At 63.4% G+C, this 115343-nt stretch carries 95 protein-coding genes, 1 tRNA gene and 4 pseudogenes; 47 read left to right on the top strand and 53 right to left on the bottom strand.

All coding sequences use genetic code 11. The features are described 5' to 3' along the window. The first annotated feature begins 7 nt into the window (after nt 1-7). The 4 genes from EJ070_RS26260 (at nt 8) to rimO (ending at nt 4363) form a co-directional block, all read left to right on the top strand. The gene (locus EJ070_RS26260; RefSeq protein WP_126093967.1) at nt 8-1453 is read left to right on the top strand and encodes a caspase family protein; all 1446 of its coding nucleotides are present in this window, start codon (nt 8-10) and stop codon (nt 1451-1453) included. A 101-nt stretch (nt 1454-1554) separates the two neighbouring features. Then, complete coding sequence (locus EJ070_RS26255; RefSeq protein WP_189350055.1) at nt 1555-1962, top strand: DUF930 domain-containing protein; 408 nt, start codon at nt 1555-1557, stop codon at nt 1960-1962. A gap of 289 nt (nt 1963-2251) precedes the next feature. Beyond that, nucleotides 2252-2911 carry a TerC family protein gene (locus EJ070_RS26250; protein WP_126093966.1) on the top strand — a complete coding sequence of 220 codons (660 nt, stop codon included), beginning with the start codon at nt 2252-2254 and terminating at the stop codon, nt 2909-2911. 138 nt (nt 2912-3049) lie between these two features. After that, nucleotides 3050-4363 carry a 30S ribosomal protein S12 methylthiotransferase RimO gene (rimO, locus tag EJ070_RS26245; protein WP_126093965.1) on the top strand — a complete coding sequence of 438 codons (1314 nt, stop codon included), beginning with the start codon at nt 3050-3052 and terminating at the stop codon, nt 4361-4363. An 88-nt stretch (nt 4364-4451) separates the two neighbouring features. On the opposite strand, the gene EJ070_RS26240 is transcribed toward rimO, so the two are convergent. The 9 genes from EJ070_RS26240 to EJ070_RS26200 form a co-directional block, all read right to left on the bottom strand. Then, nucleotides 4452-4886: a hypothetical protein gene (locus tag EJ070_RS26240; protein WP_126093964.1), complete on the bottom strand. Its 435-nt coding sequence runs from the start codon at nt 4884-4886 to the stop codon at nt 4452-4454. A gap of 326 nt (nt 4887-5212) precedes the next feature. Beyond that, nucleotides 5213-6280, bottom strand: a complete 1068-nt coding sequence (locus EJ070_RS26235; RefSeq protein WP_126093963.1) for a BMP family ABC transporter substrate-binding protein — start codon at nt 6278-6280, stop codon at nt 5213-5215. Between the two features lie 51 nt (nt 6281-6331). Beyond that, on the bottom strand, nt 6332-7252 hold the full coding sequence (locus EJ070_RS26230) for an ABC transporter permease (protein ID WP_126093962.1): 921 nt from the start codon (nt 7250-7252) through the stop codon (nt 6332-6334). Beyond that, a complete protein-coding gene (locus EJ070_RS26225) occupies nt 7252-8364 on the bottom strand; it encodes an ABC transporter permease (RefSeq protein WP_126093961.1) in 1113 nt (370 codons plus the stop codon). The genes EJ070_RS26230 and EJ070_RS26225 overlap by 1 nt, the downstream gene beginning before the upstream one ends. Beyond that, entirely contained in the window at nt 8361-9938 is a 1578-nt protein-coding gene (locus EJ070_RS26220; protein WP_189350053.1) for an ABC transporter ATP-binding protein, read from the bottom strand. The genes EJ070_RS26225 and EJ070_RS26220 overlap by 4 nt, the downstream gene beginning before the upstream one ends. Before the next feature lie 214 nt (nt 9939-10152). Then, nucleotides 10153-11130 (bottom strand): quinone oxidoreductase, encoded by a 978-nt coding sequence (locus EJ070_RS26215; RefSeq protein WP_126093959.1) that lies wholly within the window; start codon nt 11128-11130, stop codon nt 10153-10155. A gap of 106 nt (nt 11131-11236) precedes the next feature. After that, a complete protein-coding gene (gene pcsA, locus EJ070_RS26210; RefSeq protein WP_126093958.1) occupies nt 11237-12079 on the bottom strand; it encodes a phosphatidylcholine synthase in 843 nt (280 codons plus the stop codon). Next, entirely contained in the window at nt 12052-12666 is a 615-nt protein-coding gene (locus EJ070_RS26205; protein ID WP_126093957.1) for a DUF1326 domain-containing protein, read from the bottom strand. Before EJ070_RS26205 ends, pcsA begins: the two co-directional genes overlap by 28 nt. An 11-nt stretch (nt 12667-12677) precedes the next feature. After that, entirely contained in the window at nt 12678-13568 is an 891-nt protein-coding gene (locus tag EJ070_RS26200) for a DUF2182 domain-containing protein (protein WP_126093956.1), read from the bottom strand. A 103-nt stretch (nt 13569-13671) separates the two neighbouring features. On the opposite strand from EJ070_RS26200, the gene EJ070_RS26195 reads away from it, so the two are divergent. Together EJ070_RS26195 and hspQ are read left to right on the top strand one after the other, a co-directional pair. Beyond that, a complete protein-coding gene (locus tag EJ070_RS26195; protein ID WP_126093955.1) occupies nt 13672-14883 on the top strand; it encodes a UbiH/UbiF family hydroxylase in 1212 nt (403 codons plus the stop codon). Between the two features lie 217 nt (nt 14884-15100). Then, complete coding sequence (hspQ, locus tag EJ070_RS26190; protein WP_189350051.1) at nt 15101-15424, top strand: heat shock protein HspQ; 324 nt, start codon at nt 15101-15103, stop codon at nt 15422-15424. A 74-nt stretch (nt 15425-15498) separates the two neighbouring features. Here the strand turns inward: hspQ and EJ070_RS26185 are convergent, their stop codons facing one another. After that, on the bottom strand, nt 15499-16128 hold the full coding sequence (locus EJ070_RS26185) for an invasion associated locus B family protein (protein WP_126093954.1): 630 nt from the start codon (nt 16126-16128) through the stop codon (nt 15499-15501). Between the two features lie 286 nt (nt 16129-16414). On the opposite strand from EJ070_RS26185, the gene EJ070_RS26180 reads away from it, so the two are divergent. Together EJ070_RS26180 and EJ070_RS26175 are read left to right on the top strand one after the other, a co-directional pair. Then, entirely contained in the window at nt 16415-18235 is a 1821-nt protein-coding gene (locus EJ070_RS26180) for an extracellular solute-binding protein (protein WP_126093953.1), read from the top strand. Between the two features lie 35 nt (nt 18236-18270). Next, nucleotides 18271-18951 carry a DsbA family protein gene (locus EJ070_RS26175; RefSeq protein ID WP_126093952.1) on the top strand — a complete coding sequence of 227 codons (681 nt, stop codon included), beginning with the start codon at nt 18271-18273 and terminating at the stop codon, nt 18949-18951. Between the two features lie 32 nt (nt 18952-18983). Here EJ070_RS26175 and EJ070_RS26170 read toward each other — a convergent pair whose 3' ends face one another. Continuing rightward, complete coding sequence (locus tag EJ070_RS26170) at nt 18984-19418, bottom strand: hypothetical protein (protein ID WP_245464679.1); 435 nt, start codon at nt 19416-19418, stop codon at nt 18984-18986. Between the two features lie 605 nt (nt 19419-20023). Here EJ070_RS26170 and EJ070_RS26165 point away from each other — a divergent pair. Beyond that, nucleotides 20024-21916 (top strand): ABC transporter ATP-binding protein/permease, encoded by a 1893-nt coding sequence (locus EJ070_RS26165; RefSeq protein ID WP_189350049.1) that lies wholly within the window; start codon nt 20024-20026, stop codon nt 21914-21916. A gap of 272 nt (nt 21917-22188) precedes the next feature. Beyond that, the gene (mgtE, locus tag EJ070_RS26160) at nt 22189-23553 is read left to right on the top strand and encodes a magnesium transporter (protein ID WP_126093950.1); all 1365 of its coding nucleotides are present in this window, start codon (nt 22189-22191) and stop codon (nt 23551-23553) included. Nucleotides 23554-23619: 66 nt separating this feature from the next. Here the strand turns inward: mgtE and gor are convergent, their stop codons facing one another. From gor to rpiA, 3 genes are all read right to left on the bottom strand, one after another. Continuing rightward, nucleotides 23620-25008 (bottom strand): glutathione-disulfide reductase, encoded by a 1389-nt coding sequence (gene gor / locus EJ070_RS26155; RefSeq protein WP_126093949.1) that lies wholly within the window; start codon nt 25006-25008, stop codon nt 23620-23622. Between the two features lie 126 nt (nt 25009-25134). Next, nucleotides 25135-25752 (bottom strand): DUF2059 domain-containing protein, encoded by a 618-nt coding sequence (locus tag EJ070_RS26150; protein ID WP_126093948.1) that lies wholly within the window; start codon nt 25750-25752, stop codon nt 25135-25137. Beyond that, complete coding sequence (gene rpiA, locus EJ070_RS26145) at nt 25739-26470, bottom strand: ribose-5-phosphate isomerase RpiA (RefSeq protein ID WP_126093947.1); 732 nt, start codon at nt 26468-26470, stop codon at nt 25739-25741. The genes EJ070_RS26150 and rpiA overlap by 14 nt, the downstream gene beginning before the upstream one ends. A gap of 150 nt (nt 26471-26620) precedes the next feature. Between rpiA and EJ070_RS26140 the strand changes: the two genes are divergently transcribed. Beyond that, complete coding sequence (locus EJ070_RS26140) at nt 26621-27301, top strand: phosphoglycolate phosphatase (RefSeq protein WP_126093946.1); 681 nt, start codon at nt 26621-26623, stop codon at nt 27299-27301. Between the two features lie 125 nt (nt 27302-27426). Next, nucleotides 27427-27501 (top strand) — tRNA-Val (locus EJ070_RS26135). 69 nt (nt 27502-27570) lie between these two features. On the opposite strand, the gene EJ070_RS36385 is transcribed toward EJ070_RS26135, so the two are convergent. The 3 genes from EJ070_RS36385 to EJ070_RS26125 form a co-directional block, all read right to left on the bottom strand. Beyond that, on the bottom strand, nt 27571-27741 hold the full coding sequence (locus EJ070_RS36385) for a hypothetical protein (RefSeq protein WP_181177192.1): 171 nt from the start codon (nt 27739-27741) through the stop codon (nt 27571-27573). Between the two features lie 132 nt (nt 27742-27873). Beyond that, nucleotides 27874-29400, bottom strand: coding sequence for an MBL fold metallo-hydrolase (locus EJ070_RS26130; protein ID WP_126093945.1), 1527 nt, complete (start codon nt 29398-29400; stop codon nt 27874-27876). Further along, complete coding sequence (locus tag EJ070_RS26125) at nt 29393-33064, bottom strand: S8 family serine peptidase (protein WP_126093944.1); 3672 nt, start codon at nt 33062-33064, stop codon at nt 29393-29395. Before EJ070_RS26125 ends, EJ070_RS26130 begins: the two co-directional genes overlap by 8 nt. 595 nt (nt 33065-33659) lie before the next feature. On the opposite strand from EJ070_RS26125, the gene EJ070_RS26120 reads away from it, so the two are divergent. Next, complete coding sequence (locus EJ070_RS26120) at nt 33660-34346, top strand: Crp/Fnr family transcriptional regulator (RefSeq protein WP_126093943.1); 687 nt, start codon at nt 33660-33662, stop codon at nt 34344-34346. Between the two features lie 17 nt (nt 34347-34363). On the opposite strand, the gene EJ070_RS26115 is transcribed toward EJ070_RS26120, so the two are convergent. Together EJ070_RS26115 and EJ070_RS26110 are read right to left on the bottom strand one after the other, a co-directional pair. Next, entirely contained in the window at nt 34364-38644 is a 4281-nt protein-coding gene (locus EJ070_RS26115; RefSeq protein WP_126093942.1) for a cytochrome P450, read from the bottom strand. Between the two features lie 120 nt (nt 38645-38764). Then, nucleotides 38765-40546, bottom strand: coding sequence for an adenylate/guanylate cyclase domain-containing protein (locus EJ070_RS26110; protein WP_126093941.1), 1782 nt, complete (start codon nt 40544-40546; stop codon nt 38765-38767). 364 nt (nt 40547-40910) lie between these two features. Between EJ070_RS26110 and EJ070_RS26105 the strand changes: the two genes are divergently transcribed. The 3 genes from EJ070_RS26105 to EJ070_RS26095 all read left to right on the top strand — a co-directional run bounded on the left by EJ070_RS26105 (nt 40911) and on the right by EJ070_RS26095 (nt 42616). Next, a complete protein-coding gene (locus tag EJ070_RS26105; protein WP_348639599.1) occupies nt 40911-41216 on the top strand; it encodes a PepSY domain-containing protein in 306 nt (101 codons plus the stop codon). Between the two features lie 238 nt (nt 41217-41454). Further along, nucleotides 41455-42039: a hypothetical protein gene (locus EJ070_RS26100; RefSeq protein WP_245464678.1), complete on the top strand. Its 585-nt coding sequence runs from the start codon at nt 41455-41457 to the stop codon at nt 42037-42039. Nucleotides 42040-42145: 106 nt separating this feature from the next. Then, nucleotides 42146-42616 carry a hypothetical protein gene (locus tag EJ070_RS26095; RefSeq protein WP_126093939.1) on the top strand — a complete coding sequence of 157 codons (471 nt, stop codon included), beginning with the start codon at nt 42146-42148 and terminating at the stop codon, nt 42614-42616. Here EJ070_RS26095 and EJ070_RS26090 read toward each other — a convergent pair. After that, nucleotides 42608-44479: a murein L,D-transpeptidase gene (locus EJ070_RS26090; RefSeq protein WP_126093938.1), complete on the bottom strand. Its 1872-nt coding sequence runs from the start codon at nt 44477-44479 to the stop codon at nt 42608-42610. The two genes, EJ070_RS26095 and EJ070_RS26090, sit on opposite strands and share 9 nt — an antisense overlap. A gap of 397 nt (nt 44480-44876) precedes the next feature. On the opposite strand from EJ070_RS26090, the gene EJ070_RS26085 reads away from it, so the two are divergent. Beyond that, the gene (locus EJ070_RS26085) at nt 44877-45278 is read left to right on the top strand and encodes a rhodanese-like domain-containing protein (RefSeq protein WP_126093937.1); all 402 of its coding nucleotides are present in this window, start codon (nt 44877-44879) and stop codon (nt 45276-45278) included. A gap of 37 nt (nt 45279-45315) precedes the next feature. On the opposite strand, the gene EJ070_RS26080 is transcribed toward EJ070_RS26085, so the two are convergent. Next, nucleotides 45316-46224: an alpha/beta hydrolase gene (locus EJ070_RS26080; RefSeq protein ID WP_126093936.1), complete on the bottom strand. Its 909-nt coding sequence runs from the start codon at nt 46222-46224 to the stop codon at nt 45316-45318. A gap of 47 nt (nt 46225-46271) precedes the next feature. Between EJ070_RS26080 and EJ070_RS26075 the strand changes: the two genes are divergently transcribed. After that, nucleotides 46272-46724, top strand: coding sequence for a MarR family transcriptional regulator (locus tag EJ070_RS26075; RefSeq protein ID WP_126093935.1), 453 nt, complete (start codon nt 46272-46274; stop codon nt 46722-46724). A 13-nt stretch (nt 46725-46737) separates the two neighbouring features. Here EJ070_RS26075 and EJ070_RS26070 read toward each other — a convergent pair whose 3' ends face one another. Further along, nucleotides 46738-47349, bottom strand: a complete 612-nt coding sequence (locus tag EJ070_RS26070; RefSeq protein WP_126093934.1) for a pyridoxamine 5'-phosphate oxidase family protein — start codon at nt 47347-47349, stop codon at nt 46738-46740. Between the two features lie 89 nt (nt 47350-47438). Beyond that, nucleotides 47439-47792, bottom strand: a complete 354-nt coding sequence (locus EJ070_RS26065; RefSeq protein WP_126093933.1) for a DUF971 domain-containing protein — start codon at nt 47790-47792, stop codon at nt 47439-47441. A 195-nt stretch (nt 47793-47987) separates the two neighbouring features. Here EJ070_RS26065 and moaA point away from each other — a divergent pair, with 195 nt between their 5' ends. Then, entirely contained in the window at nt 47988-48983 is a 996-nt protein-coding gene (gene moaA / locus EJ070_RS26060) for a GTP 3',8-cyclase MoaA (RefSeq protein ID WP_126093932.1), read from the top strand. A 157-nt stretch (nt 48984-49140) separates the two neighbouring features. Here the strand turns inward: moaA and EJ070_RS26055 are convergent, their stop codons facing one another. Beyond that, nucleotides 49141-49467: a hypothetical protein gene (locus tag EJ070_RS26055; protein WP_245464677.1), complete on the bottom strand. Its 327-nt coding sequence runs from the start codon at nt 49465-49467 to the stop codon at nt 49141-49143. Between the two features lie 239 nt (nt 49468-49706). On the opposite strand from EJ070_RS26055, the gene EJ070_RS26050 reads away from it, so the two are divergent. The 10 genes from EJ070_RS26050 (at nt 49707) to EJ070_RS26005 (ending at nt 56990) form a co-directional block, all read left to right on the top strand. Continuing rightward, nucleotides 49707-50015, top strand: a complete 309-nt coding sequence (locus EJ070_RS26050; RefSeq protein WP_126093931.1) for a hypothetical protein — start codon at nt 49707-49709, stop codon at nt 50013-50015. Nucleotides 50016-50130: 115 nt separating this feature from the next. Next, nucleotides 50131-51051 (top strand): DMT family transporter, encoded by a 921-nt coding sequence (locus EJ070_RS26045; protein ID WP_126093930.1) that lies wholly within the window; start codon nt 50131-50133, stop codon nt 51049-51051. Between the two features lie 5 nt (nt 51052-51056). Continuing rightward, nucleotides 51057-51689, top strand: coding sequence for a molybdenum cofactor guanylyltransferase MobA (gene mobA, locus EJ070_RS26040; protein ID WP_126093929.1), 633 nt, complete (start codon nt 51057-51059; stop codon nt 51687-51689). Beyond that, nucleotides 51686-52201 carry a molybdopterin-guanine dinucleotide biosynthesis protein B gene (gene mobB / locus EJ070_RS26035; RefSeq protein ID WP_126093928.1) on the top strand — a complete coding sequence of 172 codons (516 nt, stop codon included), beginning with the start codon at nt 51686-51688 and terminating at the stop codon, nt 52199-52201. The genes mobA and mobB overlap by 4 nt, the downstream gene beginning before the upstream one ends. Nucleotides 52202-52352: 151 nt before the next feature. Further along, nucleotides 52353-53138, top strand: a complete 786-nt coding sequence (locus EJ070_RS26030; RefSeq protein ID WP_126093927.1) for an ABC transporter substrate-binding protein — start codon at nt 52353-52355, stop codon at nt 53136-53138. Nucleotides 53139-53216: 78 nt separating this feature from the next. Then, nucleotides 53217-53933, top strand: a complete 717-nt coding sequence (locus EJ070_RS26025) for an ABC transporter permease (RefSeq protein ID WP_126093926.1) — start codon at nt 53217-53219, stop codon at nt 53931-53933. Continuing rightward, entirely contained in the window at nt 53930-54754 is an 825-nt protein-coding gene (locus EJ070_RS26020; RefSeq protein WP_126093925.1) for an ABC transporter permease, read from the top strand. Before EJ070_RS26025 ends, EJ070_RS26020 begins: the two co-directional genes overlap by 4 nt. 117 nt (nt 54755-54871) lie before the next feature. Beyond that, complete coding sequence (locus EJ070_RS26015) at nt 54872-55741, top strand: NAD(P)-dependent oxidoreductase (RefSeq protein WP_126093924.1); 870 nt, start codon at nt 54872-54874, stop codon at nt 55739-55741. 6 nt (nt 55742-55747) lie between these two features. Then, nucleotides 55748-56452 carry a DNA alkylation repair protein gene (locus EJ070_RS26010; RefSeq protein WP_126093923.1) on the top strand — a complete coding sequence of 235 codons (705 nt, stop codon included), beginning with the start codon at nt 55748-55750 and terminating at the stop codon, nt 56450-56452. After that, nucleotides 56412-56990 (top strand): GNAT family N-acetyltransferase, encoded by a 579-nt coding sequence (locus EJ070_RS26005; RefSeq protein ID WP_126093922.1) that lies wholly within the window; start codon nt 56412-56414, stop codon nt 56988-56990. The genes EJ070_RS26010 and EJ070_RS26005 overlap by 41 nt, the downstream gene beginning before the upstream one ends. Before the next feature lie 43 nt (nt 56991-57033). Here EJ070_RS26005 and EJ070_RS26000 read toward each other — a convergent pair whose 3' ends face one another. Next, nucleotides 57034-58386, bottom strand: a complete 1353-nt coding sequence (locus tag EJ070_RS26000; RefSeq protein ID WP_126095907.1) for a hypothetical protein — start codon at nt 58384-58386, stop codon at nt 57034-57036. Between the two features lie 252 nt (nt 58387-58638). Between EJ070_RS26000 and EJ070_RS25995 the strand changes: the two are divergent. Further along, nucleotides 58639-59205, top strand: a pseudogene (locus EJ070_RS25995) (DUF3299 domain-containing protein). Nucleotides 59206-59227: 22 nt separating this feature from the next. On the opposite strand, the gene EJ070_RS25990 reads toward EJ070_RS25995, so the two are convergent. From EJ070_RS25990 to EJ070_RS37205, 4 genes are all read right to left on the bottom strand, one after another. Continuing rightward, complete coding sequence (locus EJ070_RS25990; RefSeq protein ID WP_126093921.1) at nt 59228-59719, bottom strand: Lrp/AsnC family transcriptional regulator; 492 nt, start codon at nt 59717-59719, stop codon at nt 59228-59230. A gap of 108 nt (nt 59720-59827) precedes the next feature. Then, on the bottom strand, nt 59828-60463 hold the full coding sequence (locus EJ070_RS25985) for a uracil-DNA glycosylase family protein (protein ID WP_245464675.1): 636 nt from the start codon (nt 60461-60463) through the stop codon (nt 59828-59830). Nucleotides 60464-60473: 10 nt separating this feature from the next. Next, on the bottom strand, nt 60474-61085 hold the full coding sequence (locus tag EJ070_RS25980) for a glutathione S-transferase (protein WP_126093919.1): 612 nt from the start codon (nt 61083-61085) through the stop codon (nt 60474-60476). Between the two features lie 116 nt (nt 61086-61201). Next, nucleotides 61202-61543, bottom strand: a complete 342-nt coding sequence (locus EJ070_RS37205) for a thermonuclease family protein (RefSeq protein WP_245464674.1) — start codon at nt 61541-61543, stop codon at nt 61202-61204. Nucleotides 61544-61900: 357 nt separating this feature from the next. Between EJ070_RS37205 and EJ070_RS25970 the strand changes: the two genes are divergently transcribed. Further along, the gene (locus EJ070_RS25970; protein WP_126093918.1) at nt 61901-63421 is read left to right on the top strand and encodes a HAMP domain-containing sensor histidine kinase; all 1521 of its coding nucleotides are present in this window, start codon (nt 61901-61903) and stop codon (nt 63419-63421) included. Here the strand turns inward: EJ070_RS25970 and EJ070_RS25965 are convergent. After that, nucleotides 63418-64413 carry a nicotinate-nucleotide--dimethylbenzimidazole phosphoribosyltransferase gene (locus EJ070_RS25965; RefSeq protein WP_126093917.1) on the bottom strand — a complete coding sequence of 332 codons (996 nt, stop codon included), beginning with the start codon at nt 64411-64413 and terminating at the stop codon, nt 63418-63420. The two genes, EJ070_RS25970 and EJ070_RS25965, sit on opposite strands and share 4 nt — an antisense overlap. 161 nt (nt 64414-64574) lie before the next feature. Between EJ070_RS25965 and EJ070_RS25960 the strand changes: the two genes are divergently transcribed. Then, nucleotides 64575-64805: a DUF1289 domain-containing protein gene (locus EJ070_RS25960; protein WP_126093916.1), complete on the top strand. Its 231-nt coding sequence runs from the start codon at nt 64575-64577 to the stop codon at nt 64803-64805. A 13-nt stretch (nt 64806-64818) separates the two neighbouring features. Continuing rightward, complete coding sequence (locus EJ070_RS25955) at nt 64819-65523, top strand: TIGR02281 family clan AA aspartic protease (RefSeq protein ID WP_126093915.1); 705 nt, start codon at nt 64819-64821, stop codon at nt 65521-65523. A gap of 13 nt (nt 65524-65536) precedes the next feature. Here the strand turns inward: EJ070_RS25955 and dusA are convergent, their stop codons facing one another. Further along, nucleotides 65537-66553: a tRNA dihydrouridine(20/20a) synthase DusA gene (gene dusA, locus EJ070_RS25950; RefSeq protein ID WP_281059669.1), complete on the bottom strand. Its 1017-nt coding sequence runs from the start codon at nt 66551-66553 to the stop codon at nt 65537-65539. Between the two features lie 508 nt (nt 66554-67061). On the opposite strand from dusA, the gene EJ070_RS25945 reads away from it, so the two are divergent. From EJ070_RS25945 to EJ070_RS37200, 5 genes are all read left to right on the top strand, one after another. After that, nucleotides 67062-70274, top strand: coding sequence for a DUF5801 repeats-in-toxin domain-containing protein (locus EJ070_RS25945; RefSeq protein WP_126093913.1), 3213 nt, complete (start codon nt 67062-67064; stop codon nt 70272-70274). Between the two features lie 755 nt (nt 70275-71029). After that, a complete protein-coding gene (locus EJ070_RS25940) occupies nt 71030-76441 on the top strand; it encodes a DUF5801 repeats-in-toxin domain-containing protein (protein WP_126093912.1) in 5412 nt (1803 codons plus the stop codon). Between the two features lie 88 nt (nt 76442-76529). Beyond that, nucleotides 76530-78275 (top strand): type I secretion system permease/ATPase, encoded by a 1746-nt coding sequence (locus EJ070_RS25935; protein ID WP_245464673.1) that lies wholly within the window; start codon nt 76530-76532, stop codon nt 78273-78275. A gap of 3 nt (nt 78276-78278) precedes the next feature. Beyond that, entirely contained in the window at nt 78279-79805 is a 1527-nt protein-coding gene (locus tag EJ070_RS25930; RefSeq protein WP_126093911.1) for an HlyD family type I secretion periplasmic adaptor subunit, read from the top strand. A gap of 51 nt (nt 79806-79856) precedes the next feature. Then, entirely contained in the window at nt 79857-80084 is a 228-nt protein-coding gene (locus EJ070_RS37200; protein ID WP_126093910.1) for a GDCCVxC domain-containing (seleno)protein, read from the top strand. Nucleotides 80085-80149: 65 nt separating this feature from the next. On the opposite strand, the gene EJ070_RS25920 is transcribed toward EJ070_RS37200, so the two are convergent. Next, nucleotides 80150-80452, bottom strand: coding sequence for a DUF982 domain-containing protein (locus EJ070_RS25920; RefSeq protein ID WP_126093909.1), 303 nt, complete (start codon nt 80450-80452; stop codon nt 80150-80152). 309 nt (nt 80453-80761) lie between these two features. Here EJ070_RS25920 and EJ070_RS25915 point away from each other — a divergent pair. Next, nucleotides 80762-82218: pseudogene (locus EJ070_RS25915) on the top strand (NCS1 family nucleobase:cation symporter-1). Between the two features lie 128 nt (nt 82219-82346). On the opposite strand, the gene EJ070_RS25910 reads toward EJ070_RS25915, so the two are convergent. The 5 genes from EJ070_RS25910 to tpiA form a co-directional block, all read right to left on the bottom strand. Beyond that, nucleotides 82347-82886 (bottom strand): DUF1697 domain-containing protein, encoded by a 540-nt coding sequence (locus tag EJ070_RS25910; protein WP_126093908.1) that lies wholly within the window; start codon nt 82884-82886, stop codon nt 82347-82349. Continuing rightward, nucleotides 82886-84523 (bottom strand): CTP synthase, encoded by a 1638-nt coding sequence (locus EJ070_RS25905; RefSeq protein WP_126093907.1) that lies wholly within the window; start codon nt 84521-84523, stop codon nt 82886-82888. The genes EJ070_RS25910 and EJ070_RS25905 overlap by 1 nt, the downstream gene beginning before the upstream one ends. A gap of 227 nt (nt 84524-84750) precedes the next feature. Continuing rightward, a complete protein-coding gene (locus EJ070_RS25900) occupies nt 84751-85875 on the bottom strand; it encodes a L,D-transpeptidase (RefSeq protein ID WP_126093906.1) in 1125 nt (374 codons plus the stop codon). Nucleotides 85876-86088: 213 nt separating this feature from the next. Continuing rightward, the gene (secG, locus tag EJ070_RS25895; RefSeq protein WP_126093905.1) at nt 86089-86565 is read right to left on the bottom strand and encodes a preprotein translocase subunit SecG; all 477 of its coding nucleotides are present in this window, start codon (nt 86563-86565) and stop codon (nt 86089-86091) included. Between the two features lie 170 nt (nt 86566-86735). After that, entirely contained in the window at nt 86736-87503 is a 768-nt protein-coding gene (gene tpiA, locus EJ070_RS25890; protein ID WP_126093904.1) for a triose-phosphate isomerase, read from the bottom strand. A 144-nt stretch (nt 87504-87647) separates the two neighbouring features. Here tpiA and EJ070_RS25885 point away from each other — a divergent pair, with 144 nt between their 5' ends. From EJ070_RS25885 to glp, 5 genes are read left to right on the top strand one after another with little or no spacing between them, the layout of a single operon-like run. After that, nucleotides 87648-89540 (top strand): peptidyl-prolyl cis-trans isomerase, encoded by a 1893-nt coding sequence (locus EJ070_RS25885; protein ID WP_126093903.1) that lies wholly within the window; start codon nt 87648-87650, stop codon nt 89538-89540. Continuing rightward, nucleotides 89537-90547, top strand: a complete 1011-nt coding sequence (trpD, locus tag EJ070_RS25880) for an anthranilate phosphoribosyltransferase (protein ID WP_126093902.1) — start codon at nt 89537-89539, stop codon at nt 90545-90547. The genes EJ070_RS25885 and trpD overlap by 4 nt, the downstream gene beginning before the upstream one ends. A gap of 4 nt (nt 90548-90551) precedes the next feature. Beyond that, nucleotides 90552-91364 carry an indole-3-glycerol phosphate synthase TrpC gene (gene trpC / locus EJ070_RS25875; protein WP_126093901.1) on the top strand — a complete coding sequence of 271 codons (813 nt, stop codon included), beginning with the start codon at nt 90552-90554 and terminating at the stop codon, nt 91362-91364. Nucleotides 91365-91366: 2 nt separating this feature from the next. After that, nucleotides 91367-91861 carry a cyclic pyranopterin monophosphate synthase MoaC gene (moaC, locus tag EJ070_RS25870; protein ID WP_126093900.1) on the top strand — a complete coding sequence of 165 codons (495 nt, stop codon included), beginning with the start codon at nt 91367-91369 and terminating at the stop codon, nt 91859-91861. After that, entirely contained in the window at nt 91862-93067 is a 1206-nt protein-coding gene (glp, locus tag EJ070_RS25865) for a gephyrin-like molybdotransferase Glp (protein WP_126093899.1), read from the top strand. 9 nt (nt 93068-93076) lie between these two features. Here glp and EJ070_RS25860 read toward each other — a convergent pair whose 3' ends face one another. After that, the gene (locus EJ070_RS25860) at nt 93077-93907 is read right to left on the bottom strand and encodes an alpha/beta hydrolase (RefSeq protein ID WP_126093898.1); all 831 of its coding nucleotides are present in this window, start codon (nt 93905-93907) and stop codon (nt 93077-93079) included. Nucleotides 93908-94047: 140 nt separating this feature from the next. Then, nucleotides 94048-95295, bottom strand: coding sequence for a kynureninase (gene kynU, locus EJ070_RS25855; RefSeq protein WP_126093897.1), 1248 nt, complete (start codon nt 95293-95295; stop codon nt 94048-94050). A 465-nt stretch (nt 95296-95760) separates the two neighbouring features. Here kynU and lexA point away from each other — a divergent pair, with 465 nt between their 5' ends. Further along, nucleotides 95761-96495: a transcriptional repressor LexA gene (lexA, locus tag EJ070_RS25850; protein ID WP_126093896.1), complete on the top strand. Its 735-nt coding sequence runs from the start codon at nt 95761-95763 to the stop codon at nt 96493-96495. On the opposite strand, the pseudogene EJ070_RS25845 reads toward lexA, so the two are convergent. Both EJ070_RS25845 and EJ070_RS25840 read right to left on the bottom strand, forming a co-directional pair. Then, nucleotides 96479-98942: pseudogene (locus EJ070_RS25845) on the bottom strand (ComEC/Rec2 family competence protein). The gene lexA and the pseudogene EJ070_RS25845 overlap by 17 nt on opposite strands. Before the next feature lie 114 nt (nt 98943-99056). Further along, nucleotides 99057-99590 (bottom strand): hypothetical protein, encoded by a 534-nt coding sequence (locus EJ070_RS25840; protein WP_126093895.1) that lies wholly within the window; start codon nt 99588-99590, stop codon nt 99057-99059. Nucleotides 99591-99749: 159 nt separating this feature from the next. On the opposite strand from EJ070_RS25840, the gene gltX reads away from it, so the two are divergent. Both gltX and gltA read left to right on the top strand, forming a co-directional pair. Beyond that, entirely contained in the window at nt 99750-101174 is a 1425-nt protein-coding gene (gene gltX / locus EJ070_RS25835) for a glutamate--tRNA ligase (RefSeq protein ID WP_126093894.1), read from the top strand. A 181-nt stretch (nt 101175-101355) separates the two neighbouring features. Then, nucleotides 101356-102684 (top strand): citrate synthase, encoded by a 1329-nt coding sequence (gene gltA / locus EJ070_RS25830; protein ID WP_126093893.1) that lies wholly within the window; start codon nt 101356-101358, stop codon nt 102682-102684. Between the two features lie 91 nt (nt 102685-102775). Here gltA and lpxB read toward each other — a convergent pair whose 3' ends face one another. From lpxB to EJ070_RS25770, 12 genes and pseudogenes are all read right to left on the bottom strand, one after another. Next, the gene (gene lpxB, locus EJ070_RS25825; RefSeq protein WP_126093892.1) at nt 102776-103957 is read right to left on the bottom strand and encodes a lipid-A-disaccharide synthase; all 1182 of its coding nucleotides are present in this window, start codon (nt 103955-103957) and stop codon (nt 102776-102778) included. Continuing rightward, nucleotides 103947-104849, bottom strand: coding sequence for a UDP-2,3-diacylglucosamine diphosphatase LpxI (lpxI, locus tag EJ070_RS25820; protein ID WP_126093891.1), 903 nt, complete (start codon nt 104847-104849; stop codon nt 103947-103949). Before lpxI ends, lpxB begins: the two co-directional genes overlap by 11 nt. Then, nucleotides 104836-105671, bottom strand: a pseudogene (lpxA, locus tag EJ070_RS25815) (acyl-ACP--UDP-N-acetylglucosamine O-acyltransferase). The gene lpxI and the pseudogene lpxA overlap by 14 nt, the downstream one beginning before the upstream one ends. Nucleotides 105672-105686: 15 nt before the next feature. Further along, nucleotides 105687-106145: a 3-hydroxyacyl-ACP dehydratase FabZ gene (fabZ, locus tag EJ070_RS25810; RefSeq protein ID WP_126093890.1), complete on the bottom strand. Its 459-nt coding sequence runs from the start codon at nt 106143-106145 to the stop codon at nt 105687-105689. Further along, nucleotides 106138-107193, bottom strand: a complete 1056-nt coding sequence (lpxD, locus tag EJ070_RS25805) for a UDP-3-O-(3-hydroxymyristoyl)glucosamine N-acyltransferase (protein ID WP_126093889.1) — start codon at nt 107191-107193, stop codon at nt 106138-106140. Before lpxD ends, fabZ begins: the two co-directional genes overlap by 8 nt. Before the next feature lie 78 nt (nt 107194-107271). Continuing rightward, on the bottom strand, nt 107272-109644 hold the full coding sequence (bamA, locus tag EJ070_RS25800) for an outer membrane protein assembly factor BamA (protein WP_126093888.1): 2373 nt from the start codon (nt 109642-109644) through the stop codon (nt 107272-107274). 218 nt (nt 109645-109862) lie between these two features. Then, nucleotides 109863-111005, bottom strand: coding sequence for an RIP metalloprotease RseP (rseP, locus tag EJ070_RS25795; RefSeq protein ID WP_126093887.1), 1143 nt, complete (start codon nt 111003-111005; stop codon nt 109863-109865). Between the two features lie 106 nt (nt 111006-111111). Further along, nucleotides 111112-111927 carry a phosphatidate cytidylyltransferase gene (locus tag EJ070_RS25790; protein WP_126093886.1) on the bottom strand — a complete coding sequence of 272 codons (816 nt, stop codon included), beginning with the start codon at nt 111925-111927 and terminating at the stop codon, nt 111112-111114. Between the two features lie 11 nt (nt 111928-111938). Further along, nucleotides 111939-112658, bottom strand: coding sequence for an isoprenyl transferase (locus EJ070_RS25785; protein WP_126093885.1), 720 nt, complete (start codon nt 112656-112658; stop codon nt 111939-111941). A 32-nt stretch (nt 112659-112690) separates the two neighbouring features. Continuing rightward, on the bottom strand, nt 112691-113245 hold the full coding sequence (gene frr, locus EJ070_RS25780) for a ribosome recycling factor (RefSeq protein WP_126095905.1): 555 nt from the start codon (nt 113243-113245) through the stop codon (nt 112691-112693). Nucleotides 113246-113335: 90 nt separating this feature from the next. After that, nucleotides 113336-114058 carry a UMP kinase gene (pyrH, locus tag EJ070_RS25775; RefSeq protein ID WP_126093884.1) on the bottom strand — a complete coding sequence of 241 codons (723 nt, stop codon included), beginning with the start codon at nt 114056-114058 and terminating at the stop codon, nt 113336-113338. A 149-nt stretch (nt 114059-114207) separates the two neighbouring features. Continuing rightward, on the bottom strand, nt 114208-115317 hold the full coding sequence (locus EJ070_RS25770; RefSeq protein WP_126093883.1) for an aldo/keto reductase: 1110 nt from the start codon (nt 115315-115317) through the stop codon (nt 114208-114210). Nucleotides 115318-115343: the final 26 nt, after the last annotated feature.

Raw genomic sequence — 115343 nt, 5'->3', positions numbered from 1 at the left:
TCGTGGCATGACCTGTGGTCCCTTTCTGCGCATCCTGGCGGTTCTGCTGTTTTCATGGTTCGGCTTGATCGACGTTCAAGCCGCGGTGGACCAAGAGGCGACGCCGCAGCCGAGTAAGCGGCTGGCGATCGTCATCGGCAATTCCAACTATCAGAGCCCTCATCTCCCGCATCTTGCCAACGCCACCAACGATGCAAAAAAGCTTTCGGAGAGCCTCCAACGGCTGAATTTCGACGTCCTGAGCGGCACCGATCTGTCCGCCGACGGATTTGCCCGGTTGTTTCAGCAAGCCGACAGCAGGCTTTCGAGCGCCGGCGCGGTGCTGATCTTCTACGCCGGCCACGGCGTTCAGCTTCACGGTGAGAACTTTCTGCTGCCGGTCGACACGCCGGATGCGAAAAGTCTGGAGGAGTTGACCGCACAGGCCGTCAGGCTCGACGACGTCATCTCGAGGTTTGCCCGGCGCGAGCGGCCGACATTCATTTTCCTCGACGCCTGCCGTGACAACCCGATGGGAAAGGGTGCGAATTCGGCTGGCGGCCTGGCGCAGGTCGAGGTAGGCGAAAACACCTTCGTTGCCTTCGCAACTCAGCCCGGCAATACCACGCTCGATGGAGCGGGAAGCAACAGCCCTTTCACCACCGCCCTGTTGCAGAACATAGAAATCCCCGGTCTCAGCATTTCGGACATGATGATCCGCGTACGCAACCGGACCGAGGCGCTGACGCTCGGGCGGCAGGTGCCCTGGGATCAATCAAACCTGCGCGAGCAGTTCTATTTCACCGAACAGCAGGTGCTCGATCCGGTCCAACTGAGCGTCAGCCTGTCGCGCATTCTGTCGGACCCCGCCGCCAAGGAAAAACTGCAGGTCGAACTGGCCTCCAACGACTTGCAGACGGCAGTGATGATCGTGGGGCAGACATTGCGGTCGGTCGAAGTTCCGGCGTCGCCCGATCCATCGACCAAGCCGGTCGGCACCCAAGTCGCCAGTCTCGAGAGTGCCCGGCAAAGCGTCGTATCAGGCCTTGAAACGCTGATCGTCGGCAAGTCCACCAATGAGCCGGAGCAGCAGAAGGCGACCGATCTGGCGCGCAGCATCCAGACGGAGTTGCGCCGCCTTGGTTGTTACCGCGCCACTGTGGATGGAAATTGGGGCAAAGGCTCCGTCCGCGCGGTCACCAACTACAACAAGAACACCAAGCGGACGACGTCGTCGACCGAACCCACTCTCGAGCTTCTAAGCGATCTGTTCCTGCAGTCGGGCCGTGTCTGCAGGGATCCGGTGATCGCACAAAGGACAGCGCCGGCCAAGGTTTCTTCGAATCCCGCTCCCGTATCCGGGAAGGCGGCGACCGGCCGGAAGGCCGCAAGATCCTCCAAACCGCAGCCCTCGCGCCCAGCCGCCCCTCCTCCTGATATCAGTGGCGGCATCGGCATCGGCGGTGTGTTCTAGCGCGGCCAGGGACGAACTTTCAGCGGCTCTGGGCTTGGCGGCATGCACTGTGCTGTGGCTCCTCGCCGCGCCCCCGCACTGGTTGATTTGTCAGACAGAATATGCTGCTTGTCGCGCCCATGAAAAAGCTCTGTCTGATGGTTCTGGCGTCTCTGACGCTGGCCTGGCCGGCCAAGGCGATGGACAATGCGCTGCGCACCGGCCTGCTGAAACTCGATCCGCAGACTCGTCTCGAGCAGCGTTGCGATGCGGAAGTGCTCGACCGGATCAGCCATGACGACCGTAACTACAAGGCTGATCGCGTCGTGGCTTACGCCTTCGCCACGCCGCAGATGAGCACCGATGCGATAAAGAGCCCCGGCGCCGCCTTTCGCAGCAAGGGTCAATGGTACCGGCTGAAGTTCAAATGCCAGACAGCGCCCGACCACATGCAGGTGCTGCAGTTCCGCTACAAGATCGGCGACGAAATCCCGGCAACCGACTGGGCAAAATACAATCTTTATGATTGATGGATCGGCCACGGCCGGCCGGGCCTGGGTTAGCCTTTGCGGCTGCAAAGTCCACATGGATTCCGGTGGAACAAGACGACGCACAAGCGCTTGGTCCGGCTGGTTCTCTTGACGCGCGGGAATCGCACACGTAGAGCAATTCCAGGAAAAGCGAGCAGCGGCTTTTCGTCCGGAATTGCGTAAAAACAAATACTTAGAGCGATCGGCGACTCTATCAACGCTTGAACCGCCCTAGCGTCAGCATATTCGACGACCGACACTAAGACGAACAGCAAGGGGCTTCCAGACGATGGATATTTTCAGCGCCGCAAGCCTGAGCGCCCTTCTTCAGGTCATCGCGATCGACCTGGTGCTTGCCGGCGACAATGCCATCGTCATAGGCCTCGCCGCGGCCGGGCTGCCCGCGGACCAACGCAAGAAGGCGATCCTCATCGGTGTCCTCGCGGCCACGGTGCTGCGCATCCTGTTTGCCGCCGTCACCGTCAAGCTGCTTGCAATCGTCGGCCTGCTGCTGGCAGGCGGAATCCTACTGCTTTGGGTCTGCTGGAAGATGTATCGCGAGCTGCGCACCTCGCAGGCCGAAGAAGAGCAGGCTACGGAGGCGTTGTCCAATTCCGACCTCGACCACGACAGCATGATTGCCGGCAAGGCGCCACGCAAGACGCTCGGCCAGGCGGCGCTGCAGATCGTCGTTGCCGACGTGTCGATGTCGCTCGACAACGTCCTGGCCGTCGCCGGCGCGGCTCGGGATCATTTCTGGGTGCTGGTCATCGGGCTCGTGCTGTCGATCGGCTTGATGGGCCTTGCCGCGAGCTTCATTGCCCGGCTGCTGCACCGCTACCGCTGGATTGCCTATATCGGCTTGCTGATCATCCTCTACGTCGCACTCGACATGGTCTACCGCGGTGCGATGGAAGTCTGGCCGCACGTCAACAATGTAGTGAGCTGACGCCGCCTCCGGCGCGGGCTCGGCCGGCCGGTAAGCCGGCCCTTCGCACTGTATTTTGCCGCGGCAAGGGCCAGTCCATACCAATGCAGCAATTAGTGTGGTATTGCGCCGCCGATCCCGAAAAGCCCGGAAAATCCTATGTCTGCCCCTCGCGTCAGTTTCGTCAGTCTTGGTTGCCCGAAGGCGCTCGTCGATTCCGAGCGCATCATCACGCGCCTGCGCGCCGAAGGCTACGAGATCGCGCGCAAGCATGATGGCGCGGACCTCGTCGTCGTCAACACTTGCGGCTTCCTCGATTCCGCGCGCGGCGAGTCGCTCGACGCCATTGGGTCCGCCCTTTCGGAGAACGGCCGCGTCATCGTCACCGGCTGCCTCGGCGCCGAGCCGGAGGTGATCCGTGAGAAGCACCCCAACGTGCTGGCGATCACCGGTCCGCAGGCCTATGAGAGCGTGATGGCGGCGGTGCATGAGGCCGCTCCCCCCAGCCACGACCCTTACGTCGATCTCCTGCCGCCGCAGGGCGTCAAGCTTACGCCGCGCCACTATGCCTATCTGAAGATTTCGGAAGGCTGCAACAACCGCTGCACCTTCTGCATCATCCCGGCGCTGCGCGGCGACCTCGTCTCGCGGCCCGCCGCGGACGTACTGCGCGAAGCCGAAAAGCTCGCCAAGGCCGGCGTCAAGGAAATCCTCGTCATCTCGCAGGACACCAGCGCCTACGGCATCGACATCAAGTACCAGACGTCGATGTTCGGCGATCGCGAGGTGCGGGCGAAGTTCCTCGACCTCGCCGAGGAACTCGGCAAGCTCGGCATCTGGATACGCATGCATTATGTGTACCCCTACCCGCATGTCGCCGACGTCATCCCGTTGATGGCGGACGGAAAGATCCTTCCCTATCTCGACATCCCCTTCCAGCATGCCTCGCCACAGGTGCTGAAGAACATGCGCCGTCCCGCGCATGGCGAGAAGACGCTGGAGCGCATCCGCGGCTGGCGCGAGGTCTGTCCGGATCTCGCCATCCGCTCCACCTTCATCGTCGGCTTCCCGGGCGAGACGGAAGACGATTTCCAGATGCTGCTCGACTGGCTCGACGAAGCAAAAATCGATCGCGCCGGCTGCTTCAAATACGAGCCGGTCAAGGGCGCGCGCTCCAACGACCTCGGCCTCGAGCAGGTGCCGCAGGAGATCAAGGAGGCACGCTGGCACCGCTTCATGCAGCGCCAGCAGAAGATCTCGGCGACGCAGCTCGCCAAGAAGGTCGGCAAGCGCCTGCCGGTGCTGATCGACGAGGCGCACGGCACCTCGGCGAAGGGCCGCACCAAATATGACGCGCCCGAGATCGATGGCTCCGTGCACATCCAGTCGCGGCGGCCGCTGCGCGCCGGCGACATCGTCACGGTCAAGATCGACCGCGTCGACGCCTACGATCTCTACGGCTCGGCGGTATAACACCCGCGCGAAAGCAGACACCCCAATGAAAAGGGCGCCTCGCGGCGCCCTTCGACTGTTCGCAGTCCTCGGCTCTGGCAGCATCTCGTCAGAGCTTCACCGCCTCGATTGCCGTTAGGGAACGGTCGATCACCTGGTCAAGAGTCTCATCCAGGCGTGTGCCTGTTGCGACCGCCGACAGCCGTGCGGCAAATCCCAAATGGTAGTCCACGAACCAATCGGGGCGCGGCTCCGGCTCCGGAAACGGTCCCCACCAAGGGGGAAGCTTCGGGATCTTCGGTCGTGTGGGGCACCAGTCATCGAGGTCGCTCAACAGCGCTTTCATATCGAGCCCGCCTCGCTCGGCCACCCACGCATGGCGGACAAATTCGTCAGCGACCGCTGCGCCCAGTTCATGCGGCGGCAGCGGCTGCGGATTGAGTGCGACCCGCACAAGCCCACCCTGTGGTCCGCGCGGGATCACATCGTAGATGGCGGGAAAGCGTTTCCCGATGATCGCCAGGAGCTTTTTATTCAGTTGCATACAACCCCCTTCTGCAGACGCTCGTCACGTCGGCTGATTTCGTCTCAGTTGCACGACAAGAATGGAAGCAGAGGTCGTCGGTGTATGTGAAAGCGATTACGGATCTGAAAAGATATTGTATCTGTTTCGTAAAAGAACCGAATTTAAAAAAAGAGAAGCGAAATTTATCTTAAATACTTGGCGCGCAAGTTCGCTGAACGATCTTTAGCCAACTCGCAAAAGCCAGGCACAACTCCCGCCCGAGGCGGAAAAGTCTTGCCAATCGATCTTGTAAACGAATGAGGGCGCCGCAAGGCGCCCTCCCCGGTTCAAACGTTCGTCGACGCCTACTGCGGCAGCTTGTCGTCGACGCCCTTGACGTAGAAATTCATGCCAAGCAGCGTGCCGTCGTCGGCCACCTCGCCGTCCTTCAACCACGGCGAGCCGTCCTGCTTTGACACCGGACCCGTGAAGGGGTTCCAGCCGCCGGCGATCTTCTTCTCGGTCGCCTCGGCCATCGCCTTCACGTCGTCGGGCATATTGGTGAAGGGCGCGAGCTTGACGGCGCCGTCCTTGATGCCGAGCCAGACATTGTCCGGCTTCCAGGTGCCATCGAGAGCCGCCTGAACGCGGCTGATGTAGTACGGACCCCACTCGTCGGTCAGCGAGGTCAGGGCCGCATTCGGCGCAAACTTGATCATATCGGAGGACTGGCCGAAGCCGTGCAGCTTGCGCTCCTCGGCGACCTGCAGCGCGGCGGTCGAGTCCGTGTGCTGGACGATGATGTCGGCGCCCTGGTCGAACAGCGCCTTGGCGGCGTCGGCTTCCTTGCCCGGATCGAACCAGGAGTTCACCCACACGATCTTGACCTTGAAGTCGGGATTGACCGACTGCGCGCCGAGCATGAAGGAGTTGATGCCCATCACCACCTCGGGGATCGGGAAGGAGACGATGTAGCCGGCCAGCCCCTTCTTCGATTCCTTGGCCGCGATCTGGCCGAGCACGTAGCGGCCTTCATAGAAGCGCGCATTGTAGATGCCGAGATTCTTGCCGGTCTTGTAGCCGGTGGCATGCTCGAACATCACCTTGGGGAACTTCTTGGCGACCTTCACCTCGGCGTCCATGAAGCCGAAGGACGTGCCGAAGATGATCTTGCACTTCTCGCGCGCCAGGCGCTCGAAGGCGCGGTCGGCGTCGGGGCCTTCCGAGACGTTCTCGAGATAGGCGGTCTCGACCTTGTCGCCGAGCGCCTTCTCCACTTCCAGGCGGCCCTGGTCATGCTGGTAGGAATAGCCGAAGTCGCCGATCGGACCCGTATAGACCCAGCAGGCCTTCAGTTTGTCGGCCGCCTCGGCGGTTGCCGCCAGCGACAGCGCCGCGGTCGTGGTCATAAGCGCAATAAGCAGTTTTTTCATCGTGTTACCTCTCTGAATTGAGCCTTGGAGCTTCCCGTCTTTTTGTTGTTGTCAACGATCCGGAACAAATGGCTGCCCCAACGAAGCCGGCGTGTTCATCATCGTCAGCCGCTTGTTGCGCGAGATTAGAACGAGAACCACGATGGTTGCCAGATAGGGCAGCGAAGAAAGAAACTGCGAAGGCACCGGAATGCCAAAAGCCTGTGCATGAAGCTGGCCGATCCACACCGCGCCGAAGATGTAGGCGCCCGCCAGCACCCGCCACGGCCGCCAGGACGCGAAGACCACCAGCGCCAGCGCTATCCAGCCGCGGCCGGCGCTCATGTTCTCGACCCATTGCGGCGTGTAGACCAGCGACAGGTGCCCGCCGGCAAGACCGGCGCAGGCGCCGCCGAAGATCACGGCGAGATAGCGGTAACGGATGACCTTGATGCCGAGCGCATGCGCCGAAGAGTGGCTGTCGCCGATCGAGCGCAGCGTGAGGCCGGTGCGGGTCCTGAACAGGAACCACATCACGGCCGCGGTGAGCGCGATCGAGATGTAGAACAGCGGGTCCTGGCCGAAGATCAGCTTGCCCACGACCGGGATCGAGCGGAGGCCGGGGATGTCGAGGTTCGGCAGCCTGACGCCAGGCTGCCCGACAAAGCTGGTGCCGATCATGCCGGAGAGGCCGAGGCCGAGCAGCGTGAGCGACAGGCCGGTCGCGACCTGGTTGGTGGCCAAGGATAGCGTCATCACGGCGAAGAGCAGCGAAAACAGCGCACCGACGATGATCGCGGCAAGCAGGCCGATCCAGGGCGACCCGGTGAGATAGCCGGCGCCGAAGCCGCCGACGGCGCCCATGATCATCATGCCCTCGACACCGAGGTTGAGCACGCCGGAGCGTTCGACCACCAGCTCGCCGATGGCAGCGATCAAGAGCGGCGTCGCCGCCGTGGCGATGGTCAAAAGGATGTTGACGGTGATGTCCATCAGCGGGCCTCCTCCAGCTTGGGCGCGGCCTCGAGTTTCGGCGCGGCAAAGCCGATCAGACGAATGCGGTAATGAATGAGCGTGTCGCAGCCGAGCACAAAGAACAGAAGCATGCCCTGGAACACCCGCGCCACCTTGTCGGAGATGCCGAGCGCGCTCTGCACCGCCTCGCCGCCGAGATAGGTCAACGCCAGCACCAGGCCCGCGGCAACGATGCCCAGCGGATTGAGCCGGCCGAGGAAGGCGACGATGATGGCGGTGAAGCCGTAGCCGGGCGAGACCACCGGCTGCAACTGACCGATGGCGCCGGACACTTCCGAAATACCGGCCAGCCCTGCCAGCGCGCCGGACAGCAGGAAGGTGAAGAACACCATCTTGTTGAAACCGAAGCCGGCAAAGCGCCCTGCCCTTGGACTCGAGCCCAGCACGCGGACCTCAAAACCCTTCAGCATGCGGCTCATCATCAGCCAGATCCCTATCGCCGCGACCAGCGCGAAGACGAAGCCCCAATTGGCGCGGCCGGCATCCGGCATCAGCTCCGGCAGGATGGCCGAGTCGCCGAACTGGATGGTCTGTGGGAAGCCATGGCCCTGCGGGTCGCGCCACGGTCCGCGCACCAGCCAGTCGAGGAAGAGCTGCGCGACATAGACCAGCATCAGGCTGGTCAGGATCTCGTTGGTGCTGAAGCGGGTTTTCAGCAGCGCCGGGATGGCGGCGTAGAGGGCGCCGCCGACCATGCCGAGCAACAGCATCAGCGGCAGCACCAACGGACCTTCAAACTCAGGGAAGAGCACCGGGATGATCGAGCCGAAGATGCCGCCGAGGATAAACTGGCCTTCGGCGCCGATGTTCCAGATGTTGGCCTTGTAGCAGACCGACAGGCCGACCGCGATCAGGATAAGCGGGGCGGCCTTGATCGCCAGTTCATGCAACTGCCAGACCTCGCTGATCGGTTGAATGAAATAGACATCGAACGCGTTGAACGGATTGACGCCGAGCAACGCGAATAGAACCCCGCCGGCAATCATCGTCAGCACGAAGGCGATGAAAGGCGAGAGCACCGAAAACAGCGCCGAGCGCTGCGGGCGTTTGACCAGTTCGAGGCGCATCATGCCGTCTCCATGGTGTGTTCGGCGTGGCCGGGTTCGGCGCCACCCATCAACAGGCCGATCTTTTCGAAGGTGGCTTCGGCGATCGGAAGCGGCGCCGACAATTGGCCGTTGTGCATGACCGCGATGGCGTCCGACAGTTCGAACAATTCGTCGAGGTCCTGGCTGATGACGAGGACCGCCGAGCCGCTGCGGGCAAGCTCGATCAGCGCCTGGCGGATATGGGCTGCGGCACCCGCGTCGACGCCCCAGGTCGGCTGATTGACGACGAGCACGCTCGGCTTGCGGTCGAGCTCGCGGCCGACGATGAATTTCTGCAGATTGCCGCCCGACAACGCCGCCGCTTCCGGATCGGGCGCGCTTTTGCGCACGTCCATCGCCGCGATGATGCGCTGCGCGGCGCTGTAGACGGAGGCGTTCTTGACCATGCCGCCGGAGCCGACAAAGGACTTGCCGTCGGTGGCATGGCGCGAGAGCAGCAGGTTCTCCGAAAGCTTCATCCGGGGCGCCGCGCCGTGGCCGAGGCGTTCCTCCGGCACGAAGGCGGCGCCCATCAGCCGCCGGCCGGTGATCGGCAGGCCACCGGCATCCTTGCCGCGGATGCGCACCGCGCCTGGATCCTGCTGCAGCACCTCGCCGGAGACGGATTCGAAGAGTTCACCCTGGCCGTTGCCGGCGACCCCGGCGATGCCGATCACCTCGCCGGCGCGTACCGAGAGATTGATGTTTTTCAGCGGAATGGCGAAAGGCGTCGCCGGCTTGCGGGTAAGCCCGCGGATTTCAAGCAGCGCAGGCGCGGTTTCGATGCCTTCGGCAGGCGCGCGCACCACCGCCTTGATCTCGTTGCCGACCATCATGCGGGCGAGCGACGCGGCTGTCTCCTGGCGCGGGTTGCAATGGCCGACCACCTTGCCGTGACGCAGCACGGTGGCACGGTCGCAGATGCGTTTGACCTCTTCCAACCGGTGGGAAATGTAGAGAATGGATTTGCCTTCCGCGCGCAACCGCTCGAGCGTCTCGAACAGCTTGTCGGCTTCCTGCGGCGTTAGCACGGAGGTCGGCTCGTCGAGGATGATGAGCTGTGGCGTCTGCAGCAGGCAGCGGATGATCTCGATGCGCTGGCGCTCGCCGACGGAGAGATCGCCGACCAGCGTTTCAGGATCGAGCGGCAGGCCGTAGCTGTAGGAGAGCGCCCTCGCCTTCGCAGCAATGGCGCTGATCGGCGAGCCGTCGTTGAGCGAGAGCGCTATGTTCTCGGCCGCCGTCAGCGCCTCGAACAGCGAGAAATGCTGGAAGACCATACCGATGCCGAGCTTTTTCGCCACGCCCGGGCTGGTGATCGTGACAGCCTTGCCGTCCCAAAAAATCTCGCCCGAATTCGGCTCGAGCGATCCGAACAGCATCTTGACCAGCGTCGACTTGCCGGCGCCGTTCTCGCCGAGCAGGGCATGGATCTCGCCCTTCGCGATGTTGAGGTCGATATGGTCGCACGCCGTCAGCGTGCCGAAGATCTTCGTAAGGCCGCGAACCTCGAGCAGATTCGCCCTGTCATGATTTGCACTCACAGTGCCTCCCATCCAGTTACCCGGATATGTTCTGTGTTCCCGCTGGTATCGTATGCGCGGCCGGCTTCGGTCGGAAAGCGGCACCCAACTTGAAAGAGCTTCAAGAATTCCAGCGGAAACTCAAGGGGTAAGATACACCTATTGGGAGCTTGCGAAAAACCGGCGGGCCTTTCGGGCAAACCGTGCCCTCATCCACGGCATGGCGCTGAAGAACGAGGCAGCCGGCTCAGGGAATGAGGACGGTCGTGCCGGTCGTCTTGCGGCCTTCAAGATCGGATTGCGCCTTTGCGGCGTCCTTCAGCGCATAGCGCTGGTTGATCTTGATCTCGACGGCGCCGCTCAGCACCACGTCGAAGAGCGCCCCGGCCGACGCCACCAGATCCTCGCGCTTGGCGTTGTAGACGAAGATCGTCGGCCGGGTTGCGTAGAGCGAGCCTTTCTGGGCCAGAAGCGACATCGAGAAAGGCGGGATCGGCCCGGACGATTGGCCGAAGCTGACGAACATGCCGAGCGGCCTCAGGCAATCGAGCGAGGCGGGAAAGGTGTCGTTTCCTACGGAATCATAGACGACGTCGCATTTGCGGCCGCCGGTGAAGGCGGCGACGCCGGCGACGAAATCCTGCTCCTTGTAATTGATGACATGGTCAAAACCATGCGCCTTGGCGAGTTCGATCTTGTCGGCGGAGCTCGCCGTGCCGATCACGGTCGCGCCGAGATGCTTTGCCCATTGGCCGAGGATGAGACCGACGCCGCCGGCGGCGGCGTGGTAGAGGATCGTGTCGCCTGCCTTCACATGATAAGTGCGGCGCAGCAGATATTCCGCCGTCATGCCCTTCAGCATCATGGCCGCGGCCTGCTCGTCGCTGATGCCGTCCGGTAGCTTGACCACGCGGTCGGCGGCGATCACCCGTTCCTCGCAATAAGCGCCGACATTGACGGCATAGGCGATGCGGTCGCCCGGCGTCAGCCAGTCGACGCCGTCGCCGACGGCCAGCACCACGCCGGCCGCCTCGCTGCCCGGGATCAGCGGGAAGCCGCCGGGCGGCGGGTAAAGGCCCGAACGATGATAGACGTCGATGAAGTTGAGGCCGATCGCGGTATGCCTGACCAGAACCTGTCCGGCACCTGGCTGGCCGGGATCGGCATCCTCATAGGTCAGGACTTCGGGGCCGCCATGGGCGTGGATGCGGATTGCCTTGGACATCGCTCAACTCTCTCGGGTCTCTCGGGGTACGCACAGGATCCAGAGCTTGATCCCGAAAGGTGGGAACCGGTTTTCGGAAAAGATCATGCTCCAACAAAAAGTTAGGTCAGGGTTTCTTGGCGCCAAGATTGGGGAACAACTGCATGATTCCCCCGATGCAGGCGAGATAGAGCCCGGTGATGGTGATGCCGATCTTGGTGAAGTCGCTGACCTGCTCACCCAGGACGCCGATCTGGTTGTAGAAGCTGGCGAGTGCGGCCTGCGCCAGCGCAAGCGCGCCGAAGGCGCACCACAAAAGGGTAATGCCGAGATTGGCCGGCCTGAGCCTCACCACCCGCACCGGGTGGATGAAGTTGATCGGCAGGAAGGTGAGGATGCCGGCGACCACGACCACGGCGAAGGAAACCCACGGTCCCGGTTCGATGACGAAGAGCGTGAACACCACCATGTTCCAGACCACCGGGAATCCCTTGAAGAAGTTTTCCTTCGTCTTCATGCCGGTGTCTGCGTAGTAGATCGCGCTCGACACCACGATGATTGCCGCCGACAGGAAGGACAGGTTCTCGCCCATGAAGCCGCGCTGGTAGAGCGCGAAGGCCGGGATGAGCACATAGGTCACGTAGTCGATGATGTTGTCGAGCATCTCCCCCGACCAGGTCGGCAGGATCTCCTTGACTTCGAGCTTCCTGGCGATCGGACCGTCTATGCCGTCGACGAACAGGGCCAGCCCCAGCCACCAGAACATCGCGGTCCAGCGCTCCTCGCTCGCCGCGACCAGCGATAGGAAAGCCAGGAACGAACCGGACGCGGTCAGCAAATGTACGGAAAAAGCGCGTGCCTGCGGCCACGTCACTTTCTTCTTGGGCCGCGGAATCCGCTCCGCGATCTTCTTGGCCGCTTTCCTGGCCGCTGTGTTCTTGCTCACGGTCCCCGCCAGTCCAGCTTGCATATCTCGGCCGAACGGCCGGCGAAATTCCAGTTGCGGCCAAAGGCGCGCATCTTGCTCTTGTCGGACTTCGCCACGATGATTTCCGGCGCGATCCAGTATTCGGAATTGGTGATCACGGTATCCTTCTCGCGGTCCTTGCCGGGTATAGGCGTGACCGCGCCGTCGATAATCCTCGGTATCTGGAAGACGCGCGTCTTGTCGCGCGTCTCGTAAGTGATCGGCACCTGCTCGATGCCGAGAAATTTGCCGACCAGGATCGACAGCAGCGATGTGGTCCCGCCGGCCTTGCCGGTGAAGATTTTTGTCAGGGCCTTCACCGCATAGACCGAGGCGCGCTTGTCGATGAACAGGCCTGCGGTCCAGTTGCCGCGACTCATATAGCCGGGGATTTCCATGACCAAGCCGAGATTGAGACCGGAGAGGTCGACCTCGCCGAAATGGCCGGCATCGATGCGGAAACCAGCCCAGGTCTGGCAATAGCCCTCGGTCGGCGGATGGCTGCCGAGCGACAAAACGCAGGGGCAAAAAACCGTGCAATTGCAGGAGAGTACCAGCTCTCCCTTCATCGCCCAGCTTTGGTCCGTCATCGAGTTCTCCCTCACGCCGAAACTAATAGCAGGGCGGCAGCCCACACAAGCAGTATCGCACCGGCCACCTGGCTTGCCACCCTGCCGGTGGTCTGTTTTTCGATCAGGGTGAACAGGCCGATCAGCGCCATCCAGAAGATGTTCATTGCCCCGACGGCAAACATCACCAGCATCAGCGCCCAGCAGCAGCCGAGGCACCAGACGCCCTGCTCCATCCCCAGGCGAAAGATGCGCCCGGGTTTCGCGCTCCAGTTGGCGAACAGGATCGAGAACGGGTTCCGGCATTTCTTCAGGCAGGCCTGCTTCAGACCGCTGAATTGATAGAGGCCGGCAATCGTCAGGGCTGCTGCCCCGGCAAGCCCGGCGACAGGATCGAGCACCTGCCCCGAGGCGGCAAAAGCATAGATCGTAAGCGTCAGCGCTGCGAACACCACTGAGGCGGCAAGCCAGGTCGCGAGGTATCCCACCACCAGAACGAGCGGATGGACCACCGGCTCCCTCTTGATTCGGGCGGTATCCGCAATCTCGCAATAGGTTCGGATCATCGGCGCCGCCGAAGGCAGCATCGCCGCAACAGCCATCAGGAACCACATCAGGACGAGCGCCGCCGCCTGCGCGCCCGCGGCGCCTGCAAGCGGAGCCGGCGTCAGGCACAAAGCGAAAAAGCGGTCGAGGAAACCCGGCAACGGCAATCGCGGCAGGTCTTTCAGCAGCGCATCGCCCGGAGCGCCGGCAAAGCGGCTTTCGGCGCCGCGGATTGCCATGGCAGCGAGGATGAACCAGGCAAGCACAATGCCCGCGCTGATGGTGATCGTCACCGCAAGGCGCGGGCTGCGCGCAAGTCCCGCCGTGGCGCGGCCGGCGCGGTCTAGATGACTGAAATCGTGCTCCTGGCCGGTCATGGCAATCGAATGGGCCGAATCGCCGCGTTGATCAACCCTGCCGATCTGCCCTATATCCGCATATAGGTCCGACGGGGCCGCCCATCACCCATGGAAGCCTGGCGTGGAGCAGAACGACAAAGCCCGCATATTGGTTGCCGGCAGCGGCCCGGCCGGCCTGATCGCAGCGCTCGGCTTTGCCGAGGCAGGCTTTGCCGTGACGCTGGCGGGCCCCGACGTCACCAGCAGCGACGCCCGCACCACCGCCCTCATGAACCCTTCGCTGAAGGTTCTCGACCGGCTGGGCGTGCTTGCCGAGCTCACGCCGCAGGCGGCGCCGCTCAAGGTGATGCGCATCGTCGACGCGACGCGCCGGCTGATCCGCAGCCCGACGGTGACCTTTCGCGCCAGCGAGATCGGCGAGGAGCAGTTCGGGCTCAATTTGCCGAACAATATCCTGATCTCGGTGCTCGCCAAGGCGGTTGCCGCCCATCCAGGCATCGAGTGGCGAAAGTCGATGGTGGAGATATGGCGGCTCGACGCCGACCAGGCCCGTGCGAGCCTCGCCGATGGCAGCGAGGTCTCCGCGTCGCTGGCAGTCGCGGCAGACGGGCGCCTGTCGCCGGCACGGGAGGCGGCCGGCATAAAAGCCTCCGCGCGGCCCTACCCCCAGTCAGCGCTGGTCCTCAATTTCAGCCATCGCAGCGAACACGGCTTCATCTCCACCGAATTCCACACCGAGACCGGACCGTTCACGCAGGTGCCGCTGCCGGGCAAACGCTCCAGCCTCGTCTGGGTGGTGAAGCCGGAAAAAGCGAAGGAACTCGCAGCACTCGACGATGCCGCGCTGTCCATCCGCGTCGAGGAGCAGATGCAGTCGATGCTCGGCCGGGTCTCGGTCGAGCCCGGCCGCCAGGTCTATCCGCTGTCGGCAGCCTCGCCCGGCCGCTTCGCGCAAAACCGCGTGGCGCTGGTCGGCGAGGCCGCACATGTCTTCCCGCCGATCGGCGCGCAAGGACTCAACCTCGGCATCAGGGATATCGAAGATCTGATTGGAATCGCCGGCGAAAACCGGGACGATCCAGGGTCGAGGCTCAGCCTCGCCGCCTATGACACAAGACGTCGTCCCGACATCCTGGCGCGCAGCAGCGCGGTGAACCTGCTCAACTTGTCGCTGCTGTCCGACATGCTGCCGGCCCAGCTTGCGCGCAGCGCCGGCCTCAACGTGCTGGGCAGCTTTGCGCCGCTGCGCGCCTTCTTCATGCGCGAAGGCTTGCGGCCCGGCAGCGGTTTTCGCGCACTGGCCGGCGGCCTGCGGAAACAGGCCGTGCGCTAGGGGCGGTATATTTGGACTTCGTGCTTCCGGTGCCGAAACCCTCGCGCCCGCCGCCACGTAGCTTCGATCGCAAAAAACCGGCGCCGCGGCATTGAATCGAGACAACGTGTGCGCCAATGGTACCAAGCCGAAAGTCGGGGTCGATTTTTGGCTTCGTGACGTGTAAATTCAAGACCTTAGGCGCCCAAGGCGCAAGCCGTTGATGGTGGTGAGTGCGATGAAAACGGCCAAATTCGCGATCGGACAAGTGGTTCGCCACAAGCTGTTTCCGTTCCGTGGCGTGATCTTCGACGTCGATCCGCAATTCGCCAACACGGAAGAATGGTATGATGCCATTCCATCGGAAATGCGTCCGCGCAAGGACCAGCCCTTCTACCACCTTCTCGCCGAGAATTCCGAGACCGAGTATATCGCCTACGTGTCCGAGCAGAACCTGCTCGAGGACCGGTCGGGCGAGCCGGTCCGGCATCCGCGGATCGGCGAGATGTTCGACAAGCTGCCCGACGGGCGCTACGAGCCGAAACGCCACTCGAAGCACTGAAAGCTCGATCGGCGGCAACAAAAAAGCGGGGCGTTTGCCCCGCTTTTTTGCATGCTGGAGAAACGCTCCGGCGATCAGTTAGCGGTCTTGGCCTTGTCCTGCTCTTCCTTGAGCTTCTTGGCGAAGTCCTGGTTGTTCTTGGCGACGAAGTCCTGCAGCTTCTTCTGGCGGTCCTCGATGTCCGACTGCTGCAGCGGCGGGCCGTCATAGGCGCCGCTGAAGCCGGTCAGCGCGACCTTGATCGGGTTCGGCTGGTTCTGGAAGTTGATCGAGGTGAGGCTGATCGCCTGGCCCTTCTTGAAGGACGCGACGAGCTGGTCGGTCAGCGGCACTTCGGCGACGCAGCGGTCCGGGAAGCAGATGACATAGTCGAGCTTCTGCGCCTTGCCGGCGTCGATCTGCAAGCCAATGCCCGGCGGAATAAGGCGCCCGGTCGGCACCGTGACCTGGAACACCTTGCGGTTCACCTTGCCCTTGAGCTCGATCAGGCTGATGCCGGTGACGAGCTGGCCATTGCCGGCGGTGACGATGTTCTGGACATTGCAGATGTCGACATCTTCCTGCTTGGTGCAGGCCTTGAACCAACCCTGCGGAATCTGCGGCTGCTGCTGCGCCGAAGCGGTGAAAAGCCCGGCGCCCAGGACGCCGACCACGCCTGCGGCCAGCACCGAAAGGCGATACGCATTGCTCGTCATATGGTGCACTTTCCTCTCAAATGATCCCGGGGGCCGGCTTCTTCGTGCCGTGTGGTCCCGCTACCTGTTGCCCAAATGAGGCAACAGCATGACTTCGGAGCGCGTGTTACACTGCCAGCCGCGCCGAATCCAGCCCGGGTTCCGCGATTTCTTCCTAGCTTCTCCTCCCTGGACGAACCTCGATTGGCGATGCACTGGCGGAACCCGTTTCCAATGGCGCGCGCCGATTCAATCGGGGGGCGAAATGCTCTAGGGTGCGTGTCGAATCACAAAGCTGTCCGGCAAGGAGACGGTCATGGACCGCGTTCTCGTTCGGCTGATCGCCGCGACCTCGTTTCTGGCCCTCTCGCTCCTTCCGGCCCTGTCGGAACCGAAGCACGGCATTGCCATGCAGGGCGAGCCGGCGCTGCCGCCGGACTATCAGCATTTCGACTACGTCAATCCCGATGCGCCGAAGGGCGGCAGCGTCACCTATTGCGTCGTCGGCAGCTTCGACAATCTCAACCCCTTCATCCTGAAGAGCCTGCGCACCACCGCCCGCGGTATGATCGACACGGTCTACGGCAACCTCGTCTTCGAGCCGTTGATGCAGCGCAGCTACAACGAGCCCTTCAGCCTGTACGGCCTCCTTGCCGACAGCGTGGATATGGATCCGGACCGCAAGAGCATCGAGTTCCATCTCAACCCCGACGCCAAATGGTCCGACGGCCAGCCGGTGACGCCGGAAGACGTGCTGTTCACCTATGATGTCTTCACCGACAAGGGCCGCCCGCCCTACAGCGATCGCATGAGCATGATCGCCAAGCTGGAGAAGACCGGCGACCACAGCGTCAAGTTCACGTTCAACGACAAGGCCAACCGCGAGTTTCCGCTGATCGTCGCGCTGACGCCGATCATCCCCAAACACGCCTTCGACAAAGACACTTTCGACAAGACCACGCTGAAGCCGGTGATCGGCAGCGGGCCCTACACTGTGGACAAGGTGCAGCCCGGCCAGCGCATCGTCTTCAAGCGCAATCCCAATTACTGGGGCAAGGACATCCCGTCGAAGCGCGGCTTCGACAATTTCGACCAGATCACGATTGAATATTTCCTCAACGCCAATGCCAAGACGGAAGCGTTCAAGAAAGGCATCTGCGCTCTCGACGACGAGACCGATCCGGTCAAGCGCGAGCGTGATGTCGACTTCCCGGCCTTTCGCAAGGGTGACGTGAAGCAGGAATATTTCGACACCGGCATACCTCCTGTGGTGACGGGTTTCCTCTTCAACACCCGGCTTCCGAAGTTTTCCAACCCCGTCGTGCGGCGCGCGCTCGGCATGCTCTACGACTTCGAATGGGCGAACAAGAACCTGTTCGCCGGCAAGTTCAACCGCACCATGAGCTTCTGGCAGAACTCCGATCTGTCCGCGCTCGGCCATCCTGCCGACGACCGGGAGAAGGCGTTGCTCGCTCCCTACCCCGGCCAGGTTCCGGCCGACGTCATGGACGGCACCTGGCGGCCCCCGGTGACCGACGGCTCCGGCCAGGATCGCAAGGTGCTGCGGGCGGCTTTCGAGATGATGAAGGGCGCCGGCTATCACGTAGAGGATGGCCGGATGCTCGATCCTCAGGGCAATCCCTTCGGCTTCGAGATCATGACGTCGTCGCAGGATGAGGAGCGGCTTGCAGCCCTCTATCAGCGCACGCTGGAGAAGATCGGCATCGACGTCACCATTCGCAGCCTCGACGGCGACCAGATCCAGTCACGCAAACAGCGTTTCGACTTCGAGGTGCTCGTCGGCTCGAGCGGCTTCAACAATTCGCTGTCGCCCGGCAGCGAGCAGGTCGGGCGCTGGGGATCGGTCGCCGCCAAGCAGGAGGGGTCGTTCAATCTCGCCGGCGTCGCCGATCCCGCCATCGACGCGGCGATCAACGCGATGCTGAATGCGCGCACCAAGGAAGACTATGTCGCCGCGGTCCGCGTGCTCGACCGGTTGCTGATCTCAGGCAACTACATGGTTCCCATGCAATACAACACGCAGCAGTGGGTCGCTTACTGGACCTATCTGGAACATCCGCGAAAGACTCCCATATTCGGCTATCAACTGCCGACCTGGTGGCGAAAGCCCAACTGACGCAATTCCCAACCGAGGCAAACAGGGAGACGAGCATGAGCGCCGAGAACTCGATCACCGTCGACGTGGTGTCCGATGTCGTCTGCCCGTGGTGCTTCATCGGCCAGAAACGGCTGGACAAGGCGATCGCCGCCGTCGGCGATGTCGGCGTGCATGTGCGCTGGCGGCCGTTCCAGCTCGATCCGACCATTCCGCAAGGTGGCATGGATCGCCGCCAATACATGCTGGGCAAATTCGGCAGCGAGGAGCGTATCCGCCAGATCCATGCGCGCATCGAACCGCTCGGCGAAGCGGAAGGCATCCATTTCGCTTTCGGCGCCATCAAGGTCGCGCCCAACACGCTGGACGCTCACCGCGTCATCCGCTGGGCGGGCGCCGCCGGTGAAGACTTGCAGAGCCGGCTCGTGCGCCGCCTCTTCCAACTGAATTTCGAGGAAGGCGCCAATCTCGGCGACCATGCCGTGCTGGTCGAAGCCGCCCGCGAGGCGGGCATGGACGCTTCCGTGGTCGAAACGCTGCTGCCGACGGATGCCGATGTCGACGCCGTCCGCAACGAGATCGCCACCGCATCGCGCATGGGCATCACCGGCGTGCCCTGTTTCCTGCTCGAGGGCAAATATGCCGTGATGGGCGCGCAGGACGCCGACACGCTTGCCGACGCCATCCGCCAGGTCGCCCAGGCCAAGGCGCGGGGCGAACTGGAAACGGCGATCTAGAGCGTCCAAACGCTGAACCGCTCCAGGCCAGCCTATTTCACCGTCACCGTCCCCTTGCTGATGAAGAAGCCGTGGCCGCCGCTGCTCGTGCAGGTCAATCCCTTCTTCGACGACAGACACGTGAATGACCCCTTGCTCCAGCTGTTGCCATAGCCAAGTCTGGTCACGTCGCCGCAGCAGCCCTGCTCGCCCGGGTTCTTGATCAAGGTCGCCGCCCCCTTCGGCCCCAATATGACCGTCACGTAGCTCGGCTCGACGCGGGAACAGGAAAGCTCCGGTCCGCCATCTTGCGGCTGGTAGGTGCTCGTGCCGCCTTTCGGCGTGTAGATGCAGCCGATGTTGCCGGACGGCGTGTTGAATTCGATCTGGCCCTCGGCGCCGGCCGGAATGGTCTGGTTGCCGGCATGTGCCTGCGGCAGCCATTCGAAGGCCGCGAGCATCGCGACCGAAATCATCCGTATAGACATTGCTGGTCCCCCTCGATGCGAAGCAATCGCCGGGCAGATTCGACCGCTGAGGGGCAAAATTGTCAACGCTCACTGATCGCCCTGGCCCGGCATGTCCGCTTCAGCTATGGCGCGGCGCCAACAAATACGAGTCCGCCACCAAGTTCATGCCCGGACATTTTGCGAGGCCTGGAAAGGGCAATTCAGGCGAGCCGGAAGGGGACGGACAGCACCCGTTTTTGCGGCCTTGCGGCCATCGTTCAGTCGCGAACCCAGCCGGCCGGCATGTCATTTCCGTTCACAAAACCGTGTTTTTGCTTTCCCTAAGGTAAAGTCGGCATGATCTCGGACCGCTGCCCCCAACGCGCTGAAATGAAACGTAAAATCCGCGTCGGATGCGCCTGACCGGCGAGGCTCTTCTGTTGCCCTCGCGCCACGGCGGATAACCCTGTTCACATTCGGGGGCAGAAAATTAATGGAAAATGATCAATTGGTGTTACTGTGTGTAACAAAACAAGAAAGGTTTGGGCGGGATCGTGATTCGGGTCGGCAGACCGCGACGTACAGTACCGGCAGAACTACCCAGCGAGGCGGCAAAGCCCTCGCGCCTGACGCCGGTATCGTCGATGCGTACCTTCTGGGGGCTGATGCGAGCCTACTGGTTCTCCGACCGGTGGAAGGAAGCCTGGACCCTCACCCTCGTCATTGCGCTGCTCACCGCGCTCTCCAGCAAGGCAGGCGTGTGGTTCGCCATGGCATCCGGCGAGCTGGTGAATTCGATCGCTTTCTTTCACGACGCCGCCAACACCAACCCGCTGCAGACGCTTCTGACCAATGCGGGCATATTGATGCTCCTGGTCGTGCTCAAGGATGCCGGCTTCACCGGCGTGCGCAACCTCGTCTCCGCCACCTTGCATCGCAAATGGCGCGGCTGGCTGAACAACGAGTTCAATCAGGCGCTGCTCGACGGCAATCATACCCATTTCCACGCCCAACATGGCTCGGTGGCCGGCGGCATCGTCGCACCAGACAACATCGACCAGCGCATCCAGGAATCGATCAAGGATATGACCGGCGGCGCGATCGGCCTCGCCATGGGCGTGCTGGGTGTCGCCACCTCGCTCTATTTCGTTGGCGAGAATCTGATCGGATCCTCCGTGGAGGTCAAAGGGTTGGAGTTCCTCGGCAGCTACGGCAGCGCCGTGCTGGCCTTCCTTGCCGTCGCCACCTATGTGCCGCTCAATACCTGGATTGCGGTGAAGCTCGGCGGCCTGCTTGAACGTCTCAACATACGTATGCAGCAGGCCGAAGGCAGCTATCGCGGCGAACTGATAACGTTCCTGCGCCGCAGCTTCCATGTCGCCGCCTCGCACGGCGAGGATGTGCAGAAGACGATGCACGACAGGCTCTATGTCGACATCGACAAGACCTGGGGGCGGCTGAATATCGTCAACACCAGCTACATGTCGTTCGAGCTGATCTACAATTTCATCGGCGCCCGCATCGTCTCCTACGGCCCCGGCCTCGTGCCGTTCATTCACAACGGCTTCGACCTCAAGGGCTACATAACCGGCTCTGAAATGGTCGCCCAGCTGATCAGCCAATGTTCGTGGTTCATCCACGTGATGCCGGCGATCGCGACGCTGAGAGCCAACAGCCAGCGCGTGACCGAACTCGCCAGCGCCATCGAGAATGTCCAGCAGCCGCAGGAATTCTATCGCCAGACCGGCCGTTCCGACTTCAGCTTCGGCAGGCAGAACCCGGTGTTCGGCCTGACCATCCAGAAACTCGAGCTGGCACATCAGGGCGAGGACGCAACGCCCTTCCTCAGCGCCGCCAACCTGCGCTTCCGCCGCGGCGAGTGGACATTCCTCAAGGGCGAGTCCGGTTGCGGCAAGACCTCGCTGATCAAGGCGATCAACGGCCTGTGGCCCTATGGCCGCGGCACCATCGTATTCCCTGAAGGTGTAACGAACTTCTACGCCGCTCAGGAGGTCAAGCTGCAGCAGGTCTCGCTGAAGCAACTGGTCTGCCTGCCGGGTTCGGAAAACGACCACGGCGACATGCAGGTGGCGGCGGCGCTGCACAAGGCGGGCCTCGGCGAATTCATCGAGCACCTGGCCGATGAGAGCCGCGAGGGCAAGATCTGGGATCAGGTTCTGTCCGGCGGCCAGAAGCAGAAGCTGGTGGTCGCCCGCATCATCCTGCAGCAGCCGGGGCTGCTGTTCCTCGACGAGGCGACCGGCGCGCTCGACCCCGAAGGCAAGATCGCCTTCCACGAAGCCATCAAGGCCAATTGCCCCGATGTCACGGTGATCAGCGTGATGCACGAGGCCGTGCCGCCGCGGTCGCTGTCGGGGGAGGAATTCTATCACAGCATCGTCGCGATCGCCGACGGCGTCGCGACCAAGAAGCCGCTGGCTCCCACCCTGCCGCGCGAGCTCACGACGATCCTCGCGCAGCCTCGGCCAGCCGAGGACAAGTGGCTGCGCTTCTCGCGGCGGCTCAAGCAGAAATAGCAGTCAGTCCAAGCCCTTGACCGGTCGCCTTCGCGCGGCGCCGGCTGCCGCCGATCACAGTCTCGCGATCCGGCGTCCCTTCTTCCACTTTCAGCGCTCCCCACGATTGACTCAGCAAAACGCACTCCTATGTTGCGCCGCTCGCTGCATACCAACCCCGCGAGCAGAAAGGTCAACCGCCATGCCTGGCGACAGTCACAGTCGAACGCAACCGCCGTCCGCCTTGACGTGACCTGACGGCTCACGTCCTGCCGGACGGCAAGGAGTGAGCCATGAACGAATTCGCACCCGTACTGGACGACGAAGCCGTCGCCGTCGCCCGTGTGCTTGCCAACGATCACGTCGCCGACGTCGTCGAAGCCCTCAATCATGAGCCCCGTGAGACGGCCATCGAGTTGCTCTGCGCGGTGCCGTTCGAGCGGCTGGTCGAGATTTTCGATCAGCCGGAACTCGAAAGCGCCCCGGAACTCGCCGAGGCCTTGCCGCGAGCCAAGGCGAGCAAGCTTTTGACCGCGATGTCGGTGGACCGCGCGGCCGACATCCTGCGCGAGCTGGATGAGCCGGCCCGCTCAGAGCTGCTTGGCGCGCTCGCCCCGCCGCTGCGCGCAACGCTGCTTTCTATTCTGGGCTATCCCGAAGGCAGCGCCGCCTCGATCATGACGACGGAGTTCGTCAGCGTGCCCTCGGACTGGACCGTCGGCCGCACGCTCGACTACATCCGCAAGGTCGAGCGGACGCGCGAGACGGTCTACGCGATCTACATCGTCGATCCGGAAACGCAGCTTCTGCTGCGTTCGGCGGGGCTGCGCCGCCTCATCACCGGCGAGCCGGAGGATTCGATCCTGTCGGTGGCGCCGGATCGCGTGCCGGTGACGGTCACGCCGCTCACCGATCGCGAAACGCTCGCCCAGACGATCTCCAAATACGACCTGCTCGCCCTCCCGGTGGTCGACCACGGCAAGCTTCTCGGCATCGTCACCATCGACGATATCATCGACACGATGGTCGAGGAAACGACCGAGGACGTGCATCGTTTCGGCGGCATGGAGGCGCTGGACGAGCCCTACATGAAGATGAGCTTCCTCGCCATGATCCAGAAGCGCGCCGGCTGGCTTTGCGCGCTGTTCGTCAGCGAGATGCTGACGGCCAACGCCATGCAGAGCTACGAGGGGGAGCTGGAGAAGGCGATCGTGCTGACGCTCTTCATCCCCCTGATCATGAGCTCCGGCGGCAATTCCGGCTCGCAGGCGACCTCGCTGGTCATCCGCGCGCTGGCGCTGCGCGAGATCGGCCTGCGCGACTGGTGGCGCGTCGCCTTGCGCGAGCTGCCGACAGGACTGGTGCTCGGCTCGATCCTCGGCGTCGTCGGTATCTGCCGCATCACGCTCTGGCAATGTCTCGGCCTCTACGACTACGGCCCGCACTGGATGCTGATCGCGGCAACGGTGGGTGCGGCACTGATCGGCATCGTCACTTTCGGCTCGCTCTCGGGATCGATGCTGCCCTTCGCGCTGAAGCGCATCGGCTTCGATCCGGCGAGCGCCTCGGCGCCGTTCGTCGCCACGCTGGTCGATGTCACCGGGCTGGTGATCTACTTCTCGGTGGCGCTCGTGATCCTGCGCGGCACGCTGCTTTGAACTTGAGACTTCCCGCCGCCGGCATTGCCGGCGGCGGATTCCATCATGATTGCCCGGAACGGAACCTTAGACGCGCTCGCCATTCTTCACGCGATAGGTCGGCTTGTACATGGTGACCAGTTCCTCGGCCGCGGTCGGATGTACCGCCATGGTGCGATCGAAATCGTCCTTGGTGAGCCCGGCCTTCAGCGGAATGCCGAGAAGCTGCGCCATCTCTCCGGCATCCGGTCCCAGAACATGGGCGCCGAGCACTTTTCTGGTGACGCCGTCAACCACGAGCTTCATGAGCATCTTCTCGTCGCGGCCCGACAGCGTGTGCCGCATTGGGCGGAAGGACGCGCGATAGATCTCGATGTCCGGGAAGCGCTTGACCGCCTCATCCTCCGACAGGCCGACAGTGCCGATCTCGGGCTGCGAGAACACGGCCGTCGGGATCGTGTCATGATCCACCGCCGTCGGATTGCCCTTGAAGGCGGTCTCGATGAAACACATCGCCTCGTGGATGGCGACCGGCGTCAACTGCACGCGGTGGGTGACGTCGCCGATCGCCCAGATATTCTCGATATTGGTGCGGGAATATTCGTCGACAACGATCGCACCTGTCTTGCCAAGTTCCACGCCAACGCCTTCGAGCCCCATATTCTCGGTGTTGGGGATACGGCCGATCGCCAGCATCACCTGGTCGACCGTCAGCGTCTGGCCGCCGGAGAGCAGCACGTCCAGCCTGCCCTGCGGGTTCTTGCGCACCCATTCGGAGACCGAGTGGCACAGAATCCTGATCCCCTTCTTCTCCATGGTCTCGTGCAATGAGCGGCGAAGGTCCATGTCGAAGCGGCTGAGGATCTCCTGACCACGGTAGACGAGCGTGGTGTCGACGCCCAGTCCATGGAAAATGTTGGCGAACTCGACGGCGATGTAACCGCCGCCCTCGATCATGATCGCCTTCGGCAACTGCTTGAGATCGAACGCCTCGTTGGAGAAGATGCAATACTCGTGGCCGGAAAGCGCCGGATGCGGCGCCGCCCTGCCGCCGGTGGCGATCAGGATCTGGTCGGCGCTGACGGTGCGGTCCTCGGCAACCAGATATACCGAATGCGGGTCGACCAGCACGGCGCGCGAGTGGAAAGCCTCGCCGCCCGCGCCCACGACATTCTTCTTGTAGATCGCCTCCAGCCTGGCGATCTCCTTGTCCTTGTTGGCGACCAGCGTCGGCCAGTCGAACCTTGCCTCGGGCACCGTCCAGCCATAGCCGGCCGCATCAGTGAAATGCTCGGGAAATTGCGAGGCATAGACATAGAGCTTCTTCGGCACGCAGCCGCGGATGACGCAGGTGCCGCCATAGCGATATTCCTCGGCGATGGCGACGCGCTTGCCGAGGGATGCCGCCACGCGAGCCGCCCTCACCCCACCCGAGCCGCCGCCGATGACGAAGAGATCATAGTCGTAGCCGGCCATCGCGATGGGCTCCTGTAACACAAGAAGGATGGGCCAGAGGTAGGCTGCCGAGCGCCAAAAGAAAAGCCCGGGAAACCCGGGCTCTTCTGGTCCAGCGGCCGTGATCGGCCGAAGCGCCTGTGCGGATCAGTTCTGCGAGTTGTCGGCCGGCGCCGATCCATCGGCAGGAGCCGAGTTGTCGGCCGGGGCGGAGCCGTCGGCGGGTGCCGTGGCATCCTGCGCGGGCTTGGCCGGGGCCGCTGCTTTCGCGGCGGCGGCCAGCGTCTCGCCGACCTGCTGGGCAAGATCGCGGGCGACGCCGTTCTGCCAGATGTCGGCTGCTTTCACGAGGTCGCGCGTCACCGCCGGGCCGCTGTCGAGCAGCTTCTTGCCGGCGTCCGAGCTATAGAAGGCGGCGATATCGTTGAGGTCCTTCTCGGAGAACACCTTCGCATAGGCGAGCGCCGCCTCTTTCTCGAGATCGGCGCGCCGCGAAGCGAGGCCGATCGCCTTCTCGGTGACGGTCTTGCCGATCAGTTCCTGCATGTCGGGGTTCTTCTGGATGAGCTGGTTCTCAAGCGCCGCCGCCGCCTGCGGCAGGATATTGTCGAACGGGTCCGTGGCATGGATAGCCACAACTGCGGCCCGCGCGGCCTTGAGATGCGATTCGCTGATATCCTGCGAAAACGCCGGCGAGGACAGCGCGAGAACGGCTGAGGCCGCCAGAAGCGTCGAAAGACGGCGAACCCGTTTATGCAACATCATGGTCGATAGAACTCCCTGGTTTTCGGGCGGCATGGACGGTTTGGATACCGTCGCCGCCGGCGATGATGGCCGTTGACGCCAGCCCGATGAATAGACCGTGCTCGACAACGCCCGGAATGGCGAAGAGAGCGTTCGAAAGCGCTCTTGTATCCGGAATGCGGCCAAAAGATGCATCGAGGATAAAGTGGCCGCCGTCTGTAACAAATGGCTGGCTCCCCGTCATCCTCAATGTCACCGGACCGGCAAGGCCGAGGTCCGCCGCAGCCGCGCCGACGGCGATCTCGGTGGCGCGCAGGCCGAACTTGTTGACTTCGATTGGCAGCGGAAACCGGCCGAGGGTCTCGACCATCTTGGACCGATCGGCAATCACGATCATGCGATCGGAAGCCGCGGCGACGATCTTTTCGCGCAGGAGCGCGCCGCCGCCGCCCTTGATCAGCGTCAGCGCCGGATCGATCTCGTCGGCGCCGTCGATGGTGAGGTCGAGTTCGGGCGTTTGCTCCAGCGTCGATAGCGGCACGCCGAGCTCGCGGCACAGTGCCGCGGTACGCTCGGATGTGGGCACGCCGATGACCTCGAGGCCGGTCGCGACCTTTTCGGCCAGCAGCCGGACGAATTCGTCGGCGGTCGTGCCTGTGCCGATGCCGAGCCGCATGCCGTTGCTGACATGGGCGAGCGCCGCCCGCGCGGCCTCGACCTTCAACTGCCTTGCATCCATCCGCTCTTGTCCCGGTTTCGCTGGTTTGGCGCGCCTCCTAGCATTTTTGCCTGTCCCGTCAAAGGCTGCCTGTGGACCGATAGAGCCTGCTTGCTTGGCCGCCGCGCAGCCTGTATCGGCTGCGGCACATCAATCGCTGCAGGACTGGCCATGACCCGACCGATCATCGTGTTCGACCTCGACGGGACGATTATCGACACCGCGCCAGACCTGCTCGACAGCCTCAACCACAGCCTGGCAGCCAGCGACCTCGCCGCGGTCGACGAGGCCGGCTTCAGGCGCTTTGTCGGTCACGGCGGCCGCGTCATGATCGAACGGGCGCATGCGGCGCAGAACAAAGCGCTGATGGCGGAAGAGCATGACCGGCTGCTGAAGCTTTTTCTCGATCACTACACGCTCAACATCCCCGGCAAGTCGCGCCCCTACCCCGGCGTGACTTCGGCCCTCGATCGCTTCGAGGCCGCCGGCTACCTGATGGCGGTCTGCACCAACAAATACGAAGCGAATTCGGCGACGTTGATCGGGGCGCTCGGCATGGACAAATATTTCGCCGCGATCTGCGGCCAGGACACGTTCGCCTTTCGCAAGCCCGATCCTCGCCATCTCATCGAGACGATCAGGCTGGCGGGCGGCGACCCGTACAACGCCCTGATGGTCGGCGATTCGCAGACCGATATCGACACCGCCAAGGCGGCCGGCATTCCGGTGGTGGCGGTGGATTTCGGCTATACGGACCGCCATGTGCGCGAGTTCGAGCCGACTTTGGTGATCTCGCATTTCGACACGCTGACGCCGGATCTTGCCGAGCGGCTGATCGCGGCGGCGCGCTGAGTTCCGGCTTTTCCGGCCTGCCGGGGCCTAGGAAAATTCGATCTGAAGATCGTCGGCACATTGCCTTGACTTCGCGCGCCCGCCTCCCTTATATCGCGGCTCGCTTCGGCCTTCGGGCAACGAGCGGGCGATTAGCTCAGCGGGAGAGCACACCCTTCACACGGGTGGGGTCGCAGGTTCAATCCCTGCATCGCCCACCATCCAACTGTCTGAGAATGTTGGATGGTTTGGCCCTGCGAAATCTTTCCAAATCTGGACGCTGCTGACGCTCAGATCAGCCCTCGGCGCACGTTCAAATGCGTCACCGCCGTCACCAGTATGGCTCCGGTCATGAAGTAGAGCGTGGCCAGGATGTTGCCGTGGTGGAAATGAATGCCGGCGAACAGCAGGGCCATTACGACGGCAAGAAATGCGATGATGCGCGAGAATTCATCGGGCATGGGGCGACCTGTGGAACGTGACGTGGATGGCCGCCCTCAATCGGCCGAGCGCTCAATAGAGCGGTTTTTCGATTTCCGCAATCTCGAAGCCATGGCGACGCGGCACGCCTTCTGCGCGTCGGCCCGAACTCCCTAAGCCAAATCCACCTCGACCCACAGCCCACCCGCCCCACGGGCATGATCGCGCGGCGCACTGCGCACCGCCAGGATCGAGCCCGAGGGCGAAGCGAAAGCTGGCTTTCCATTCGCATTCGCCAGCCAGGCATCGTCGGCCCGGATGACCCGGCCCTTGGTCTTCGCTTCGAGCGCGGTCAGGATCGCGCCATAGGGCATCTCGCCCCAATGGACCTTCAACGCATCCAGCTTGTTGGTGGGAACGAAAGCCGAGAGGTCCGGGCTCGTTATCAGGTCGAGTCCCTGCTTTTCCGGCGTGGCGTTCTGGCTGCCGTGATGCGCGACCTTCAGATAGACGGTGCGCGCCAGAAGGTCGGCGGTGGTGACGGTCGCCGCTCCCACCTGGAACTTCAGATCCTTCCAGCTCAGCCAATTGCCGATCTGGGCGTCGCCCGGGAACAGGAACACGCGGCCGGTGTCGGTGAATTCGAAGGCGAGCACAAGGCTGGTGTTGTTGACGCCGCGATCGAGCTGCAGCGCCAGGTCGGCGGCAATTGCCATCCAGTCGGCGTCGATGCGGCGCCAGGACTGGTCGCGATCCTCCATGGGTGCGGCGCCCGAAACCGCCCCGGAATAGTGCTTGCTGGTAAAGGCGCCGATATCGACGGCCGGATCGCTGCCCTTGTCGCCGTTCTGCGCCGCGGAAAGCGGCGTGCCGATGTTGCGTTCGAAGGGGCTGAGTTCGTCGATATAGGTCGGATCGTCGGCCTGGTTCATCTTCAGCCCGGATGCGAGCGCCCGTGCAAACGGCCCGCCGCTGGCGAGCGGAAACATCTCGCTCGCCTTTTCCTCCAGTCGGAGAGCTGCCTTGTCGCGCGGCGGACCGAGCACATAAATCCGAAGATTGGGCAGTTCGGCGATCGACTGCGGCGCCCCGCCGGGCTCGAAATAGGTGGGCGACGGTTTTGCGGACAACTTTGCCGCGGCATCGCGCGCCGAACGCACCCGTTCGCCGGCCGCGCCGAACTGGAAACCGAGCACGGCCTGCAGACCGTCGCGGACGCCCGCCATGTAAGGGTTGAGCCCCTGCATGCCGTCAAGCTTCTGGCCCGCGCTTTGCAGCGCTGCGAGCGCCTGGCCCTTGAACTTGTCGAGCTCCACAGCTTCGGCGTCGGCGGGGTTTTCGGTCCAAGCCATCCAGACATCGCCGACGGCAAAATCCTTGAACAGGTCCTTCGCGGTCAGGAACCCCGAGACGTGGTCCCAGTGCTCATGCGTGACAACGAGCACATCGATCCTGCCGCCCGTGTCCTTCTTAAGGTCGGCGACGATGTCGGCGACGAGCGCCGGACCGCCTGTGATCGAGACGTGGATGCCGCAATCGATCAGCATGCGGAACAGCGAGCCATCCGGCTTCGTGAAGGTGAGCAGGTGGCAGTCGCCGATGCCCTGGCAATAGTGCCGGACGGTGACGGCCGACGCATGCGTCGTCGCGGAAGCCGTGGCGTCAACGGGCCTTCTCCTTGCCGCGGGCCTTCTAGACATGGTCGTCGTCTCCGTCGCTGGCATGCAGCAGGGCGAAGGGTTCCGACACCTCGCCGCCGAAATAGAGCGCTCTGAGCGGCGACAGATAGTTTGCCGCCATCGTCCCGGCCTGCCGCTTCTGCCGGTCCGCGCTGCCGGTGTTCTTGATGATCGAGTAGCGGATCTCCTCAAAGCCTTCGCGCGGGTCGATGATGATGGTCGCGCCGCCGCGGAACCAGAAGAAGCCGTTACCCTTGTTCACGCCCTGCGGCGCAGGCGTGCCGTCGACGGCGACGGGTATCCGCTGCTGGATAACGGCGACCACCTCGACGCGGAACGAACCGTCCGGCTCGACCCGCCGCGTCGGCCGTACGCTGTAGATGTCGAAAGTCGTCTCGCCCTTCTTCGGCGCGTGCATGACCGTGCCGTCCTCATTGTAGCGCGGCAGGTCGGGCAGCAGGCCGAACTGCTTGTAGAGGTCCGGGTTGGACGCGAAGGCCTTGTGCATAGCCTTCCACAGCGCGTAGCGGTTCTTGTCATTGAGGGCGAAGATCTCGGCGCGCTTCAGCTTCTGGTTCCAGCCGAGGTCGATCTTGCTCAGCAACCCGCTCAGCCATGGTGGCGAAGGGTCTTCCGGCGCGCTCCAGGCGAGCGTCTCTTCCGAAATGGTCCGCACGTCGCGCGGCAAAAGCTTCCACTTGCGGAAGGATTCCAGGAACGCCAGGCGATAATGGAGCGGATCGTCCGGATAGGCATCGCGGTCGGCAGTGATCAGCGCGCGCAGATACTCGCCGAAGGTGATGTCGACGGCCGGGCAATAATCGAGCGCACGGATGCACATGGTGAGCATCTGTCCGGCGGTCTTGGCAACCTCGTCGGTAAGGCGCTCGACAAGGCTCGGATGCAAGGTGCCTGCCGGCAGGATACCGGTACCGCCGGTGGCAAGCTGGATCAGATCGTCGGTGCGGCGGTCGGCGATGGCGATGAACGCCTGATAGACCGCGAAGACGAGGATCGAGCCGCGGTCATGCGCCTCGAAGGTTTTGTCGTAGTCGAGGTCGGCCATGCCCGAGCCGCCATATTCGCGCAGTGGTCCGGCCCGGCCGCTGCCTTCACCGAATTGCTTGGCGATGCCGGAAAGCAGCGACGCCGCCGACACATCGCCCCTCGCCTTGCCGATCTCGAAACTCACCAGCTCCTTCAGGGTAAAATGCTGGAACAGCGCAACGATGTCGGCAAACGCCTCATGGAAGGCCGGAACGTCCGGATTGGACGCTTCCTGGAAGCGCCGATGCAGCCCGTCGAGCAGCGCATGCGACATCTCATGCGCGATGATGTCGCTGGACAGGCAAGAAAACACCGTCGTCCCAGGTGTGGTGACGTCGCCCTCATTGCTGGTTGCCGGGAAATAGCCGAACAGCAGCGCCTTCTTTTCCGGGCTGTAATAGGCGTTCTCGGCGCGCAGCGCGTGTGGATAGATGCGCAGGCGCGGCACATAGTGGGCCTTTACCGTCATGTCGCCGCTGCGGCCGGGGGTTTGCGAATAGTGCGGCGCCCACAGCGCGCGACGGCCGAGTGCGCGCTCGAAATGGCCGATCGTTGTCATGGCGACCGCGTAGACCATCTGCTGGTGAAACTTCGGATTGCCTTCCGAAGGCGGCAGGCCGTCCTGGGCCAGGAGCACCTTGTCGTTGAGGTCGACCGGATCGTAGACGCGGTCGGAGGCCGGATCGACATCGACCACCTCGAGATATTCGCCGATCGGGCCCGCCAGCAGCGGCTTGTCGGCCGATGGCTCGTCGTCCCAGGGAACCGAGAGCGTCGCCTGGTGGACCGACACCGAGTCCAGCCGCTTGGCGACCGAAGGGTCGAGCGCGTAGATGCGCAGGCGCCGCTGCGGCGGCGGCAGCGGGCGCGGCTTGCGCCTGATCGGCGCCGGGCTTGCGGCGGGAACGGCGACCGGCACCGGCTTGGCGCCGGCCCTGCCCAGCAACCCTTCGAGAAAGGCCTTGAGCGGCTTCGACGGATTGCCTTCGTCGAGAGCCGCCTCGAAATAGCGGTTGCGCGCGGCGGCCGAGATCGCGGCCGGATCGCCATCCGGGTCGGCGATCGCCTGGTCGACGGAAGCGGTGGTTTGCGCCATCTGCATAAGCTCGAGCGCAAACATCTTTTGCCTTTGGACGGCGGCCGGTCGCCGTGCCGCCAGAGAATTGCCGACGGTGAGCAGATCCAGCCAGCTCCATGTATAGGCGGCCGGCGGCAGTTTTCGGAGCTGGTTCTCGGCCGGTGGGGAGATTGCCAGCGCATCGAAGGCGCGAACCACCCCCTGCCCGATCTTCTCCAGCGTCTCGGTGGTGTTCATCTTCTGCGTGGATTTCTGCGCCACCTTGAACAGCGCGAAGCGGACGGCCTCGATGCGCATCCATGGCTGCGGATAAGTCTTCACACGATCCCAGTGCTCGGCCAGCCAAAGCGCCGCGGCTGCCGCGATCTGCGGCGTCGCCGCCGACGTGCCGTTGCCATCCATGTCGACGACCTTGGCGCAGTCGATCTCCGCCCAGGGCACGTTCGGCGTGTAGGCGCCGAGCGCCGTCTTCATCTTCGACGGCGGGCCGTAGTTGCCCTGCATGGTGCCGAAGGCGAGTCCGGCATAGGCGCGGCCATCGCCCATCACGCCGCATGCCGCCAGCACACGGTTGTAGCGCGCGGGATAGACGATGCTGCGAGGCGTGATGGCAAAGTTGTTGCCAGCCGCGGTGACCATGACCAGGCCATGGTCGTAAGCAAGGTTGATGGCATCGACCAGCGCTTGCGAGGCGAGGCCGCCCATGCTCATCGACAGCACCTGGGCGCCTTGCTGGCGCGCATACTCGATGCCTTGCACCATCGTGCCTGTCGTCAGCCGCACCACCCAGTCGGCGATGCGCACCGGAAGGATCTTGGCCTGCGGGGTACCGCCGACGAAATCGGTGAAACCCGGCCAGTGCGGCGAGGTGCCGTCGAGCTTGTTGCCGGCAAGCAGGCTGAGCGTGCCGGTGCCGTGACCGCGATTGCTGGTGAGCGTGCCGGCAGGCGCATGATCGGTCGCGTTGTCCGGTCCGGTGCCGTCATCGACGAAATTGCGCTGCTTTGCCGCCAGAAGCCCGGCCGGCAATGTGCGATGTCCCGGATCGAAGCCGGTATCGAGATGAGCGATGGTGATGTTGGCCTGCTTGGCGCCAACCCTGGTGCGGGCGGCCGCGAATTGGCTGAAATTCGGCCCGGCGTTCCAGGCGACACCGTCCCGGACGACCGCTTGTCCGCCGCGAGGATCCTGATCGTCGAAGGTGCAGGCAGGCGCGGCGCTCGCCGCCATGCCGCGGTCGCCGCTGCCGTTCTTGTACTCCCATCGCTGTTCGATGTCGGGCTCGACTGCCAGGACATCCACGCCCGCCGCCGCGAAATCTCCGCCGCGGGCTACAAGCTTGTGGGCATCGTCCCAAGGATTGTCCGAGCCTGCCGCCTTGGCGGAAACCCGCAGCCAGGTCGCGCCACGGTCCCCCGCCGCCCCGTAGTCAGCGCTGGACGCACCCGGCGGCAGGGTCAGGATCGGTTCGGCGTCGATGCCCCCTATGCCAAGCGACCGGCCTCGCGCTGCAAGCCCGGTGCCATCGCCGCGAACCTTGATCAGGAGTCCCCTCGCCATGGCGCACCCCCTCCCCGGAAATGGAATCATGGCGTCGGCCGTCATCTCCGGTCAAGCCAAGTTTCAAGCCATGATTCGATCGGTCTGTTTGTCCACCAGGAAATCAAGCCGATTGTGTTTCGGCACGATATGCTTGGCGTCCGAAACATACATTCGGAAAATGACGATCGCGCCGTGTGACAGACGCTTCTGTGATCGCCTTCACATACGTCGGGCGAGCTTCACGCACAAATATTGCACCGGGTGGCACTGGCTTCTGCTTCGATGCACAGGTCCGACAAGGCTTCCGGGCCTGAAAATGGGGCCGTTCCTCGGCAAGGAATTTCGATCACCTAGCCATTTTCAGATTTGCTGTCTGCGCGCGTAGGCACCTCCCACCGACGCGCGCGGACGGCGTTTCGAAGATCGATCGCGCTCCGCCAGGCGTGTCAGTCAATCAATTGCCGGGCCAATCTGTTTTTCGAAGCAGGTTGGCGTCCGGGACTGCTGCCAGAGGCATGTCGCCCGGCGACTGGCGACCATCAACGGAGACGAAGCTATGATCGAGCATGCACTTGTCCTACAATTTCCGCTCAACGAGAGGCGGAATCGCATCATGGCCACAGCCGGCGTAGACGACAGGGGCGCTGTGCCGCGCCTGGCGCGGATCGACCCGCGCCAGTTCGAGATGCTGTTCGGCGGCTGCAAGGTCGAACGCTACGCCGCCGGTCAGCACCTGTTCGTCCAGGAGGATGCGTCCGACCGTATCTACGGCGTGATCAGCGGCACCGTCGAAATCTCGCTCTATTCGCCGGGCGGACAGAAGCTGGTGGCCAATATCGAGCTTTCGCGCAGCCTCGTCGGCGAGATCGGCGCCCTCGACGGGCTCCCGCGCACGGCCACCGCCATCTGTCACACCGCTTGCGAGCTGGTTTCACTCAGCCGAACACAACTCTTTGATCGCATTGAAAAAAATCCGTCGCTGGCGCGTGCGATGATCGAACTGCTATGCGCGCGGCTGCGCTGGGTCAGCGGCGAACTCGGCGACCAGGCTTTCTTCGGCATCGAGGCCCGGCTGGCGAAGCGGCTGGTGTTCCTCAGCGGTGTCATGGCAGACGCTGCCGGCTGGATTCCGATCTCGCAGTCGGAGCTTGGCGAGTTCCTCGGCGCGACGCGCGAATCGGTCAACAAGACGCTCAACGACTGGCGCAACCGGCACATGATCGCCATCAAGCGCGGCGGGCTGCGTATCACCAATGCCGCCGCGCTGAACCAGATCGCCGAATCGCAGGACGACGACTGAGCGAGCCGTTCCCCGAATCAGAGCCGCGAAATCAGGTATCGCAGCGCGGACCGGCTCGGCATGAAGAAGTAGCCGCCGCCCTTCGTGGTGACGAATTGCGGCACGTCCTTGAGCATAGTGACCTTTTCCCATGACGGGATCGAGAACCGGCCGCCACCGTCACGCGCGCCGATCGTCGGATCCTTTTCCGCGACCAGGCCCTGGAACGAGTTCGAGGAAACCCAGGTCTGCTGGATGAACTCGTACTGACGCTCGATGTCGGCGTTGAGGCACATGAAGAGCAACCCCTTCTCGACCTTCCCGCTCCGGTCCTGCTTTTCATAGGTGCGGCCGACGCGCAGGATGCGGTGGCGCTTGCCGATCCTGATCTGCGTCTCGCGGTCCTCGCCAAGCGAATCGCGCGGATTGGAGCGGCGTATGTGCGAGCCGAGCGGGCAACGATGCCCTTGCGGGTCTTCCACGCCAAGTGCGAAATCATTGTCGGCGCCGCGGCCCGGGCGGCCATCGGGGTTGCGCACCAGCGAACTGCCGTCCTGCCAGCGCCCCAGCATCTTGGCCGCCACCCAGCGTGGCGTGACGGCATCGTCGCCAGTCTCGCGCGCAGCCTGCGCGGCGGCATGCTTGCAGTAGTCGTTGAACAACTCGACGTGCTGCTCGAACTGGCGCACGACGAGGAAGGAACCGTTGCGGCCGAAGTCGCGTGGCGGCGGAGGCTGGCCGGGAATCTGCCGGTTCCGCCGCACCTGCGACAGGATGCCTATCCGATCCTGCGCCGCTTGGACGGAGGGCGAGGCCGGATAAAACCCGTGCTCGTCGCGATAGCCGAACAGGAATTCGCCGGGCGCGACCAGATGCATCGGTGCGGCCCCCTTGTTGGCGCGCGACGTGCCCCTGACGATCGGTTGCGAGACACCGTCGGCGAAGCCGAAATGCTCATAGGCGCGCTGGCGCTCGGGCTTGCCGTTGTGGCCGATATGCTGGGATTTCACGCCCTCCTTCTTGGGCTCGCGGTTCACGACAAGCGGTAACTCGGCGACGATCTTCATCCCGGCGCCTGTCGTCTTTCGCTTCGCGGCGGTGACCTCGGCCTTGAGCGCGGCCGGCTCCCTGGCGTAGCAGATGACAACCGCGTCGACCGGCGACTTGGCCGAGCCCCACTGCCATTTGTCGGGCCCGTCCGGGCCTCTGTCGTCGAGGATGCGGCTGCGCTCGGGATTTCCCATACCGTGACGAAAAGCGACCGGAAACGTGTCCAACGGATCGTCGTCGACGCCGCCCTCCAGCCCGAGCCGGCGAAGGCCGTCGGGACCGAAGGCGACTGTCATGGCCCGTCCGGCGGGCACGCCGTCGCCGAAGCTGGTTTTGTCGATGACGAAGTCCAGCCATGCCTTGCGTTGCATTGCCGGCAGATCCTCGGGCACCCGAATTGCCAGCATATGCCCGTAACCGAGCGCGCCGAAAGGACCGAAGAAGATCGATTGGATCTCGCCGGCTTCCAGCTCTTCGAGAGGCGAAGGGGCCGGCTCGCGGCCGACGGTTTCCGCCGGCCTCGCCTGCGGCCGCTGCAACGAGCCGAACAGGCTCACCCAGTCGCGCGCCTCGTTGCCGGTGGCCGAAGCCATGCCGCGCCTTATCCTGGAGTTGATGCGGATGCGGGTGGTGTTGAGATGCGGATAGGCGGAATACCAGAAGAGCGTTGGCACCTGCTGGCGCCGCGCCCAGCGCTTGAAGCGGTCGCCGTCGCGCGCGCCGTCGAGGAAGAGCCAGCGCGTGCGCGGATAACCTTCCGTGTTGCTCCACACCCCGGTCAGGCCTTCGGAGGCCTTGGCTATGAAGTCCTCCAGATAGCTTTCCCAGCTGCCGCCATAGTTGGAGAAGAACATGAGCTTGCCGGTACCCGGCAGCAGCACCCAACGCGCGAAGTGGATGGTGTTGATGGTGGCAAGGAAGCCCGGCTTGAACACCTTCTGCGCCGATATCGAGATCAGGTAGAAGGTGAGCCTCAGCGCCAGCCGCCGCAAGATGCCCGCCTTCATCGTCGAGATCGCGGTGAGATGGTTCTGCGCGCAATGGTCCTCATTGGCGAGGATCCTGTCCAGGGCGCCTATGTCGACCGGCGTGTTCTGCGGCCAGTCCTTGTCCTCGAGGCGCCGCAAGCCGAGGAAGCACAAGCCGACGAACAGCAGGGCTATCGCCAGCAGCCCCAGAACGGCCAGCAGAAGCGCGGTGCCGGCAATCGCGATGTTGGTGAAAGTGATGCCATGGGGGTTTCCGAACACAAGCACATAGGTCATGCGCCAGCAGGCAAGTACGACGATCGCGACGGTGGCGAGCACCGCCGGCGCGAGCAGCGTCGTCGTCAAGGCCCGCCACCAGCGGCCCGGCGGCCGCTCCAGCAGGCTTTCGGCCGGCTCGAAGGCCCAGCCGAATTGTCCCAGCGCCTGGGCATGCCGGCGCGCCTCGGTAAGGACCGCGAGGGCGTTGCCGGTGCCGGCGCGCGGCTTTTCGACGATCTCGCGCACACTGTCGGCAAGCCTGGCCTCGGCCAGGATGCGGCGCACCGAATGGCCGGGCGTGCCCGAAAAAACCAGCCCCGCCGTGCTGCCGAAGGACGGCGATATTTCGATATGATGTTTTTTCAGGAAGTCCTCCAGCGAGCCGCCGTCGGACAGACCGCACACATCCCTGAAAATCGGCCTCAGCCGGTGGCCTATGGCCTGCGTGATGGCGCCGATGACATCGTCGGTGCTGCGGTCGCCGGAGATTTCGAGCACGAGCGCCCCCGTGTCGAGGCCCGATTTCTCGTCCTTGCCGGTGGCGGCGACGGCCAGACTGGTGAAATGTATCGATCCGACCTTGTCGAGCGCGCCGCCCACCTCGTCGATCGCCGGATTGCCGAGGGCGCCGACCTTGTCGCGGACGGCGTCCAGCGGCACGGCGCGGGTGATCGGGCAAACCACGGTGACCATTGACTGGTCGACGGTGCGGCAAAGCGGCGAGCGCTCGAAATCGACCTTGAGGTTCGCCGGATAGGCGCCGACATAGGCCAATTTTCCGGCCCTGCCCCGGACGCGATTGAGTTTTGGCTTGCTGAACAGGGCGCGGACGCATTCGCCGATCTGTATGCGGGCGATCTCGGCACCGATGCACAAGTGAATGCCGTGGCCGAAAACCATGTAATCGCGGTGTGGCCGCGAGGTATCGAATTCATTTGGCCGCTGCACGATTTCGGGATCGAACATCGCCGACAGCGTCGCCGGCATCACAACCGTTCCCGCCTTGACCAGACGCTCGCGGCGCGTGCCCTGGCCGATGATCGCGTCGCGCCTGGTGTAACGCCAAGGCCCGATCCAGATCGGCTTGAAGCGCATGGCTTCGAGTATCGCCCTGTCGAGCTTGTCGGTGCTGCCCTCGGCAAGCGCCGCATCGACGGCCTGCCGCGCATCGGTGCGCGACAGGATCACGTCCAGGCAATTCCCCCCGGCAAGCACGTTGGTCGGAACGAAGCCAGCGATCATGCCGAGCATGATGGAGTGGATGTCGGGCAGCGACAGGCGCTTCTGATCGAGCTGGGCGACAAGCCGCGCCAGCGGCCGGTCGTCTTTCTCCTGCCTGTTTCTGATCGCGGCGATCGAACGATCGATGACCTTGATCAGGCGATCTCCGCCGACGACCGCGAGTTGGCGCGTGGTGGCGTCGGCAAACGGATCGGAGAAGAACAGCGCGCTGAGCGCGATCGACCAGTCGGCGAATTCGGTTTCGTCGTCGATCTCGAGGCCGAAATAGTCCCGGCAGATGCGCACCGGCACGATCTTCATCAGCCCTGCGACAGCATCGAAGCCCGGGGCGGCGCGGGTCATGATATCGCGCGAATGGCGCTCGGCGATCGGCCTGACGGCGGCTTCGACCTGCGACGGCGGAAAGGCGCTGAGCACGGCGGACTTCATCTGCCGATACGCGGCGCCATCCTGCATGCCGAGAATGAAGTTCGATCCCCTCGCCAGCTCGGTCATTTCCGGCCCGTACGGCGTCTCGAACTCGTCGCCGCGTTCCAATATGTCGCGGACGTCCACACCCTTGGTGACGAGGAGAAATCTACTGCCTATGGCGAGGTTCGGGTGGCAGCGCCGCAGCCAGGCCAGCCACCAATGGGGATGATCCTGCACCAGGAACTTGGCTATGCGCGCCGGCAGGCCCTTCTTGCGCAGCCGATCGATGTCGAAAGGCGGCATCGCCGACACGGGGCCTTGTTTTTTCTGGGCTTCCCAAATGCCTTTGAAATACTTCCAGTTGATCATGCGCGCTCGAGCCCCCCGGCTGTCAACGTGACTGCGATGCCGGCCGTCTCTTTGGCCTAGGTTTGGTTCAGTCCGGCGTATGTGAATTCCGTCACAGTGATTTGTCTTCGGCGATGGTGATCATGCAATGGACTTGGCTTGATCGAAATTGGCGATCAGGAAGTTGTTTTTCGCCGCGTCCACGAACGGTATCCAGCGAATCCTCTGCTCGGAAAAGTCGGGATGTCTGGTCGCGAAAATGGCAAGTTCCCGCTTGGCCTCGTCGCGGCGGCCGCTTCGCATCAAGGCGCCGATCTTGAGAAACCTGGCGTAGAAATATCCCGGCGAAAGGTTGAGCGAGCGATCGGCAACGGCAATTGCCGCGGGCCAGTCCTCGACGAAGCAGTATGCGGCGGCCAGTTCCCCCAGATTGTGGAAGCGGTAGAGGTCGAACGGGCTGAGCCGCTCGGTATCCAGGAAGAACGGGATCGCGCCTGCGGCATCGCCGAGCAGCAAGCGCGCGCTGCCCATTGCCGAGCGGGCGAAAGCAAAGCTCGGATTGATGTGGATCGCTTCGGCCAGATGCTCGGCGGCCGACGCCGGCTGGCCGCGCATGATGTCGGCCGCGCCGAGATAAGCGTGCGGGCGCGCGTCGAGGCTGTCCATCAGAAGCGCTTTGCGCGCCAGCGCCTCGACCTTGTCCAGGTCGTCGCTGTCGCCGAAGCGCAGCCAGGCCCGCCAGAAATACCACCATGCCAGTTCGTTCAGCACGGCGCTGGAATTCGGATCCTCCTGGTAGGCCTTGTCGAAGAATTCGAGTGCGATTTCTGTGTCGCTTCGCGTGCGCCTGTTCATGTGCCAGCGGCCGCGCCGCACCAATTGCCAGGTCTCGAGACTCTCCCATGGCACCTGGAAGGTCCGCACCTGCTCGGCCCGGTCGACTTCCTTGTCGAGGATCGAGACGATCTCGGAGCCGATCTGGTCGCGCAGGCTGAAGATATCGACGAGGTCGCGGTCGAAGCGCTGTGACCAGACGAGGCGCCCGTTCGAGGTATCGGTGAGCGAGGCATTGAGGCGTATCTGCCCGTTGTGGCGCGCCAGCGTGCCGCTGACGATGTAGCGCGCGCCGAGCGCATTGCCGATGAGCCTGGTCCCGAGGCTGTCGTCGCGGAACTGGAAGCTTGAGCCCTTGGCGATCACCGAAAGCCAACGGGTATTGGAGAGGCCATAAATGATATCCTCGGCGATACCATCGGCCATGTATTCGACATCGGGTTCGCTTCCGTCGCCCTGGAACGGCAGCACCGCGATTGCCGGCGGTCCCTTGGCAACGGGTTTGTAGTGACCGGGCGCTGTGGGGATGGCGGCCAAGGGAGCCGCCATCGCGGCACCGTTGCCATCGCGCCCGGCTATCAGGACGCGCACCGGCAGCGCGATGTTCTTCAGCATGAACTCGCCGAGATCGGTGAAATTCGCCGCCGTCTTGTCCTTGACGTGATGCCAGGTCGTCTCGGAAATGGCGAGGCCGTCATGCGGGGCGAACTCCTGGAGCCGGGCGGCGATGTTGACATCGTCGCCATAGAGGCGGCCTTCGCGGACGATGACATCGCCGGTGTTGATCCCGGCCCGGAACGGCATGCGCATCTCTTCGGCGGCCGATGCATTGAGTGCCATGATCCGATCCTGGAAATCGAAGGCCGCGCGCAAGGCTTCGATCGGATTGCCGAATTCGGCCATGATGCTGTCGCCGGCGACGCCGAAGGTGCGGCCGCCAAAGGCACCGCAACTGTCGGTGATGATATCGCGCCTTTCCTCGAAGGCCGCGACGGCAAGTTCGTCGTCGATGCCCATCAGCCGTGAAAAGCCCACGGCGTCGATAGAAATGATTGTCGCGAGCTGACGGGTATAGTTCCGTTCAGCCATGGTTGAGCCCCCGGTCCCTGCTTTCGGTCCAGAACAGGCGACTTCCGCTGGAAAAAGCACTTCGCCGTTTGCCGACGGAACAATCCCCGGCAGGCTCGGCGCGCCGTTGCCACCCTGTTAGACCGGAAGTCTAACAGGGTCTGGCCAAAAGCTCTACCACGAACAGCTAATGGAATGCGTCTGCGGTCGGACCCATGGTTAGCCGTCTGTTACCTGAAGCACCAGGTCGCAGAAACTTCCTTACATATTGAAATCCCGAGGCTTTGGCTTTTTCAGGAGCTTGCAAACGAACCATGGAAGCGCTCTTGCCAGCCAGTCCGTGGAGCAGGCATTATCCGAGCGTGGCGGAACCAACCCGGCTGGGATGCGAATTTTTCAGCGCACTCATGCCAACACGAGATTGAGGGCAGTCATGCGCGCTGTTGTTTTGGCAACCAGTATTGCGTTTTTCCTTATCGGCGGGCCGGCTTTCGCGGCGGAGGAGCAAGCGGTGCCGCCGCAAAATGCCAAGAAACTCTCGGAAATCGTCGCCAAGGTCGAGAAGCGGAACGACTTCCGCTACATAAAGGAGGTCGGCTGGAGTAGCGACGGCTATACCGTCATCTACTACACGACCGACAAGGCCAAGGTCGAAATCACCTATGATCCGGTGACCGGCGAGCCGAAGTAAGGCGGATCGCTTTCCGTTTTCCAGTCATTCCGTATCGTCGGCTTTCCGCGTAGATTGATGCTTCTAAGCCGACGGTCTGGAGCAAGAAATGCGTCTCCCCATTCGAGCGATCTCTCGGCTCGTGCCTGTGTTGATCCTAAGCCTGTCAGGCCTGGGGCCTGCGTTGGCAGACGGGCCATCCTTCGATTGCCGGAAGGCTGAATTGCCCAGCGAGAAGGCAATATGCGCGGACGCGCAGATGTCGGCGATCGATGTGCTGGTCGCCAAGGCCCTCAGCGGCTTCGAGCCTGCCTTCGGCGGTGACAAGCGCAAGATCGCCAGACAATTGGCTGCGGACCGGAATGCCTGCAAGGCGGACGCCGCCTGCATCGTCAGCGCCCAGAACAACGCGCTGCAGACTTATGGCTCGGCGCCCTCCTGGGTTGAGGAGTACAATATCGCCTTGATCGGCAAGAAGGCGCTTGATCTGGCGGCGCGAACACCCAGGCCGGTGGACCAGCCCCTTCCCTCTTCGATCGGGAGATGCGGCTTCACCCATATCAAGACGCTGACGGCAAGGCTGGGCGACGACCCGCTGGCAACCGCCAGCCCGGAAGCCGGGAGCGCTGCGACGTTCACCAATGGCGGAGCCGCGGTTTCCTATGACCGTGAGCCGGGGCTGGCGGGTTCCAGAGTCGGCGATCCCGTCGTCATGTGCCTGATCTCGATCCCGCGCGATTGTCCGCAGGGCGATTTGCGCGGCAGGGTCTATTACGGCGTCGATCTCGCCGGCAAAGGCACATGGTCCCTGCCGGACTCGCAGCACTTATGCGGTGGCGCCTGACGACGGCCGCCCGTGGGTAAGCCGCCCCCGCCCATCCGAGACTTGCGTCGACGCATGATTGATGGCTGACTGCGCGCCATGATTGCGGGCACGGGGGTGCATTGCAATGATCGGCTACGTCCTGAAGCGTATCCTTATGGTACTTGCCGGCTATCTGGTGGCGGTGCTCGTCGGATTGATCGCGTTGGTCGTGATCTACGCTGTACTGAGCGCGCTCCCCGACGCGCCCGCCTATTTCGACCTGATGGGCGTGACGCCCATCATGGCGCTCGTGGTGCCGCCTCTCGGCATGTTCGCCTATTTCCTGACGATCGTGGTAACCGGCACGCAGACCCTGGTCTTTGCCTTGATTGCCGAGTTCTTTTCGCTGCGGAGCTTCTGGCTGCACATGCTGTTCGGCGGCGCCGCGGCGACGGCCGGTTTCATCCTGCTCTGGCCGGACGCGCCGGACGATCCGGAACGCTGGGCCGACATGGGCATCATCGCCGGCGCCGGTCTCGTCGCGGGCCTGGTCTATTGGCTGATCGCCGGGCGCGACGCCGGCTTCCGGCGCCCTCTTGTCGAGCGTTCAGGTTGACGGCGCACGCACCGCTTCGGTCGCATCCAGCGCCTGCATCAGCTTGGAATCGCGATCGTAGACGTCGTCGAAATACTCGACCTTGCCGGACATGTCCGGCCACGCTGTGAAATAGGCGACGTAGACCGGGATGACGCGCGTGACATTCTCGGTCGCATGGCCGTGCTTCAGCTTCTCCGCGATGTCGTCGACGGAGGTGCCGAGCACCGCGGCCGCCATGCCGCGCGGATCCTGCAGGCGGATGCAGCCGTGGCTCAGCGCGCGCATGTCGCGCTCGAAGAACGACTTCTGCGGCGTGTCGTGCATGTAGATGGCATGCTTGTTGGGGAAAAGTATCTTCAACTCGCCGAGCGCATTGGCTTCGCTCGGCTGCTGGCGCACGCTAAACGGTACCTTGGCGCCATACGCGCCCCAGTCGACTGCGGCTGACGGAACCCGCTGGCCGCGCGAGTCCGTCACCTCATAGCCGGCGCGGTCGAGATAGCCCGGATCGCTGCGCAGTCTCGGCAGCATCTCGTTGACGATGATCGACTGCGGCACGCCCCAATAGGGATGGAAATCGACCTGCTTGATCTGGTTGTAGAAGAAGGCGGTTTGGTTGGTGACTTTGCCGATGACCACGCGGGTCTTCAGCTTTTCCTCGCCATTGTCGATGTAGCTCGCGGTAAAGGCCGGCTGGTTGATGAAGACGCGCGGGCTGCCGAGGTCGGAGGGGAGCCATCGCAACTCTTCGAGCGCAACCCTCACCTTTTCGATCTTGTCGGCCTTGGATGTTCCGGCAAGCGAAGCGACGGTGCGTGGGCCGATGACGCCGTCGCCCTTCATGCCCGCCCGCTGCTGCACCGCCTTGATCACAGGCGCCAGTTCGGGATCGTAAACCTCGCTGTTGCCGAGCCTGGAAAGGATCTCGCCAAAGTTGCCGCCCATCTCGTCATCGAGATTGCGGGCAATGAGGGTCAAGAGCTTGGGCAGTTCCGGACTGCTTTCGCCGGGCTTGAGCAGCAGCTTCGGATCGACGACGATCTCGTTCTCCTCGCTCGCCTGGAGCGATTCCAGTTCGACGCGCAGCGCCTGGTATTCCGGGTTCTGCGGGTGCCGCGATTCGAGGTAAGTGCGCACCTCCTGGGTATGCGCCAGCGTCTTCAGCACGCCCTCGAGATCGAGCGGCTTGGCCGGGAAATCGTAATAGCCGGTCATGCGGATCGGGTCGACGCGGCCGCTCTGGGCATCATGGGCATAGCGCAGCACGCGCGCCGACAAGGCCATCTCGAAGCGGACCAGATTCTTGATCCGCTCTTCCGGCATTGCGGAAGCCGTGGCCGTCGGGACGTCGACGGAGTAGTCGGCGGGCGTCAGGCCGTAGCTGGCAGCCTCGCCAAGCACCCGCACCGCATCCTGCGCCCTGCTGTTGGGCGAATCTCCTGTCACCCAGATGAAATCCGGATTGGCCGAGTAGTAGGCGATCAGCGCCTTGGCGATATCGGGTTCGGCGAAGAGCTCATAGTCGCTTAGGCCTGCCAGCGCGTCGCGGAACGCGCTTTCGGTCACGGACGGCACAAAGGCAGCGTCCTGCGCGGTCGCGGGCAGCGGAGCCGGCAGCAGCGACTTGAAGTCGACGCGCACGAGCTTGTCGGCCCTGTAGGTGTTGTAGGTCGGGCTGCTGATCCTGGCGCCACCGCCGGTGCCTGGCTGCAGCTTGCGTGGCTTCGGCGGTGGCGGAAATTCACCCTGAGGGTTGTGCCGGATGCCGCCACCGAACAGCATGTCGAACAAGCCCTGCGCGCTTGCTGGCTGCTGACCGAAGGCAAGCGCCGCCGCGATCGCGATCGGCATGACAGCCTTTTTGTTCCCGAGGATTTTCATGCTTCACCCGCACCGGTTGAACCGGGTTCCCGTTCCGCGCCGCTAGACGGTCCCGCCCTCCGCATGGCGGATGTAAGGCGCGACTATACCGATTCATACTGATTTCGTTAAGCTTCCATAAATTTCCACGACCCTGTTGCAGAACAGTTTCACATCCTTGTGAGACTTAAAACGAGCAGGCCGTTCCAAGTGTTCCGACACCCGGGACAATCAGGCGTGGCGTTGCCGACAGGCGAAAAAGTCACATAGGTACGCGGGTGGCGTTTCGAGTGGACTGTCAGCATGAATCACCGGCGGATTCGACGGCCGCCTGTGCGGCAATGGCCAAGGCGTGACAAACAGCGGTCTTTGTGATCGAAATTCCGGCGGCCTCGAGCCACGGCCTGGAGGATGTGCAGTGAAGAAGGGATATCGCGAACTTCTCGACGAGGCGAATGCCGAGATCGAGGTCGTGTCGCCCGAGGAAGCGGCCGGGCTGTTGGAGGATGACGACACCATCTTCATCGATCTGCGCGACCCTCGCGAAGTCGAGCGCGACGGCAAGATTCCCGGCGCCAAGCATGTGACGCGCGGCATGCTCGAATTCTGGATCGATCCCGAAAGCCCTTACCACAAGCCGTTCTTCGCTTCGGGAAAGACCTTCGTCTTCTTCTGCGCCGGCGGCTGGCGCTCGGCGCTCGCCACCAAGACCGCGCAGGACATGGGTCTCACACCGGTCAAGCACATCCTTGGCGGTTACACCGCGTGGAAGGCCGCCGGCCTGCCCGTCGAGCCGGGTCAGAAAAAGAAAGCCGACTGACCGAGTCCCTGTTGCGGGCGGAAAGCTGCTGCCCTTTTCAGTGCAGTGTCGATTCGTGCTGCTCCGTCACGAATCCGACGGCGCGCGCGACGACATCCTTGTCGGCAAGGATGCGGCGGTGGCCGAGTCCTTCGGCCCAATGCAGGCGGACATGATCGCCGGCGCCCGCATACCGCTTTGCGTGGTCGGCGTGGACTTCCCGGTCGTCCGGCGCGTGGATGATCAGTGTCGGCACCGGCGCCTCGGCGAGCTGGCGATCGCCGGTGAATTCGCTGAGCGGCCGTCCCGACAGATGTTGCACCCTGTCCGCCATGGCGACCCGGGAACGTGGCCCGACGTTCATCATACGACTGAAGTCGTCGAAGATCGCCGGCAGCGAGCTCGGAGCAGCGATCAGCACCAGCTTTTTAGCTGCCAGCGGCGGCATGTCTTTCACCGACGCCGCAACCGCGTTGGCGGCGATCGCGCCGCCGAAGGAATGGCCGACCACGGCTGCAAAAGGACCGAACCATTCGCCGGCGACCCGCGCCGCATCCACCGCGTTCACCATGTTGAGATGGCGGCCGAGCGAGTGGCCGTGCCCGGGCAGGTCGAGCGAAACGACCTTGTAGCCTGCCCCGCGAAATCCTTCGATCAGCGCGCGCATATATTCGGTGCGCGAGCGCCAGCCATGGATGACGAGCACGGTGCCGCGAGAGCCCCTGCCCGGCTCCGGCCGGAACTCATGCACCGCAACGCAATTCGTCTTCGTCTTGAGCCGGTGATGACGCGCCTGAGCCATGAAACCGGCAGCGCGCTCGACGGCGCGGCGCTCGCCGTCGCTCAGGGATTTGACGTTTGGCGTGCGGCAGAACAACTCGAACGCGGCGCGGCCGCTGAGACCCGGCGCGACATGCTCGGCGGCACCGAATACGCCTCGGATGACCTTCATTCCAAATGATGCCATATTGGCAGTCCATCCATTCGTTCAAGCATGAACATAATAGTTCAAACATGAACATTAAGCAAGACCTGCCCTGGGACAATCCGCGCTTTCGCAACTGGGTTGCGGTGGCGCGCGCCTGCCATGTGCTGGAGCGCACGCTGGCGACGAAACTCACGCCGCTCGACCTCAAGCCGGCGCAGCTCGACGTGCTGATGAACCTTTACCGCCACCCCGGCATGTCGCAGCACGACCTTGCCCGCAAGCTCCTGGTCGGCCGCTCCAACATCACCATGCTCTTGCCGCAGCTCGAGGCGCGCGGCCTGCTGCGCCGCGAGGGCGACGAAAAGGACAAGCGCGTGCTGCGGCTGAACCTCACGGAAGCCGGCGAAGCCTTGCTGATGCGGGCGCTGAAAGTGCACATGGCGCTGATCGAGAAGGCGATGAGCCAGTCGACGCCGGAACAGTGCGACATGATCGGCGAGCAGATGCGCAAGATCGCCGAAGTGCTCAAGGAAGCCTGACCGGCCCCGTTCCTCACCACATGGTCTTTTTGGCCCGCTCCGGCCATTCCTTGTCGTATGTGGCGCCGTCGATGTTCTTGCGGCTGGTGATCTCGAGGATCTGGCCGGGCGTCGGCAGCGACTTCGGATCGACGTGCTTTGCCGGATTCCAGAGATCGGAGCGCACGATGGCGCGGGCACACTGGAAATAGACGGTGTCGACCGCAACGACGGTGACCGACCGGGCCGGCTTGCCGTCGACCGTGAAGGAGGCGCAAAGCCCGGCATCGGTGGTGATGTGGGCGCGGCCGTTGACGCGCAGCGTCGTGCCGGAGCCGGGCACCAGGAAAAGCAGCCCGACGCGCGGATCGCGAATGATGTTCTTCAGCGAATCGGCACGGTTGTTGCCGCGCCTGTCGGGCATCATCAGCGTTTTCTCATCGACGAGGCGCACGAAGCCGGCAAGATCGCCGCGCGGCGAGCAGTCCAGCCCTTCCGGCCCGCTGGTCGCCAACGCCACGAAGGGCGAGGCCTCGATGAAGGCGGCATATTCGGGGATCACATGGTCGAGTTCCTTGACGATCGAGGCCTCGCCAGGCAGCCCGTAGAGCGCTTCGAGCTGTTCGACCGACGTGATGAGCGACATCTTTTCGCCTCCTGACCTTTTGCCGGCGCTACTCTATGTCCGTGACGCCTTGACGACAGCCGATCGCCAAATTTGGACCTGCGCCCGGGCTAGCGATCGCGGCTGAGCCCCTTCTCGGCCAGTTCGGCGAGATAGGCATTCCAGCGCTCGTCCTTCTCATGGCCGAGCGTGTGGAGATAGTTCCAGGTGAAGATGCCGGTGTCGTGGAAATCGTCGAAGGTGATCCGCACCGCGTAATTGCCGATCGGCTCGATCTTGAGGATCGCGACGTTGCGCTTGCCGGGCACGGTCACCCGCTGTTCAGGCGAATGGCCCTGCACTTCCGCCGAGGGCGAGGCGACGCGCAAAAGCTCCGCCGGCAATTCGAACGGTTGATCCCCGGGAAAAGTCACGGTGAGCAGCCTGCGGTCCTTCGAGACCCTCAGTTCCTTTGGCGCCGTCATGTCTGGTCCTGCGTGAGTCGCGCCCTTCCCTACGCTGCTTTGCGCGACGCTGAAAGGCCATGCAAGGCCGCCGACAGAGAATGTCGGTCGGGGAATGTTACCAAAGATCAAGACCTTCTATCTTGAATGCGCGGTTGGATCGTATCACATAGCTGTATATAACGACGCCGCTCAGGCCATGGGAAACGCTTGCAAATGGACATGATCGACCCCTTCGGTCGCACGATCAGCTATCTGCGCGTGTCGGTTACCGACCGCTGCGATTTCCGCTGCACCTATTGCATGGCCGAGGACATGACCTTCCTGCCGAAGAAGGACCTCTTGTCGCTCGAGGAGCTCGACCGGCTTTGCGGCGTCTTCATCGAAAAGGGCGTGAGAAAGCTCAGGCTGACCGGCGGCGAGCCGCTGGTGCGCAAGAACATCATGCATCTGGTGCGTCAGTTGTCGCGCCATCTCAAGAGCGGCGCGCTTGAAGAGCTGACGCTCACCACCAACGGCTCGCAGCTCTCGCGCTTTGCGGCGGAACTCGCCGACTGTGGGGTCAAGCGCATCAACGTCTCGCTCGACACACTCGATGCCGACAAGTTCCGCCAGATCACCCGCTGGGGCAATCTCGGCAAGGTCATGGAAGGCATCGACGCCGCGCAGGCGGCCGGGCTCAAGGTCAAACTCAACGCGGTGGCGCTACGCGACTTCAACGACGCCGAAATCCCCGAGATGCTGCGCTGGGCGCATGGCCGCGATATGGACCTCACCGTCATCGAAACCATGCCGATGGGCGAGATCGACGCCGACCGCACCGACCAATACCTGCCGCTGTCGCTGCTGCGCGCCTCGCTGGAGCGCCAGTTCACGTTGACCGACATCCCTTATAAGACCGGCGGCCCTGCGCGCTACGTCCAGGTCGCCGAGACCGGTGGCCGGCTCGGCTTCATCACGCCGATGACGCATAATTTCTGCGAGAGCTGCAACCGCGTGAGGCTGACCTGCACAGGCACGCTCTATATGTGCCTCGGCCAGGAAGACGCAGCCGACCTCAGGGCGCCGCTGCGTGCGTCCGAAGGCAACGAGCTGGTCGGCGAAGCCATCGACGAGGCGATCGGGCGCAAGCCGAAGGGCCATGATTTCATCATCGACCGCCGCACCAGCCGTCCCTCGGTATCTCGCCATATGAGCGTCACCGGCGGCTGATTTTTTCCGAAAATTGGTGCAGGATCACCTTTGGTCACTGACCTTGGGGGCACCATGAAGCGTCTTCATCTCATCCAGGGAGCGCCTTTGGCGATCGCCTTGTCGTCGTTGTTTGCAATCGTCACGACAACGGCAATCGCGAAGCCGTTCACCTACGTCAATGCGCGCTTCGGCAGCCTGCCAGGGGATCGTATTTCGCCTTGAGCGAGGAGGGATATTCGATCCAGACGGTGCGGATGACGCCATCCTTTCCGAACAGGCGTCGCTCGTAGAAGACCTTGTCGCCCTTGACGCCGGAGAGCACCGCCCAGTTCTTACCGGTCTTGCCGTAGGTCACCTTGTAGCCGGGTCCGGTGTTCGCCTTTTCGTCGTCGACGAAGCTTTTCGGTGTGTCGTTATCGACGTTGTAGATACCGGAGCAGGTCAGGCTGGCGCCGTCGGCGCTCAGCCATTGTTGCCCGTCGCCGTTTTCAGGCTCAGGCAAGCGGTCGCTGAAAATCTCGTCGGGAAAGGTGCAGGCGGTGGCAAATTCATGCTTTCGCTTGCAATGCTTGGCGTCGTTTCGATGCCGGCAGCCGGCATATGAACTTTCCCCCTTAGAGCGAAAAAATCGCGCTCGAAAGCTAGGCCGGAACAGGTCAGCGGTAAATCGGGCGGAGGCCATTGCGGAAGGTTTATTTGCGGCGTGTCGCCCGAGCTCAAGGCCCGCGCAGGCTTTTGGCGATGGTGGCCCAGTCGATCGGCGGCACCTACACGGTTTCCGGCACCAATTTCGACGGCTCGTCCTACGACGGCGAGGCAACCATCACGCTGACCAGCGAGACGACCTGCACCATCCATTGGGAAACCGGCGGCTCGTCCTCGGACGGCATCTGCATGCGCAACGACAATGCCTTTTCGGCAGGCTATGTGATGGGCAAGGAAATCGGCCTCGTCGTCTACAAGGTAGAGGACGACGGCTCGCTGCACGGGCTCTGGACCATCGCTGGCAAGGATGGCAACGGCACCGAGACGCTGACGCCGAAGAAATAAGGCCCACTGTTTTCCCGAAAGCTGGGCCGCAGCAGATGCTGTGGCCCATTTCTTTGACGTTGCTGTTTCCCACTTGCCTGCTAGAGGCTTGATCCAAGAATAATTGGAAACGCCCTTGCCTCTCTCGCCCAATCTTCGCGGCGCGCTGTTCATGGTCGTGGCCATGATCGGCTTCACGCTCAACGACGCGATCACCAAATTCTCGTCCGAATCGATGAACATGGCGCAGGTCATGTTCGTGCGGGGCGCTTTCGCGTCGCTCTTCGTCGGCCTGCTCGCCTGGCGGCGCGGCGCGCTTGCCGATCCCCGCGCCATGCTGCAGCCGATGGTGGCCGTGCGCGTTGCCGGTGAGGCCGGTGCCACGGTCTCCTTCCTCGTCGCTCTGGCGCACCTGCCGATCGCCAATGTCTCGGCCGTGCTGCAGGCGCTGCCGCTGGCCGTGACGATGGGGGCCGCGCTTTTCTTCGGCGAAGGCGTCGGCTGGCGGCGTTGGCTCGCCATCGCCGTCGGCTTTGCCGGCGTGCTGATCATCGTGCGGCCGGGTTTCGAGGGTTTCAGCGCCTATTCGCTGCTGGCGCTGACGAGCGTCGTCTGTTGCGCCGTGCGCGACCTGGCCACCAAGCGCATCCCGCATGCGATCCCGACCATGCTGGTGTCGACGGCGACGGCGCTGGCCATGACCGTGCTTGGCGCGCTGCTGCTGTCGCCGATGGGCGGCTGGACGCCGATGAGCGCCGACGCGACAGCACTGCTGGCGCTGGCTGCGGTGCTGGTGCTCATCGGCTATCAGTTCATCATCATGGCGATGCGCTCGGGCGACATCTCCTTCATCGCGCCCTTCCGTTACACCGCATTGCTGTGGTCGATCCTGCTCGGCCTCGTCATCTTCGGCGACATCCCCGACCTGCCGATGATCATCGGCGCCGCGATCATCATCGGCTCCGGCCTCTACGCGCTCTATCGCGAGCGCGTCGTCGGCCGGCGGCAGACTGCCGCCGAAAGCGCTGGACCCGACATGGCGCCGGACGGCATATAGGTCCGATGGACCGAAGCGTTGCGGGCATCATCCTGGCGGGAGGCCGGTCGCGCCGGATGGGCGGCGGCGACAAGCCCTTGCTTTCGCTCGGCAAAGCCAGGCTGATCGACCATGTCGCCGCGCGTCTCAAGCCGCAGGTCGGCACGCTTGCGCTCAACGCCAATGGCGACCCCGCGCGATTTGCTGCCATGAACCTTCCGGTGCTCGCCGACACGGTGCCGGGCCATGCCGGCCCGCTGGCCGGCATTCTGACCGGCCTCGAATGGGCGGCGGAGAACGCAGCCTGCCAGTCGCTGGTGAGCGCGGCTGGCGACACGCCGTTCTTCCCCGGCGATCTCGTCGAGCGGCTGACAGCCGCTGCCAGGGAGCGGCCGGGTGCGATCGCGGTCGCCAGTTCCGACGACAGATGGCACCCGACTTTCGCGCTCTGGCCACTTGGCCTCAGCGATGCCCTGCGCCATTTCCTGATCGACGAGGACAATCGCCGCGTCTCGGCCTTCATGGAGCGGCACGGTTTTGTCCAGGTGGAGTTTCCGATGATCGAGGCCGAAGGCCAGCGGATCGACCCGTTCTTCAACATCAACACGCCGGACGACCTTGCGCAGGCCGAACGTCTGTTGCAAAGCCTCCAGCCATGAGACGCGTATTCGGCATCACCGGCTGGAAGAACTCCGGCAAGACGACCCTGACCGAAAAGCTGGTCGCCGAACTGGTCCGCCGCGGCTGGACGGTCTCGACGGTGAAGCATGCCCATCATGACTTCGACATCGACAAGCCTGACACGGACTCCTTCCGTCATCGCCAGGCCGGCGCCATGGAGGTCGCGATCGTTTCCGGCCGGCGCTGGGCGCTGATGCACGAGCTTCGCAACGAGGTCGAGCCGAAGCTGGACGAAATCCTGGCGCGGCTGACGCCTTCCGACATCGTGCTCGTCGAAGGCTACAAGCGCGAAGCGCACAAGAAGATCGAGGCGAGACGGCTGGACGCCAAGGACCGGACACCGCTTTCCGCCAGCGACCCGAACATCGTCGCTGTCGCCGCCGACTTTCCGGTCGAGGGCGAAAACCTGCCTGTCTTCGACCTCGACGATACGAAATCGATAGCCGACTTTATCGAACGCGCCACCAGCCTCGTCACAAAAGGCAAGTAACGCTGCGGCACACGGTGATTGTCGTTTGCTGTTGATTTGCAGTTGCTTTTTTCTTGGAAAGAGTGGGAGTATCCCGCGCAGCGGGCGGTCAAGAAGCTCCGCCCACAAGAGCCGCACGGGACAGCGGCCATGACAATATGAGAGGATTATCATGCGTATTGCACTGCGTATCGCGCTCGCCGCTTCGGCCGCGCTGCTGACACTTGGCGTCGCCCAGGCTCAGGAAAAGACCTTGAGGATCGGCACCGAAGGCGCGTATCCGCCCTTCAACAACCTGACCTCGGACGGCCAATTGGTCGGCTTCGACATCGACATCGCCAAGGCCCTCTGCGACGAAATGAAGGTGAAGTGCACCTTCGTCGCGCAGGACTGGGACGGCATCATCCCGGCGCTCCAGGCCGGCAAGTTCGACGCCATCGTCGCCTCGATGTCGATCACGCCCGAGCGCCAGGAGAAGGTCGACTTCACCCACAAATACTACAACACGCCCTCGGCGATCGCCGTGCCGAAAGATTCGCCGCTCAAGGGCGTGACCAAGGAAGACCTCGCCGGCAAGAATATCGGCGTCGCCACCACGACGACCCATTTCAATTATGCCTCGAAGACCTATACGGACAGCACCATCAAGGGCTATCCGAGCAGCCCCGAGGAGCAAGCCGATCTCGCCAACGGTCGTCTCGACGCTATCGAGGACGATATCGTCGTGCTGCAGCAGTGGCTGGATTCGCCTGACGGCGCCTGCTGCAAGATCCTCGGCCAGCCATCGCCGCAGCCGGTCGAAATCTTCGGACCGGGCGCCGGCATTGCCGTGCGCAAGGGCGAGACCGACCTGGTCAACAAGCTGAATTCCGCGATCGACGCCATCCGCGCCAACGGAAAGTACAAGGAAATCAACGACAAGTACTTCAAGTTCGACGTCTACGGCGCCGAGTCCTGATCATTGCGCTCGGGGCGGTGAGGACCACCTCACCGCCCTTCCTTCATTCCGGGATCGCCACGGAGACACGCCCCGCCAATGCCGGCCCAAAGCATTTGGACACTTCTCAGTTGGGGCCCCGATGGCTGGAGTGACGATATCGCCTCTGGCGTGCTGGTCACGATTGCGCTGGCGCTCGCCACGCTTCCGATCGGCCTGGTGATCGGCTTTTTCGTCGCCTTCGCCAAACAGTCGCAAGAACCATCGCTGCGGCTCGCTGCCAACATCTACACGACCGTCTTTCGCGGCCTGCCCGAGCTGGTGACGCTGTTCCTGTTCTTCTTCGGCATGCCGCTGCTGCTGCAATATGTCGTGCGCCTGTTCGAACCCGAGGCGACGGTCGACGTCAACAGCTTCATTGCCGGCATGATCGTGCTGTCGCTGATCTTCTCGTCCTACGCCAGCGAGGTCTTTCTTTCCGCCTTTCGCGCCATTCCCAAGGGCCAGTATGAGGGCGGCTACGCCATTGGCCTTTCGAAATGGCAGACCATGCGCCTGGTGGTCCTGCCGCAACTGCTGCGCATCGCTTTCCCGGGGCTGGAGAATTGCTGGCTCAGCCTGCTCAAGGACACCTCGCTGGTTTCGGTCGTCAACCTCGCCGAAACCTTGCGCAATGCCGGCGTCGCGGCCCGCGTCACCAAGCATTCCTTCCTGTTCTACAGCGTCGCGGCGCTGGTCTTCCTTGTGCTGGCCATCCTGTCGTCGATCGCGACCGGCTATATCCTGCGCTCGCTCGGGCGGAGGGAAGCGCGATGAGCGTCAGCCAGGCTATCGCCATCGACAAACCGCCGCCGCAGGCGCGCGGCTGGCCGCGCGCGCGCATCGTCGGCTATGCGCTTGTCGGCGTGTGGGCCCTTTTCGGTACCGGCATCGTGGCCTATCTGGTCCACGCCTGGAACGCCGAGTTCTTCGCCAGATACGCGCCGGCCTATCTGCAAGGACTTGGGACCACCCTGTCGCTGGTGGCCATCTCGATGGTGACCGGCGCGATCCTGTCGCTGCCCGTCGCCTATGGACGCATGTCGAAGAACAGGATCCTTTCCGGTCTTGCCTATTGCTACGTCTATTTCTTCCGCGGCACGCCGCTGCTCGTGCAGACCTACCTCGTCTATTACGGCGTCGGCTCCTTTCGGCCCGAACTCGAAACGGTCGGCCTGTGGTGGTTCTTCCGTGAAGCCTTCTACTGCGGCGTCTTTGCCTTCTCGCTCAACACTGCCGCCTACCAGGCCGAAATCCTGCGCGGTGCCATCGAGAGCGTGCCCAGGGGCCAGTGGGAAGGAGCCGCATCGCTCGGCCTGCACAAGCTGCAGACGCTGCGCAAGGTCATCATGCCGCAGGCGATCATCGTGGCGTTGCGACCTTACGGCAACGAGCTCATCCTGATGATCAAGGCTTCGGCAATCGTCGCCATCATCACCGTCTACGACCTGATGGGCAACGCCAAGCTCGCCTATGCAAAATCCTTCGACATCCAGGCCTATATCTGGGTGGCGATCGTTTATCTGGTGATGGTCGAGATCCTGCGCCATGGCGTCGAATGGATCGAGCGCCGGATCACCGTTCACCTCAAACGATAGAGCGCGCATGCGCGTCGGCCTGCACCAGCCGAAGCGGCTCTGCATGCCTTGACGAATTTTTCCCATAGCCTAGACCTTCCGCCACTGAAATCTCCGTTTTGTTGGAAGGCAGGCTTAATGGCATCGGTTGCATTTCTCGGTCTTGGCGTCATGGGCTACCCGATGGCCGGGCATCTCAGGAACAAGGGCGGCCACGACGTCACCGTCTACAACCGCACCACCGCCAAGTCCGAGCAATGGGTCGCCCAGCATGGCGGCAAGCTGGCGCTGACGCCGGCCGAAGCGGCCGAAGGCAAGGACTTCGTTTTCTCCTGCGTCGGCAATGACGACGACCTGCGCTCGGTGACGACCGGCGCCAAGGGCGCCTTTGCCTCGATGAAGAAGGGCTCCGTCTTCATCGACAACACCACGGCTTCGGCCGAAGTTGCGCGCGAATTGGCCGAAGCTGCTGAAAAAGCCGGTTTTTCTTTCCTCGACGCGCCGGTGTCTGGCGGTCAGGCGGGTGCCGAGAACGGCGTTTTGACGGTAATGGTCGGCGGTGAGCAATCGGCCTTCGACAGGGCCAGGCCCGTCATCGACGCCTATGCCCGCATGGTCGGGCTGATGGGGCCGGCCGGCGCCGGCCAGCTCACCAAGATGATCAACCAGATCGCCATCGCCGGGCTTGTGCAGGGGCTGGCCGAGGGCATCCATTTCGGCAAGAAGGCCGGGCTCGATATCGAGAAGGTCATCGAGGTGATCTCCAAGGGCGCTGCCGGCTCCTGGCAGATGGAAAACCGCCACAAGACGATGAATGCCGGCAAATACGATTTCGGCTTCGCCGTCGACTGGATGCGCAAGGATCTCGGCATCTGCCTTGCCGAGGCCAACCGCAACGGCGCCAAGCTGCCGGTGACGGCGCTGATCGACCAGTTCTACAAGGACGTGCAGGATATGGGCGGCAGGCGCTGGGACACGTCCTCGCTGCTGGCGCGCCTGGAAAAATAAACGGCGATGGCCCTTCCCGATCCGAGCTGGAGCGCCCACGACACCGTCGCCCATCTGCGCTCGATCGGCAAACAGGAGAACCTTGTCGGCATGGCGCGCTTCGGCATCAACACCGCGACCGCGCTCGGCATCGGCAATTCCGACCTGCGGCCGCTGGCGCGCAAGCTGAAAAAGAACCACGAGCGCTCGCTGCTTTTGTGGGACACCGGCATCCGCGAGGCGCGATTGATGGCGGCCTTCACCGGCGAGCCGAAGAAGCTCGACATCGGCCAATGCCGGCGCTGGGCCGCCGATTTCGACAGCTGGGAGATCGTCGATACCGTCGCGGACCTGTTCGCGGCGACGCCGTTCTGGCGCGAGTTGATCGACGAATTCGCCGAGGACGAGCGAGAGTTCGTCCGCCGCACCGCCTTTGCCATGCTGGCCTGGGGCGCGGTGCACCTGAAGAAGGAGCCGGACGCGACCTTCCTTGCCTATCTGCCGCTGATCGAAAAGCATGCGGGCGATCCGCGCAACTTCGTCCGCAAGGCGGTGAACTGGGCGCTGCGGCAGATCGGCAAGCGGTCGATGACGCTGCACACCCCTGCCCTAGCGCTTGCCGAGAAACTGGCGGCATCGTCCGACAGCACGGCGCGCTGGATCGGCAGGAACGCCGTCAAGGAACTGACGGATGCCGGACAGCTCGAACGACTCGCCGCCAGAGAAACTTGACCTCGCTTCCATCCGCTTCATCGAGGTGACGCGGGAGACGCGCGGCCGTTTCGAAAACCTGTTCGAGCAGCCGGGCGCGCCGAAATATTGCTGGTGTATGGCCTGGCGCCACTCCAGCCGCGATCACATTGAGAACCACGAGAAGAAGCGCATGATGATGGCGCTGATCGATGAAGGCACGCCGATCGGCATCGTCGCCGAACTCGACGGCAGGATGGTTGGCTGGTGTTCAGTCGCGCCGCGCGAGACCTATCGCAGGCTGTCGAAGCAGCAGGACGACAGCGAGACCGGCGTCTGGTCGATCGTCTGCTTCTATGTGCCGAGGGTCCTGCGAGGCGGCGGGCTGGCTTCCGTACTGCTCGATGCTGCGATCGAGCATGCCTTCGCCAAAGGCGCGCGGACGGTTGAGGCCTATCCGGTCGACGAGGCCGCGCCGAGCTATCGTTTCATGGGTTTTCGCGACAGTTTCGTCGCGCGCGGATTCCATGAGGTCGGCACGGCCGGCACTCGCCGGCATGTGATGCGGCTCACCCGTTGATGCTGGCTCCAATGCATTTGTCGGGACACAGATACGGAACGGGCTACCGCCGCAGATCGCGCACGCCGAGTTCTTTCCACATCCACTCGAAACTGTAAGTCGCCATGGGATGAGTCGGGTCAGGCTGCTTGGCGATCTGATTTTCCATGTATTTCAGCCAGTCGGCGACCTTTTGTCGGCCGGCCGGAGTCTTGGCGGCCTGACGCGGCGTCTTGTTCCCCAACATTTTGACCGGCTGATCGAGAGTTTCCAGATAATGCCGATCCAGGTACTCGTGGACCTTCTGTTCGGCGATTTCGGGGGTGATGCTCGATCCCGACGTTTCGGCGCCGCTACGCGGCTCCTCGGCCATCATCTGTTCGACTGTCCTGATCTCAGTTAATGGCGCCCGGACAAGATCGCCAAGGACCTGTTGGATCAGAGCCGTTCCTCTTGCCGCGCGCGCGGCGGAATTGGCCGACAGATGCAGGAAACGGCCCTTCAACTCGACATTGCCAAGCACGAGCGGACCGTTGTCCATCGTGGTGTCCATAGAAGGAGCGGCCGCCGCTTTTGTTTTGTTGCCGCTTTTCGGGGTCTCCTCCAGCCAGTTCCAGAATTTCGCGTCTGCTTGAGACAAGGCCGGAATATCGTTCAATCGAGCGGCGATATCCTCCTGCCTCACGGCGGACCCGAGGGGAAAGCGAACGTTGTGGAATGCGATCTCGTCACCATCGGTATTCTGCAGCCGAGGCCCCGCGACCCTTCCAAGCGTGTCGAACAACCATGAGAGCGTGAACATGAAAGCTGCCGCCTGCAGCTCGTCGTCTTTGATGGCAGGCAGCTTTTTCGCATTTCTTTTGCCGAACAGGCCCCGCAACCCGTCGAACAATGTTTCCGTGGCCTGAGGGGTAAAGGGCAAGACACCGCCAGCCATGACGTTTTTGCCCATGATGGGTACGATCCGCGCGGCAAGCCTGTCCCACTGCTTCAACGTCTTGGTGGCAGTGCCCTCGCTGACGACGATCGGCTCACCGCCGCGGATAAGGTCGCGTGCCATAAAAGACGTTCCTGGAACGACGTCGCTCACCTCATACAAACTCATGACGGAGGTGCGCAGCGCCACCATATACGCCCTTGATTGCGCGCTTTCCTTCCAGCCTCGGCGCTTCAGATATTCGTCGACCATGTTGGTGGGTTCGCCCTCGAAATCCTGCGTCAGGAAATCCTCGAAAACGCAACCCCAAAGGGCGTTCGTCCAGTGGTCACCGAGGACTTCGGCAAGGTCTTCAAAATCCCCTTCGCCCTCGTCGAGGACCGGGCCGAAATGCTCGTTGAAAACTGCCTCGAAGCATTCGCGCCATTCGTCACGGGCAAGAAATTTCATCAGCCCCCTGAGATCGTGGCTGGTCGGCATGGAACTTCTCCAGATTCTTGCGCGCCGGGCACCGCGCGACGCGGGTTCGCTGCCATTATTTGTCGGGCTATTTTCAGCGTCGCTCCCGCAACCAGGCAAGGCCTGGGCAACGATTTCCCGGTGTTTCTTCCATGCGCCTTTCCGCCAGAGCGTTTCTGCGGCGCCCACCAATTCCATCGGGCCCCCAAAAATGCCTCAGAGATCACGGCAGTTTTACTCGCTCGCAATCATGGACCGACCAGAATGGAGCCAATGAACGACCTTCTCAACACAGGCACGATCATCGCCGCGGTGCTTGGCCTTGCCGTTAGTCAGGCCTCGGCAGAAACCGCGCACATCTTCTGGAAGGATCTGCGCCCCGCGACGCAGGCGGTTGCGGCTGACGCCAACCTGCCAATGATCGCGGCCAAACTGCCCGATCACGGCGAAACATTGTCTCTGAGTCTCCAGGACAAAACCATTCAGCTGGCCGGCTATGCCTTGCCGGTCGATCGCGATGGCGACCTCGTCTACCAGTTCCTGTTGGTGCCATGGACGGGTGCCTGCAGCCACATGCCGACGCCGCCGCCCAACCAGATCGTGCTTGTGACGCCGGCACATCCCTACAAGATGGCGAAGGCCTATCAATCGGTTTCGGTCACCGGCGTGCTGAAGCCCGGCATGTAGAAGAGCCAGCTCTTCATCCTCGACGGCGTCTCGATCGTCCAGTCGGGCTACACGGTGCGCAGAGCCGAAGTGGCAAGCGTCGATACCGTGCCTGACGCGGTCACGCTGCCGGTCAACTCGCCGTGGAATTTCCTCAACAAAAAGAAGAATTAGGCTCTATCGCTTCAGATAACAGTCACGCCGCGTTCGCGCCGGATTCCTTGTCGAGCACCATGTAGTCGAGCGGGATTTCGGTCGTGTACTTGATCTGCTCCATGGCGAAGGACGACGACACGTCGCGGATCTCGATCTTGGCAATCAGCCGCTTGTAGAAGGCGTCGTAGGCAGCGATGTCGGGCACCACCACGCGCAGCAGATAGTCGACGTCGCCGCTCATGCGGTAGAACTCGACCACTTCCGGAAATTCCTGGATGACCTCGGAGAAACGCCGCAGCCATTCATGGCTGTGCGAATTGGTGCGGATCGACACGAAGACGGTGACGCGCACATTCACCCTCTCATGGTCGAGAATGGCCACGCGCCGCTTGATGACGCCCTCTTCCTCGAGCTTCTGGATGCGCCGCCAGCACGGCGTGGTCGACAGGCCGACTTTCTTGGCGACATCGGCGACCGCAAGTGTCGCATCCTCCTGCAGGAGGCGGAGAATTTTTCGGTCAAGGCGGTCCATTGGGAGACTCCAGGGGAATAGTTTCGCTATATTCCCTTTTATCTGGGCCTTTCACAAGAAAGAAATTCTGCCGACGGTGGCAAAAGCGAGTGATTTCTTGCCGGATGCCTAACCGATGCGATAGCGGATTTCCGACCGCAGGAAAGGCAGCAAATCCATTTCAAACCAGGGATTCTTCTTCAGCCAGCCGGTATTTCGCCACGATGGATGCGGCAGCGGCAACACTTTCCGGCTGGCCGGCGCATCCCAGACAGCGCGCCAGTTCCTGACAGTTTCCGTCAGCGACGGCCCTCGCGCCGTGCCCATGTGCCAGGACTGCGCGTAGCCGCCGATCGTCAGCACCAGATCGATTTGCGGCATCAGCGCCATCAGTTCGGCTCGCCATGCAGGCGCGCATTCACGGCGCGGCGGCAGGTCGGCCCCCTTGGCGTCCTGGCCAGGGAAGCAGAAACCCATCGGCACGATGGCGAATTTTTCCGTGTCGTAGAACTCTTCGCTGGTGACGCCGAGCCAGCTTCTAAGACGATCTCCGGAGGCGTCGGTGAACGGCATGCCCGAGATGTGGACCTTGGTGCCCGGCGCCTGGCTGGCGAGCAGGATGCGAGCGCTCGACGATGGCCTCAGCACCGGGCGCGGCTCGTGCGGCAAGGGCCGGCCGCGCGGATGCTCGACGCAGATGCGGCAGGCCCGCACCCTCGCCGTCAGGCTTTCCAGTTCTCCACTTGTGCCGTGCAGTTCGTCCAAAACGCGGGTCTCAGGCAGTAGCGCTCGGTCGGCTTGTCAGCGCCCCGTACCAACGCAATACGTTGGTGCAATCCTCCGGCACCTTGATGCGCGCCGGCTTCATAAAGTCGATGGCGATCATCCCGGTGATGTCGGCGACCGAATAGGCATCGCTGGCAGCGAATTCCCTGTCCGCCAGCTCGCGGTCGAGCAGATACAGGAATTCGATCGCCTTCGGCTTGTTGGCCTCGCCCCATTCGGGGATCTGCGGCACCTCCCATTCCTTCATCGCCGGATGGATGTGCCGGAAGGCGGCGGCGACGCAGCTCAAGAGGTTGAACTCCATGCGCCTTTGCCACATCTCGACCTTGGCCTTGCCGAGAGCGCCTTTGCCGAACAACACGGGCTCGGGATGCAATTCCTCGAAGTAGCGGCAGATGGCGATGGATTCGGTGATGATGGTGCCGTCGTCGAGCTCGAGCACCGGCAACCGCCGCAGTGGATTGCGCGACGCCACGGGCTGCTCGCGATGCTCCAGCGCGCCCATGTCGACAGGCACCAGCGGAACGGTCAATCCCTTCTCCGCCAGGAAGACCCGGACCCGTCTGGGGTTCGGCGCGCGGCCGCCATCGAACAGCTTCATTCCATTCTCCCGATCTCTCGCTCGATCATAGGTCGGGCTTCAATGCATGTCGCCCAAAAGTGCGCAGCGGTTTTGGGAGAACGACATGCATCAAACAGAGCATCGCCAGGACGTCATCACCAGAAACGAACAAGCTCGCGCAGCGCATCACCGAGCGAAGCCAACGTGCCGTGCCTCCTTTCGACCGGCTGATCGTGGTGGCTGTCGCGCCAGTCCTGCGGCTCCTCGAAGGAGCCTGCCCAGATGCCGGCCTTGGCGGCGCGCGCAACGGCCTCCTCGGTTTCGAAGTCGCCGAAGGCGACGGCCCATCCGGCCTGGACCTGAGCACGGTTGAGGTCCGTCTCGCCTGCCTTGCAGTCGCCGAGCAGCCGGCCGTAACGGTCGCGCTGCCAGCCGCGCAGGAAACCGGCCTGCCGGCGATCAGCCGCACCAGCGATTGCCGCGCGAGCTTGCCGCAAGGGTAGTCGGCGGCGTCCTTGAGGCACGTCTGCGTGTATTCCGGAGCGTCGATGCCGCGCATGCGGATGCGCTCTGTTCCCAGCGTGATCGAATCGCCGTCAATGACGATGGCAGTGCCCTGCTCCTTGCGCGTCTCGAAACGGTCGAGCCGCGCCGCCACCAAAATGAACAGGCCAAGCAGAACCGCGGTCAGCCCATAATCCAGCAGCTTGCGCCAAAGGCTGCGCGGCGGCCGCGGAACATATCGCCGGCGCGGTCGTCGCGACCAGGAACGGCTCATATGGCAAACAGTCTCTTAATCATTCGAACGTAGCTTAACGAACTTGAAAATCGCTGCGCGCGGAAATTGAACTTGCATGCCTCTGCTACGCTCGGACACAGCGGACAAATTCATTGTGGACCGCAGGAAACCGCATCGCAACAGCGATGTGGCGCGCGCGGTGCGCAGGACGCGTGACCGTCTTTCCCAGCAGGCCGGCAGCCTCGACTTCGACCGCGAACTGCTGAAGCTGCATGCGCGCGCCATGATGGTCAGCGCGATCGCCATACCGCTGCTCGTACTTGCCGTGGCGGCTATCGCCCGCTTTGCCGGCCTGGGCAACCAGGTTGCCGTTTGGGCTCTCTTCACCCTGCTCTGCTACACCATCGTCGCTTTCATGGCGCGGCGCGTCGAGCGCACGGAAGCGTCCGAGCTCGACCCGATGCAAACGCGCCGCGATTTCCTGATCGCCCATTCGCTGTGCGGCCTCGGTTGGGCCTGGTTCGCCTGGCTCGGCTGCCACACGTGCCAGGTCGACCAGTTCCACGTCGTCAAGGCCATGGTGCTTCTGGTCGCCATGGGGACGACTGCTGTCACGGCGTCGTCGCTGAGCGGCGCACTGCTCGCGACCTTCGCGGTTCCCGTGGCGGTCTATGTCTATACGGTTATACGCCTGTGGATGCCGATCGAGGGGATCATGGCGGCGCTCCTGGTCGCCGCCCTGCCCTTCTTCGGCTATGTCGCGCGCCATCTCAACCAGGCCTCGTGGATGGTGCTCTCCTTCCGCTCCGAAAAGGACGCGCTGATCGCCGAGGTGGAGACGGCGAAATCGATGTCCGACGAGGCCAGGCGGCGCGCCGAAGACGCCAATCTTGCGAAGTCGCGCTTTCTCGCCTCGATGAGCCACGAGCTCAGGACACCGCTCAACGCCATCCTTGGCTTCTCCGAAGTGATGGCCAATGAAGTCCTCGGGCCGATGAACAACCCGACCTATCGCGACTACGCGCATGATGTGCATGAATCCGGACAGCATCTGCTCGACTTGATCAACGAGATCCTCGACCTGTCGCGCATCGAGGCCGGCCGCTACCAGCTCAACGAGGAGCCGGTGGCGCTGGTGACGATCGTCGAGGACTGCTGCCACATGATGGAGCTTCGGGCCCGCAACAAGGACATTCGCGTCATCCAGGAGTTCGAGACCACCCTGCCGCGCCTGTTTGGCGACGAGCGGGCAATCCGTCAGATCACGCTCAACCTGTTGTCCAATGCGATCAAGTTCACCCCGTCGGGAGGCGAGGTCCGTGTCCGCGTCGGCTGGACGGCGGGCGGCGGCCAGTACATCTCGGTCAAGGACAACGGCCCGGGCATTCCGGACGAGGAAATTCCGGTGGTGCTTTCCGCCTTCGGCCAGGGCTCGATCGCCATCAAGAGCGCCGAACAGGGAACCGGCCTCGGTCTGCCGATCGTGCAGGGGCTGCTTGACATGCATGGCGGCGAGTTCGAGCTTCACTCCAAGCTGCGCGAAGGCACCGAGGCGATCGCCATTTTCCCGCTGAGCCGGGTGATGGAGGAATTGCCGGCGCTGCCGACCAAGGAGGTTGCGGCGCGCAGGCGCTAGAGCCTGACCGCTGCTGCCATACCGGAACTGGTGAGCGCTGCTGCCTTGACGAGACTGGCCGCCAGCCCTGCTCCGACCCCTTCGCCGTGATTGAGGCCAAGATCGAGCAGTGGCCTGAGCCCAAGCCGATCGGCGACCTTGGCATGCCCGGGCTCGGGCGACAGACTGGCGAGCAGGCAATGGTCGAGCGCGGCGGGATTGACCCTGTGCAGAACTGCGGCGGCAGCCGTTGCCACGAACCCGTCGAGCAGTACCGGGATCTTCTGCATGCGGGCGGCAAGAATGGCGCCGGCGATCGCCGCGAACTCGCGGCCGCCGACCCGGCGCAAGGCTTCGAGCGGATCGCCGAGGCTGGCGCCGTGAAAGGCGAGCGCCCGATCGACGGCTTTCGCCTTGCGCGCGATCATTGCCGCATCCGCGCCCGATCCCGACCCGACCCAGTCGGCGCCCTCTTCTCCGAACAGCGCCGCGCACAACGCGGCTGCGATCGTGGAGTTGCCGACGCCGAGATCACCCAGGCAAAGAAGGTCGGCGCCGCCGGCGACGGCTTCCATGCCGAAGGCCATGGTGGCGGCACAGCCGCGCTCGTCGAGCGCCGCTTCCTCGGTGATGTCTCCCGTCGGGATATCAAGCGCCAGATCGAAAACCTTCAGGCCGAGGTCGTTGGCGATGCAGACCTGGTTGATCGCGGCGCCGCCGGCGGCGCAGAGCTCGACCGCATCGGCGGTTGCCGAGACCGGCCGCGGCGAGATGGCATGCCGGACAGCGCCGTGGTTGCCGGCAAAGATCGCCACAAGCGGCCGGTTCACGGCCGGCGGCGCGCGCCCGCTCCAGGCGGCGAGCCAGGCAGCAATATCCTCGACCCGGCCCAGCGAGGCTTTCGGCTTGTCGGCTTTGGCAAACAACATGCGGACACGGGTTTCGGCGGCGGCGTCCGCCGGCGGCAGCGTCGCCAGGAGAGTGCGGAAATCATCGAAAGGCTTTGCGGTCATGTCGGATGCGGTCTCTTTGCGGGAACAGGCAGCGGCATAGCCGCCTTCACTGCCCGGCACAACCGCCCGCAATGCCGCGAAAGTGCCGGTTGACGGCGCATTGCGGAGGGCTTGCATTGGCTTCGCGGTTGCACCATGTGCAATGAACGCAAGAGAACAGCATGACCGCCATCGAATCTCCCTGCATACTCGTCTGTTCGATCGACATGAAAACCGGCTTCTGCTTCGGCTGCGGCCGCACGCGTGACGAAATCGCGAGCTGGCTCACCATGACGCCGGAAGTCCGCCGGGCGGTCATGACCGAGTTGCCGGCGCGGCTGGAGACGGTCGAACGCCGGCCCCGTCGCGAAACGCGGCGCGCCCGCATGGCGCGCGAGCGCGACATGTTGTGAGGAAGGGCTGGCCATGAACCGCCTGTTCTGGATCGTCATGCTGGTGATCGGCGCCGCCGTGATCCTGCTGATGATGAACGATTCCGCCGGCCGAACCTTCGGCATCGAGAACCACGATTTCAGCCGGCTGATCTGGGTTGGTGTGCTGGTGGCGGTGATCGGCGCGAGCCTTGTTCGCTCGGGCAGGCCGCTCGGTGACATGGCGCGCAATCTCGGCGTCTGGGCCGCGATCGTGCTGGCGCTGATCGCAGGTTACCAATATCGCTACGAGCTGCAGGACGTTGCCAGCCGCGTCACGGCCGGCCTCGTTCCGGGAAGCCCTTTGGCGCTGGGCGTGGACAATGGACGTGCCACGGTCACGCTCGACAAGGCCGACAACGGCCATTTCGAAGCGCGTATCCTGGTCAACGGCACGCCGGTGCGGACGGTGGTCGACACCGGCGCGACCAGCACGGTGCTGACGGCGGAGGACGCCCAGGCCGCCGGCTTCAACCCGGCGGCGCTCAGCTACACCGTGGACGTTTCGACCGCCAACGGCATGGCGCGCGCCGCTACCGTGAGGGCCAACGAGATGGCGATCGGCGGCATCGTGCGCAAGGATATGCCGGTCATGGTCGCGGCGCCCGGCATGCTCGAGCAAAGCCTGCTCGGCATGAACTTCATCAGTTCGCTGTCGGGTTTCGACGTGCGCGGCGACCGTATGGTGCTGCGCGATTAACGCAGTCGCGGGCTCAGGCCGCTTCGGTTTCCGCCGCCGCGAAATCTATTGCCGCGAAGGCCGTCTTCAGCACCTGCGGCCCGGCGCCGGGTTTGTTGGCGTCGGTGGACAGGATCTGCCGGTAGCGGCGCGCGCCTGGGAGCCCATGGAACAGCCCGACCATATGGCGCGTGACATGGCCGAGCCGCCCGCCCTTCTCGATATGACGCTCGGCGTAGCCCGCCATGGCGTCGATCAGCGCGGCATAATCGAAGTCGGCCGGTGCGTCGCCATAAAACGCGGCATCGACGCCGGTAAGGATTCCCGGCGTATGATAGGCCGCGCGGCCGAGCATGGCGCCGTCGACATGGGCGACATGCGCCGATGCCTCCTCAAGCGATTGAATACCGCCATTGATGCCTATGAATTCGTTCGGCTTTCCGGCTTTCAGCCGGTAGACGCGTGGGTAGTCGAGCGGCGGCACATCGCGATTTTCCTTGGGGCTGAGCCCTTCCAGCCACGCCTTGCGGGCATGCACCCAAAGCGCATCGGCGCCGGCCGCGAATACACCATCCGCCAGCGTGTCGAGCGCGGGCTCAGGGTCCTGATCGTCGACGCCGATGCGGCATTTGACGGTGACCGGGATTTTTACCTCAGCCTTCATCGCCGCGACGCATTCGGCCACCAGCGCCGGCGTCTTCATCAGGCAGGCGCCGAATGTGCCTGACTGGACGCGGTCCGACGGGCAGCCGACATTGAGGTTGATCTCGTCATAGCCGAACGCCTCGCCGATGACAGCCGCCTCGGCAAGCTTCCGCGGATCGGAGCCGCCGAGCTGCAGGGCAACCGGATGCTCGACGCCGTCGAATCCAAGCAGACGCTCGCGCACGCCATGAATGACCGCCTCCGCCACAACCATCTCGGTGTAGAGCAGCGCGCGGCGGGTCAACTGACGGTGGAAGAACCGGCAATGCCGGTCCGTCCAGTCCATCATTGGTGCTATGGCGAGCGTCGTCTGCATAAGCCTGTTCGATCTTTCCGGCGGTCCCACAATCAAGCCCACAGGGCACGATCTAGTATATTTTCTTTTATTTTCAAACAGTTCCTACAGGAGGGACAAAAGTCCCCCTTCGAGAGGGACCATTTCCCCACGTCACAGATTTCCAGAAAAATCAATACTTCGATTTGAACTTTCCACAAATAAGAGTAAACTTTTTATGCTCATGTTCTGAGCGGGAGGCGTACAGGCAGTAAATGCCTGTTTTAGAGGGGCGGGGTTTGAGTATGCCCTCATCATTGATCCTTGGCGCCCATCATTGGCGGGTTGCCCCTGCGCATAGGGCGCATCCGCCTGGAAATGCCTGACGGGGCATGGAGCGGAGGGTCAGCGGCGGCTTCTCCCAACCCCCTCTACCCCCGTGAGCCAAATCACCACTCCAGTTTTCTTTAATGATGACGCGTAGCGCCGGCCCATGCCGGCGAATGCGCGCCCGTGCGGCCGGTCGCCAGTGTTGGGGCTGACGTCGCGCCTGTCGCATTTGAAATCAGGGAGAACCCTCATGACGATCAGCTTCATTCTCAACAACCCGGCCGTCAACGATCAGACCGCTGGTCAGCAAACCGACGATAGCGGCGACGGCTTTACCGACACCGATGTCGCGTACTCCACGCTGCCACTTGCATTCCGGACCTATCTTGAGACGACTCTCGGGCTGCCCTCCACGTTCCCGACCAATGTCTACGTTGCGACCCAGACGAACTCGGTCACCGTCAACGCCACCGCCGGTTCGCAGCTCTCCGGAACGACGTTCACGGACGGCAACGGCGGCGCCCTCGACGGCGACGACAGCTTGCTCAAAACCGCCGACGGCAAGGAAATCTTCCTCTACGCGGACGGAAGCAACACCGTTATCGGCAAATATGACAGCGATGGCATCGGCGGCGTAGACTCGATCGCTTTCGTCATCTTCAAGCAGGACGTGTTGAACGCCGGCGCGACCAGCGACCAGGTAACGCTCAGTATCGTCACCTACGTGCCGATCTTCCATGGCGACACCGGCGACCCCGATGACGCGGTCAATCTCGGCAACACCCTCAAGCTCGCCGCCGGCGAGACCACCACTTTCAGCTTTGCCGGGGCGCCTTCCGGCAGCAACCTCTTCATGATGTTCGGCGATCCGAACTCCACCGAGATCGTGGTGATCGGACAAGATCCGTTGAATCAGTCCGAGGGCGGGAATATCACGACCAAGGATGTGCTCAACATCAGCCAGGCCGGCAGCACCACCTCGTTCGGTGTCAACGGCAACCAGATCAACCCCACCGAGGGCGCGTTCATCACCTATGTCCACGGCGCGAACACGAACTACCTCGTGCCCAATCTGGACCAGAACGAGGCCGACATCGAAGCCAACATCGACTTCCAAAGCCTCGTCAATGCAAACACGGCGTCCTTCACCGTCAACCAGACCAATCCGGGCATCGGACCCGTCACCGTCAAGATTTCGGCCTTCACAACCGCCTACGAGCCGGGGACGGGTTTCGTCGACGGGCTCACCAACGACACGCACGTCGCCATCAGCTCGTTCTCGCTTACCAACGTCGTCGTCAAGACAGGCAATACGCAGTATTTTCCGACCGCCGAGATCGACGGTGACGGCAACCTGATCATCAAAGGCCTGAGCACCGGCGACACGGTGCAATGGACGACGACCGGGACCCACAACCGCGTGCTGATCGAAAACATCAGCGACAATGATGGCGTTGCCGGCAACGACAACAACACTTTCGACATCGGCGGCTTCAGCATCGCGACGCCCAGCTCCGCCTCGACGTTCGTCGGTCAGCAGATCGTGATCGAGGACGACGGGCCGACGGCGGCGCTGACCGAGAATACGGCCAAGGTGCTGCATGACGAGACTGCCCTCGTCAACGCCAATTCCAACGACCAGTCTGGGTCGGCGCCGGCCGCCTTCCTCGCTCTCGGCGCCGTGCTCGGCTGGGCGGCCAGCGCTTCCGCCGTTGTCACGCCGAGTTCCAGTTTCGGCACTGACGGACCGGGAAGCCAGACCCTGTCGCTCGGCGTCAGCGCCGCGAATGCCGACTCCGGCTTCGATTCGCTCGACGGGCATAACATCCTGCTCAATGTCGAGGGCGGCCTCGTCGTCGGCCGGGTCGACGTCGGCAACGACGGCGACACAGCTGGCGATCCTGTCGCGCTCGCCATCTCGATCAGCCAGGCCGGCATCCTCAGCATCGCGCAATACATCGCCATCGCCCATCCCGACCCCACTAACCCGGACGACGTGAAGACGATGACCGACAGCGTTCTGCTTGCCAAGGTCCATGCCGTCGACGCCGACGGCGACACCAGCGACACCAGCCTGGCCATCGGCGACAAGGTGCAGATCAGGGATGACGGCCCGACGATCACCGTGCCGTTCGACGGTGACCCAGGTACCGCAGGGATCCAGCACGAGACTCTGGCGAACACTCTCAATGCGTCGGCCTCCGGTGCCTTTGGGTATGACATCGGCACGGATGCTCACACGGCCTTGTTCTACTCGGGCGGCGGGTCCGACTTCGTCGACGTCAACAACTCACTCGCCGGTGTCCAGATCAGCTTGACCGGCACCGTCGACAACGCCCAGAACCCGAACATCACCCAAGCGGTCGCAACCCTCACGGCAGAGACCAGCTCATCCGCCTCGTTCGACTTCTCGTTCCATTACGACAAGGACCCGATCACGGCTGGTGTGCAGGACTCTACGGCGGGCGGCACTCTTGTCTTTGACAAGAACGCCGACACCTACACGATAACCTTGACCGATGTGATCGACGGGTTCAGCTTCGACGTGCTGCACACCGCGGAGCTGATTGCCAAGCAGCCCACGGGCAATACGGGACACCCGCTGATCGTTGCGGAGCAGCTCACGCCGAACGGCGATCCGGATCCGTTCTTCGTGCAGTTCACCGCAAACTCGACAACCAACACCATCGGGTTCGGCTTCAACTCGACCGGTGACGGAGCGCCCGTTGGCGACACCACGTTCAACAACGGCGGTGCAACACACGATATGGTCACCAACCTGAATGAAGACTGGGTGTCTGCAACCCAGTCGACGAACGGGGTGGCAGGCGATACGATTCAGAAGGGTGAAGCTCTGACCTTGCGGTTCTTCAAAGAGAACATTTTGTCGGATGTCGACCCGAATGCCCCCAATGGCGGTACAGAGCGGCTCGACCCGACCGCGACCGCCGATGGTATTGTCGTCAAGTTCGACGGCATCGGCAACTCCGAGGACCTCGTCGTGATCCTCGACCTGAAGGACGCCAACGGCAATGAAATAACCAGAGCCGTCAACGTCGAGAACTCGGACCTGATCAAGGGTAACGCCAATGTTCCCGCCCCGTACAACACCGAGTTCACGCTCGATAACAACGATGCCTTGCTCATCATCGAAAAGACCGACTACACGGTCTCCGGCGAGACCTACAAGATACAGGGCCTCCAGATCATGCAGAGCGCCAATGGGTTGACGGGTGACGCCATCAACCTGAACGGGGCCGTCGGAGCCAATGGCGGCAGCAGTGCCACCAGCAACCTGACGGCTTGGGATACGACCGACAATGATGTCCTGAAGATCGTGGACATCGGGTTCGTGCAGCAGACCACCGGGACAATCGGCGCCAACCTCGACTTCGGGTTCCAGATAGCGGACGCGGACGGCGACACGACGGCGACGCAGCATATCCTCGTCGACATCGCCTGACGCCTGACCAAGCGGGGGCAGCCATGCTGCCCCCGTTCGATACCCACAGATCTACGATAGGGTGCTGTCGAGCGGATCGATCGTCGACACGCTGCTGTAGTGCCCTGACCGCCTTCGCCACAACCGTCCCGCTGTAGAGCACTTCGCGGCGCGTCAACTGACAGTGGAAACCGGCAATGCCATCGTCCAATCCATCATTGGTACTATGGCGGGCGTCCGCCTGCATAAGCCTATTCAATCTGCTCGCCGCTCCCACGGTCAAGTTCACGGGCGCGATCGAGTATATTTTCTTGTATTTTCAAATAGTTCCTACAGCAGGGACAAAAGTCCCTCTTGGGGAGGGACCATTTCCCCAAGTCACATACCTTCCAAAAAATCAACAGTCCGATTTGAACTTTCCACAAATAAGCGTAAACTTTTTATTGCTCATGTACTGAGCGGGAGGCGTACAGGCAGTCAATAGCCTGTTGAAGAGGGGCGGGGTTGAGTATGCCCTCATTATTGATCCTTGGTGCCCGCCGTTGGTGGGTTACCGATGCGCATAGGACGCATCCGCCCAGAATTGCCTGACGGGGCACGGAGCGGAGGATCGCGGTGGTTCCTCCCAACACCCTCTACCCCCTGAGTCAATCCACAACTCCAGTTTCCTTTAACGATGGCGCACAGCGCCGGCCCTGCCGGCGGATGCGCGCCCATGCGACCGGTTGCCAGCGTTGGGGCTGATTTCGCGCCTGTCGCATTGAACGGAGGCGATTATGACGACCACCATCGACATCAATGGCACGCTTACCCTCGACCAGAGCTCAGGATCTCAGGGCGACGATACCGCCATCACCAGCGATCTCACCGGTCTTTCGACCACCTTCAAGAATTTCCTCAACGGACTGACCGGCGACCTGCAGCTTTCGGCGGGTCAGCTTAGCTTTGCCGATGATGTTGAGGCCGCCGTCAGCGGCGCCGGCTTCGTCACGGTCAATCCGGACGGCGCCACGATCAGCAAGCTGTTCTTCTCGGACAGCAGCGGCAATGCGTTCGACGGCGACCAGGTCATCTACAATGGCAGTCCCCTGCAAACGGTCGACGGCGACAACATCTATCTCCATTCCTATGCGAATGGCACGATCGTGCTGGCCACCACCAGTGCGACCGAAGGCGCGGGCGATGTCGTCGCGGCTTTCTATCTGAACGCGGCCGGCGACAACCTCAGCGCCAGTATCGAGATGGTCACCTTCGAGGCCATCGCGCATCCGGACAGCACCAATTCAAACGACAGCATTGACTGGACCAATCTTCTCAACGTCTCCAGCACGGGCTCCTTATCCTTCAATTTTGACGGTCTCGCCTCGGGCAACAATCTATTCGTGGCCGTCGGCTCGTCCGGCGCGGGGATGGTGGTGAGCGGCATACATCCGGTCATCCACGCCGACGGAACGCTCGACAATTCAGGCGACAACATCAAGACCAGCCAGGGCGGCATCGGCGCCACGATCGGCGTCAACAACCAGATGTTCGACCCGGGCGAGACAGCGGTGTTCAGCTTCGTCAAAGGCCAGGCGCCGGGCACATATAACGACCTTGACAACATGAGCTACACCGACTTCATCGATGTCACCGACGCCACGCTCTTCATCTCCCAGACGGAAGGCAGTCCGGGTACCAACTTCACCGTGAAAATCGGCGCGTTCAGCGCCGGCGGCGCTTCGACGAATCCCGAAAGTGGCCGCAGCTATCTCGACAACGATCTCAACAGCGGCGCAAATCTCGGCAATGACGCCAATCAAAGCGCGCTTACCGACGACACGAAGGTAGCCATCGTTCGCGTCGTCATCCGGGACGGCAACGGGCAGATCGTTACCAACACCACGGTGAACGACAATTACGTCACCTTCAACGCGGACGGCACCATAACCGCGCAGCACCTCAACGATTCCTATACGGTGCAGTGGTTCACCGACAACACCGGCACACAAACCCTTGAGACCTTCAACCGCTTCCAGGCGACGGCGGTGGTCGGCAAATTCGACGTCGGCCGGGTCGACCTGTCGCAAGGCGTTACGGTGACAGAGTCGGTCGGCGACAAGCTCGTCACCAACGACGACGGCCCGACGGTGTCGACCAACGCGGCCGTGCAGCTCGACGACGACGCGCTGACCGGCGGCAATGCAGGCGGCACAGGCGACGTCAATCCCGACACCGCCAACACCACCGGCACGCTGGCGCACAGCTACGGCGCCGACGGCGCCGGCTCGACGCTGCTGACGGGCGCCGGCCTGCCGACCTCCTCGACGACGGAAGGAGCCTTCATCCAGACGGTGAACGGCGCCGGGACGCTGCTGACGATCAGCCAGATCCAGAACGGCGTTGCGGTGGCGGTGGTGTCGGTGTCGCTGTCGAACACGACGGCTGGCGCCTACACGGTCACGCAATTGCATGCGATCGACCATCCGGCGGGTCTGGACGAGAACGACGTCTCGTTCACGATCGGCTACACGACCACCGACCATGACGGCGACACGGCGGCCGGCTCGATGTCGATCAATGTCGACGACGACACCCCGACGGTGTCGACCAACGCGGCCGTGCAGCTCGACGACGACGCGCTGACCGGCGGCAATGCAGGCGGCACAGGCGACGTCAATCCCGACACCGCCAACACCACCGGCACGCTGGCGCACAGCTACGGCGCCGACGGCGCCGGCTCGACGCTGCTGACGGGCGCCGGCCTGCCGACCTCCTCGACGACGGAAGGAGCCTTCATCCAGACGGTGAACGGCGCCGGGACGCTGCTGACGATCAGCCAGATCCAGAACGGCGTTGCGGTGGCGGTGGTGTCGGTGTCGCTGTCGAACACGACGGCTGGCGCCTACACGGTCACGCAATTGCATGCGATCGACCATCCGGCGGGTCTGGACGAGAACGACGTCTCGTTCACGATCGGCTACACGACCACCGACCATGACGGCGACACGGCGGCCGGCTCGATGTCGATCAATGTCGACGACGACACCCCGACGGTGTCGACCAACGCGGCCGTGCAGCTCGACGACGACGCGCTGACCGGCGGCAATGCAGGCGGCACAGGCGACGTCAATCCCGACACCGCCAACACCACCGGCACGCTGGCGCACAGCTACGGCGCCGACGGCGCCGGCTCGACGCTGCTGACGGGCGCCGGCCTGCCGACCTCCTCGACGACGGAAGGAGCCTTCATCCAGACGGTGAACGGCGCCGGGACGCTGCTGACGATCAGCCAGATCCAGAACGGCGTTGCGGTGGCGGTGGTGTCGGTGTCGCTGTCGAACACGACGGCTGGCGCCTACACGGTCACGCAATTGCATGCGATCGACCATCCGGCGGGTCTGGACGAGAACGACGTCTCGTTCACGATCGGCTACACGACCACCGACCATGACGGCGACACGGCGGCCGGCTCGATGTCGATCAATGTCGACGACGACACCCCGACGGTGTCGACCAACGCGGCCGTGCAGCTCGACGACGACGCGCTGACCGGCGGCAATGCAGGCGGCACAGGCGACGTCAATCCCGACACCGCCAACACCACCGGCACGCTGGCGCACAGCTACGGCGCCGACGGCGCCGGCTCGACGCTGCTGACGGGCGCCGGCCTGCCGACCTCCTCGACGACGGAAGGAGACTTCATCCAGGCGGTGAACGGCGCCGGGACGCTGCTGACGATCAGCCAGATCCAGAACGGCGTCGCGGTGGCGGTGGTGTCGGTGTCGCTGTCGAACACGACGGCTGGCGCCTACACGGTCACGCAATTGCATGCGATCGACCATCCGGCGGGTCTGAACGAGAACGACGTCTCGTTCACGATCGGCTACACGACCACCGACCATGACGGCGACACGGCGGCCGGCTCGCTGGCCATCAACGTCGACGACGACACCCCGACGGTGTCGACCAACGCGGCCGTGCAGCTCGACGACGACGCGCTGACCGGCGGCAATGCGGGCGGCACAGGCGACGTCAATCCCGACACCGCCAACACCACCGGCACGCTGGCGCACAGCTACGGCGCCGACGGCGCCGGCTCGACGCTGTTGACGGGCGCCGGCCTGCCGACCTCCTCGACGACGGAAGGAGACTTCATCCAGGCGGTGAACGGCGCCGGGACGCTGCTGACGATCAGCCAGATCCAGAACGGCGTCGCGGTGGCGGTGGTGTCGGTGTCGCTGTCGAACACGACGGCTGGCGCCTACACGGTCACGCAATTGCATGCGATCGACCATCCGGCGGGTCTGAACGAGAACGACGTCTCGTTCACGATCGGCTACACGACCACCGACCATGACGGCGACACGGCGGCCGGCTCGCTGGCCATCAACGTCGACGACGACACCCCGACGGTGTCGACCAACGCGGCCGTGCAGCTCGACGACGACGCGCTGACCGGCGGCAATGCAGGCGGCACAGGCGACGTCAATCCCGACACCGCCAACACCACCGGCACGCTGGCGCACAGCTACGGCGCCGACGGCGCCGGCTCGACGCTGTTGACGGGCGCCGGCCTGCCGACCTCCTCGACGACGGAAGGAGACTTCATCCAGGCGGTGAACGGCGCCGGGACGCTGCTGACGATCAGCCAGATCCAGAACGGCGTCGCGGTGGCGGTGGTGTCGGTGTCGCTGTCGAACACGACGGCTGGCGCCTACACGGTCACGCAATTGCATGCGATCGACCATCCGGCGGGCCTGGACGAGAACAACGTCTCGTTCACGATCGGTTACACGACCACCGACCATGACGGCGACACGGCGGCCGGCTCGATGTCGATCAATGTCGACGACGACACCCCGACGATCACGAAGCCGTTCGACGGCGACCAGAACGCCGGCAACGGCACAGGGACCCACGAGACTCTGATCAACATCGCCGGCCAACAAGCTACCGGCGACTTCGGTTACAGTATTGGTAGTGACCGGTTCGCGGCCTACGACGTCACGCACTCGGACTTCGTAGACCAAGACAGCGTGTCTGCCGGCAACCAGCTCAGCCTTACTGGCTACCTCACCGGTCTTGTCCCTAACACACAGACCCAGTTGATCAGCTCGTCGGCGACGCTCCAGTCGGAAAGCGCCACCTCGGCAACGTTCAACTGGCAAATCTCGTACGATAGCGACCCGAACACTGCGGGCGACCAGACGGCCACGGCGGGGGGTACCCTTGTCTTCAACAAGGCTGCTGGTACCTACACCATCACCTTGAACGACGCGGCGGATGGCTTCAGCTTCGACGTTCTCCACACCGCCGAGCTTGTGGCCAAGCAGCCCACGAGCAACACGGGCCACCCGCCAATCGTGCTGGAAACGTTGGTGGCGGATGACCCGAGCACGCAGGCTCACGATGGCTTCTATGTGCAGTTCACCGGCAATCTGATCGACAAAACCCACCCGTTCAGCGTGACGAGCGACGGCGAAGGGTCGTCCACCGACACCTCGTTCAACTCGGGACTGCCGACGCCCGGCACCCACGATATGATCAGTAACAGCAATGAAACGTGGGTGTCTGCAACGCAAAGCACCAACGGGGTCGCCGGTGACACGATCCAGAAAGGCGAACTGCTGACATTGCGGTTCTTCGACAGCAATGTCGGCATCCAGACCGAGGCCACCGACCCGACGGCTACCGCCAGCGCCGTGGCATTGAAGTTCGACGGCATCGGCAGCAGCGAAGACCTGATGCTAATCCTCGACCTGACCGACGGTACTAACGAGATCACGCGGGCCGTCTACGTGTCGAACTCCGACATCTACAGGATGGGCCAGGTCCCGTCTCCGTACAACGGCGAGTTCACGCTCGACAACAATGACGGCCTCGTAATCATCGAGCAGAACGACTACAATGCCGCCGGCGAGCACTACGTGATCCAGGGCATCCAGATCATGCAGTCGGGCAATGGGATCACCGGCCAGGCGATCGACCTGAACGGGACGACGGGCACTAGCAGCGGCGGCAGCAATGCTACCACCAGTCTGGTAGCCTTCGACCCCGTCGACAACGACGTGCTGAAGATCACGGATATCGGCTTCGTCTCGACGCAGACCACGACACCGGACGCGCACCTCGACTTCGGAGTCCAGTTGCACGACGCGGACGGCGACACGACCACGGTCCAGCACATCCTCGTCGACATCGCCTGAAACAGAACCAACGGGGGCAGCCACGCTGCCCCCGTTGGACATCAACCGAGCACCAGTGAAAGGCATCGAAAACGGGGGGGTATCCGTGATGCAACCGAGACCGCAATTTCAGGAGGTGATGCGTCTGGCGCGCCAGCAGGTGCCCGCCCTCCTCCTTTTCAGCCTGCTCGCCAATGTCCTCCTGCTCGCCAGCACCGTCTACATGCTGCAGATCTACGACAGGGTGCTGTCCAGCGGCTCGATCGACACGCTGTTCTGGCTCACCCTTGCCGTTATCGGCGCCATCGCTGTCTACGGCATGCTCGAGCATGCCCGCCGCATGATGCTGGGCCATATCAGTCAATGGCTGGACGACCAGCTCAGCGTTCCGGTGATCGAGCGCACCATGGAGGCGCGCCTGGCCGGCTACGGTCTCGAAATTGGGCTGAAGGACGTCGGGGATATGCGCGGCTTCGTTGCCGGCGACGGCATCCTGACCTTTCTCGACGCGCCATGGACGCCGGTCTTCCTGGCGTTCATGTGGCTGCTGCATCCGGCGCTGGGCGTGGTCGGTCTTGCCGGTGCGGTGCTCCTGTTCTGCGCCGCGCTCGCCAATGATTTCTTCACCCGACGCAAGAACCAGGAGGCGGCTGCGGGGCTGCGCAGCAGCCAGGCCGCCGTCGGTCAATTCGTCGATGGCGCCGAGACATTGCGCTCGCTCGGCATGTCCGAGCCGGCGCTGCGGCGCTGGGAGGAAAACCAGCAGTCGCTGATGCGGCTCCAGTCGCGGCTCTTGCAGCGCACCACCATCATCGGCAGCCTGTCACGCTCGCTGCGTCTCGCCCTTCAGGTGGCCGTGCTCGGGCTCGGCGCCTATTTCGTGCTGCGCCGCGAACTGACTCCTGGATCGATGATCGCCGCCTCTATCCTGCTCAGCCGCGCGCTGGCGCCGATCGAGCGCTCGATTGGCGCCTGGCGCAGTCTTGTCAGCGCGCGGACCGCGCGCCGCAACCTGATGAAGCTTTTTGCCGACACCGCGTCGATGCAGCCGGCCGGTGTAACCCTGCCCCGCCCGCAAGGCCGGCTGAAGCTCGAGAACCTCCACTACCGCGCGCCGGGAACGTCGCAAGCGCTGCTGAGCGCGATAGGCTTCGGCGTCGAGCCCGGCCAAACCTGCGGCGTGATCGGCCCGTCCGGCTCCGGCAAGACGACGCTCTGCCGCCTTATCGTCGGAGCGCTGCAGCCCTCGCTCGGCCACGTCAGGCTGGATGGGGCGGAGGTCTGGAACTGGCCTTCGGATGAACTGGGCCAGCATATCGGCTATCTGCCGCAACAGATCGATTTGTTCCCCGGAACGATCGCCGAGAACATTGCGCGCCTGCGTGACGTCGACAGCGATGCGGTGATTGCCGCGGCGCAGTTCGCCGGCATCCACGAAATGGTCCTGCGGCTGCCGAATGGGTACCGGACCGAAGTCGGGCCGCACGGGGCCCGTATCTCACGCGGCCAGCGACAGCGCATCGCGCTTGCCCGGGCGCTGTTCGGTGACCCGCCCCTTCTGGTTCTCGACGAACCCAACACGGGGCTCGACGGCGAAGGCGAGGTGGCGCTGTTCAACGTGCTCCAGCAACTGAAGGAGCGAGGCCGCACGGTCGTTATCGTCAGCCATCAGACCAATCTTCTGCGCACGGCCGATCACGTCGTCTTCCTCCGCGACGGGTCCGTGTCGATGTTCGGCACGCGCGACGAGGTGCTCGCCGCGCTGGCAGGCCAGCCGAAGCGGGTTTCCGTGCAGGCGGCCATGCTGGACAAGATCGCCGCCAATGCGCCGGCGAACCTTAAGGCAGTGGAGTGAGCCATGAGCGACCGATTTGGCGACTTCCCGAGGATGCTGGATGGGCTGAAGGACAGCCTCCGCGAACTGACCGACAGGCTGACCGTTTCCACAGGCGACTTTGTCGCCGCCGTATCGACTTGGTTCAACGGGCTGGACCGGTCGTCGCGCATCGCTGTGACGGCGGCCGCCGGCGCGCTCGTCCTGCTGCTGCTTTCCAGGCTGGTCCGGCCGCGGTCACCTGCCGTCCGCGCAAGCAGGCGCGACCTCAAGCAGCGGACCAGGCCCGCGCGAATGCTGGGCTACGTCTCGGCTATCTTTTTCGTCGGCGGGGTCGCCGTCTGGTCCAGCGTCGCCCTTCTGGCCAGCGCCGTCGTCGCCAATGGCGTCGTCAGCCCCGAGGGCTATCGCAAGACTGTCCAGCATCTGGAAGGCGGCATCATCGGGAAGATCCATGTGAAGGAAGGCGACAAGGTCAGCGCCGGCCAGGTGCTGATCAGCCTCAAGACGATCGACGCGCAGGGGCGCTACGACGAGCTGGAGGGGCACTATATTCGCTTGCTGGCAACCGAAGCGCGCCTGGTCGCGGAGCTTGCCGGACAGGACCGGATCGCGTTTCCCAAGGAGCTGACCTCGATCGACAGCGAGTTGGCGCGAAAAGTCGTCGTCGAGGAGCAGGCGCTGCTCGACAGCCGCCTTGCAACCCGCGACGGGCGCACGCAGATCCTCAACAAGCGCATCGCGCAGATCGAGGAGCAAAGCGCGGGATCAAGGGACGTGATCGCCGCCGAGACGGACCAGCTCGGCTTGATCGACCAGGAGATCGCTTCGGCGCAGGAGATGTACAAGAAGGGCCTCGAACGCCTGCCGCGTATATTGGCGCTGCAGCGCGCCCAGGCCGACATCCGCGCCAATCAGGCAACGAATCGGGCGCAGGTGGCGAAGAACGATCAGCAGATCGGTGAGACCGAGTTCCAGCTCCTTAACCTGCGCCAGCAGGACAGCGAGAGCGCCAACGAGGATCTTGCCAAGGTGCGCAGCGACCTCGCCGCATTGCGCAGCCAATTGCCTTCGCGCCAGGACGTGCTGGCGAGAACGGACATCGTCGCGCCGATCGCCGGAACGGTGATGAACCTGCACGTAACGACGGAATCGGGCGTGATCTCCAGCGGCCAGCCGCTTCTCGATATCGTGCCCAACGAGCCCAATCTGATCATCGATTCCCGCATTAGGCCTACGGATATCGACGTGGTGCATCCGGACATGCCGGCCCGCGTGGTGCTGACGGCCTATCCGAGCCGGCATCTGCCGCAGATCCATGGCCTGCTCACCTCGGTGTCGGCCGACCGGCTGACCGACGAGAAGACCGGCGAGCCCTATTTCCTCGCCAAAGTGAAAGTCGACGCGGCCGATCTCGGACAACTGCATGACATCCGTCTGTCGCCCGGCATGCCGGCGGAAGTCATGATCCTGACCGGAGAACACACTTTGCTCGATTACATGCTGGCCCCGGTCGAAGCTTCGCTGACGCGCACTTTCAGGGAGAATTGAGCGGGAAAAATTGAAACAACAGGCGAGATGCTGCAGCTTTGTAAAAGAGCAATGATCGAACTCGCCAGCACAATCACCTGCCCGGCCTGCGGCCACCGCAGAACCGAAACGATGCCTGTCGATGCCTGCCAGTACTTCTACGAATGCGAAAGCTGCGGGACTCTGCTCAAGCCCCTGGCGGGAGATTGCTGCGTGTTCTGCTCTTACGGCGATCATCCCTGTCCGCCGAAACAGAGAGAGCGGCAGTCCGGTGCTGCGAGCCGGCATCATTGTTGTTGAGTTGACAACATCCCCGCTCGCGTAGGCAAGCGCAGCGCCTTGCAATCCAGGGAACCTTGGCCGATCTACCGTCTCAGGGCGTAGACATTGTCCATGGAGACGCCACCCAAGGGCAGCGCCATGTCGTCATCGAGCAGCCGGGTGATGCGGGCAAAGCCGACGAAGGCCTTTCTCGCTTCTTCGGCCGACATCTTGCCCGACATCGCCGCCGAGCAGCAATTCAGGGCGCACTGATAAACCGGGCCGCGTCTTCCCGTTGGCCACTTCCGCAGGAACACCAACGCATCGGAGACGCTGTCGACTTCCTCCAAGGGGTATCCCTGCCCACGCGCGATCCGCACTGGGGTAAAGAAATGTAAGCGATCCATTGTTTTCCTCCCGGTTCGGCCGCAAGGCGGCCGAACCGCAGTAAACGCATATCCTGTGGATTAGTTCCAAACAAATTTGGTTGCCGCTTGAAAATTTTGGAACCAGCCGACCAGCACCCGAACTGCCGCGAAAAGGCCTGCGCCGACTCAAGCCATGATGCAAGCTCGGCGTCAGCGATAAGCGCGATTCTCATTGAATGTCTTTAAGGTGAAAGCCGGCAAATGGGTTGCTTGCCGGTTCCCCTGCGTCAGGCTTAACCTCGCCGGTTAACGCGTGAGGGCGCGTTTTGCAGAAGGGGAACACTTGCAATGACCATACAAGGCGCATCGCCCGGCCTCTACACGAGGATCTGGCTCCGGCAACGGTCAGGAACTGGGGACCGTTTTCGATCTTCAATGTCTGGACGTCCGACGTCCACAGCCTCTGGGGCTACTACCTCGCCGCAAGTCTGTTTCTGTTCTGCGGTGGCTTCGTCAACTTCATCATCGCCATCGGCATCGGCTCGCTGATCATCTACGCGTTGATGAACATGGTCGGCTATGCCGGGGTGAAGACCGGCGTGCCCTACCCCGTGCTCGCGCGTGCCTCCTTCGGCATCTGGGGCGCCAACATCCCGGCGCTGGTGCGCGCCGTCGTCGCCTGCTTCTGGTACGGCGCGCAGACAGCCGCCGCGTCGGGCGCAATCGTCGCGCTGCTGACCCGCCTGCAATGGTTCAACGAATTCAACCAGACCTCGCACCTCCTCGGCCATTCCACCCTGGAAGTGATCTGCTTCGTCGTGATCTGGGCACTGCAGCTCCTGATCATCCAGAAGGGCATGGAAACGGTGCGCCGCTTCCAGGATTGGGCCGGCCCTGCCGTGTGGGTGATGATGCTGATCCTGGCGATCTATCTCTGCCTGAAGTCGGGCACCTTCGCCTTCACCAGCGACATCCCGATGGACGTGCTGCTCGACAAGACCAAGGATGCCGGCGTTCCGGGCGAGCCGGGTTCGTGGACGGCGCTGTTCGCGGTGGCGGCGATCTGGGTGACCTATTTCTCGGCGCTCTACCTCAACTTCTGCGACTTCGCCCGCTATGCGCCGGACAACGCGGCGCTGCGCAAGGGCAATATCTGGGGCCTGCCGGTCAATCTGATCCTGTTCTCGCTGGTCGCCGGCGTCACCACGATCGCCGCCTACGACGTCTATCACGAGGTTCTGCTCCATCCCGACCAGATCTCGGCCAAATTCGACAGCTGGTTCCTGGCGGCTCTCGCGGCGCTGACCTTCGCGGTGGCAACGCTCGGCATCAATGTCGTGGCGAACTTCGTCTCGCCGGCCTTCGACTTCTCCAACGTCTTCCCGCGCCAGATCGACTTCAAGAAAGGCGGCTATATCGCGGCGCTGATCGCGCTGGTGCTCTATCCCTTCGCGCCGTGGGAAGGCAGCGCGGCTTCCTTCGTCAACATCATCGGCGCGACGATGGGGCCGATCTTCGGCGTGATGATGGTCGATTACTATCTGATCCGGAAGAGCGAGGTCGACGTCGAGGCGCTCTACCGCGAGGATGGCGAGTTCCGCTTCCAGGGCGGCTGGCATGTCAACGCCTTCATCGCCGCCGGCACCGGCGCGATCTTCTCCTCGATCCTGCCCAACTTCACCAACTGGCTGCCGTCCTGGTGGGGCGTCTACGGCTGGTTCTTCGGCGTGGCGATCGCTGGCGCCGTCTACTACGTGCTGCGCACCATGGCGCTCGGAGCAGGCGCCAAAACGGCAAAAGCCTGAAATAAGGCAGTAGGCAGTAGGGATTAGGCAATAGAGAATGCCACCTACTGCCTACTGCCTACTGCCTACTGCCTACTGCCTACTGCCTACTGCCTACTGCCTACTGCCTACTGCCTACTGCCTACTGCCTATTTACCGACCATCTCGGCCAGTCTGCGCACCGTGTTCCAGTTGCGCGAAGTGCCGATGCCCATACGCTTGTGACTGGCGGCTGCAAGCAGCCGCGAGCTTGGCCGCTCACGTGAAAAGACGATCCAGATATCGCCGCCGATCAAAAACACCTTCTCGTCCTCGGCGGCACAGGCGCGAAGCGCTGATATGGCATCCTCGGCGACAGGCACGCGCATCACCCGCACCGCGACCTGATCGCCTGTATCCGCGGACTCGACCGGGAACGGATTGCCGGCTGCCAGCTCGAGCCAATCTTCAGCGCTGCGCACGATGATGTCGACATGGCGGCCAAAGCTCTGTTCGAAGGCCGTTTCCAGTCGCTGCTCGAGGTTGGAAATCCTGGTCGCCCGCGCCTCGAAGACCAGATTGCCCGTCGCCACAAGGGTGCGCACATTCTTGAGCCCGAGGCCTTCCGCCATCGCCTTGAGGTCGGACATAACGACCCGCCGCCCCTCGCCCAGGATAATGCTGTAGAGCAGCGCGACGTAAGTCTGCATCAAACGAGGCGCGACTGTTCCATCGCTGCTTCGATGAAGCTGGCGAACAGCGGGTGCGGTTCGAGCGGCCGGCTCTTCAGTTCAGGGTGATACTGCACGCCGATGAACCAGGGATGGTCGGGATATTCGACCGTCTCGGGCAGCACGCCGTCGGGCGACATACCGGCAAAGACCAGGCCACAGTCCTCGAGCCGCTGCTTGTAGTCGACATTGACCTCGTAGCGGTGCCGGTGACGCTCGGAAATCTGCGTGTCGCCATAGATCTCGGCGATCTTCGACCCTTTGGCCAATTCGGCCTGGTAAGCGCCGAGCCGCATGGTGCCGCCGAGGTCGCCGGTGGCCCGGCGCTTTTCCAGCATGTTGCCCTTCAGCCATTCGGTCATCAGCCCGACGACGGGTTCGTCGGTCGGACCGAACTCGGTCGAAGAGGCATGCTCGACACCGGCCAGCGAACGCGCCGCCTCGATGCAGGCCATCTGCATGCCGAAGCAGATACCGAAGTAAGGCACCTTGCGCTCGCGCGCGAATTTCGCCGCCAGGATCTTGCCCTCCGAGCCACGCTCGCCGAAACCGCCGGGAACAAGGATGCCATGCACCTTTTCCAGCCACGGCGTCGGGTCTTCCTTCTCGAAGATCTCGCTCTCGATCCAGTCGAGCTTGACCTTGACGCGGTTGGCGAGGCCGCCATGCGAAAGCGCCTCGATCAGCGATTTGTAGGCATCCTTGAGGCCGGTGTATTTGCCGACGACGGCAATCGTCACCTCTCCTTCCGGATTGTGGATGCGGTTGGAGAGCGCCTGCCATGGCTCCATCCGCGGCTTCGGCGCCGGGTCGATGCCGAAGGCGGCGAGCACTTCCGAATCGAGACCTTCCTTATGGTAGGCCATCGGCACGTCATAGATGTGCGGCACGTCGAGCGCCTGGATGACGGCGCTTTCGCGCACGTTGCAGAACAGCGACAGCTTTCTGCGCTCTTCCTTCGGGATCGGCCGGTCGGCGCGCACCAGAAGAATGTCGGGCGCGATGCCGATACCGCGCAATTCCTTGACCGAATGCTGCGTCGGCTTGGTCTTCAATTCGCCGGCGGTCGGGATGTAGGGCATCAGCGTCAGATGCACATAGACCGCGTTGTTGCGCGGCAGGTCGTTGCCGAGCTGGCGGATCGCTTCCAGGAACGGCATCGCTTCGATATCGCCGACCGTGCCGCCGATCTCACACAGCACGAAGTCGTATTCGTCATTGCCGTCGAGGACGAAATGCTTGATCTCGTCGGTGACGTGCGGGATCACCTGCACGGTGGCGCCGAGATAGTCGCCGCGCCGCTCGCGCTCGATGATGTTCTTGTAGATGCGGCCGGTGGTGATGTTGTCCTGCTGGTTGGCCGACCGGCCGGTAAAACGCTCGTAATGGCCGAGGTCGAGATCGGTCTCGGCGCCGTCGTCGGTGACGAACACTTCGCCATGCTGGTAAGGCGACATCGTTCCAGGGTCGACATTGAGGTAAGGATCGAGCTTTTTGATCCGCGCGCGATAGCCTCGCGCCTGCAGGAGAGCCCCAAGAGCTGCTGCGGCGATGCCTTTTCCGAGTGAGGAAACCACGCCGCCTGTGATGAATACATATCGCGCCATGGGAGTCATCGCTTAACGCGGCCTGATTGATTCCGCCAGAGAAAAAACCGCCGCGAAGGCTTTTTCCCAAAATGGCGCCGATGCCCGCGAGGGGCTTTGCGAAGCATGTCGCCCAAAAGTGCTAGGCGGTTTTGGGAGAACGACATGCGTCAAAACGAAGACTCAAAACGAAAGGGCCGGCGGTGCCGGCCCTTTCGGCAGTATGATTCAAAGCGTCAGATGACAACGCCTGGTTGTTATATGATAACAACCTTGGTGCCGATCTTGACGCGGCTGTAGAGATCCATGACGTGCTCGTTGATCATGCGGAAGCAGCCGTTGGAGGCGCTGGTTCCGATCGACTGCGGCGCAATGGTGCCGTGAATGCGCAGATGCGTGTCCTTCCTGCCGTCATAGAGATAGATGGCGCGCGCGCCGAGGGGGTTCTCGCCGCCGCCGGGCATGCCGTCCTTATACTGACCGTAGTGTTTCGGCTCACGCTTCTGCATGTCGAGCGTCGGGATCCAGCGCGGCCATTCCTGCTTGTCGCCGACGGCCACCGTGCCCTTGAACTGCAGGCCTTCGCGGCCGACCGCGATGGCATAGCGGCGTGCGGTGGAAAACGATTCGACGAGGTAGAGGCGGCGCGCGCTGGTGTCGATGACGATCGTGCCCGGCTCATAGCCGGTGAACGTGACGTCCTGCGGCACGAACTCCGGCTTCACCTTGAACGGCCGCTTGGCGTCTTTCCTGGCGAGCGCCGAATCGAGCGCGCGGGTCTCGGGAAGATAGCTGATCGAGGACACCGACTGGCCGCCGAACAGGCCGGCGAACAGCCCGCCGCTGCTGGCCTGCTTCTGTCCCGGCTGCTCGCTGCGCAGCTCGCCGTTGTTGCCGGTGGCCGCGATGTTCATGGCTTCATCCGAGATTGGTTCGTCGGTCTGGATCGGCGCAATCGGGGTCAGAGATTCCAGCGGTGCGATGATCTTGGTGGTCTTCTTCACCGGCTTTGCATCGGCCACTTCCGTTGATGCTGCCGAACCCTTCTTGGCCAGCCATTCCTGACGCGCCGCGTCGGCTTTGGCCTTGGCCGCCTCGCGCATCGCCATCTTGCGGGCTTCGAGTGCCTTTTCCTTGGCCGCTTCCTTGTCAGCGGCGATCTTGGACTCGAGCTTGCCGATCTGGGCGAGGTCGTCCGAGGTTGGATTTTTCTTCTTTTTGAGAAGCTTCAGCTGCGATGCGTCGCTCTTGGCTGCGACGTTGATGGCGTCGGTTTTCTCGACCGACGGCGAAGCGGCCAGGTTTGCCGGCGAGGCAAAGGCTGCTGAACCCATGCCGAATACGGCACAGAATCCCAAAAGAATGAAGCTGCGAAGCTGCATGGCGAAGATCCGATCGTTCAATGCTTGTTGCCCACGGCGTCGCCCGGCGCCCCCCAAGGACGCCGAAAGTGCCGCGCGCAATCTATAGTCGATTAGCGGTGGGCCGCTCAAGCTGAGCGACAGGTTACGCCCGGTTGAATCTTCGTGATCAAGCGGCATTTGCCGCGACTGTGTTCAAACAACAACAGAATCGCGGCGGCAATGCTTGGCCGGCTACTGGTTCGGAACCTGCGGGGTGACCGGCAAGGTGACGCCATTCGCGGCCGGCGGCGTGGCCGGATTCGCGGGCGCCGGCGTGACGGGCGCAGTGGCCGGAGCTGTCGTCGCGGCGCCGTTCGAAAGCGGAGTCGTGGTCGTCGTGCCGCCCGACGGAGCCGCGGGCGCAGTGCCGCCCACCGGACCGTTCGCGCCCGGCAGTTGATTAAGCACGCCCGACGCCGGAGCGCGATTGAGGATGTCGGTCGGCTTCTCGCCGTAGCGGGCGAGGATGGACAGGGCGAGCGAGGTCACGAAAAAGGCCGCGGCCAGGATTGCCGTCGCGCGGGTAAGCGCATTGGCGGCGCCCCGCGCCGTCATGAAACCGGAACCGCCGCCAATGCCGAGACCGCCGCCTTCGGAGCGCTGCAGCAGCACCACTCCGACAAGGGCGAGCACGACCATGAGGTGGATGACGATCAGTACGGTTTCCATAATTTATCCTGGCGAGGCCTTGCGCGGCCGCGCATACGACCGGTGATTTGGAGGCGGCTCCTTACAATGCTTTGGCGGCATTTCCAAGCCCGTGGCCGGGAATATGGGGAGCAATCCGGCCGTTGCAACGATTTGGGCCGCCTCCCCGCCGTTCCGATAAGCGCCCGCGGCTACGACATGTGCATATAGGCTTCCGCAATGGCGAGGAAGTCCGCCGCCTTGAGGCTCGCGCCCCCGACCAGCGCGCCATCGACATTCTCGACGCCAAGCAGTTCCACCGCATTGGAAGGCTTGACCGAACCGCCGTAGAGAATGCGCATCCTGGCCGCGGCGTCACCGAGCAGGGCGGTCAGCTTGCCGCGGATATGCGCATGCGCCTCGGCAACGTCGGCGGCGGTCGGCGTCAGGCCGGTGCCGATCGCCCAAACGGGCTCATAGGCGATGATCGTATTGGCGGAGGTGGCGCTCGGCGGTACCGAACCGTCGAGCTGGCGCGACAAGATATCGAGCGTCGCGCCTGCCTCGCGTTCGGCGCGCGTCTCGCCGATGCATACGACGGCCACCAACCCTGCCCGCCAGGCGGCCGACGCCTTGGCATGGACGATCGCATCGTCGTCGCCGCATTGTTCGCGCCGTTCGGAATGGCCGACGATCACGTGACTCGCGCCGGCATCCTTCAGCATCTCGGCCGATATCTGGCCGGTGTAGGCGCCGCTCTCCTTGGGATGGCAGTCCTCGCCGCCGGCGCGGACCGGCGTGCGCGAAAGGATCTCGGCGGCCTGGTGAAGCAGGGTCGCCGGCACGCAGACCAAGGCCTCGGTCTCCGCATCCAGCCCGCTCATGAAGCCATTGCCGATCATCCTCAACTCGTTGAGCGAGGCGCTGGTGCCGTTCATTTTCCAGTTGCCGGCGACGAGCGGACGGATTCCAGGGGTCATGGGGTCGGTTCTCCAGGCGACATAAGGCTGCGCCCTCACTACCAAAATCAGGCCACAAAGCAATCGACAGTGGGCCGGAAGGGCGCTATTGCGCTTGTTTCAGACTCGGGCGCGCGCGAAAATGCGCAAAAATCGGAAGTAAGCATGCTTGGTTTATTGAGAAGCGCGGCGGGCACCTGGGTCGCGAAGGCGTTGTTGTCCCTGCTGGTGGTCAGCTTTGCCGTCTGGGGCATTTCCGGGCGCCTGTCGGGAAGCTTGGCTGGCCATCATTCGGTGATCACCGCCGGCGGCACCACGGTCTCGATCAACGAGTACCGCCTCGCCTACGATCGCCAGATCAACCTCTTGTCGCAGCAATATGGCCAGCGCATCACGCATGAGCAGGCCAAGCTCCTCGGCATCGACAACCAGGTGCTGGCGCAGCTCGTTTCAGGCGCCGTGCTTGACGAGCAGGCCCGCAAGCTCGGGCTAGGCTTCTCCAAGGACAGCTTGGCCGAGTTGACGCACCAGGAACCGGCTTTCAGGGGCCCAAGCGGCCAGTTCGATCTGCGGGTGTTTGAGGCCAGGCTTCGCGATCTCGGCATGCGACCTGAAGACTATCTCAGGAATCGCTCCCAGGTGGCCAAGCGCCAGCAGATCGTCGAGGCGGTTTCTGACGGCCTCAAGGCGCCGCAGACCTTCCTCAAGGCGGTCGCGCTCTATCGCGGCGAGGACCGCACGATCGACTATCTCGTCCTGCCGAAGACGCTGGTGCAGCCGATCGATGCGCCGTCCGACAGCGCGCTGAAAACCTATTTCGAGACCAACAAGAAGAACTACGCAGCGCCGGAATACCGCAAGTTCTCCTATATCCGGCTTGAGCCGCAGGACATCATGGACCCGACGGCGGTGACCGACAGCCAAGTCGCCGACGACTACAACAAGAACAAGGCGCGCTATACCACGCCTGAAATGCGCACCATCGAACAGTTGGTGTTCAAGACCCCGGACGCGGCCAAAGCCGCATATGACTCGCTGAAAGCCGGCGCCACCTTCGACAAGATCGTCACCGCCGAGGGCAAGACCCAGGCCGACACACTGCTCGGCACGCTGGCCAAGGACAAGATCGCCGACAAGGCGGTGGCCGACGCGGCCTTCTCGCTCAATGCCAACGAGGTCAGTCCGGTGGTTCAGGGCACCTTCGGCCCGGTGCTGCTGCGCGTCACCGAAATCAAGCCGCAGGTGGTGAAACCGCTTTCGGAGGCGTCCGACCAGATCCGCAAGGACCTGGCGCTCGGCGAGGCGAGCCGCATCCTGCTCGACGTGCATGACAGCTACGAGGACACCCGCGCCTCGGGCGCCTCGCTTGCCCAGGCCGCCGACAAGCTGAAGCTGAAGATCGTCACCATCGACGCCATCGACCGGACCGGCCAGCGGCCGGATGGCACGATCGTCAACGACCTGCCGCAATCTGCGGATCTCATCAAGGCGGTCTTCGAGGCCGAGCCGAATACGGAAAATGAAGGCCTGACCACCGCCGACAACGGCTTCGTGTTCTACGAAGTCCAGTCGATCACCCCGGCACGCGACCGCACGCTGGATGAAGTCCGCCAGAAGGTCGCGGCCGACTGGACGGGTGCCGAGACCGACAAGCGGCTCGACGCGAAGGCGCAGGATCTGGAAAAGCGCCTGAAGGCCGGCACGACGCTCGATGTCATCGCAGGCGAGCTCAAGCTCGAGAAGCAGACCAAGCGCGGCCTGAAGCGCGAGGCCGACGACGCCGATTTCGGCAAGGAAGGCGCCGCGGCCATGTTCGGCGTCGGCGAAGGCGGCACGGGTCTGATCCCCTCGCCTACCGGCGATGGCCAGATCCTGTTCAAGGTTGCCGAAGTCTTCGAGCCGGCTGGCGCCGATGGCAGCTCGGTTCCGGACGATGCGCAGAAATCCTTCAGTGCCGGCATGTCCGACGACCTGCTCGACCAGCTGGTGGCACAGCTGCAGTCGCAGTATGACGTTCGCATCGATCCGGCCGCCGTTTCCCAAGCACAGACCCGATGAGCGCTTTGAAGACACACATAGCCAAGGTTGCCACCGGCGCCCCGCTCTCCTTCGAGGAAGCGCGCGAGGCTTTCGATATCATCATGTCGGGCGACGCCACCCCCGGCCAGATCGGCGGCTTCCTGATGGCGCTGCGCGTGCGCGGCGAGACGGTGAGCGAAATCTCCGGCGCGGTCGCCACGATGCGTGCCAAGATGCTGCGCGTCGAAGCGCCGGATGGCGCGATCGACATCGTCGGCACAGGCGGCGACAATTCGCACAGCGTCAACATCTCGACCGCTTCGGCATTCGTCATCGCGGCGGCCGGCGTTCCGGTCGCCAAGCATGGCAATCGCGGCCTGTCCTCGCTGACCGGTTCCGCCGATGTGCTCACGGCGCTCGGCGTCAAGATCGACATCTCGCCGGAGACGATCGGCCGTTGCATCCATGAGGCCGGCGTCGGCTTCATGTTCGCGCCGGCGCATCATCCGGCGATGAAGCATGTCGGCCCGACCAGGGTCGAACTCGGCACGCGCACCATCTTCAACCTGCTGGGACCGCTGTCCAACCCGGCCGGTGTCAGCCGTCAGATGGTCGGCGTTTTCCTGCCGGAGTGGATCTTGCCCGTCGCCGAGACGCTGAAGGCGCTTGGCGCCGATCACGCCTGGGTCGTGCACGGTGACGGTTACGACGAGATCACCACCACCGGCGAAACGCAGGTGGCCGAGCTTGCCGGCGGCGAAATCCGCACCTTCACCCTCACCCCCGAGGCAGTGGGGCTGAAGCGGCACACCAAGGAAGAGTTGCGCGGCGGCGACGCGGCCTATAATGCCAAGGCGCTGCGCGATATGCTGGGCGGCGCTGCCGGCGCCTATCGCGACACCGTACTGATGAATGCCGGCGCGGGGCTGGTGGTGGCCGGCAAGGCGACGACGCTCGCCGATGGCATCGCGGCCGCTGCGCAGGCAATCGACAGCGGCCGGGCGCTTGCGGTGCTCGACAAGCTCATCGAGATTTCGAACGGTTAGAACCTTGTCCGATATCCTGCGCAAGATCGAAGCCTATAAGCGCGAAGAGATCGCCGCGGCGAAGCTCAGCGCGCCGCTTGCCGATATCAAGGCGAAGGCGAAGGATGCAGAACCGCCGCGCGGCTTCGTTGCAGCGCTCGAGGCCAAGCGGAAGGCCGGCGGCTTCGCGCTGATCGCCGAGATCAAGAAGGCGAGCCCTTCCAAGGGCTTGATTCGCGCCGACTTCGACCCGCCGGCGCTCGCCAAGGCTTATCAGCAAGGGGGCGCCGCCTGTCTTTCGGTGCTGACCGACGCCCCGTCGTTCCAGGGCGCGCCCGCTTTCCTGACCGCCGCGCGCGCCGCCGTCAGCCTGCCTGCCCTGCGCAAGGATTTCCTCTTCGATCCATACCAGGTGCATGAGGCGCGGGCCTGGGGCGCCGACGCGATCCTGATCATCATGGCAAGCGTCGACGACGCTTTGGCTCGTGAGCTCGAAGCCACGGCGTTCGAGCTCGGCATGGACGCGCTGGTCGAGGTGCATGACGAGAAGGAGATGGAGCGCGCGCTTCGCCTCTCGTCGCGGCTGATCGGCATCAACAACCGCGATTTGAGGACCTTCGAGACCAGCCTCGACGTTTCCGAGCGACTGGCGGCGATGGTGCCGGCCGACCGGCTGCTGGTCAGCGAAAGCGGCATCTTCACCCATCAGGACTGCCGCCGGCTGGAGAAGAGCAGGATCGGCACCTTCCTCGTCGGCGAAAGCCTGATGCGGCAGGCCGATGTGGCCGCCGCGACCGCACTGCTACTGACGGGCAAGGCGCCGGCCGAGGCCGTCTGACGATGCCCGCCCTCACCCATATCAGCGCCGGCGGCGAGGCCAACATGGTCGATGTCGGCGACAAAGCCGAGACGACGCGCACGGCGATCGCCGAGGGTTTTGTCTCGATGCGGCCGGAGACGCTGGAAATGATCCTGACCGGCGACGCCAAGAAGGGCGACGTGCTGGGAACCGCGCGCATCGCCGGCATCATGGCGGCAAAGCGCACGCATGAGCTCGTTCCGCTCTGCCACCCGCTGCTTCTCACCAAGGTTGCCGTCGACATCGAGCCCGACCGCGCGCTTCCCGGCCTCAAGGTTACCGCGCTTGCGCGCGTCACCGGCAAGACGGGTGTGGAGATGGAGGCGCTGACCGCCGCGTCGGTCGCCTGTCTCACCATCTACGACATGGCCAAGGCGGCGGACCGCGCCATGGTGATTTCCGGCATCAGGCTGGTCGAGAAGACCGGTGGCAAGTCGGGCGACTACAAGTCGGCCAAATCCGGGGCAGGTTCATAAATGGCATTGGTTCCGGTCGCCGAGGCTCTCGAGCGCCTGCTGGACGGCGCTGCGGCGTTGCCTGGCGAAAGCGTGCCGCTGGCTGATGCGGCCGGCCGCGTGCTGGCCGAGTCGGTGGTCGCGCTGCGCACCCAGCCGCCCTTCGAAGCATCGGCCATGGACGGCTATGCCGTCCGCTCCGCGGACGTGGCATCAGCGCCGGCGCGGCTCTCGGTGATCGGCGTGGCGCCGGCCGGGCGCGGCTTCACCGGCTCCGTCGGCGATGGCGAGGCCGTGCGCATCTTCACCGGCGCTCCCCTGCCGGAAGGCGCCGACACCGTCGTCATCCAGGAGAATGTCCGCGCTCCCGGCGGCGGCGACATCGAAGTGATGGAGCCGACCGCGCAGGGACGCAATGTCCGTCGCCGCGGGCTGGACTTCGGCCAAGGCGACATGCTCCTCGAAAGCGGTCGCCTGCTCGACCCGGCAGCGCTTTCGCTTGCCGCATCCGCCAATCATCCGAACCTCGATGTGGTGCGGCAGCCGCTGGTGGCCATCATCGCCACGGGCGACGAATTGCTGCCGCCCGGCAGCGAGCTTGGCCCCGACCAGATCATCTCGTCCAACGCCTATGGCGTCATAGCTACGGCGCAGTCGGTTGGCGCGCGCGCCCTCGACCTCGGCATCGCCGCCGACCGCCATGACGCGATCGCGGCGCTGGTCAAGAAAGCCGTGGCGGCAGGCGCCGACGTCCTCGTCACCCTTGGCGGCGCCTCGGTCGGCGACCATGACCTGATCCACGACGTGCTGACCGGCGAAGGCATGAAGCTCGATTTCTGGAAGATCGCCATGCGTCCCGGCAAACCGTTGATGTTTGGCCGGCTGGGCAATATCCGCTGCATCGGCCTGCCCGGCAATCCGGTGGCAAGCCTGGTTTGCTCGCAGCTTTTCCTGAAGCCGCTTCTTGCGCGGCTCGGCGGCCGCCTCTATCGCCCGGATATTCGAACGGCGCGGCTGGGTGCCGCCATGAACGCCAACGATCTCCGGCAGGACTATGTGCGCGCAACGGTGCGCGAGGATGCCGCAACGCTGGTCGCGACGCCGTTCGGCATCCAGGATTCCTCGATGCTGAGGATGCTTGCCGACGCCAATGGCCTGATCGTGCGCGAACCCTTTGCCCCGGCAGCCGAAGCCGGCGCCGAATGCAGCGTGCTGATGCTGCGCTGAGCCGACCTCTTATTCCGCAGTCAGCGTGCGGGTCAGCGGATGATCCGGATCGGCGAGCCCGTCGACGACGTTGAAATGATGGCGATCCGGCTCGACCACCGAGTTTGTGGCGGCGCCGAGCCCGGTCCAGATGTTGGCAAGCAAGGCGCTCTGGCGCAGGAACTCGGAGCGCTCGCCGCCGCCGGCCCAGCAGGTGATACGGGTTCCGTTCATGGGCCGCAACAGCGCCGGGCTCTCGGCCGACGCTTCCTGCTCGTCGATCGCCAGCGTCGCGTTCATCTCTGTGAACATGATCGGCCGCAGGTCGTGCACGCCCGAAATCGAAACGATGTGGCGTACGCGTCGCGCCACTTCGGACCCCAGCGGAGTGGCCGTGGTCATCATCCGGCTGGCGAGATGTCCGCCGGCCGAATGTCCCGTCAGCATCAGCGGGCCATCGACCATTGCCGCCGCCGTGCCGATCGCGGCCGCGACTTCTTCCACGATGCCGCTGATCCGCGCTTCGGGGCAAAGCGTGTAGGAGGGCATGGCAACCGCAAAGGATCTGCTGATCGCGCCGTTGGCCAGGTGCGACCAGCAACTCTTGTCCGACTCCATCCAGTAGCCGCCATGAATGAACACCACGAGCCCTTTCGGCGTTGCGCGCGGAAGAAAGAGATCGAACCGGTTGCGCGGCGCTTCGCCATACACGATGTCGAGCCGTGCACGGCCCTCGGCCAGAAGCCTTTCGCGAAACGCGCGCGCCGGCGCCTGCCAGGCCGCCGGCCAGCGGTCGCCGCCAGCGATGTTCGCCCCGTTGGCATAGGCATCGTCCCAATCCGTGATGCGATGATCGAGCACCGGCCCCTCCCAAACGCGTGGCTTTCGCCAGCAATGGCCGGCGCCGGATGCCGCGTCAATGCTTCCGACCGGAGACATTTTATGCCCGAAACAAGTTCCGGCTGGTGCGATCCGGCAAAACCGGCGCGAGTTGCCTCGTATCAGGTCACAGCGGTCTTGACGGCGAAGCGCGCGTCCCGCCAGGCACCGGTGCGCAGGATGTCTTCCAGCACCTGGACGGCATCCCAGACGTCGCGGTAGCCGACATAGAGCGGCGTGAAGCCGAAGCGGATGGTCGCCGGCGCGCGGAAATCGCCGATCACGCCGCGCTCGATCAATGCGCGCATAACCTGGTAGCCATGGGGATGAGCGAACGACACCTGGCTGCCGCGCTCGGCGCCGTCGCGCGGGCTTTCCAGTTCGAGGCCGAGGGCGCCGCACCTGGCTTCGACGAGGCGGATGAACAGATCCGTCAAGGCGATGCTCTTGCCGCGCACGGCATTCATGTCGACCTTGTCCCAAAGGTCGAGCGCTCCCTTCAGCGCCCGCATCGACAGCACGGGCTGTGTGCCGCACAGGAACCGCCGGATGCCGGTACCGGCGGCATAACCCTGTTCGAACGCGAAAGGCCGGGCGTGCCCCCACCAGCCGCTGAGCGGCTGGCGAATGTCGTCGTGATGGCGTTTGGCGCCATAGATGAAGGCCGGCGAGCCGGGCCCGCCATTGAGGTACTTGTAAGTGCAGCCAATTGCGAAATCGGCGTTCGAACCATCGAGATCCACCGGCAGGGCGCCTGCCGTGTGGCAGAGATCCCAGACGATCAGCGCGCCGGCCCGATGGGCCCTGCGTGTCAGGGCAGCCATGTCGCGCAACCGGCCGGACTTGTAGTTGACGTGATTGACCAGGATGACCGCGACACGCTCATCGATCAGGTCCTCGATCGTCGAGGCATCGACGCCCTCGAGCCGCAACACCGTGCCGGGCCGCGTGGAGGCCACCCCTTCCGCCATATAGAGGTCGGTCGGAAAGCTGTCGCCCTCGGCAACGATCACCGACCGGTCGGGCCGCATCGCGAGCGCCGCATGCAGGACCTTGTAGATGTTGATCGAAGTCGTGTCGCAGACGACGGTCTGGCCGGGCCCGGCGCCGATCAGGCGCCCAAGCCGGTCACCCAATTCGACAGGCATGTCGAACCAGCCGGCAGTGTTCCAGGCGCGGATGAGATCGTGCGCCCATTCGCCCGTCGCCGCCTTCTCGATCTCGTCGAAGACATCGGACGAAGCAGCACCCAGCGAATTGCCGTCGAGATATATCACCCCTGTCGGCAATGCGAAGCGGCGGCGCATCGAGCGTAGCGGATCGGCCGCATCCATCGCCTCGATTTCGGCGAGATCGGGAAGTGCGATCATGATCCTGTAGCCCCCATCGGTCATTCACGAATAGTGCGTCGACGGCCCGACATCAACCGTGCCTCACATGACTGGAATCGCTCGTGGCAGCGCCAACGCGGCATGCGATTTCCGCCGTGCGCGGTGTGAGGTCGTTGACGGTTTGGCTCCGTTTCGTTCACGGCCCGCGAGCTTTCCCGGCGTCGACGTCCTTCCGCATGCCATCATTCGCGCCGGTTATTCAACGCACGGAGGAGCAACGCGCAAGCACGTGGGCATCGGAAAAAACTGTAAGGAATTCAATGCCAGATCGCCGGTCCCGGTGCCCAAAAGCCGCATTTCGGCGTCTTTGCGGGCCGCGCTCTGGTTATCGCCGCGCTAACGCATTCATTAAACTTTAAACGGTTGCGGAACACAACTGGAACAGATAGTGTTTGTTCTGGGTTTGTTTTTCTGATTCTGGTTTCAAAACCCATGGGGGCCGCCATGCTGACGCGCAAACAACATGAACTCCTGATGTTCATCCACGAACGGCTCAAGGAAAGCGGCATTCCACCGTCTTTCGACGAGATGAAGGAAGCCCTCGACCTGGCCTCGAAGTCGGGCATTCATCGTCTGATCACGGCGCTGGAGGAGCGTGGCTTCATTCGCCGGCTGCCCAACCGGGCGCGCGCCCTGGAAGTGCTGCGCCTGCCCGATTCGATCGCGCCTGGCCTCAATGCGGCGAGGAAGTTTTCGCCGAGCGTCATTCAGGGGAGCCTGGGGCAAGGCGGTCTCGGCCGGCAGATCAAGCCCGCGGCGTCCTCGCGTACGCCCAGCAATGACGACGATGCCGCGTCGGCTGTGTCGATCCCGGTGATGGGCCGGATCGCGGCCGGCGTGCCGATCGACGCCATCCAGCATCAGACGCATACGATCACGGTCCCGCCGGACATGATCGCGGGCGGTGAGCATTATGCGCTGGAGGTCAAGGGCGACTCGATGATCGAGGCCGGCATCTTCGATGGCGACACGGTCATCATCCGCAATGCCAACACCGCGAGCCCGGGCGAGATCGTGGTGGCGCTGGTCGACGACGAGGAGGCGACGCTGAAGCGCTTCCGCCGCAAGGGCGCTTCGATTGCCCTCGAAGCCGCCAATCCGGCCTATGAGACTCGCATCTTCGGTCCGGATCGCGTCAAGGTTCAGGGCAAGCTCGTAGGGCTCATTCGCCGCTATTGAGTGGCTGTAGCGGCTTCGCATCGGTCTTTTCAGGCCGCTGGTAAGGCGCCAGCCCCCTTGCCTCGCGCGAATACCGTCGTTGCTCGTGCCAGGGCCGGTAAGGCTTTTCGACGGCATACTGGATGGCGGCGCGCGCCGTTGCCGATTGCGGATCGAAGAAGACGGCGGCGCTGCCGTCACGCGCGAGTTGGCGCTTGGTGACGACAAGGATGCGCGGATCGCGGCAAGGATTGTAGGCCGTGGCGTCGTCTATGACGATGAGGTCGGCGAAGCCGCAGGCCGGCCTGGCGCTGTTGCGATTTTCCGCCAGCGCGACAATCGCGCCGGACGGGTGCCGGCCGATGCAGAGGTCTCCCGTGCAGTAAAAAGGCGACCCTGGCGGCAGGTCGACGGGATCGGCGATGTCCAGCGCGCCCTTGGCGAATGTCTCCGGCGGCACGATCGTTTCAGCCTTCAGCGCGCGTTTCCAGTTGTCGGTGGTGAACTCGTTGGAACGGTCACGATTGACAGCGAGCTCGCCGCCGCCGATCGGCATCGCCACCAGATGCGCGTCCTCCGAGATCAGCACATCCGGCGTGCGGACATGCGGGATGGTCAGCACGCCGGCCAGCGCGAAGGGAACGGCCACCAGCCTGAGCCAGGTGGTGGCCATGGTCGCGATGACAAGCGCGACCGTCACCAGCAGCACCGACTGGATCGAGATCAGCCCCACGGCATCGACTGGCGAGCGTTCCGAAATCCACGCCGAGATCGCGATCATCGCCGCCCTTGCCCATCACATAGAGAAACGGACCGTCGAGGCCGAATGGCATGGTCAACGCGCTCAGGACGGCGAACGGCATGACGATCAACGAGACGATGGGCATAACCGCCAGATTGGCCAGCAGGCTGAGCGGCGACACCCGCTGAAAATGCCAGATCGCAAACAATATCGTTGCGCTTCCGGCGATCAGCGACGTCACGGCAGCGCCACCCAACCCAACCGCCAGCCTTCGCAATAGGAACCGCGGAAACGACCGTTTTGCAGGGGGTGTCCTCACCTTGTCGGCGCGGTAATCGGCCCAGCCGGCATAGGCGCCGACCAGGGCAGCGGTGGCTGCGAACGACATCTGGAAGCTCGGGCCGACCACTTCATGCGGCGACACCAGGATGACGGCGATGGCCGAAATCGCCAGATTGCGCATCGTCAGGGCCGCGCGGTCGAACAGCACGGCGATCAACATGACCGCGAGCATGATGAAACTCCGCTCGGCGGCGACCACGAGGCCGGAGATGACGAGATAGGCGGCGATCGACACCAAGGCGATTGCCGCGGCGTATTTCTTCACCGGGCGGCGCGAGGAAAAATCCGGAAACAGCGCGAAGGCGCCGCGCAACAGAAGCATGATCGTGCCCGCGACAAGCGCCATGTGCAGGCCGGAGATCGAGATGATGTGATAGATGCCTGTCCGCCGCATCGACTCGTTGATGTCTTCGGGAATACCGGCCCGAATGCCGACGATCAGCGCCGCGGCGATCTCGCCTTCGGGACCGCCGACGGTGCTTCTGATGTGATCGGCAATGTTTTCGCGCGCGTTCTCGATGGCCGAAGCCATGCCGGTTCCGAACGGTGGCCCGGTGGCCGAGACGACTTTCGGATCGCCGAGGAAAAAGCCGCTGGCGCCAATGCCGGAAAAATAGCTGTCGAAAGAAAAATCATAACTGTCCGGCCGGACCGGCCCGGTCGGCGGCAGCAACCGGGCATAGCCCGTCACCAGCGATCCAACCTTCATGTCTGAGGGTATCGCGCGCGCCGAGAGCCTGACGCGATCCGGCGCGTAGCGAAGTTTTGGATGCGCGGTCGAGACAAGATCGATGGTCAGGCGCACTCGGCCATTGGCCATTTCTTCGGCGATGACGACGCGGCCGGTCAGCCGCGTCTGGATTTCGGAGCCGAGCATCGGCGTTACGGCCCGCCATGTCTCGGCCTTCGCGGCGACGAAACCCAAGGCGCAAAACAGCGCCGCCATGAAGGCGAGGTGCGTTTTGGGCCATGCGCGGGAAATGATCGCGCAGACAGCCATCAGCGCTACAGCCGCCAGCGGCCTGTAGAGATCCGGCTCGACGTTCAAGGAAAAATAGAGGATCACGCCGGCGGCCAGGAACACCGGCACCAGCAGGAAGCCGATGCCGCGGTCGAGCTCGGTGGTGGCGGCTTCGGCGACGCTCCGCCCAAAGGCGAAAAACAAGGCGCGGCGGAACTGCCTGCGGATCCGGTCGATGGTTGCCGGCTGAGGAGCCTGCAGCAAAGCATCTCCGTCCGGCGGCAAAATCTCGGCAGCCGGGCGCGGCACCGGGACCGAAACCGGCGTCGCTTCGGCAGGCACGGCGTCGGAAAACAGCAGGCGCTCGCTGACGCCAGCCGTCGTCCCCTCGCCCTCCTTCGCGCCGCGGCCACGTTCAGCCATCGGGTCTGCCCCTTGCGCCCCAGACCTCCTATGCTACATGAACGCGCCAAGCGCGAAAGTCCGCGCAATCACGCCTGCTCCAGTGCTTGCCGTGATCCGTGTCCTGACGACAGCTTATTGACTGCGGAGAGCAGCACCACATTCACTCCAGGCCTTTGTGGCGATACTTACAAATTGAGGATCGTCTTTCGCGTCTGAGGGCAACGTGCTGAATGTTAAAGCGGTCAGGGTAGTGTGCTGCAGGACTTTGCCAGCGAGCTTACCTGAGTAACAATCGCAGAATATTTTTTGTTGATCCTCTGGCAGGCTGTCTACATCAGTGTTCCGGTCCAGACAGCCTTTCACAATTCCGTTTCGCGTTTGCTCAACCCTGTTTAAGACTTCTTGTCTTCCCACAATACCTATCAAGACGATGAACGTGATGTAACCCGCTAGCAGGTTCTTTCCCTTTCGCATGATAAGGAAGCTCAGCAAGACCGGAATAGAGGTCAAGCCAACTCCATACCCTAAACTATCGCCATTGATCTCCCCGTATAGAGCAGCCGCAACCAATGCGGCGCCCCCGAAGATCAGTCCAAATAGGATCCAGTGCTTACGATTGGCGAGTGACGGCGGAACCACCTTGGAGTCGCCAGGCATGTTGGTCATTGGTTCCCCCTTTGGTTCGCAATATTTTCTCCTCCACGCCGCGGCCACGTCCAGCCATCGGGTCTGCCCCTTGCGCCCAAGACCTCCTATGCTACATGAACGCCGGTCGCGCGAAAGTCCGCGCAATCACGCCTGCTCCAGTGCTTCTTCGAGAGTTCCATGTCCGACAAGGTCGTCACCCGCTTTGCCCCCTCGCCCACCGGCTACCTGCACATCGGCGGGGCGCGCACGGCGCTGTTCAACTGGCTCTACGCCAAGCACACGGGCGGCACGATGCTGCTGCGCATCGAGGACACCGACCGCGAGCGCTCGACCGAGGCGGCGACAGCCGCCATCCTCGACGGACTGACCTGGCTCGGCCTGTCATGGGACGGCGAAGCCGTATCGCAGTTCGAACGCGCGCCGCGCCACCGCGAGGTGGCTGAGGAGCTCGTGCGCCTGGGCAAGGCCTATTACAGCTATGAGACGCCTGCCGAGTTGGAGACCATGCGCGAGGCAGCGCGCGCCAAGGGTCTGCCGCCGCGCTACAACGGCCAGTGGCGCGACCGCGACCCGTCCGAGGCGCCTCCCGGCGTCAAGGGCGCCATCCGCATCAAGGCGCCGACCGAGGGTGAAACCGTCGTGCACGACCGTGTGCAGGGCGAGGTGCGCTTTCCGAACAAGGATCTCGACGACTTCATCATCCTGCGCTCCGACGGCAACCCGACCTATATGCATGCCGTCGTCGTCGACGATCACGACATGGGCGTCACCCACATCATCCGCGGCGACGACCACCTCACAAACGCGGCGCGCCAGACCGTGATCTATAACGCCATGGGCTGGGACGTGCCGTCGATGTCGCACATCCCGCTGATCCACGGTGCCGACGGGGCGAAACTGTCAAAGCGACACGGCGCGCTCGGCGTCGAGGCCTATCGCGCCATGGGCTATCTGCCCGAGGCCCTGCTCAACTATCTGGCCAGGCTCGGCTGGAGCCATGGCGATGACGAGGTGATGTCGATCAAGGACATGATCGCCTGGTTCGACATCGGCGACGTCAACAAGGGAGCCGCCCGCTTCGATTTCGCCAAGCTCGAGGCGCTGAACGGCGTCCATATGCGCAAGATGGACGATAAGTCCCTGTTCGGCATTTTCGTCGCCACCTTGCCCCATCTTGAAGGCGGACCGGCGCTCGCGGCAAAGCTCGACGACAAGCGCAAGGCCCAATTGCTTGCCGCCATGCCTGGCCTCAAGGAGCGCGCGAAGACGCTGGTCGAGCTCGTCGACGGAGCCGCCTTCCTGTTTGCCGAACGGCCATTGCCCTTGGACGAGAAGGCCGCGGGCTTGCTCGGAGGCGATGCGCGCGCCATTCTGCGCGGCGCCCATGCGGCGCTCGCAGCCATCTCCGGCGAGTGGAGTGCCGCAGCCGCCGAGGCTGCCATCCGCGACTTTGCGCAGGCCGGCGGCCACAAGCTCGGCGCCGTGGCCCAACCGCTGAGAGCCGCGCTTACCGGCCGCAGCACCTCGCCCGGTGTGTTCGACGTGCTTGCCGTGTTGGGACGCGACGAAAGTCTAGCGCGGATCGGAGATCAAATCGATTAGGAGCGAACTGGCCCAAAAAGATTGGCATTGAAAGGTGTGTTTCGCAGTGCAACATTAGGCCTTGGCCCAATCTGGCACGCACCCCCTAAAATGCGGTGGTAAGTTCGCGCATTCCGGTGATTTCGACGTGTCGTTTGCAGGAATTGCCTTGCCGGCATGAGGAAACATAAAGGAGTTTGCAATGAGCGAAGCTGCGACAAAACTGGAACCGGGCGGCAAGGCGCATGAGTCGACCGCCAGGCTCGAACTCGCCGGCAAGACCCACGAATTCAAGGTGCGAAGCGGCTCGACCGGGCCTGACGTCATCGACATCGGCGCGCTCTACAGCACGACCGGGGCCTTCACCTACGACCCCGGCTTCACGTCGACGGCGAGCTGCGAGTCGGCGATCACCTTCATCGACGGCGATGCCGGCATCCTGCTGCATCGCGGCTATCCGATCGACCAGCTCGCCGAACACGGCGACTTCCTCGAGGTCTGCTACCTGCTGCTCTATGGCGAATTGCCGACCAAGGCGCAGAAGGACGACTTCGACTACCGCGTGACGCGCCACACCATGGTGCATGAGCAGATGTCGCGTTTCTTCACCGGCTTCCGTCGCGACGCGCACCCGATGGCCGTCATGTGCGGCGTGGTCGGCGCGCTGTCGGCCTTCTATCACGACTCGACTGACATCTCGGACCCCTACCAGCGCATGGTCGCCTCGATGCGGCTGATCGCCAAGATGCCGACCATCGCGGCGATGGCCTATAAATACCACATCGGCCAGCCCTTCATTTACCCGAAGAACGAGCTGAACTTCGCCGCCAATTTCCTGCATATGTGCTTCGCGGTGCCGTGCGAGGAGTACAAGATCAATCCGGTGCTGGCGCGCGCCATGGAGCGCATCTTCATCCTGCACGCCGACCACGAGCAGAACGCCTCGACCTCGACGGTTCGCCTCGCCGGCTCCTCCGGCGCCAACCCGTTCGCCTGCATCGCCGCCGGCATCGCCTGCCTGTGGGGCCCGGCGCATGGCGGCGCCAACGAAGCGGCGCTCAACATGCTGGGCGAGATCGGCCATGTCGACCACATCCCGGAATTCATTGCCCGCGCCAAGGACAAGAACGACCCGTTCCGGCTGATGGGCTTCGGCCATCGCGTCTACAAGAACTACGACCCGCGCGCCAAGATCATGCAGAAGACAGCGCATGAGGTGCTGGGCGAGCTCGGCATCAAGGACGATCCGCTGCTCGACATCGCGATGGAGCTTGAGAAGATCGCGCTGACCGACGCTTATTTCATCGAGAAGAAGCTTTATCCGAATGTCGATTTCTATTCGGGCATCACGCTGAAGGCGCTGGGCTTCCCCACCACCATGTTCACCGTGCTGTTCGCTGTCGCGCGCACCGTCGGCTGGATCGCGCAGTGGAAGGAAATGATCGAGGATCCACACCAGAAGATCGGGCGCCCGCGGCAGCTCTATACCGGCGCTACGGAACGCGATTACGTGCCGATCGCCAAGCGGTGATTTAAGCGAATAGCGAAATAGCGAGTAGCGAATAGGGAAAGAAGCCGGTGAGTGCCGTGCGACACCCGCACTATTCGCTATTCGCTATTCGCTACTCCCTATTCGCTCTCCTGATACACCCCATCACCACCTCGGCGGCGATTTCGCCGGAGGGCTTCTCGGTTGCCATGCGCCTGGAGATCTCCGCGAAGCCCGCCTTCTGCCAGGCGCGCATGCCGGTATCGGCAAACAGCGCTTCCAACTGGCGCGCCAGGTTCTCCGGCCTGACATATTGGTCGTAAAATTCCGGCACCAGCGCGCGGTCGGCGATCAGGTTGGGCAGCAGCGCCGACCACGTCGTCACCAGATGCTGCAGCAATTGTCTGGCGATCGGATCGAGCTTGTAGCTGGAGACCATCGGAACGCCGCTGAGCGCGAGTTCGAGCGAGACTGTCCCAGAGGCGATCAAAGCCGCATCGGCCTTGCCGAAAGCCTGCCATTTGCGCTCTGGATCGGTGATGATCTCGGGCTTCTCGTCCCAGCTCGCGACCGACGTCCTGACCAGATCGGCGACATGCGGCACCGTCGGCAGCAACAGGCGCAGTCGATGGCCGCGTTGGTGGAGCACCGACACCGTCTTGCCGAACGGGTCGATCAGACGGCGCACCTCGCTGCGGCGAGAGCCCGGCAGCACGAGCAGCGTCTTCACGCGATCCGCCGACAGGTCGCGCGGCAGGCCCTGCGCCTTGGCGGCGCCAAGCACGCCGGGGTCCTGTGTCAGCCGGTGGCCAACATAAGTGCCGGGCGGTCCGCCAAGGCGGGCCAGTGCTTTCACCTCGAACGGCAGGATGCAGAGGATGTGGTCGACATATGGCTTCATTGCCACAGCCCTGCCCGGCCGCCATGCCCACACGCTTGGGCAGACATAGTGGACGATCGGGATGGCGGGCGCGGCAGCGCGAACCTTTTTGGCGACGCGCAGCGAAAAGTCGGGGCTGTCGATGGTGATAAGGCAATCCGGCCGCTCGCTCGCGATGGTTGCGGCCGTCTGGCTGATCTGGCGCATCAGCCGCGGCAGGTCGCGTAGGACGGCGCTGAAGCCCATCAGCGCGATCTCGCTGCCGTCGAAGAGCGGCGTCAGCCCCAATTCCTGCAGATGCCGGCCGCCAATGCCGACAAGCTGGATATCTCGGCCGGTGATCTTCTCGAGCGCGCGCACGATGTCGGCACCGAGCAGGTCGCCTGATTCCTCGCCGGCGACGATGGCGATTTTGAGCGGCCTCTCACCTGCCATCAGCCGACTCCGCCACGGGGAACCCAATGATGAAGAGGCCCAGTGCGTTGGCTCGCGACAATGTCGTCGGACCCTCGAGAATGAGCGAGCGACCCGCTTCGACGGCGATGCCGGCCAAGCCGGCGGCATGCGCGGCCTCGACCGTCTGCGGGCCTATCGAAGGCAAGTCGGCGCGCAATTCCTGACCAGGCTTGGCGCATTTGACGAGGACGCCGCGCGTCTTTCCGGCGAGCCTGCCGTGCCCGCGCAATTCGCGCGTCCTTTCGAGCAGGCCCTTTGTGCCTTCGATGCCTTCCAACGCGATGGCCCGGCCGCCGATGGCGACAGCCGCTTGGCCGATATCCAGCGCGCCAATGGCCTTGGCGGCCGCGCGTCCCGCTTCGATATCGCGCCAATCCGATTGCCTTGGTCCCGCGGCCGTGAGCGTGCCCTCGGCGGCGGCAAGGTCGGGAACGATCTGATGCGCGCCGACGACCGTGATTCCGCGCTTCTCCAGCCCGCGCGTGAGGACCTTCAAAAGCCCGTCGTCGCCACGCGCCAGCGCCACGATCACGGAAGGGATTATCGCCAGCAGACCGAAAGTCGGGCGTATCCGGGCAAGCTGCGGCCTGCGCCTGATCTCGCCGGCAAGGACCAGATGGCTGATGCCCCGGCGTTTCAGCAAGGGAAGCAGCAAGCCGATGTCTTCCAGCGCCAGTGTCGCCTGCTCATAAGCGGCGAAGTCCGCTTCGCGATCCACCTCGCCATCGACGAGGACGATAAAAGGCGAATTTCCCTGCCTGACCAAGCTTTCCGCCACTTCCACCGGCAGGCTGCCGCCACCGGCGATGATGCCGACCCTGGAGCCCGGCGCAAGTTCGAGGTGCGGGCTGGCGACGTCAGCCTTCGTCATCGCCATTGTCGTCGTCGCCGCCACCCTTGAGTGACGGGACGGCAAAGTGCCGCTTGCCGCGGCTGGTGATGAAATCGATGATCTTCATGGCCGTTGGCGACGAGGCGAATTCCACCTTGGCGATTTCCACGTTCTCGCCGACGGTGCGGGAGCGGTCGAAAATCGTCCTGTAAGCCTTGCGCAGCAGGTAGATCTCGGCACGCGGCAGTCCCGAACGCTTCAAGCCGATGATGTTGAGGCCGCGCAGGCTGGCGCGATTGCCGACGGCGATGGCATAGGGGATGACGTCGCCGACAAAGGCCGAGCACCCACCGAGAAAGGCGTTGTCGCCGACACGCACGAATTGATGAACGGCGCTGAGACCGCCGATATAGACGTTGTCGCCGATCTCGCAGTGCCCCCGAGGGTCGCGCCATTGGCGAAGGTGGCGTTCTTGCCGACGACGCAGTCATGGGCGATGTGCGCGTAAGCGAGGAAATTGCCGTTGTCTCCGACGGTCGTCTCGCCACGGCTGATATCCGTGCCGACATGCATGGTGACGCCTTCACGGATGGTGCAATTCTCGCCGATGACCAGCGTGGTGCGTCCACCCTTGTGCTTGGTGTTCTGTGGCGGCGCTCCCAGCGTCGCCATCGGATAGACCTTGGTCGAGGCGCCGATGGTGGTCGCGCCCATCACCGCGACATGGCTGACCAGTTCGGCACGGTCACCAATCACCGCGTCGGCGCTGACATGGCAGAACGGCCCGATGCTGACGCCTTCGCCGAGTTGGGCGCCGTCTTCGACGACCGCTGAGGGATGGATTGATGTCTGGATTTTCATAAGCATTTCAAACCGTCAGCCGGCAACCATGGCCGAGATCTCGGCCTCTGCCGCCTTCGCGCCGTCCACCATGGCCTCGCAGGCGAATTTGAGCAGGTTGCCGCGCATCTTGATTTTCTTGACGTGGATCTTCAACTGGTCGCCTGGACCGACCGGTTTGCGGAATTTCGCGTTGTCGATGGTGAGGAAGTAAACCAGCGACGGCTTTTCCGTATTGAGGCTGCGGATGCAGATCGCGCCGGCCGTCTGAGCCATGGCCTCGATGATCAAGACGCCCGGCATCACCGGCTGTTCGGGGAAATGACCCTGGAAATGCGGCTCGTTGATTGTCACGTTCTTGATGCCGACGCCCGAGTCGTTGCCGTCGATATCGACGATGCGGTCGATCATCAGGAACGGATAGCGGTGTGGCAGGAGCTTCATGAGCCCCATTATGTCGACCGCCTCGAGTGTCGTTGCCACCATGTCAGCCATTTCCGTCGCCCTGCTTGCGGCTCTTGGCAAACCTGCGCAGCATGGCGATCTCGCGCAAAGCTTCGGCCATCGGCTGTGCCGGATAGCCTGCCCAAATCTCGCCCGCCGGCACGTTGCTCATGAATCCGCTTCTCGCTGCAAGCTTGGCCCCAGGCCCTATGGTCAAATGATCGGCAAGACCGACGCCGCCGCCCATGGTGACGCCGTCGCCGACGACGACGGAACCGGAAATACCCGAAAGCCCGGCTATAATGCAATTGCGGCCGATGCGAACATTGTGGGCGATCTGCACCAGATTGTCGATCTTGGTGCCTTGTCCGATGATGGTGTCCGACATCGCGCCGCGATCGACGGTGGTGTTCGAGCCGATCTCGACATCGTCCTGGATGATGACGCGGCCGATTTGCGGCACGCGCTCGGGTCCCTTGGCGCCGCCCACGAAGCCGAAGCCATCCTGGCCGATCCTGGCGCCGCCATGGATGATGACGCGGTTGCCGATCAGCGCATACTGGATGCTGGCGCCCGGGCCGACATAGCCGTCGCGGCCGATCCTGCAGGAACGGCCAATGACGGCGTGAGGCGCAATGACCGTGCCGCCGCCAATGGAGACGCCGGGGCCGATCACCGCGCCGGCCTCGACGATCGCACCGGCCTCGACATGCGCGGACGGATCGATATGCGCCTGCGGCGAAATGCCGGTTTCGCCTGTCATCGGCCCTGGAGTGGCGGCCTGTGGAAACAGCAGCCGCCCGACCATGGCGAAGGCCTGTTGCGGCCGCGGATGCACCAGCACCGCGATCCCCTGCGGCGCTCTGTTGGCAAAGTCGGCGGGGCACAAAACGGCTGCGGCCCTGAGCGATTGCATCAGAGCGAAGTTGCGCTTGCCGTCAACGAACACCAGCGCCCCTTCGCCGCCCTCATTGGCGGGCGCCAACGCTTCGATGGCAACATCGGCCCGTGAGGAATCGACGAGGCTGGCGCCGGTCAGATTCGCGACCTCGCCAGCCGTATACCGGCGTGAAGGCGCGAAGAACACCGGATCGGTCATTCCACAAACATTATCCAGCTAGGTCGGATCAGTCTCTTCCGGGCCACCTGGCGGCCCGGAAACATCGTAACCCGCGGATTAGAAACGAGTTGCAATGCCGAAGTTGAATTCCTGCGTGTCGTCGCCCGGCTGTTTCTCGACCGGGATCGCATAGTCGATGCGGATCGGACCGAACGGCGAAGCCCACATCAGGCCAACACCGACCGAAGCGCGCAAATGCATGTCAGCCGATCCCGCCTTTACCAGGCTTGGATCAAGCTTGTTGCCATAGAGCGTCGCAGCATCGGCGAAGACCGCGCCACGCAGACCGAAGCTCTCCGGAATGACCGGCAGCGGGAACTGGGCCTCGGCCGAGGCATTGAAATAGGTCGTGCCGCCGAGATGGTCGCCGCTGTTGTCGCTGGCAATCGGGCCAATGCCGCCATAGGCAAAACCGCGGATCATGCGGTCATTGCTCTGGAAGTGGTCGAAGATGCGCAGCTCGCCATTGCCGTAGCCCGCAATATAGCCCGCGCCACCCGACACCAGGCCGACGAGGTCAAGCTGTTCGGACAAAGTCTGGTAGACGCTTGCGCGCCCGGTCAGCTTCACCCACTTGGCATCGCCGCCGAGACCGGCAACCTCTGTTGTACCAGTGATATAGAGGCCTTCATGCGGATTCTTCATGTCGTCGATGGTGTTGTAGACCAACCCGAGACTGACCGAAGACTTGACCCACGGGCTTTCGGCAACGCCCGCTAGGATCGCCGGCGAAATGGTGCACCTGCTCGGATCGTAGTTGCCATTGGCATCCACACAGCCATCGGCAATGGAATACTTCTCCTGCGAGATATTATACGCTAGCTGCGTTGAGATGCTGTCGGTGATCGGCAGGCCAAAGCGAATGGTCCCGCCGGTGACGTCAGTATCGTAGTGATTGTACTCACGGGTCGACTTGTAGATATCGAAGCCCGCAGCGATGCGCCGGCCGAGGAAATACGGCTCGGTGAAGGAGATGGCGTAGTCGCGCGAATGCCTGCCGCCGCCGGCCGACAGCTTGATGTACTGGCCGCGACCGAGGAAGTTGCGCTCGGTGATCGAGCCTTCGACGGACGGTCCCGGCGTGTCGCCACCGGTCGAATAGCCGGCGCCGATCGAGAACTCGCCGGTCGACTTCTCGACGACGTCGACCACCAGGACGACCTGGTCGGGAGCCGAGCCAGGAACGGTCGATATCTCGACTTTGTCAAAGTAATCCAGGGCTTCCAGCCGCTTCTTCGCGCGCTGAATGAGAACCTGGTTGAATGCGTCGCCTTCGCTGACATCGAATTCGCGACGGATGACATAGTCGCGCGTGCGGTCGTTGCCGCGGATTTCGATGCGCTCGACATAGGCCTTGGTGCCCTGGTCGATGGTGTAGACGACCGAGATCGTATGGTTCTCGAAATTGCGATCGCCACGCGGCGTCACCTGAGCGAATGCGTAGCCCGAACCCGCGACCTTCTCGGTGAGCGCGACGATCGAATCCTCAACGTCCTTGGCGTTGTAGACATCGCCCTTGTGGGTCTCGACCACCGATTCCAGCGCCTTCGAGTCGACCTCTGGGATCGTGCTCTCGACGCTGATGTCGCCAAAGTTGTAGCGATCGCCTTCCTGCACCGTGATCGTGACGGTGTATTTGTTGGTGGCTTCATCCAACTCACCTACGGCCGAAACGACCTGGAAGTCGGCATAGCCGTGATTGTAGTAGAAGCGGCGCAGCAACTCCTGGTCGGCGCGCAGCTTGTCCTCGTCATAGACGTCGTCGCGCAGCACGAACGAAAGCCAGGACGAACGCTTCGTGTTGATCACGTCCGACAGGCGGCGGCTGGAGAAAGCGCTGTTGCCGACGAAATTGATGGCCGCGATCTGCGTGCGTGCGCCTTCGTTGATGTTGAAGACTACGTTCACGCGATTGTCGCCGAGATCCATGATCTGGGTGGTCACGGCGGCATCGTCGCGGCCGATGCGCCTGTAGGCTGCCTTGACAGCCTCGACGTCGGCATCAAGCGCCTGCTGCGAGAATGTCGCGCGCGGCTTCAACTGGATGGCAGCCTGAAGGGCGTTGTCCTTGAGCTTCTTGTTGCCCTGAAACAGGACCTGGTTGACGACCTTGTACTCGGAAACCTTAACGACCAGGGTCGAGCCGACCTGATTGATCTGGACGTCCGAGAACAGCCCGGTGCCGAACAGGGCCTTCACGGCGCTGTCGATATCGGCGCTCGAAAACGCCTTGCCGGGCTTGATCGAGATGTAATTGCGGATGGTTTCGGCATCGACGCGCTGGTTGCCGCTGACCTCGACCCTCGAGACGACTGCTGCTTCGGCTACCGATGTGGCAACGAACTGCACTGCGAGCGCGCCTGGCAAAACCAGGGCGGCGGACAAAGCCGCCGCGGACGCGGCGCTCAGAAACTTGGATGCTGCCTTCATCGGGCTTTTGTACCTTTTTCTCGTAGTCCCCACGGCGAGAAAACCGGACGTGCGGTATTTTCCCTTACCGTATTAACCGGATTTTCCCTACACGCAAGGCTCCGGGTTAATTTGTATTTACTTAACCCTGATGCGTGGCTTTCGCGTCACGCATATCCCCACGCATGGTAAACGGCGTCTCAATATGGTCGGGTCCGAAGCCAAATTCCTTCATGATTTCAGCACCCAAACAGATCATTCCAAAAAACGAAGCCCATGAACCCGAGCACCAGCAGGAGGCCAGCCCGGTAGGCCATCTCCATCATCCGCTCCGAGACGGGCCGCCTTATGACGGCCTCCACGCCGTAGAACAAGAGGTGCCCGCCGTCGAGAGGGGGAATCGGCAGAAGATTGAGAATCCCTATCCCGACTGACAGGAATGCAACAAGCTGCACCAGCCACTCGAAGCCGAGTTTGGCCGCCTGCCCCGACATTTTTGCGATCTTGATCGGCCCGCCCAGTTGGCATTTGTCCTCGCGTCCGACGATGAACCGCTTCAGGAACTGGCCGGTGCGTTCGATGACATGGCCGGTTTCCTCGACAGCCGCTGCCAGTGCGCCCGCAGGCGTGTAGGAGACCAGCCGCGGCTGTCCAAGCTCGGTGTTGTTGGCGACGCCGATGACCGCGACCTTGACCTTGTTGCCCAGCGCGTCCTGCTGCTCCATCGGCTGCGGCGTCGCCGTCACGGTGATTTCCTTGCCGTCGCGCAACATAGTGAAAGTGATGGCGTCGCCTGCGCGACCCGAGACCAGGCGCTGAACGTCGGCGAAGGTCTCCACCTTGCTGCCGTCGACTTTGACGAATCGGTCGCCGGGCTGGATGCCTGCCCGCGCCGCAGGACTGCCGGCAACGACTTCGGCCACTGTCGGCTCCATGACCGGACGGCCGTAAAGCGAAAACAGGACCGCGAAGACGGCGATCGTCAGCAGGAAATTGAACAACGGTCCGGCGACGACGGTGGCCGCGCGCTTCCAGATCGGCTGGGTGTGGAAAGCGACTTCGCGCTCGGCCTCGGTCAACGATTCGATGTCTTCGGCACTCGGCTGGCTCGATGTCGCGTTCATGTCGCCGACGAATTTGACATAGCCGCCAAGCGGGATGGCGCACAGCTTCCAGCGCGTGCCGTAGCGGTCGTTGAAACCGAAGAGTTCCGGGCCGAAGCCGATGGCAAAAGCCTTCACGCCGATGCCGCACCAGCGGCCGATAAGATAGTGACCCATCTCATGGACGAACACGACGACGGTGAGCACGAACAGAAACGGCACGAGGGTGCCAAGGACAAAGCCCTGCGTGCTGAAGACCGCGTGAAGAATCTCGTTCAAGTCATGCCCTCAAATTCGCCCGCGAACGCGATACTCCGCCGCGACTGTGACATCAATCCGGGCGAATCCGTGGCACGTGCCATTTTTCGAAGCACGGCAACGCCACTCAATTCGGAAACAACCCCAGTGCCGGATGATCGGCGCCCGCCGCGATCCAGCCAATGACGTACAGCGCGAAAGCCGCCGCGACAAGCCCGTCGACCCTGTCCATGACGCCGCCATGCCCAGGAATCAGGTTGCTGGAATCCTTGCAGCCGTGCCGGCGCTTGACCCAGGATTCGAACAGGTCGCCGATCTGCGAGATGATCGAAAGCGCCAGCGCGGCAAGGCCAAGCTGAATGAGATTGCCGGCTCCGGCCACGATCGCCAGCAGCAATCCGGCGACGACGCCGCCGACGGCGCCGCCAAGCGCGCCGCTCTGCGTCTTGCCGGGCGAGATCGACGGCGCCAGCTTCGGCCCGCCGACCGCGCGCCCGACGAAATAGGCCGCTATGTCGGTCGCCCAGACCACAGCGAACAGGAACAGGATGGCGATCAGCCCGGAATGGTTGTCATCGCGCAGATAAGCGAGCGAAAAGCCGGATAGCGATGCGTAGGCCAGCCCCGACGCCTCCCATTGCGCTGCTCCCCGCAGCCGCGCCGCAACAGCGCCGACAGCAGTGAGAGCTGCGACCAGAAGCAGCAGCCACAGAGCCGGGAGGCCGGCAACCAGCGCGACAATGAAGACGGCGATCAGCGCTTCCGGCAGAAAGCCAAGCGTCGAGCCGTTCCCAGGACGCGACATACGCGTCCATTCGTAGAAGATCAGCGCCGCCATAGTCGCGCAGAACAGGCGAAACGGCAGTCCGCCAAGCCAGGTGAGCGTAAGCGTGGCGGCCGCCATCACGATGGCCGAGATGACACGCTGCTGGAGATTGCTCATTGGTGCCGGCGCTACGAGGCGACGTCGCGGGCGGCGAGCCCGCCGAAACGGCGCTCGCGACCGGCAAAGTCCCGCAGGGCATCGGCGAGATGCTCGCGGCTGAAGTCCGGCCAGAAACAAGGCAGGAAGACGAGCTCGCTGTAGGCGGCCTGCCACAAAAGGAAGTTCGACAGCCTGAGCTCGCCGCTGGTGCGGATCACCAGGTCCGGATCGGGAATGCCTTCGGTGTCGAGCGAACCGGCAAAGCTCTCCATCGTGATGGCGTCGCTGTCCATCTCGCCGCGCGCCACGGCGGCGGCGAGCTTGCGCGCGGCGCGCACGATCTCGTCGCGGCCGCCATAGTTGAAGGCGATGACGAGCGTCAGCGCCTCGTTGCGCGCGGTCAGCGATTCGGCTTCCTGCAGCAGCCCCCTGATATCGGGCTGCAGCCCTTCCCGGTCGCCGATTATTCGCACCCGCACGCCGTTCTGATGCAGCTCTGCCAAATCACGTCTGATGAAGAGCTTCAACAGACCCATCAGGTCGCTGACTTCGGATTTCGGCCGCGACCAGTTTTCCGAGGAGAAGGCGTAGACGGTCAGGTAGGAAATGCCGAGCTCGGGAGCCGCGCGCACCGTCTTGCGCAGGGCCTCGACGCCGGCGCGGTGGCCGGCAAGCCGCGGCATGCCGCGCGCCTTGGCCCAGCGTCCGTTTCCATCCATGATGATCGCGACATGCGCGGGCGTTGCCATGGTCTCGCTTTCGAGCCGGAGAAAAACCGACCCTAAACCTGCATGATTTCAGCTTCCTTATCGGAAAGCAGGTGATCGATAGTGCTGATCATCTCGTCGGTCAGCTTCTGAACCTGGTCGGAGCGCTTGCGATGATCGTCTTCGCTGAGCGTGCCGTCCTTTTCGGCCTTCTTGAGGAAATCCATGCCGTCGCGACGAACGTGGCGAACCGCGACGCGGGCGTTCTCGGCATAGCCATGCGAAATTTTGACCAGTTCCTTGCGGCGCTGCTCGTTAAGCTCGGGCAGCGGAATCCTGAGATTAGTGCCGTCAACGATCGGGTTGAAGCCGAGATTGGCTTCGCGGATGGCGCGGTCGACGGCGCTGACCATCGACTTGTCCCAGACCGAGACCGAAATCATGCGCGGCTCCGGTACCGTCACATTGGCCACCTGGTTGATCGGCATCGCCGTGCCATAGGCCTGGACCTGGACGGCGTCGAGCAGGTTGCTGGACGCGCGGCCGGTGCGCAGCGAAGCGAGATCGTGCTTGAAGGCCGCGATCGCCCCATCCATGCGCCGCTTGAGATCGTCGTACTCGCCACTCATGATCATCTCCTCGACCCGTTCGCCGGGGTTCACTGCTTCTCTTCTAGTCCTGTCCGTAACCGGCAATCGTTTAGCCGACTCCGGCCCCGGTCAATTGTCCGCGACGACCGTGCAACGGCCGCCGCCCCTCAGGATTTCGCCGAAACCACCCTTTTCGTGGATCGAATAGACGATTATCGGAATGTTGTTTTCACGCGCAAGTGCAATCGCGGCCGTATCCATGATCGTAAGCCCGCGTTTGATGACTTCGGCATGACTTATGCGGTCGAAGCGTACCGCATCCGGATGCTTCTTGGGGTCGGCCGAATAGACGCCATCGACCTGGGTGCCCTTGAACAGCGCGTCGGCCCCGATCTCGGCGGCGCGCAGCGCCGCGGCCGAATCGGTGGTGAAGAACGGATTGCCGGTGCCGCCAGCAAAGATCACCACCTTGCCCTGGTTCATATAGGCGGTCGCTTGACGCTGGGAGAAGCTCTCGCAGAGCTCGGGCATGGCGATGGCCGAAAGCACCACGGCATCGACGCCGATCTTGTTCAGCGAGGTGCGCAGCGCCAGCGAGTTGATGACGGTGGCCAACATGCCCATGTGGTCGCCGGTGACGCGGTCGCCACCCTTGGAGGCGACGGCTACGCCGCGGAAAATGTTGCCGCCGCCGATGACGACGCCGACCTCGATGCCGAGCGCCCGCGCCTCGGCAATGTCGGCGGCGATGCGGTCGACGACCGAAACATCGATGCCGAAATGCTGTTCTCCCATCAACGCTTCGCCCGAAGCTTTCAGCAAGACACGTCGATAGAGGGGCTTCACCGTCATCTGGTTCCTCGAAAATCTCGGCGCGGCAAATCTGGAGGCGAAAATTGCCCAGCTTCGCCTGGCGGCGCTGGCATGATGGTCCGACCCGATACACGAAGGGCGCGGCGATGTCACGCCGCGCCCTCGCGCAAAATTCCAGGCTTTTTCGATCAGTTGCTGCTGATGCTGACCGCCTGGCCTTCGACCAGGACCGGCAGCGAATAGCCGGAAGGCTTGTCGCCGGTCACGGTACCGCCCGTGACCCTGACCTGGATCTGCGAGCCGAAATACGGATGAGGAAATGGCGCCGGAACGCTGCTGACCGCTTCCAGTCGCTGACGAAGTGCGGCGGGAATTTCGAAATCCAGCGCCGCGAGGTTGTCCTGCAGTTGGGCAAGCTTCGTCGCGCCGAGGATGACGGTGGCGATGCCGGGCTGCGTCGCAACCCAGTTGAGCGCCACCTCAGCCATGCTGCGTCCGAGTTCGGCGGCCACCTTCTCGAGCTCCGCCACGATTGCCCAGTTGCGATCGCTGAATTTCTGGAAACCCGGATGCGTGGTGTTGCGGAAGCCGTCGAGCCGCCCGGCATTCCCGGCCTGCGTCGGGCGGTACTTGCCGCTGAGCAGCCCGCTGGCCAAGGGGCTCCAGACCATGATGCCGGCGCCGTGACGTGTGGCCAGAGGCACGAATTCATGCTCGATCGAGCGCTCAGTCAGCGAATATTCGAGCTGCAGGGCCGAGATCGGCTCGTAGCCGCGCAGTTCGGCGATCGCCTGCGCCCTGCCTGCATACCAGGCCGGCACATCGGAAAGGCCGATATGGCGCACCTTGCCGGCGCGCACCAGGTCGTCGAGCGTGCGCAGCACTTCCTCGGCCGGCGTCAGCCTGTCCCACACATGCATGAGGTAGAGGTCGATGGAGTCGGTGCCGAGCCGCTTCAGCGAAGCGTCGACGGCGCGCATGATGTTCTTGCGGCCATTGCCGCCGGCATTCGGATTGCCCGGTTCCGAATTGAAGGTGAATTTGGTGGCGATCACCGCCTTGTCGCGCAAGCCCCGCTCGGCGACGAATTCGCCGAGCCAGGTCTCGGCGGTGCCGCCGGTATAGAGGTCGGCGGTGTCGAAGAAATTGCCGCCGGCCTCGACGTAAGCGTCGAACATGGCGCGGGCGGTATCCCTGTCCGTGCCCCAGCCCCATTCGGTGCCGAAGGTCATGGTGCCCAGCGCCATCCGGCTGACGCGCAGGCCGCTGTTGCCGAGCGTGTAATAGGTCATGCTCATGATGTTCTCCGATCGTGTTTGATGCC

Source organism: Mesorhizobium sp. M1E.F.Ca.ET.045.02.1.1, from assembly GCF_003952485.1.
Lineage (GTDB): Bacteria > Pseudomonadota > Alphaproteobacteria > Rhizobiales > Rhizobiaceae > Mesorhizobium.
Note: the sequence above shows the minus strand (reverse complement) of the source record. Positions and strands in the feature narration are given on the sequence as shown.

What these genes read in the sequence shown, in the direction of transcription:
- rimO (WP_126093965.1), top strand. Translation starts at nt 3,050, where the DNA reads ATGTCTGCCCCTCGCGTCAGTTTCGTCAGTCTTGGTTGCCCGAAGGCG.
- pcsA (WP_126093958.1), bottom strand. Translation starts at nt 12,079, where the DNA reads ATGCAAGCTGGACTGGCGGGGACCGTGAGCAAGAACACAGCGGCCAGG.
- EJ070_RS25885 (WP_126093903.1), top strand. Translation starts at nt 87,648, where the DNA reads ATGCTTGGTTTATTGAGAAGCGCGGCGGGCACCTGGGTCGCGAAGGCG.
- gltA (WP_126093893.1), top strand. Translation starts at nt 101,356, where the DNA reads ATGAGCGAAGCTGCGACAAAACTGGAACCGGGCGGCAAGGCGCATGAG.
- EJ070_RS26080 (WP_126093936.1), bottom strand. Translation starts at nt 46,224, where the DNA reads ATGGCATCATTTGGAATGAAGGTCATCCGAGGCGTATTCGGTGCCGCC.
- EJ070_RS25770 (WP_126093883.1), bottom strand. Translation starts at nt 115,317, where the DNA reads ATGAGCATGACCTATTACACGCTCGGCAACAGCGGCCTGCGCGTCAGC.
- EJ070_RS26220 (WP_189350053.1), bottom strand. Translation starts at nt 9,938, where the DNA reads ATGGGAGGCACTGTGAGTGCAAATCATGACAGGGCGAATCTGCTCGAG.
- bamA (WP_126093888.1), bottom strand. Translation starts at nt 109,644, where the DNA reads ATGAAGGCAGCATCCAAGTTTCTGAGCGCCGCGTCCGCGGCGGCTTTG.
- EJ070_RS26230 (WP_126093962.1), bottom strand. Translation starts at nt 7,252, where the DNA reads ATGGACATCACCGTCAACATCCTTTTGACCATCGCCACGGCGGCGACG.
- EJ070_RS25840 (WP_126093895.1), bottom strand. Translation starts at nt 99,590, where the DNA reads ATGACCAACATGCCTGGCGACTCCAAGGTGGTTCCGCCGTCACTCGCC.
- lpxI (WP_126093891.1), bottom strand. Translation starts at nt 104,849, where the DNA reads ATGACGAAGGCTGACGTCGCCAGCCCGCACCTCGAACTTGCGCCGGGC.
- EJ070_RS26260 (WP_126093967.1), top strand. Translation starts at nt 8, where the DNA reads ATGACCTGTGGTCCCTTTCTGCGCATCCTGGCGGTTCTGCTGTTTTCA.
- EJ070_RS37200 (WP_126093910.1), top strand. Translation starts at nt 79,857, where the DNA reads ATGATCGAACTCGCCAGCACAATCACCTGCCCGGCCTGCGGCCACCGC.
- EJ070_RS26005 (WP_126093922.1), top strand. Translation starts at nt 56,412, where the DNA reads ATGCCGGACAGCTCGAACGACTCGCCGCCAGAGAAACTTGACCTCGCT.
- EJ070_RS25930 (WP_126093911.1), top strand. Translation starts at nt 78,279, where the DNA reads ATGAGCGACCGATTTGGCGACTTCCCGAGGATGCTGGATGGGCTGAAG.
- moaC (WP_126093900.1), top strand. Translation starts at nt 91,367, where the DNA reads ATGCCCGCCCTCACCCATATCAGCGCCGGCGGCGAGGCCAACATGGTC.
- EJ070_RS25945 (WP_126093913.1), top strand. Translation starts at nt 67,062, where the DNA reads ATGACGATCAGCTTCATTCTCAACAACCCGGCCGTCAACGATCAGACC.
- EJ070_RS36385 (WP_181177192.1), bottom strand. Translation starts at nt 27,741, where the DNA reads ATGCCCGATGAATTCTCGCGCATCATCGCATTTCTTGCCGTCGTAATG.
- EJ070_RS25785 (WP_126093885.1), bottom strand. Translation starts at nt 112,658, where the DNA reads ATGGCAACGCCCGCGCATGTCGCGATCATCATGGATGGAAACGGACGC.
- EJ070_RS26115 (WP_126093942.1), bottom strand. Translation starts at nt 38,644, where the DNA reads ATGATCAACTGGAAGTATTTCAAAGGCATTTGGGAAGCCCAGAAAAAA.
- EJ070_RS26010 (WP_126093923.1), top strand. Translation starts at nt 55,748, where the DNA reads ATGGCCCTTCCCGATCCGAGCTGGAGCGCCCACGACACCGTCGCCCAT.
- EJ070_RS26240 (WP_126093964.1), bottom strand. Translation starts at nt 4,886, where the DNA reads ATGCAACTGAATAAAAAGCTCCTGGCGATCATCGGGAAACGCTTTCCC.
- EJ070_RS26065 (WP_126093933.1), bottom strand. Translation starts at nt 47,792, where the DNA reads ATGACGGCGCCAAAGGAACTGAGGGTCTCGAAGGACCGCAGGCTGCTC.
- EJ070_RS26000 (WP_126095907.1), bottom strand. Translation starts at nt 58,386, where the DNA reads ATGCCGACCAGCCACGATCTCAGGGGGCTGATGAAATTTCTTGCCCGT.
- hspQ (WP_189350051.1), top strand. Translation starts at nt 15,101, where the DNA reads ATGAAAACGGCCAAATTCGCGATCGGACAAGTGGTTCGCCACAAGCTG.
- frr (WP_126095905.1), bottom strand. Translation starts at nt 113,245, where the DNA reads ATGAGTGGCGAGTACGACGATCTCAAGCGGCGCATGGATGGGGCGATC.
- EJ070_RS26120 (WP_126093943.1), top strand. Translation starts at nt 33,660, where the DNA reads ATGGCCACAGCCGGCGTAGACGACAGGGGCGCTGTGCCGCGCCTGGCG.
- glp (WP_126093899.1), top strand. Translation starts at nt 91,862, where the DNA reads ATGGCATTGGTTCCGGTCGCCGAGGCTCTCGAGCGCCTGCTGGACGGC.
- gor (WP_126093949.1), bottom strand. Translation starts at nt 25,008, where the DNA reads ATGGCCGGCTACGACTATGATCTCTTCGTCATCGGCGGCGGCTCGGGT.
- EJ070_RS25970 (WP_126093918.1), top strand. Translation starts at nt 61,901, where the DNA reads ATGCCTCTGCTACGCTCGGACACAGCGGACAAATTCATTGTGGACCGC.
- EJ070_RS25940 (WP_126093912.1), top strand. Translation starts at nt 71,030, where the DNA reads ATGACGACCACCATCGACATCAATGGCACGCTTACCCTCGACCAGAGC.
- EJ070_RS25790 (WP_126093886.1), bottom strand. Translation starts at nt 111,927, where the DNA reads ATGAGCAATCTCCAGCAGCGTGTCATCTCGGCCATCGTGATGGCGGCC.
- tpiA (WP_126093904.1), bottom strand. Translation starts at nt 87,503, where the DNA reads ATGACCCCTGGAATCCGTCCGCTCGTCGCCGGCAACTGGAAAATGAAC.
- EJ070_RS26255 (WP_189350055.1), top strand. Translation starts at nt 1,555, where the DNA reads ATGCTGCTTGTCGCGCCCATGAAAAAGCTCTGTCTGATGGTTCTGGCG.
- EJ070_RS26095 (WP_126093939.1), top strand. Translation starts at nt 42,146, where the DNA reads ATGATCGGCTACGTCCTGAAGCGTATCCTTATGGTACTTGCCGGCTAT.
- EJ070_RS26090 (WP_126093938.1), bottom strand. Translation starts at nt 44,479, where the DNA reads ATGAAAATCCTCGGGAACAAAAAGGCTGTCATGCCGATCGCGATCGCG.
- EJ070_RS26140 (WP_126093946.1), top strand. Translation starts at nt 26,621, where the DNA reads ATGACCCGACCGATCATCGTGTTCGACCTCGACGGGACGATTATCGAC.
- EJ070_RS26110 (WP_126093941.1), bottom strand. Translation starts at nt 40,546, where the DNA reads ATGGCTGAACGGAACTATACCCGTCAGCTCGCGACAATCATTTCTATC.
- gltX (WP_126093894.1), top strand. Translation starts at nt 99,750, where the DNA reads ATGTCCGACAAGGTCGTCACCCGCTTTGCCCCCTCGCCCACCGGCTAC.
- lexA (WP_126093896.1), top strand. Translation starts at nt 95,761, where the DNA reads ATGCTGACGCGCAAACAACATGAACTCCTGATGTTCATCCACGAACGG.
- mgtE (WP_126093950.1), top strand. Translation starts at nt 22,189, where the DNA reads ATGAACGAATTCGCACCCGTACTGGACGACGAAGCCGTCGCCGTCGCC.
- EJ070_RS26075 (WP_126093935.1), top strand. Translation starts at nt 46,272, where the DNA reads ATGAACATTAAGCAAGACCTGCCCTGGGACAATCCGCGCTTTCGCAAC.
- EJ070_RS26225 (WP_126093961.1), bottom strand. Translation starts at nt 8,364, where the DNA reads ATGATGCGCCTCGAACTGGTCAAACGCCCGCAGCGCTCGGCGCTGTTT.
- rpiA (WP_126093947.1), bottom strand. Translation starts at nt 26,470, where the DNA reads ATGGATGCAAGGCAGTTGAAGGTCGAGGCCGCGCGGGCGGCGCTCGCC.
- pyrH (WP_126093884.1), bottom strand. Translation starts at nt 114,058, where the DNA reads ATGACGGTGAAGCCCCTCTATCGACGTGTCTTGCTGAAAGCTTCGGGC.
- mobA (WP_126093929.1), top strand. Translation starts at nt 51,057, where the DNA reads ATGGACCGAAGCGTTGCGGGCATCATCCTGGCGGGAGGCCGGTCGCGC.
- EJ070_RS25900 (WP_126093906.1), bottom strand. Translation starts at nt 85,875, where the DNA reads ATGCAGCTTCGCAGCTTCATTCTTTTGGGATTCTGTGCCGTATTCGGC.
- EJ070_RS26205 (WP_126093957.1), bottom strand. Translation starts at nt 12,666, where the DNA reads ATGACGGACCAAAGCTGGGCGATGAAGGGAGAGCTGGTACTCTCCTGC.
- lpxB (WP_126093892.1), bottom strand. Translation starts at nt 103,957, where the DNA reads ATGGCAGGTGAGAGGCCGCTCAAAATCGCCATCGTCGCCGGCGAGGAA.
- EJ070_RS25920 (WP_126093909.1), bottom strand. Translation starts at nt 80,452, where the DNA reads ATGGATCGCTTACATTTCTTTACCCCAGTGCGGATCGCGCGTGGGCAG.
- EJ070_RS26235 (WP_126093963.1), bottom strand. Translation starts at nt 6,280, where the DNA reads ATGAAAAAACTGCTTATTGCGCTTATGACCACGACCGCGGCGCTGTCG.
- EJ070_RS25935 (WP_245464673.1), top strand. Translation starts at nt 76,530, where the DNA reads ATGCAACCGAGACCGCAATTTCAGGAGGTGATGCGTCTGGCGCGCCAG.
- EJ070_RS26105 (WP_348639599.1), top strand. Translation starts at nt 40,911, where the DNA reads ATGCGAATTTTTCAGCGCACTCATGCCAACACGAGATTGAGGGCAGTC.
- EJ070_RS26175 (WP_126093952.1), top strand. Translation starts at nt 18,271, where the DNA reads ATGAGCGCCGAGAACTCGATCACCGTCGACGTGGTGTCCGATGTCGTC.
- EJ070_RS25910 (WP_126093908.1), bottom strand. Translation starts at nt 82,886, where the DNA reads ATGCAGACTTACGTCGCGCTGCTCTACAGCATTATCCTGGGCGAGGGG.
- EJ070_RS26015 (WP_126093924.1), top strand. Translation starts at nt 54,872, where the DNA reads ATGGCATCGGTTGCATTTCTCGGTCTTGGCGTCATGGGCTACCCGATG.
- moaA (WP_126093932.1), top strand. Translation starts at nt 47,988, where the DNA reads ATGGACATGATCGACCCCTTCGGTCGCACGATCAGCTATCTGCGCGTG.
- EJ070_RS26150 (WP_126093948.1), bottom strand. Translation starts at nt 25,752, where the DNA reads ATGATGTTGCATAAACGGGTTCGCCGTCTTTCGACGCTTCTGGCGGCC.
- EJ070_RS26200 (WP_126093956.1), bottom strand. Translation starts at nt 13,568, where the DNA reads ATGACCGGCCAGGAGCACGATTTCAGTCATCTAGACCGCGCCGGCCGC.
- EJ070_RS26170 (WP_245464679.1), bottom strand. Translation starts at nt 19,418, where the DNA reads ATGTCTATACGGATGATTTCGGTCGCGATGCTCGCGGCCTTCGAATGG.
- EJ070_RS26130 (WP_126093945.1), bottom strand. Translation starts at nt 29,400, where the DNA reads ATGTCTAGAAGGCCCGCGGCAAGGAGAAGGCCCGTTGACGCCACGGCT.
- EJ070_RS26100 (WP_245464678.1), top strand. Translation starts at nt 41,455, where the DNA reads ATGTCGGCGATCGATGTGCTGGTCGCCAAGGCCCTCAGCGGCTTCGAG.
- EJ070_RS26070 (WP_126093934.1), bottom strand. Translation starts at nt 47,349, where the DNA reads ATGTCGCTCATCACGTCGGTCGAACAGCTCGAAGCGCTCTACGGGCTG.
- mobB (WP_126093928.1), top strand. Translation starts at nt 51,686, where the DNA reads ATGAGACGCGTATTCGGCATCACCGGCTGGAAGAACTCCGGCAAGACG.
- EJ070_RS25960 (WP_126093916.1), top strand. Translation starts at nt 64,575, where the DNA reads ATGACCGCCATCGAATCTCCCTGCATACTCGTCTGTTCGATCGACATG.
- EJ070_RS26030 (WP_126093927.1), top strand. Translation starts at nt 52,353, where the DNA reads ATGCGTATTGCACTGCGTATCGCGCTCGCCGCTTCGGCCGCGCTGCTG.
- fabZ (WP_126093890.1), bottom strand. Translation starts at nt 106,145, where the DNA reads ATGGCTGACATGGTGGCAACGACACTCGAGGCGGTCGACATAATGGGG.
- EJ070_RS26165 (WP_189350049.1), top strand. Translation starts at nt 20,024, where the DNA reads ATGCGTACCTTCTGGGGGCTGATGCGAGCCTACTGGTTCTCCGACCGG.
- EJ070_RS26020 (WP_126093925.1), top strand. Translation starts at nt 53,930, where the DNA reads ATGAGCGTCAGCCAGGCTATCGCCATCGACAAACCGCCGCCGCAGGCG.
- EJ070_RS26050 (WP_126093931.1), top strand. Translation starts at nt 49,707, where the DNA reads ATGGTGGCCCAGTCGATCGGCGGCACCTACACGGTTTCCGGCACCAAT.
- EJ070_RS26180 (WP_126093953.1), top strand. Translation starts at nt 16,415, where the DNA reads ATGGACCGCGTTCTCGTTCGGCTGATCGCCGCGACCTCGTTTCTGGCC.
- kynU (WP_126093897.1), bottom strand. Translation starts at nt 95,295, where the DNA reads ATGATCGCACTTCCCGATCTCGCCGAAATCGAGGCGATGGATGCGGCC.
- trpD (WP_126093902.1), top strand. Translation starts at nt 89,537, where the DNA reads ATGAGCGCTTTGAAGACACACATAGCCAAGGTTGCCACCGGCGCCCCG.
- EJ070_RS26215 (WP_126093959.1), bottom strand. Translation starts at nt 11,130, where the DNA reads ATGTCCAAGGCAATCCGCATCCACGCCCATGGCGGCCCCGAAGTCCTG.
- EJ070_RS26125 (WP_126093944.1), bottom strand. Translation starts at nt 33,064, where the DNA reads ATGGCGAGGGGACTCCTGATCAAGGTTCGCGGCGATGGCACCGGGCTT.
- EJ070_RS25965 (WP_126093917.1), bottom strand. Translation starts at nt 64,413, where the DNA reads ATGACCGCAAAGCCTTTCGATGATTTCCGCACTCTCCTGGCGACGCTG.
- EJ070_RS26025 (WP_126093926.1), top strand. Translation starts at nt 53,217, where the DNA reads ATGCCGGCCCAAAGCATTTGGACACTTCTCAGTTGGGGCCCCGATGGC.
- EJ070_RS25955 (WP_126093915.1), top strand. Translation starts at nt 64,819, where the DNA reads ATGAACCGCCTGTTCTGGATCGTCATGCTGGTGATCGGCGCCGCCGTG.
- lpxD (WP_126093889.1), bottom strand. Translation starts at nt 107,193, where the DNA reads ATGACCGATCCGGTGTTCTTCGCGCCTTCACGCCGGTATACGGCTGGC.
- EJ070_RS25990 (WP_126093921.1), bottom strand. Translation starts at nt 59,719, where the DNA reads ATGGACCGCCTTGACCGAAAAATTCTCCGCCTCCTGCAGGAGGATGCG.
- EJ070_RS25905 (WP_126093907.1), bottom strand. Translation starts at nt 84,523, where the DNA reads ATGACTCCCATGGCGCGATATGTATTCATCACAGGCGGCGTGGTTTCC.
- EJ070_RS26250 (WP_126093966.1), top strand. Translation starts at nt 2,252, where the DNA reads ATGGATATTTTCAGCGCCGCAAGCCTGAGCGCCCTTCTTCAGGTCATC.
- EJ070_RS25980 (WP_126093919.1), bottom strand. Translation starts at nt 61,085, where the DNA reads ATGAAGCTGTTCGATGGCGGCCGCGCGCCGAACCCCAGACGGGTCCGG.
- secG (WP_126093905.1), bottom strand. Translation starts at nt 86,565, where the DNA reads ATGGAAACCGTACTGATCGTCATCCACCTCATGGTCGTGCTCGCCCTT.